Raw genomic sequence first — 115,343 nt, forward strand, 5'->3', positions numbered from 1 at the left:
TTTGTAGCTAAGTGGTAAGTTTTTTCTTGTATTTTTTATTGAGGACGACATATCAAGTATAGAATGAATGGCCTTTGAGCATGACTGTAAAAATATTAGAATAAAAAATGAATGTTAAACCTTATTGAAAATGGAGTGTCCTAGATAAGGTGTTGGTATGTAATGTTTTTGTGTTACATACAAAGGGCTCGGATCTTTATTATGGAATAGTATGAGTTATTCGTTGTTTTATGAAAATGTAACCGCTTGTGATGAGTGTGATTTATTGCATCGTATACCACCTTTAACTGTGGGAGAGCGTTTTAAATGCGTACGTTGTAATTGTGTTCTACTGAATGTCCATAAGCACGCTGCCCCACGTCTTTTAGGTATGGCTTTTTCATCTCTGCTGATGCTGTTTTTTGCGTTGATATTTCCTTTTTTAGGTTTTTCAAGCAGTGGCTTCGAACGGGATATCACTCTGTATAACATGGTCACCGTTCTTATTCTCCAAGACAATTTAATATTAAGTATTATCATTAGCTTGGCGTTGTTTGTATTTCCTATCGTGTATCTTTCAGCCATATTAGGCTTAGCTTTATCCTTTCATAATCGTTATTTAACAGTGTCATTAAAGCGTTATTTGATTCGTTGGATTATAGTCATTCAGCCTTGGTTAATGGTAGATGTTTTCCTTGTTGGAATTCTTGTTGCCTTAGTCAAAATGAACAGCTTGGCAGACATAGAACTTGGGCTTTCATTTCTGGCTTTTTGCGCCTATGTTATATTTTTATTAAAGACGGTCAGTTTAGTAGATCGCCGCTGGCTCTGGAACAAAGTAGCAGGGCCAGGGCCAAATCATGTCATTAGTGAAAACCTTGAGAGTGCGAGGAATCAGTCTCTTATTGGTTGTCATTTTTGTGGTGCGACATTGGACGGTGCTGCGTGTCATTGTAGCCGTTGTGGGCATTCTGTTCACAGTCGTCGGCCTCAGAGTTTGGTCAGTACTATTGCTTTTTTGATTGCCAGTGTGGTTATGTTTATCCCCGCCAATTTTTTTCCTATCATGCAAACTACTTTTTTAGGTATGACTGAATCATCCACCATTATAGGGGGCGTTTTTTTACTTTGGTCTTTGGGGTCATATCCAGTTGCTATTGTGATTTTTTTGGCGAGTGTTGTGATTCCTATTGCGAAAATAGTGTCACTTAGTTGGCTGTGTTGGCAATATTATTATCCAACGGAACGTGAATTACTGCAAAAAATATGGCTGTATCGAATGACAGAAGTCGTTGGGCGCTGGTCAATGATTGATGTTTTTGTAGTGGCTGTATTAACAGGGTTAGTGCAGATGGGAAATTTCATCTCAATTCTGCCAGGTCCTGCTGTATTGTCTTTTGCTGCTGTTGTTATTTTAACTATTTTAGCGGCAAAGACCTTTGATCCAAGGTTATTGTGGGATAAAAATAAGGCTATAAAGCCGACACTTTTGGAGAAAAACGAGTGATAGAAGATCGTAAAAATGTCGAAAGTCTTAGACGTGTCCGTTTTAACTCTATCTGGCTTGTGCCGCTGGTTGCTATTTTAGTGGCGAGCTGGATGCTCTATCAGAACTGGGCAAGCCAAGGACCTCTTATTACCTTAATTGCACCTAATGCCGAAGGGCTTGAGGCAGGTCAAACTAAGCTGAAAGCTCGTAATGTAGATGTTGGTCAAGTGGTTAATATCCGTCTTAGTGATGATTATGATAAAGCGATTATTAAGGTTCGTATGAATCAAGGTACGCAAAAAATGCTCCGTCAAGATGCCAAATTTTGGGTTGTTAAACCGCGTATAGGAAAGGAAGGCGTTAGTGGTTTAGGTACCTTATTATCAGGTGCTTATATTGATATGTCACCGGGAGAGCAGGGTGAAGAGAGTTCTGACTTTACCTTATTGAGTCAACCACCTTTGTCGACTACAAAAGAGGGTATTCGGATCCTATTGCATAGTACCGATAGTGCAAAATTAGGAATAGGTACCTTGGTTCACTTTCGAGGATACGAAGTAGGCTACGTCGAAGAAGTAGGCTTTGATGTAAATACTGGATCGATTACTTATCGTGTAGTAGTGCAGCCGCCCTATGATGCGTTGGTGAATAGCGCTGTTCAATTCTGGATAACACCGGGAGTTTCTTTTAAAAGCTCAGCGCAAGGCTTTGAATTAACATTGGACTCATTAGAAACCTTTCTTTTAGGTGGTATCTCATTCGGATTACGAGAAGGAAAAGCGGCAGGAATACCGGTTAAAGATTTAGCCTCTTTTTCATTGTTTGCCTCAAAGAAAGACGCTGATAATAATTCTTATGAAGAAGCGATTGAATATGTCTTTCTATTCGACGCTAATGTTAGTGGCCTTACTCCAGGTGCGAATGTGAACTTTCGCGGTGTTAGAGTTGGTACCGTATTGGAAGTGCCTTTCACAGGAGGAGGGATAGGCAGTCTGTCTTCTGAAGGTCGTCCAGTTATTCCTGTACTTGCAAGAATAGAGCCGCAACGACTCAATGCATTGACGGTATCGGGAGATGTCTCTGTACATAAGTGGGAAGAGTTATTAGGCGATAGAATTGAAAAAGGACTAAGAGCTAGGCTAGAAATAGGTAATTACCTTAATGCTGCTAAAGTTATTACACTCGATTTTATGGATAACCCCCCTCCCGTTAAGCCGAGTAAATTTGAAGGCTATCAAGTATTTCCTACTGGGCCTGATTCATTAGCGAATCTTGAAGGTAAAGTTGCTAATTTGTTGGATAATCTTGCAGAGGTGCCACTGAAAGATACTTTTCAGAAACTCGGTCAAACGATGAATGAAGCAAGTGAAACGTTACGTCAGCTACAAGCGATGAGTGAAAGTGTTCAGTTATTACTTGAACAAACAGAAACACAACAGTTACCTGAAGATATCTCTAGTGTTATGGCAGAGCTTAATTTGACGTTACAAACATATCAAGCAAATGGACAAATAGGCCGACCGCTACGTGAAAATATGGTGTCATTAGGGCGAGCGTTAAATGAGTTTCAACCTTTACTACGCCAGTTAAGAGAGAATCCAAGTACGTTGATTTTTGACACCACAAACCGTTCTGATATACAGCCTAAAGCGGCTAAATAATTTAAAGAGAAGGTAGTTATATTATTATGAAATGGCGAATGTTTTTAATGGTTGTTATAGCTTGGTTGGTCACGGCTTGCGCTGCTCCAGTAGCTCCTAGTAATGAATACTTATTAATGGATGCAGAGTTAAGCGATGTAGAGGCTCAAGCTACACCAGTAATAGCTGTGCAGTTGATGCCTGTCTATGTGGCGAATTATCTAGCCGGTAATGAAATCGTTCTAGTTACGACACAAGGTTCAGTGCATAGATCAAAAAGTAACTTATGGGCTGAGACGTTATCACCTCAATTGACTAGGTTAACGCAACAGCGGCTAGAAAAAACACTGCCCAATATTACTTGGTTTGGTGGTCAACGATTACCAGCAAATGCTATCGCTACATTAAGTATCGATGTGGACGATTTTTATGCTGATTTAGATGGTGTTATTCATATTTCTGGTCGCTGGCAGTTGATATCTGAATTAGGTGAATTATCTATTTCAAATACTTTTTCTGTAAAAGATATATTAAAGTCTGATGGCTATTCAACCATGGTACAAACTCTTTCCAGTAGCTGGTTTAATCATGTCATTGACTCAATAGCGAAAGATATTGCAAGGACGTTGAATCGATAACATTCTGTTGTTATCTAGAAATGTTACTTTATGCATTTTTTTTGCACAAATTGTCACGAAACTTATCTTCACATTAAAGATACTTAAATTTAATATTCCGTCGCGTCTGTTACCTGACGCTCAATCTTAATGTCAGTAACAGCAATCTCTTTATAAATTAAGGATGACTTTCATGTCGGAACTATTAGAAAATTTAGATATTAACCAATATTTTCCTGTCGCATTAGACTGGGCTACTAACCTTCTTCTGGCTATGGTGATTTTGTTCATCGGTCTATGGCTTGCCAATAGTGCTAATAAAATGGTTATAGGTATTAGTAAAAAACACGAGCAGCTTGATGATACCTTGTTTCGATTTTTAGGTAGTGTTGCTCGTTACATCGTTTTAGCTTTTGTTATTATTGCTGTATTAAATCGTTTTGGTGTCCAAACGGCTTCAATTGTCGCTCTATTAGGCGCTGCAGGTTTAGCTATTGGACTAGCACTGCAAGGCGCTATGTCTAATCTAGCGGCTGGCGTGATGTTACTTATTTTCCGTCCTTATAAAGTCGGCGATTTTATTGATGCAGCAGATCGTTTTGGTAACGTAACAGAAATAGATATGTTTACGACTATTTTGCAAACTTTCGATAACCAACAAATTATTATTCCAAATAGTCAAATCTGGGGTAACCAAATTATTAATCACTCTCATTACAGTGAGCGTGGTGTTGATATGCACTTCGGTGTTGCTTATGTTGAGAATACTGATAAAGCACGTGCGGTTATTGATGAAGTTTTGGCCAACCATCCACATATTCTTAAGTCTCCAGCGCCTTTCGTCGAAGTAGAAACGTTGAATGATAGTTCTGTTGATTTTATCGTGCGTCCTTTCTGTAAAGGTGAGCATTACTTTAATGTCTTATATAGCGTGCCAGAATTAATCAAAAAAGCATTGGATGAGAATGGAATTGAAATTCCGTTTCCTCATAGAAAAGTTATTGTGGTTAACGAGACCGCTTAACTTAACGTTTCATATTAAAGTGTTTTAGTTATTCAACTTAATAGCGCCATAAATACCCTGTTTTTCTTAGAAGCAGGGTATTTTTTTGATTGATAATTTATCATTAATAATAATGGTAACGATTACCATTTACATTATTGCGGTTTTTATATATGCTGTTTTTTTACCGAAAATGACGGAATATAAATATGTTCAGTAATAAACTTTCATTGATGAAAAAGTTTTTAGTAGTTTCTGCATTTGGATTGTCAGTCTTGATAAGTGCAAGTCAAGCCAATGCTGCCAATATTACTGTTACCGATGTTGCAGGTAGACAGGTAACCTTAGACCCTAGTGATATAAATAAAATCGTACTAGGTGAAGGACGATTAACGTACAGCCTTGCGGTATTAGATAAACAAAACCCATTGTCACGAGTGGTTGGCTGGAAAGACGATTTAATCCAATACGATCCTGACGCTTACCGAAAATACTTAAAAGCCTTTCCTGAAATAGAAAAAATTGAAAATCTAGGTAGCCCATATTCTGGTGATTACAGTTTAGAAAAAATTATTACACTTGGTACGGATCTGTTTATTCTGAACCTTGGTAATTTATTAAAAGCACAAGAAAGCGGTTTGTTAGAAAAATTAGAAAAAGCGGGTGTAAAAGTTGTGTTTGTTGACTTTCGTCAGCGGCCAACACAAAACACCGTACCTAGTTTGTTGATGCTAGGTAAAGTATTAAACCGTGAAAAAGAAGCCAATGCTTTTATTGATTACTACGTTTCGCAAATGCGTGTAGTCAGAAATGTCGTTGAAAAAATCAGCTTAGAAGATCGTCCTATCGTCTTTATTGAGCGCGCTGCTGGTTTTAACCCTGGTAAATGTTGTAGTACATTTGGTGCTGCAAACCTTGGTCGTCTTGTTGACGAAGCGGGTGGAATTAACTGGGGAAGTCGTAAATTTCCTGGTTTCTCTGGAAACGTTAATCCTGAAGCAATCTTCACTGAAAAGCTTGATTTCATTATAGGAACAGGCGCTAACTGGTCTGAAGCTAAACCTAATACAAACGCTGTATTGTTTGGCTATGAAGCGACTGAAGAGCTTGCTCAAAAAAGACTTCAAGTATTGGCTGATCGTAAAGGCTGGAGTGAGTTAAGTGCTGTTAAAAACAAGCAGTTCTATTCTATCTACCATCAATTTTATAACAGTCCTTACCATTTTATTGCGTTGCAAGTATTTGCTAAATGGTTCTATCCAGAAGAGTTTAAAGATTTAGACCCACAAGCAAACTTCAAAGAGCTACATGATAAATATCTACCGATTGATCTAAGTGGTGTGTTCTGGACGCAGCTGAATTAACACAATTTAGCACACTGACTATTATCTGATTTTGCCTGTCGATTTGAAATTTAAGTCGATGGGCAAAGTTCATTCATTCAATCGTGGATATACAAGATGACACAACTTCATGGATCTTCTCTTGATCCTGACGCTTCAGCTTTATCAAACAATTCAAGTGTCGATACAAGCAAAAACTTTCAAGCTCGATCTTATAAAAAAATACGTTTCTTAAGCTTACTTGCCTTTTGTGTTTTGTTAAGCGGTGTTTTAGACCTCTCCATTGGTCCAGGTGAGTTTTCCTTCTCTACTGTTATGGACGTCTTACTTGATAAATCTTCACATGGTGTTCAACTAGAAGTCATCATTTGGGATTATCGATTACCTGTTGCGCTGACGGCTATTTTGGTTGGTGCTATGTTGGGTGTGGCTGGCGCTTTGATGCAAACCTTGCTAAATAACCCTTTAGCAGAACCTTTTACCTTAGGTGTGTCGTCGGCAGCAAGCTTTGGCGCAGCTTTAGCAATTGTAATGGGCGTTGGAGTTTTGCCTAATGTAGGTTCTATTTTAGTCACACTAAATGCATTTTTGTTTGCTTTGGTTACCTGCATTGTGTTGCTAATGATGATGCGACTTAAAAACGTTGGAACACAATCTATTGTGCTATTTGGTATTGCGATTTTTTTCGCGTTTAATGCCATGCTTGCGATGATGGAATATGGCGCGTCTGAAACTCAGTTGCAACGTATTGTGTTTTGGATGATGGGGTCATTAGCTCGAGCGAGCTGGACTCAGCTTGGTTGGGGGGCAGCTTGTCTGTTCACTATTTTACCTTTTTGCATGTTAAGAACATGGCGATTAACGGCATTAAGATTAGGTGAAGAAACCGCATTAAGTATGGGGGTCGACATAGCCCGTTTACGTATTGAAATGCTAGTTTGTATTTCATTGCTTGCTGCAACCGCCGTGGCGTTTGTTGGCACAATTGGTTTTGTTGGTTTGGTTGGACCTCATATTGCGCGTTTATTAGTTGGTGAAGATCAGCGCTATTTTGTGCCCTTGTCTGCTCTGACAGGTGCTTTGATGTTAAGTATTACTTCTATTGTGAGTAAGTCTCTTACCCCTGGGATTATCTATCCGATTGGCATTATCACGGCTCTTATTGGTGTGCCCGTATTCATTGCGATTATCATTAGGCATTCTAAGGAGCGATTACCATGAGTTTGTCCATTACAAACCTAGAAGTGAATTACGGCAAGCATGAAGTCTTAAAAAAATTGTCGATAAATGAGTTAAAAAAAGGTTCCTTCACCGCATTACTAGGACCAAACGCGGCAGGTAAGTCGACTTTATTCAAGTCTATCGCAGGCATAATAAAAGTAACTGGTGGGGACATCACTTTGTCTGATGATAACTTGCTGAAATCTTCACGCAAAGAGAGAGCCAGAAGAGTGGCCTTTCTTCCTCAGTCGTTTCATGCCAACGTCGCTTTGTCTGTATTTGAATCTGTATTGTTATCATTAAAACAACAATCTGCTTGGCGTGTAAAGTCAGAGGATTTAGATCGAGTGTCTAATATTTTATCTTTGTTACACATAGAGCATTTAGCAGATAAAGATATATCTTCTCTTAGCGGTGGTCAAAAACAACTGACAGCAATGGCCAGGATCCTTGTGGTTGAGCCTGAGGTCGTATTATTAGATGAACCAACCAGTGCATTAGATTTGCATCATCAATTATCATTACTTGAATTAGTAAAAATGCATACAATCGAGAAAGGGATCATTACGATTGCTGCACTACATGATGTCAATTTGGCAGCTAAATTCTGTGATAATTTAGAGGTGCTAAATAAAGGTGTTATTCAATTAAGTGGCGAGCCAAGTCACGTTCTAGCACAGCCAAAATTGGGTGATACATACCGCGTGATGACAAGCCTTGAGTCAACGAAAGCAGGTCAGTTGTACGTTGATGCCCAATTATATAGCAATTGAAGTTCAAGTATGTATGTATGTATGTATGTATGTATGTATGTATGAGGCGACTGGTAATTAGAGGCAATAATTAACAGCAAAATAAAAAAGACTAAGAGTGATTATCTTAGTCTTTTTTATTTTTAGTTTTCATATAAGGAAAAATCGATTATTGATAATAACTTTTCTTTAAGCTCATCTGCTTTAAAAGATCCCTTAACCAGATAGTCTTTAACAAAATCATAGGTCATTATTTTTTCTTTTTCTTCTTCCCGTGCAGAAGAGCTAAACATCATAACAACACAAGAATCGACTTCAATAATTTCTCTCAGCTTGGCAAATTCTTCTAGAAACTGAATACCATTAACTCTGGGCATATTGATGTCTAAAAAAATCAACACAGGAGGGAAGCCATCTGGGTCTTCTTTTTTATTTTCTTCATAATTTTGTAAAAAATCTAAGGCTTCCTGACCATCTTTTTTTTCAAAAATATTGAGTGGTAATTGTGTTTCTTTAATTAATCTTTTAAGAACATAACGATCTACTTCATCATCGTCGATGATTAATATAGGTGGCTTAATTGTGTTCATACTATTTTATCCATCGGTAGCGTGACTTTAAATGTAGTTCCTGCAGTCGAGCTTTCTAATGAAATTTCACCATCAAAATATTCAATGTGTTTTTTAACAAGTGCCATTCCAATTCCTGACCCACTACTGGTATCGACATGAAAACGTTTAAACATATCGAATACTTGGCTTTGGTATTGTTTTGGAATACCTAAACCATTATCAGAAACAATAATAATTAACTCATTACCACGGTCAAAAATGTCGCATTTAACATAAGAGGATGCTTTATTCTTATCATGATACTTTAATCCGTTAGAAACCAAATTTTCGATGATTTGAGCAAAACGAGCTTTTTCTGACGTAATGGTTTTTGACAGCCGCATCGTTGCCTCAAAGGTGCAATTGTTGTCTTTTATAAGCCAGTCTAAGCGTTCTGTCATATCAACAATAAGCTGATCAAAGTCTATTTTAGTGACGTCTTCACTGCCAATATCTGCTTTTGCTAGGGCTAATATATCAATGACTAATTTTTCAAGTTTTTCCATTTGTTGATGAATTTTTTTCGCGTTATTGATGGCTTCATCAGTATCTCCAGTTTTGATGTCTTGAATGATAAATTGAGCTAATGATTTAGCACCTGATAACGGTGATTTTAAGTCATGTGATGCGCGATAGGCGAACTGGGCAAGTTCATCATTGGCTTGTTGTAATGAGGCGGTTTGAGTCTTCACAATCGCCTGTAGCTCTTTACTAAATTCCAAGTTAAGTAAATCTTTTTTTATACGTTGCTTTGCCGCTATGATTAATGCTTTTAGCTCGTCAGTTGTATTGCTCTCAAGGTCGTCGTCTAGATTAGCATTATCTTTCGACTTACTTGATAAAAGTATGGTTAAGTTACGAATAGAGCTGGAGATGGTACGAGACAAATAACTAATAATAATGATGTTTAACATTGAAATTATTAAAACTAAAGGAATTAGAGTTATTAATATAAATGTTACGGTTTTATTGATAGGTTGTTCGAATTCATTTGAATTCTTGTTGAAATTATAAATAGCGTGCTCAAGTCCAGTGATAAATTCATTTCGGGTGATTTCTGAATTTTCATATTGTGATATAGACTCTAAAGCGGTGTTTGCAATCATAATGTCTTTTTTACATATCGTCAGAGCTTGACTGGTATTAATAATATTCATTATAAATTTGTTTAATACATTAGCTTGTAGAAGACATTCAATTGGTTGCTGTCTAATCACTAAGATATCTTTTTTTATTGTATTTGTATTAATGGGAGCTCCCTGCCTAATACTTTCAAATGATTTGGTTAATTGATTAATGTACTTTAAATGAAGAAAGTTGAGCTGGTGGAATTTAGCGCCTTTGGCTATCTCAAAAGCAGAAAAAATAGTAACACTTGCGACTGTTACCGTTAGAATAACAATGAGTATAAGTTTCTTTGAAATATTCATTTTTTATTTCATTCAATACGTTTAATAAAATAGTACTATATTCTACAGTAATAGGTTTTTGACTTTATATTAGTGTTAGGTATAGCAAAGCTATCTTCTATTAGCCAGACAAGGCTTTTCTTATTTTGTATTGTTTTGTTCTTCTTTAAGTCTTTGCTGGTAATCAGACACAATTTCTACAACTGATAGCTTTAGCTTGGTGTTGTCTTTTAAGTTGTTAAGATTACTGTCGCTATAGCCACTTAATATAGAAATGCTTTTTTCTATATTTATTTTGGCCATCTGTAGTTGAGGTGATATCACGCCAATAGATATTTCATAGGCGGCCAATTTTAATGTATGAAGCGCTAGCTTTATGCGAGAGGTCTTGTCATCTTGATCTTTATAGCGATTAATTGAGGCGAATGTTTTTTTGTTTACTTCTGCTTTATAGTCAGTGAATTCTGTTAATTGGCTGATAGAAAGGTCACTGTATTCGTCATCGATAATAAGGCTCTGATACTTTTGAACTGCAGGCTCATATTGCTGAAACGCTTTATAGTGATATTGCAGAATATTTTTTGAAAGTTTGTTTTTGAGCTCATCGTCTAGTGCATTTCGAACTGCTAAATAACGAGTGCGCTTTGCGGCTAAGTTGACAATGTCTGAATCAAATAAGCCTGACAATACGGCGGTAGTTCCCCAGATATAAGCATTTTCCTTGTTATCTTGGGTAAGGAAAAGATCCATGAGCTCAAGAGCCACGGCTTTTTTGAATTTGTATGAATTGTCTTTAGTTGTCGGATCAAAAGACAACTGTTTAAACATATCGATTGCTTTTTCGATCTGCTGGCTGTCTCGGTACAAAATAGCTAAATTTCTTTTGCTGTATGTACTTCTATTAGATAGAGCTAATAAATACAACTCCTCTGCTTTAGTGATATCTTTTTCAACACCAGCACCGTCTTGGTACATAACCGCAAGGTTATCTTGTGCTGCAAAATTGTTAGCAGCGGATGCCATTTCGTAATAATAGACGGCTTGATCAAAGTCACCATCCTGTTGATAAATAATACCTAAGTTAAATGCCGCGGAGTCACTGCCTGCCTCGGCTGCTAAGCGATAATATAGTATTGCCTTGCCTTTATCTTGAGGGATGCCTTCTGCGCCGAAGTAGTAACGCTCTGCAAGCATTAGCTGATTTTGTATATCGCCTTCATTTGCCTTGGTTTGGTACTTTTCTAAAGCAGATTGTGACGCGCAAGCAGATAAGAAGCCAGTTATCATGATAAGCATTACGCATTTATTGAAGAAAACCATCATGCTCCTTTTAACCCTCATACTTTTTTATAAACACCCGAACGTATACTTTGTCGTTGAATATCAAAATTAACCGTTTTTGGCATTCTCTTCTGCCGCTTTAATACTTTTTTGTATCAAAGGTGAGATGGTTAAACCTTGTACTATGATGGAAAAAATGACAACCACGTAAGTAATAATAACCATTATGTCATGCAAGTCTAATCCTTGTATTTGGACTGTATCTGAAGGAATAGCTGCTGCCATAGCTAAAGCCAATCCGCCTCGTAATCCACCCCAAGTTAAAATCTTTACTGAGTGTTTATCATATTGCCGGAAGCGTTTAAATATTAGGTAAGGGCTGCCTACACTGATAAATCGAGAAAATAAAACAACCGGCACCATAATTAAGCCAAAGCCAATTATCTCCCAAGATAATGGCATGGTTACGATGAGCATACCTATGATGAGGAAAAGTAAGGCGTTTAAGAAGCTGTCAGTAGCATGCCAAAAATCTTTTACGTAGCGAGTACCGTCAGGCCCGCGACGCTCGGATGCTTTGTTACGAGTTATGTTGCCTAATAAAATTCCGCTTGTAACCATGGCTAATGCACCAGAAATCTCCCAGATATTAGCTAAAGCAAAACCAGCCGATGGAATCGTTAAGGTTACAAGCAAGCGGGTATTCACATCCTTGCAATTGATAATAGTAAAATGACCAACTACCGCAATAACAAGGCCGAATAAAATACCACCAATGGCATCGACTAAAAATAGCTCTGCTATATCATTGAAGCTGGCTTCAGTCCCATAAAATGCGACAGCGAATATGGTTGTAAAAATGACCAAACCCACACCATCATTAAAAAGTGACTCACCTTCCACTTGAATAGAAATACCTTTTGGCGCATTCATTTGTTTAATGATTGCTAATACTGCAATCGGGTCGGTAGGGCTGATCAGAGCGCCAAACAATAGGCAGTGAATAAAAGGAATAGGGAAGTTAAGTAGAGCAAATATATAGTAGCTTAGGTAACCGACCATGAAGGTTGAAACAAGAGTAGAAAAAAGCACTAATATGGTAATTTCCCAACGTTGTTTTTTCAATGCGGTTAGATCTATTTCTAATGCCCCAGCAAAAAGTAAAAAGCCTAGCATTCCTTTAAGCAGTAACTGATTAAAATCGATTCCCGAAACCACTTGGGTAATAAAAAGGGCAGTTTCATCCCCCAGCATTTTTACCGCAATAATTAGCAGCAATGAGATCACCACTGAGCCAGTAGTAATAGCAATGGTGGTTTGCATTTTCAATATGAATTGATTGGTAAAAGCGATAAGAACAGCCAATGCTGACAAGAAACAGATGAGGTACCAAGCGTTCATTTTTTGAGCCTTTACTTTGATAAAGTTATAATTGGGTAAGACAATTTTGCAAGAGGAGCTATAGCGAGGCATTTTATACCCAGTTTACATAGCTGTCACGGCTTGTTCTGGTTGGAAATCGATCAAGCTATTATTGAAAGCGCTAATCCTTGATCATAAAAGTATCTGGATAAATCTAATTTATATCAAACCTCTTTTTCTTAGGGTAGTCATTGCTTTAAATAATAAAAAAATACCTATTTCGAGCATAAAAGATCAGATATCAATGGAAGCTAATGTTGATAAAAAATATTTTAACTACATTTCCATTTTATTAGAAAATATAACTATTTGGTCAAAGCTTAATGAAGCTAACTCAGAAGGCTTGTATAATGACGGTATATTGAGTTTACCTAATTTTATGACAGTTTTTAGAGGTCCGTTTTATGGCAACACCGTCTCAACATGATTTGCGCAATGACTTTCGTGCATTGTTAGCAAGTGGCAAATGTTATTACACAGCATCTACATTTGATCCTATGTCTGCTCGTATCGCTGCAGATCTTGGTTTTGAAGTGGGTATTTTGGGTGGCTCAGTCGCTTCACTTCAAGTTTTAGCCGCCCCTGATTTTGCTTTGATTACTTTAAGTGAGTTTACTGAACAAGCAACGCGTATTGGTCGTGTCGCAAGATTGCCTATTATTGCGGATGCTGACCATGGTTACGGTAATGCACTAAATGTAATGCGTACCATCGTTGAATTAGAGCGAGCAGGTGTGGCTGCATTAACTATTGAAGACACTTTGCTACCAGCTAAGTATGGTCATAAGTCAACGGACTTGATTCCCGTTGAAGAAGCCGTTGGTAAATTAAAAGCAGCGCTGGAAGCTCGTATTGATCCAATAATGAGTATTATTGCTCGTACGAATGCAGGCCAATTGACTACTGAAGAAACGATTGAGCGTGTTAAAGCGTATCAAGCGGTTGGTGTTGACGGCATTTGTATGGTGGGTATTCGTGATTTTGATCACTTGGAAGCTATTACTCAACATATTTCCATTCCAGTGATGCTGGTATCTTATGATAACCCTGAATTAAGTGATCGAGACCGTCTTGCTGCGAATGGTGTTCGTATTATAGTGAATGGCCATGCAGCTTATTTTGCAGCCATTAAAGCAACTTATGATTGTTTGCGTGAACAACGTGGTATTGCAGAAGGGACTTTAAACGCTTCTGAGTTATCGACGCGTTATTCTACGTTAAAAGAAAATCGTGCTTTTGCGTCCAAATATATGGATGTTCAAGAGTAAATCATTTTCTTAGTTAATAGATTCTTAATTTACACCTAGAAAAATATTTAAAAGCCCTTTTAGACTAAAATCTGAAGGGGCTTTTTTACAGTATGAACTGCTTATGTAAGTTTGATTTCTGCTGTTGATGAATCGTCCTCTGTATTTTTAAATTTATCTATAAATACATGTATGTCTTCTTTTATCATTAGCAATACAGGAATGAGCACTAGCGTAATAACTGTAGCGAACATGATGCCATATGCTAAAGATACCGCAGCAGGAATAAGCATTTGAGCTTGACGAGATGTCTCCCAAAGAATGGGAATCAATCCAGCAAAGGTTGTAAACGAAGTCAGTAATACAGCTCGTAATCGGCTTCTACAAGCAAGGCTTATTGCTTTTCTCACATCATTGGTTTCGTCACGTAAATCATTGAATCGAGATACTAGTAATAAGCTGTCATTTACCACCACACCGCTGAGGGCAAGAATTCCATTGAGAGAAAAAATACCAAGTGTGAGATCGTTCATCCAATGACCTAGTAATGCCCCTATAATGCCGAATGGAATCGCCATCATGATAATCAATGGTTGAGAGTAAGACTTGAGCGGGATCGCCAATAGGCCATAGATGATCAGAAGTGCTATGAGAAACATCTCAGACATTGACGATTGAGTTTCCGCTCTTTGTTCTGCTTCACCAGAGAAATACACAGAGACACCAGTAAATTGGCGTTTCATTTGAGGCACAACCGCTTGCTGTAAATAAGCAACTATTTCCGTTGAAGACATAATGTCTTTATCCACCTCGGAGGATAAGTACAAAGAGCGCTTACCATCTATGCGGATGATTTTTGTTTCCGCGTTCTCTTGGAATAATGTTGCCACAGAAGAAAGGGGGATACGAGTTCCATCATCTAGGACTATTTTAGTATTCATTACAGCAGCAGGGGACTCTTTCTGCTCGTTTGGATAACCCAGTCGAACTTCTACTTCTGAATTATCTCGTTGGTAGCTTTGAACTTCTTGGCCGTCAAAGTTAGTCGAAATTTGAGACGCCAGATCACTTGTCGATAAACCTAATAAGCGGCCTTGTTCACTCAGTTTTAAGACTAAACGGGACTCTGTAGGCGTATCATTTTTTTCTATGCCCGTTACAGCCGGTAGCGTTTCTAATTGTCTTAACAGTTCTGTCATTGCCCCTTCTAAGACACTGGCATCATTACCTCGTAATTCTATTCTTAAGGCATCAACGCTTTCACGAGCACTACGAATTCTTAAGTTCTCAACACCTTCAGGTGTGCCTGCCAGTTGCTGCCATTTAGTAGCGAACTGAGCAGAGGTATAAGGTCTGTCTGTCACCAGCTCAATGCGAATATTACCGGATTGGTCATCACTGGCTGTTACTTGAAGGTTTTGTATTGCCACATCGCCTTTTGCTTGTGGTTTGGCAGTTTTTCTCTCGGCATTAAACTCTGTACGTTTTTCAGCATCTTGAGTTGTTGCTTTTGATGGACCACGACGTTCGCCCGTATTTGTACGTAAAGCAATATCTGCTCTATAAGCTGCATCTTCGAGTGCCAATAGCACTCGATTAGTTTGCCCATAGCTCACATCGTTTTGCATGGTGACACTGCCGCGAACAGTGTCTCCAGGAATTTGAGGGAAGAAGCTTGTACGAATTACCCCCGTAAACGGCATAGACATCACTAGCAAAAAAATAGCGATAAAAAATAAACAAATGGCATACCTGTGATTTAAGGCGATTTCAATAGCTGGACGATAGATACGATCACTAAACCACTGTAAACCTGAGTCAGCACCGTGCTGGACCATTGCCCAAGCTCTTGATATCGGATTCGTTCGAGTCGATTTTTGCGTATTAATATGAGCCAAATGTGCGGGTAAAATGATTTTCGATTCAATCACAGAGAGTACAAGACAAATCGCGACGACAATGGCAAATTGCGAATAAAGTTGGCCTAAGCGACCTTCAATATTGGACAGAGCCCAAAATGCTGCCACGGTAGTGAATACACCAAATAGAGTTGGAATCGCTACCAACATAGTGCCTTTTATAGTGCTACCGAGCGTATCACCTTCTTTTGATCTAACAGTGTAAACGCTTTCACCAACCACCACTGCATCATCAACAACGATACCAAGTGCCATAATAAAGCCGAAAGTGGTAAACATGTTTAAAGTTAGACCAATGCTTTCTGTACCCATGATAAAGAGCGTACCGAAGAAAATAAATGGCAAGCCCATAGCCACCCAAAATGCTACGGTGACATTGAGAAATATCGCCAACAAGACAAACACAAAGAAAATACCTGTAATGGCATTTTCTATCATGAGTTCTAAGCGCTCATTGATTGATTCACTTCGATCATACCAGGTACCTAATGTGACATTTGGTGGTAGTCGCCCACTATCTTCCCAATCTTGAATAACAGACTTGGCCGCAATGACTGAGTTTGAAATGTCACTGGTACCAGTTGTTAAGACTTGAATAGCCAAGCTGTTTTGTTGGTTGAAGCGTGATAAAACAAAATCATCGTCATCAAAAGTGTCTCGGATAGTGGCTATGTCGCTGAGTAAAAGTTTGCCGCCATTTGAATTTGTTTGAATAGGAATCTGAGAGAACTGGCTTTTTATATAAGCTTGTTCAGAGGCGCTAATGGAAAGATAAATATTTTCATTACGCAATGTTGCCACTTTTGCCGTAGAGGATTCAGCATTAATTGCGGTAGCAATATCGGTAAGTGTCAAACCGTATGACTCAAGTTTATTTTTGTCCACATCTACTTTCATTATTGGGTCTAACCAACCAGAAATAGAGGTCGCACTGATATCTTCATTGGCGAGTAAATCCGACTCTAATTCATCAGTTAATGTTTGCAAAGTCCTGCGATCAGCTTGTCCATAAAGCTGAATCCAAATAGAGTGCTCCTCTCTCGTTGCTTTGGACACAACTGCAGGATCTGCATCATCAGGAAAAGATGTAATTTGATCAACTTCTTCTTTTACATCATCTTTTAATGTGTCGATGTCATAACCGTCGATCATTTCAATACTAACGCTGGTTGAGCTTGCAGAAGAAGATGTTGTTATGTTTTTAATGCCAGATATTCCCTGTAATGCTTGTTCTATAGGGATGGCAACACCTTCTTCATTTTCTTTTGCTGAGCCGCTGTCATTACTAACAGAAATTGAAACACGGTTGGGAGATAGACTAGGAAAAGCTTCTTTGTTGATTGATCCCATGTTTACGACACCAAGGGTAATCATCAGAATGAGCAGTAAGTTAGCGGCAACTGGGTTGTTAGCGAACCAAGGGATAATACCTTTTGGTTGATCAATAGAGCTCATTGATTAGTGCCCTTTTTTATTGACTTGCTCGTTGATATTGATGGCGAATCAGGTTCTGATAAAGGCTCAACTAACGTCCCTTTAATATAGCTATTGTAAGGCTTAGTTAGTACTTGATAACTTTTTTGCTGCATATCTTCAGGTATTTCAATGTAAACGTATTTTGAATCAACAAAGCGCGGCGTAGTTTCAAAAGCATCAAGACGGCTATTTTCGTCTAAGAACCAAATTTCACTTTTCTTACTAAGCGCAGTATTAGGTAAGCGCCATAGTTTATCTAAAGGTTTCCCTTTTAATGTGACTTGTACAAAAGAGCCCGGAATCAAAGACGGTGTTTGTTCTAATGGTTTTTCTAGGGATACGGTCAAACTGCGCATTCTCGTGGTGTCATCTATGTGCAGGCTCACATGTAATATTTTTCCTTGCCACTGCGCGTTGTCTTCAATGTTTTTAATGGATACTGGCCAATCACCTTGTAACAGGGTTTGAGTGTCCGGTAGTTTTAGCCAATCGCTGTTGGAAAGGTCAATCTGGATTTCTGCTCGATCGACGCTGTATAACGTACCGACTTCGTCACCTGAGCTAACATAAGAGCCAGGTGATATTGTACGTTCAATGATTAATGCATCAAATGGCGCAGTGATTTTTGCATGCTTTAAATCAGTTTGCGCACTGTTTAGAGCAGCTTTTGCGGCATCTACTTCTGCTTGAGCGGCGGCTAGTTGAGGTTCGCGTAATACTAGGTCAGAGTCTGGTGCTTCACGGAACCCTGCGGCTTTCCATTCAGCTTTAGCTTGTTCACCTTGTCTGGACTCTTCCTTCAAAGCGAGTTCTGCACTGGCTAAAGTATTTTTAGCACTAGCAACTAAACTACTAAGCTCACTATTATCAATTATAGCGAGTGTATGGCCTTTTTGTATGATTTGACCTGATTCAAACTGATTAGATAGTTGAGTCACTTCACCACTAATTTGGCTCGTAAGAGAGAGAGCATATCTTGGTTTAACTAAGCCTGATGAGCTTATTTCAGCAGCATAAGTGCCTGTATTAATAGACATTACTGAAATTTCTAAAGCTTGTTCAGCCGCTTCCGGTTTAGGTTGACGGACTTTGTTATTTTGAGCTTCAACAGCATAATTGATGTAAGCATAGACGCCAGCAATTGATAGCAGAGCTAAAATTAAAATAAACCATTTTAGTTGGCGTTTCATTGTTCTTTTACTCCAAGCCCTAATGCGAGCCCTAAGTCGACTCTGTTTGATAAATGTTGAAAAATAATATCGTCTAGTTGTGCTTCTAGATCAAAAGTTGTGGTTTGCGCATTTATTAAGTCACTCAATTCTACTAACCCCGTGCGGTATTTTTTCTCATATTGACTTAGATTTTTCTTAGAACTGATAAGAGCATCGCGAATATGGCTGGTTTGTAATCCTAGTACTCGTTCTTGGCCCAGTGCACTTTCCACTTCGTTTACCGCTGTAAGTAGTGTCTCTCTATAATTTTGGAATGCTTGCGCCGTTTCTAATTTGGCAATTTCAGCTGCAGCTTTTAATTGACCCCCGTTAAAAAGAGGTTGAGTTAGCTGACCTAATAGTGACCAAATAGGGGAGCCAAATAATGCTTTCATAGGGGATTCAGCGGTTTCACTTAGAGTGGCGCTTAGGCTGATACTGGGAAGCATATCTTTATAAGCAACAGACGTATTTAAGTCCGCAGCTTCTATGTCTAAATAAGCGGCTTTTAAATCTGGTCTGCGGTGGAGTGTTTGATTGGGTAAACCATTTAGCGACAAACTCACGTTTGGATATTCTGCATTAGGTGTTATATCTAAAGTGTCTGATGTGCCAAGGTAAAGCTCTAGATTACGAATTTCGATGGCCAGTATTTCTTGGTATTCCACTAAATCAGACTTTGATTGAGACGTTGAAGTTCGAGATTCGTCTAATTCTTCTAAATCACCAAGACCATTTTTAAAGCGTTTTACAATGAGCTTTTCATTAGCATCTAATAATGCGAGACGTTTTTTTTCAATTTCTATTGCTCGATAGTTTGCAGTCATAGCAAGCCAAGATTTAATAACGTTGGCGACTAACGTATCTCTACTTGCTTGATAAAGGGCTTCGTCGCTAGCAAGAGACTTTTCAGAAGCTTCTTCTGATAGCGCTAATTTTCGCCATAAATCGAGTTCCCAGCTAATACTTACATCGGCTTCGTAACTGGCAGTGCTTCCTTCAGATTTACCAGCTGAAAATCCTGCTTCCACATTTGGTAGTGATTCACCTTTTTGGCTTTTTATACTCCATAAACTGGCTTGAAGTGTTAGCTGTGTCTTTTTCAAACTTGGATTTGCTTCAAGAGCTAGTTCGATAAGTGAATCTAGTTGAGGGTCTTGAATCAAATCTGTTAAATAGCTTACTGGGGCAATGTTATCTAATTCATGCCATTGAGCATCTTTTTTATTGCTTACGATATCAAGCTCATCTTGTGCTAAATCTGCGTAGTTTTTACGTGTTTCGCTGCTACTGCAGGCGACAAGCATTAGACTAAGGAGTACTGCCCCTGTGACTTTTAACGGCCTGTTTATCATTCAATGCGTCCTAATAAAAAAATAAACCAGCATGAGTGGTGTATTGTTTTCTGAGTGATTTTGGTGGTTTTTCAGCAATGTTGATTTTAATTATTACGTATGTAATATCTGAGATTATCAGATTTTATATATGTTTATTTAAAGTGTATTTGCACTTCTTTACAAACTGACAATTTTTAACGGAAATGCCATTTAACAATGGGCTTAAAAAAGAATCATTTGAATTTAATACATCGATTGAATAGATTCGTGCTTAAGTAATAAGCCATTTGGCCGATAACTGTATTTCAAGTTAATTATGTAGGTTTTTATCATGTCGATACCTCCTTTACATTCTTCTAATCAAGTTTATTGGGTGAATACACCTAAAAATACTCCTGTGTCAGCCGACAAAGAGGCTTCTATAGAAGATAACCGCTTAACTATGCCGAGTCAGGAAGAAGTCGTAAAAAAAGGGTTATCTACAGAAGAACATACAGAAATGGAGCAAGCCGAAGAAAGTAGCGCAAAATCTTTTGCTTATGGTTTCTTGGGGTTTGATAAGCCAAGTAACATTGAAGAGGTTGAAGTAGAAGAAGAAAAAACAGAGGCAGATGATGCCTACTTTGCAGGGCGTGTTACAAAAGGACTCGGCACACTTGGTACAATCATTGCTATTCTTATATAACACTACCATTTTCAATTCTTTTCTTAATGCATTTTTTGTTCATTTTAATTACATTAACTAATGAATGAGTATCTTACACTAAGGGTTTAATCGTATTCCCCATTGTTTTCCTTTAACATTAAATGAGTAAAGAGTTTATAAACTCTTTTTGTGTATTGATTTTTGGATGAAATTTTCGAATGACTTTCCCTAAATCTTTGATGGCCACTTCTCATTTTTTTCTTTGTCTTCTCACTGTAATTCAATCGAAAACTATTTCTAAATTTACCTGTTGCTGAGAATAATAGAGTCGGTAAAAAATCAGTCTCCTATTTATTGGTAACGTTTGACTAATGTGAAAAAGCCAGTGTGGAGTCACACTGGCTTAATCGTTTACTGTATAGCACTTTAGATTTAAAGGGGGTTAAGCCCTAGAAAGTGTAGTTTGCACTCGCCATAAAGTTACGTGACGTACCGTAGAAATTGAATGTTGCGTTATTTCCTACCCGTGTATAATATTTTTCATCAAGTAGGTTGTTGATTTTAAGAGATACATTTAAATTACTAGTAATTTGTTTGGTGATTGCAGTATCAATAACAGTATAGCTAGAGGCACTGATGGTACCTGTAGAGTTTTTGATGCCACTTATAGCAGTTAATCCTGCGCCAATAGTCATTTCATTGAGAATAGTATTAGCAGAATCACCAAAGCTATACTTAGACCACGCATTGAAGGTGTGTTCCGGCATTAGTGAGAAACTACGGCTTGAATCACCACTTAGTATTTCTGTATCTGTGTAAGTGTAACCCACTAACATATCCCATTGACCAAATTGACCGCTTAACTCGGCTTCAAAACCTTGTACTTGGTATTCCCCTGTATTTTCATAATAACTTGTTCCATCAACCTTTGCTGCCCGATTACTATCTGTTAATTGGTAAACAGTTAGGCGACTATTTAATAAGCCGTTGTCATAAGTTCCTTTAACACCAAATTCAATCTGTTGGCCTTCTCTCGGATCGATAAAGTCACCGTCTTCTCCGGCACTGGTTTGCGGTTTAAATACTTCTGAATAACTTGCATATAAAGCTTGTGTATCTGTTAAATCATAAACAGTGCCGGCATAAGGTGTGAAGTGAGACCCACTGGCTGAATCTGTACCGCTTTCAATGTCATAATTGCTGACGCGTGCACCTGTAATTATTGCTAACTTTTGTATCGGACGGAAAGTTAACTTACCGTATACCGCTTGTTCACTTTCTGAGGAATTTGAATCTGTTGTGCTGCCATAACTAAATAGATCTTTAGTGATTGCAGATGAGTCAAACGTATTAATATTGTATGTATCAGTACCAATATAACTTACATCTGTAGATGTTGAATCCGATTTTTCTTGTTTATAATCCATACCAACTACAAACTCACTGACATTGCCCATTACTTCAAAAGGCTGGCTATAGTTTGCGTCAAATGCGAAAGATTGCTCTTCATACTCACTTTTATCGGCAGATAATGCTGTAAAACCTCCATTACTATCTACGGCACCACCACCATAGACATAATCTGAATCTCCAGAAGCTTCGGTGTATCTTGTTGCAATGCGACCGCGACCACCATTGTTAAATTGTCGCGTTAGATCTGTGAATAAATTTGTTCCTGTATTATTGAAATCATTCCAGTCGGCCCCTATAAAGGTAGAAGAATCTATATCCAATAGACTGTTATCATCATAAGTTGGTAACCCATTCTGAGGCTTGATATCTTTTGTCTGATATAAGATTCCTACCGATAGTTCTGTTTTTTCATCTAAATCAATATCCAAAGTGCCGTATAGGCTTTCACTGATATTATCATTCCCATCTACTTGGTTAGAGGCATCCGCTTGTGATATGACTAGGCGACCACGAACGCTTCCGTCATCATTTAGTGAACCTGATACATCTGCACCAAGTTGAGTGCGTCCCCAGCTACCAGCGGAGACATCAACAGATGCTTGTGTATCTTCCGTTGCGCGTTTTCGAACTAAATTAATAATACCGCCCATTTCACTGGTACTGCTGAATAAACCAGAAGGCCCGCGCATAATCTCAATGCGATCAAAGGCGGATAAAGAAGGTAATGTCCCGTTCTTACTACTAATTGGTGAAGATAAACCATCGATTAATGCATCGTCATATTCATAACCACGAGAGTAGATAGATGAACGCCCACTGTCATTGGCTAAAGTGACTAATCCAGGTGTTTTTTTAGAGATGTCATCTAAGTAAATAAAACCACGAGCTTCGATGAAATCATTGGTTAAGACAGTGATCGACTGTGGAATATCTTTTAGAGCAGCAGGAGTCTTGGTTCCCACTGTCGCTGCTTCTGTGTTGTAGCCGGTTAACTCTTCGCTCGAGTCTGTGTGGTAAAGAGCATTTCCTTCAACGGTCAACGTAGGTAACGATGTCGCTTCTGATACTTCTTCTGCTAACACTGTTTTAGGGAAGGGAGCCAAAATCAACGCAATTGAAGCGATTGTTAAGGTACGAGAAAGAGAATGTTTTGGTCTTGTTTTTGCGGTGATTTGGTTCTGCATTTTAAGCCTCCATTATAATTAAGTTATAAGCGATTAAATCCTCACCATCAAATCTAAAAGAGAATCAATTGCATCTACTGTTTGTGGGGCGTATTATTTCATAAGTTTTGCCATGATTTCTTATGTTGTTGGATCAATATGTTATGCGCTTCTCTCATATAAGATTTAAAAACATTATTTGCTCATAAAATAAATATTGGTTTAGTCATTTGAAGAGACTTGTAAATGGATAACTCAGTCGTTGAACACAATGCACGCTTTTTGAAACGTTATCAGTTAAACGTTAGTACTGATGACTTGAAAAAAGCATTGGGATCATCACATCATCTTTCACCTATTATGGAAGGCATGATGACAACTGAAATTCTGCCTTCAGGTATGACTTTGCATATGGTTGATGCAAAGGCTAAACAGGATTTCGGGTTTGAAGCGGAATTTTCTTCAAACTTTAAAATTGCGCTTATGTTTTCTGGTGACATGAGCTTTCAATTTGGTGAAAAAAAACAGAGTATGGAAGAAAAGGGAAAAGTCGCAAAAATAATGAACTTTAATGAGACTGAATTATGCTCCTTAGATGCCAAAAAAGGTGAACATAGAAAGGCCATGTATCTTTCCGTTGAGCCTGATTGGTTCGAAAAATATGGTGTCGATTCTGAATCGGTTAAACAGGTATTAAGTAACCACCTGACTTTAGATAATTGGGAGTTACCAGATGTGTTGTGGCTACAGTCCCAACAGTTATTAGCTCAACATGATCAAAGTTATGTTAATAAAATGGCAAGAGAAGGCTTTGCCTTATCATTAATGTCATCTTGGTTAGACACGTTAGGCACCAGAGAGAGAGATGTATCACGACCAGAAAGTCGTCGAGCGTATCAATTTAGAGAGTTATTAAGTAGTGAAACGGTTCTCACCATGAGCCTGACAGATATAAGTAATCATCTTGGAATGAGTTCTGCCACATTACAACGTTATGCAAATGAACATCTAGGTATGAGCCTTACTCAATATTTAAGAAAATGCCGTTTAGATCTAGCAAAGTCAGCATTACATCGGGATGGTGTTTCTATTATGGAGGCTGCTCTACTTGCTGGATATAATCATTCCAGCAATTTTACAACGGCATTTAAACGGCAGTTTGGTATTCTTCCAACGGCCGCATATCGTCTTTAAATATAGAACCCTCATTTAATTCAGTTTTTATTTATCTAAAATACAACAATGATTTTGATAGTCATTATTGTTTGCATTTGGTTTTATTTTAAATAGAATGGCGAGCAAGAAAGGACTCTGGCTGTTGTTAATAGCTGTTTTTTTATTGTCTTTCTTATTCTTTTTAGATACTGAAAACAAGAGGTTTTTATGTCGTTCGCTCGTAATGTTTATCGTATGATTTTTGTTTGTTTTGGATTGGCTGGTGGATTAAGCGCATACGCGTCTGATATCAGTATAAACACGCAATATGGAAAGGTTTCTGTGCCGCATGAAGTTAAACGTATTGTAACGGTTTATGAAGGCGCATTAGATTCTTCATTTGCATTAGGCTTCGAACCTGTTGGTGCCATTTCTACTCGTGGTGGTGACAAAGTAGCGAGCTACATTCAAGTAACAGCCAAAAATGTACCTCTTGTTGGCAGCATGAAAGAAATCAATATTGAAGCGGTAATTGCCCAGCGCCCAGATGTTATTTTAGCGCCTTGGTACCTTCCAAAAGAACAGTATGCTTTGTTGTCACGTATTGCGCCAACCATTGTTCCTGAAAATAAAGGCTTTCGTCCAGATGCTTGGATTAATGAATTACGTTTTTATGCAAAAGCATTAAACCGCGAGCAAAAAGCAGAAGAAGTGATTCAGCAAGTGAACGACCGTATTACTCTTCTAAAAAAAGAAGTAGAGTCAAATTTACCTGAAGATGAGCGTGGTGCGTCATTGATTCGTTGGATGCCACAAGGTGCCGTAGTATTGACGCCAAAATTCTTTTCCAATGCCATCTTGGCTCAAACTGGCTTTGATGTAACCGATGCTGGTCTCGTCGAAAAAAATCGTCCACATAGTAGCGTATTAAGCTTAGAAAACTTATCGACTATCGATAATGATTGGCTTTTCATGGCGACACTTAATTCGGAAGCGCGTGATGCGTTATCTGCAGCACAAAAAACGCCTGTTTTTGCCCGTTTAAGCGTAGCGAAAAAAGATCATGTCATTCCTGTTGATGGTCAACTTTGGACAAGTGCAACTGGTCCTATAGCGGCAAATGGCATCCTTGATGATATTCAAAACGTGATTGATTCAAAACTTAAATAATGGTGTTTTGGTTTAACTCTCCTCCTGCTCAACGATCTGTAATGAGTGCTTTTATACCAGTCGCTTTGCTACTGGTATTTTGCTGTGTCTGTAGCTTGTTGCTTGGTGCTGGTAATGTTGGCCCAAAAGAAGCCTTTCAGGTTTTGCTTGGTCAAGGTACTGACGATGCCAACTTTATTGTTTATGAACTGCGTTTACCTCGTACGTTAATTGGTCTGGTCGCCGGTCTGTGCTTAGGTATTGCTGGTGCGTTAATGCAAGCGGTGGCACGTAATCCATTGGCAGAGCCAGGTTTGTTAGGTGTCAGTGCGGGTAGTGCGTTTGCGGTGGCGATTGCATTGGCTATGGGAGCGAGTACGGCGACCTTGCCTGCTGAGTTGGCTCAAGTAGGCGCTTTAATCGGTTGTCTCTGTGTGATTGCTGTAACACAAATGCAAGGGCAGTGTAATGATCCTATTCGTTTGGTTTTGGCTGGCGCTGCGCTGACCAGTTTATTAACCGCGATGACGTCTTTATTGCTTATGTATAACGAACGCGCAGCCGATGAAATACGCTTTTGGGTGACGGGCAGTGTGGCTGGTCGAAACTTTGAACAGCTAATGAGTTTAGCGCCTTCCTTAATCATCGCCTTTGTTTGTGTCTTGTATGTTGCTCGTCCATTAGCCTCTTTGGCGCTGGGTGAAAGAGTTGCTATTGGATTGGGTTATAAACCGGGACGTATTCGTTTGATTGTTGTCTTCTCGGTCGCTTTACTTGTGGGTGCAGCAACCGCGATTGCTGGCCCTGTTATTTTTGTCGGTTTGGTTGTGCCATTTATGGCAAGGGCTTTAATTGGTGTAGATATTCGTCGAACCTTATGGTTGTGTGTGCCGTTAGGACCTTTAGTAATTATCAGTGCCGATGTGATATCACGGTTGATTGCGCAGCCTGCTGAAATGCCATTAGGTGTATTAACCGCGATGGTCGGTGCCCCCGTTCTATTGGCCATAGTGAGATCGCAACGGTTACCAACATTATGATAAATAAAACCCTTTCTCCTGATGGATATTTGAGACTTTCACTGGGTTCTTATTCTTATTTAATTGAAAAAAATGCCATTGCTCGGAACTTATTTCTGAGTGGGTTATTGATTTTGGCTTGTATTGCGTCACTGGGGATTGGGACGCTAACGCTAACGCCTTGGTCGGTTATCCAAGCTGTGTTCGGTTTGGGTGACTCGATGAACCAGTTTGTGGTGCAAGAGCTACGTTTACAACGTCTTTTGGCAGGTCTCTATACTGGTGCGGCATTTAGTTTAGCGGGTTGTTTAATGCAAACACTGGCCCGAAATCGATTGGCGACGCCGGGTATCATCGGTATCGATAATGCTGCGATGGCGTTTGCTGTGTCATCGGTGGTGAGTACGACGATTTCAATGGCGCCATCTGCTATGGCTTTAATCGGTGCCGCCACAGCTACGGCATTGGCATTTGGTCTATCGGGTAGTAGCGGTACACGTGGTTATCGTTTCATCATTGCCGGAATTGGAGTTGGTGCAATTGCGGGTGCCATAACTCAGTTAATGTTGAGCCAAGTCGCGATTGATGTTGCAAATGCGGCGTATCCTTGGACAGTTGGGAGCTTAAGTGCACGCTCTAGTTTGATGGTCAGTGTGTTAGGTGTTGGCTTATTGATATGCTTGATTAGTTGTTTGTTGCTGACTCACGTATTTGGTTTGTTACCTTTTTCCGACGCTGTAGTGATTGGTTTCGGTAGCAGCATGAAACGTCTTCGTTTGATTGCGCTCATCTTGTCTGTTGTTTTAACTGGATTAGCCGTTTCTGTCGCTGGGCCTGTGGGGTTGGTGGCTTTAATTGGTCCCGAAATCGCACGTTTTTTTGCTCGCTATCGTGGGATTCCTTTAATAAGCTCGGCTTTGGCTGGTGGATTAATTATGGTGATTGCAGACTTGTTAGGACGAACCGTACTATCTCCGATTGAAATTCCTGTTGGCATTGTGACATCGATTGTTGGTGGGCCTTATTTAATTTGGATTTTAGTCCGCCAGCGCTCAACTCATTCTTTATGAGAACCCTTATATATGACGACTGTATTTACTTCTATTGAAGCTTGTTTTAAAAGGATCTTTCTATGGTAGATCAAACAGGGACTGTGTCGTTAAGTGCCGATAACTTAACCTTACAGCATGGTAAAACGACAATTATTGAGTCTTTGAATCTGACATTACCATTAGGTAAAGTAACGGCCATTGTTGGGCCAAATGGTTGTGGAAAATCGACGTTATTAAATGGTTTGTCACGCATTCACCACCCGATTGGTGGTACTGTTTTATTAAACGGAAAAGACATTCATAAATACCCTTCAAAAGAAGTGGCACGTAAGCTGGCTCTATTGCCACAAGACACTATTTCACCAGATGGCATCAATGTCGAAGAGCTCATTCGATTTGGTCGACATCCTCACCAAAGCACGATGAAACAATGGAAGATGAGTGACCAAGAAGCCATTGATTACGCCTTGAACGCAGCAGATTTGAATGGATTGAAAGACCGTTTACTAAATACCTTGTCAGGTGGGCAACGACAACGTGCTTGGATTGCCATGTCGATTGCTCAAGAAACGCCTTTGTTGTTATTAGATGAACCAACATCGGCACTGGATCTTGGTCATCAAATTGAAGTATTTGAATTGATAAAAGAGTTATCTGAAGAAGGTAAAACCATTGCTATGGTAGTGCATGATTTACCTAGTGCTTGTCGTTATGCGGATCATATTGTGGCAATGAAAGACGGAAAAATCGTCACTCAAGGTTGTCCAAAAAAAATAATGACAAAAGAATTAGTATTAGCTCTGTATGGCATTGAATGTGACTTGATCCCTGACCCTATGACTGGCAGTCCAATACTAATTAATATTAAACGAGTAAAGAGTTTATAAGCTCTTTTGTGCAATGGTTTCTGGGTGAAATTCCCGTATGATCTTTGCTAACGTTTTAATGGCGTTTTCACGTTTTTCCATTGTTTGCTCACTGTAATTCAATCGGAAACCATTCCTAAACTTTCCTGTTGCTGAAAATAATGGGCCTGGTGCGAAATCAACTCCAACTTTTCGGCAACGCTCGACCAATTTAATGCTATCAATGCTTGGGTTAAGTTCTACCCAAAGAATAAAGCTACCATCAGGAAAACTAACGCGTGTATCACTAGGGAAGTGAGCTTTAATCACTTGCAGTAAATGGTCTCTTTGCTGCTCGTAGTTTTGTCTCATTTGTCGTATATGTTTTCGATAACCACCTTGGCGAATAAATTTCGCGATAGCCAGTTGAGGAAAAACTGGACACATGGAGCTGCTGACATATTTGATATGAGTAACCTTATCGCGGTAACGCCCTGGTGCAATCCAACCAACACGTAACCCAGGAGCAACAGATTTTGAAAAAGACGAACATAAAAGTACTCGACCATCTGTATCAAAGGACTTTATTGTTTTGGGACGAGGAAATTGAAATGAAATATCGCCATAAACATCATCCTCAATAATCGCAATATCATAGCTTTGAGCGAGTTTATACAGTTGTTCTTTTCTGTCTTCTGGCATGGTGTAACCCATAGGATTATTACAGGTCGGCGTAACAAAAATAGCCTTGATTGGCCATTGATCGAGTGCTAACTCAAGTGCCTCTAAACTTATACCTGTTTCTGGATGTGTGGGTATTTCCATTGCTTTTAAATTAGCGGCTTTAATGGCTTGCATGGAACCGTAAAAACTTGGCGATTCGATAGCAACAATATCTCCAGGCTCAGACACCGCTCTTATACAAACCGATAATGCTTCTTGGCAGCCTGAAGTTATGACTAGGTCATCTGGGTGAAGTTGGCACCCTGACGCTACAGTAAGTCGACAAAGCTGATTACGTAATTCTTCTGATCCTCTAATGTCAGCGTAACTTAAACCTAATTCTGGCTTGTGTTTAGATAAATCAGCTAGCGTTTTGAGTAGGGGTTTTAACGTAGAGGATGTCATATCAGGCATAGCGTGTTGCAGTTGTAGGCCTTTAGTTGAGCCGCGATTCATTAACATATTGAGCACTTCTTCCCATTGGGATACTTCCAAGGGACGCTGTGGTGGACGAGAAACGCTAGGTAAATTATCTTTTTTTCGCTGGCAAACAAAGTAACCAGACTTAGGCTTGGCTTCGACAAGCTGGTCTTGTTCCAATTGTCGATATGCTTCCTGAACAGTAGAGATACTGACTCCATGCTCTTGAGCTAATTGACGTACAGACGGTAGCTTATCTCCTTGCTTATAGAAGTCATGCTGTATGTGTTCTCGTAAGCGTTTAGCGAGTTTTTGATAAAGTGTCATGGGGTGGCTGAAACCATCTTAGTTGTATCAATAAAATCTAGAGTAATTTTATTGTAGAACGTTTTTATAATGAATGTGACCATACAGATTAGCCTTTCTTATACCATACAGATGAAAACAGGCTTAATCTGTATGCTTGATAAAGCTTTTTTCTGGATCTGTATTGTATTTATTCTTTCTCTTAAAGTGGTTACTCATACACATGGCATTATTAATGTCTTTAATAGTGGCGTCTAAAAGGGGAAAACTATGTTAATCGTTAGCTTATTTATTCATATTCAGTATTGCGTAGGGCGCTACAAAACTCGTAAAGCCTTGGTACTACTAACGACGCAGCAAATGTTAGATATTGGCATGACGAAAGACCGTCAACGAGCAGAGCTACTACAAGCGTCTTTATATGGTTTTTTTCGTGATTTGACGAATAAAATGAAAAAGAGCGAATAAGGCTATGATGGAGCTGTCTTTCTTTGTCGCGCTTGCAATGTTTGCTTTCGTTATGTCTGTTACGCCAGGGCCAAATAATATTATGTTGTTAGCGTCTGGGGCACAATTTGGTTTTCGCCGTACCTTACCTCATATAATAGGTATCGGTGTGGGTGTAGCGACATTAATATCGTCTGCGCTTTTGGGGTTAGGCACGTTATTTATTCTATTTCCGCCTTTGTATATTGTGCTTAAGTGGGTTGGTGGTATTTACTTATTGTGGCTAGCGTGGAAAATTGCGAATGCGCCTGTTAATGGTTTATCTACTGGCCATAATGAAAAGGCGACACCTATGCGTTGGTGGCAAGCCACTTTGTTTCAGTTTATTAACCCTAAAGCATGGATGATGGCCATTAGTAGTGTTGGTGCATTTACAGTGCAAGGTGATTTGTATATCCAGTCTGGTTTGTGGATGTTGTTGACCTTTGTTTGTGTTAACTTTCCAACGATTTCTCTTTGGGCGTGGTTAGGTGTGAGTATTCGTCATTGGTTAACCGATGCAAAGCGTCAAAGAATGTTTAATATTGTCATGGGAATTGCGACAGCTTCTACGTTACTTATGATAGTTCGAGGTTAGTTCTTAACCCGAAATATAGGATGATAAGTATTAGTAATGACTAAGCTTCTTTTTTAATAAGTGAATAACAAGGATTACGATGTCTAAGATTAGTGCTCTACCAAAATATATTTATCTGTACTTCTTGTGTCAGTCTCTCAATTTAACAGTGACGGTGATCTCAGTGACCGTTGCAGCAACCGTTGGCCTTATGATCGCACCAGATCAAAGCTGGGCGACTTTGCCTTACGGAATGCAATTCTTGTTTATGTTGTTGGCGACATACCCTGCTTCTGTATTAATGGAGAAAAAAGGTCGCAAAGTAGGCTTTATTGTTGGTGCTTTAGGTTTGATTGGGTCAGGTATGGTTGGCTTTAGTGCAGTGATGACTGATTCATTTTTGCTTTTAATTATTGCTCACTCATTACTTGGTTGTTTTATGGCATGCGCAAATTATTATCGATTTGCAGCAGTAGATAATTTGATTGGGAAAACTAAAACCAGAGCTGTTTCTTTGGTTATTGCTGGCGGTTTAGTCGCAGCAGTATTAGGCCCTTTTATTGCTAGTTCATTTCGAGATATCGGTGGCTTTCCTTTGTTCGCTTTATGCTATTTAGCCTTGGTTATGTTAGCAGGTGTTAACCTTATATTGATTGTTTTTTTGCCAAATGAGGTAGAGAAAAAAATCACCAAACAAGAAAAGGAGAAACGAGATCTAGTTGATCAGCATTGGCTTAAAAATGTATCTCCATTGTTTCTTTTAGCAGTTGTTACTGCTGCGTTTAGTTACGGCATTATGAACTTAATAATGGTTCAATCGTCGTTGCAAATGCATCATTTAGGTATTCACTTTGATCATTCTGCCATGGCCATTCAATGGCATGTTGTGGCTATGTTTGCTCCGTCATTTTTATCTGGTTATTTGATTAGCCGTCTTGGACATCAAAAGGTTATCTTTATCGGTTTGGCGTTTTTCTTGGCGACTTTTATCATCAATATTGTTGGAACAAGCTACTCGTCCATTGTTTTATCTTTGATCTTTTTGGGCGTCGCGTGGAATTTCACTTATGTGAGTGGCAGTGCGTATATTGCTGTGATTTTAGAAGGCAACAAAAGTGCGAAAAAATTACAAGGTATTGGAGACACTGGAATCGCTCTGTTCGCAATGTTAGGTGCAATGACGCCAGCATTATTGATGTCTACCATTGGTTGGGCTGGGACAAATTTTTTATCTATTGGTTTGATCCTGTTTTGCCTTGTACTTCTCATACTTTTTATTATTTTACACAAACGTAATGCACTTAACCCTGTAGGCGCTTCATGAGTCAAGAAGCTCCCGCTTTAACACAATGGAGTATCTATATTGTTAAGACTCGATTGAATACCTTGTATACGGGTATTAGCATCGATGTTGAGCGACGCTTTAAAGAACACTCTGGAGATGGCAAGCGAGGTGCTCGGTATTTGAAAGGTAAGGGGCCACTAGAATTAGTTTGGCAGCAAGCTGTTGGATCAAAAAGTGATGCTTTGGTGTTAGAATATAAAATAAAAAAATTGAAGAAGCGTCAAAAGCAACACCTAGTAGAAGGATTAATGGATATTGATTCATTACGTAAAGAGTCTACTTGTTAAGCTTGTTTTTCTTGCTAATCATTCGTAGCATGATGTGTATTCGTTATTGGCTTGAAAGAGGAAGCAAGGAGCTATGATAAGTCATTTTGACCATATTGTTCTGACGGTGGAAAATATAGACAGAGCAGTGTCTTTTTATGAAACTGTATTGAATATGAAAGCTGTTACCTATGGTAATGGGCAGAAAGCTTTGCATTTTGGGCAACAGAGAATAAACCTTCAACTACTAGGTGAAGAACTGCGTAATCATTCAATGGAAGGATCTGGCAATTTATGCCTGATTACAAATTGGGGAATGGAGGAAGTTTTGACTCATCTGCATGGTTCTAATGTATCTATTTTAGAAGGGCCTGTTAGTAAAGTGGGCGCACAGGGCTCCATTCAATCTGTATATTTTAATGATCCAGATAATAACCTTATAGAAGTCAGTCTTTATTTAGATGCGGAGCCAAACGATCAAGTTAAACTGGCTAGGAATGAATCAGCTGACTAACAGCGTCAAAAACATCCTTATATGCTTGCTCTTCATAGGCTGCAAACCCATTTAGTTGACGTGCTTTTACTTTAGTGAATATAGGCTGAGTCAAACCAGTTAAAAAACGTGTTACTAAAACAGCTGAAATGCTTGTTTTAGGGCTTTTTATTTTAACATGTTGAGCAAATTCTTTTACATATAGTGCGAGATTTTCTTGCCACTCCTCATGGCTTTTTTTATTTATATCAGGCTGTGAAAAAACCAATACATTATTACCACATACTGAACAATGGCCACAATTATCGGGCGCATTTTGATCACCAAAATATCGTGCTAAATTACTGTTTAAGCATCTATCCAGTTGAAAAAAACGAATCATAGTAGCGATTCGATCAATCTCTGACGTTTGCTTCTCTTCAACGTATTGGTGTAGTTGGTTAACCAGCACTTTATGATGAAATGCCCTGGTGTTGATTTCATACACTTCTGTTAGCCCTTTACTTTCCAACGTCAGTACATTTTTGTCAGCCGCGTATTCTAATATTTGTAATACATCCCCACGAGATAATCCCGCTTGATTGTATATTTGGTCGAAATTTGGTGATCCCCAGATTTTTTTATATTGAATACCACTTAAAATAGTCTGATAGGCGTTGCTCCATTCAGCGGGGACCTGGTTTGAAAAAGCGATTCTGTCACCATCCCATTTAAGACGTACATCTGCGTAATAACTGTATTTTGGCGTTAATATGTTCAATAACTCAAGTTGTACTAATAGGGTTTTTAACGGTAAAGAGCGAATATTTGTGTGGTTAGATAATCCGTACAGTTGTGTTTCCCATTCTTGATCTACTGTCTCTTCTGTAATGTGATGTAGTAGTGCGTCAATGTCTTGTGGCTCAGGTGTATCGCCATAAACAAAATTTTCCAGTGTGTGTAATCCTTCCAGACAAGCGAGTAAGACACATCGACTTGGTTGGTTGTCTCGTCCTGCTCGGCCAATTTCTTGGCTGTAGTTTTCGATTGATTTTGGTAAATCATAATGTACAACTAAACGAATATCTGATTTATCTATCCCCATTCCAAAGGCAATGGTAGCAACAATAATACGAGTCTTCCCTTGCATGAAATTGGCTTGAATATCACTTCGAATATCACTGCCTAAGCCTGCGTGATAAGCCATTGCAGAATAACCGTCAGAGCGTAGTGCATTAGCAATCTCTTCGGCAGTTTTTTGCTGAGTAACATAAACAATGCTAGCGCCTTGTGGAACTACATCCGTGTTGTTCAAAACGGCCTTCAACTTATCAAATTTCTCGTGGTTGTGGGTTTGAATAAGATCGATGTTTAAATTAGAGCGATAAAAACCTGTTTGTACTATGTGTTCTCGATGTATTGAAAATTTCTGCGCCATATCGCGCTGTACACGACGAGTAGCTGTAGCTGTCAATAGCAAAACCAATGGGATATTAAGTTCTTGTTTGTAATGGGGTAATTTAAGATAGTCTGGTCTAAAATTGTGTCCCCATTCAGAAATACAATGGGCTTCGTCAACCACTAACATAGAGATAGGGATTTGTTTAATAAATCGGCGAAAACGTTCGTTTTTAAAACGTTCAACCGAGATCATTAATATTTTAATAGACCCATTGTGTACGCCAGACATAACTATCTGGCTCTCTTCTTTGGTTTGACTAGAGTCTAAACTAGCCGCCGCTATTCCTTTTGATCTAAGAAAGTCTAATTGATCGTGCATCAAAGCAATCAATGGCGATATGACTAAGGTTAAATTTGGTAATTGTGTAGCAGTAAGTTGATAGCACAAAGACTTGCCAGAACCTGTCGGAAAGACCGCGAGTGAAGAGTGTCCAGACAGTAGTTGTTCTATAGTTTGTCCTTGCCCTTCGCGAAATTGATTGAAGCCAAAGAGTGATTGTAAGGATTCTTCTATTGCTATCATCGAGACATGTTCTCCCATTCAAGCTCGCAATTTTTTAATTCGTTTAAATGATTCAACCAGTAGTTCTCTGTATCAAACCAAGGAAACGCTTTTACGAAAGCGGGATCGTGCCAGCGATTTTGTAACCAAGCTGCATAACAGATCACTCGTACGCTTTTAAACACATCAATTAGCCCTAGTTCTCTAATATCAAAAGGCATATAAGTTTCGTAGCCTTCAATAATTTCACTAAGTTGCTGTTGAGGATTTTCTGTTTGAGTAATGTGTAACCATAGATCTTGTACTGCGATACCATTTTGACAATCGTCAAAGTCTAGTAGATGAAATTGGCCTTCATGCAGCATCAAATTACTACGATGACTATCACCATGTACAGGGCGAAGCTGAGTTGGCCAATAGGCTTTAATACTAGCTTCACTCATACCTCGTAGTTTGTTTATTTGCTTTTTATAAAGAGGTTTTAGCTTTTCAGGCAACAAATTATGCGACAAAATTTGACTTGTAGCTTGGTCCATTTGCATCAATGGGGATACGCTAATGCGTTCAGAAAAAGGTACAGCTGACATTTCTTTATGTACTTGACCAATTAACTCACCAAGTTGGTAAAGCTGGTCAAGGTTGTCAGCTTCTGGATGCTGTCCAATTAAACGAGGGGATAAACAGAAATAGATTCCTTTGTGGCAAAATAGGCTTTTTCCTTCAAACATCAAAGGCGCAACAATTGGTACTCCAGCTACTTGTAGCTTTAATAAAAGCGAATGTTCTTCAAGTATTTGCGCTTTACTCCAACGATCAGGCCGATAAAATTTTGCAATGACAGGCGAACCGTCTTCTATACCAATTTGATAAACACGATTTTCATAGCTATTTAAAGAATAGATACGTGAATCACTCCATAAACCAGTCGATTCGACGGCGTCTAGAATTGTATCGGGAATAAGAGTCGAAAATGAATGTGTTGCTGTCATGGTTTATTGCTCTGATAATATAAGAGTGAAGAAGACATATATATTGGTGAACAGGAATATAAACGGAAAAATCAGAAAATGACCATAGCGAGGAGCAAAGAAAATGGCAAGCAATGTCTTTAATTCTCTAGAGAATTTTGTACGTAAATAAGAAGGTAATCTGGTTTTAACTAAACAATTCATAATGAGCTGAATTGTCGTGAATATTAGATAATACCTAAACGCTTTTTTAGTGTGTGCTCTTGAGCGTCAGTAAGTGGAGAGGCCTGTCCTGACGCAATAAGCTTGCTCCATTGCATCCATGTTTTAATAGCCTCACTTTGATGACCACGAGCAAGATATTGTTGGACCTCAATCTTAAAAGAATTAGAGATAGCAGCAGGATTTGATTTTCCAAACGTACGTAATCGTATTAAAGTGCGCTTAAATTTGTCTGCTAATTTAGAGTTGTCAGTGTTACTAACCATCATAGAGGTAAGGCACTTTAAATAATCATAGTAATTGTCAGCTTTTTCATAACTGGTTTCACGAGTTAAACGAATGATACGTGAATAAGCTTGTTCAGCCTGAGGCCAATCTTTTAGTTTTACACTCATTTGAGCTAGTCGCATAGCTCGATCTGTAGAGCGTGGGGATACCTCTAATACGCCCACCATTGCCGCTTGGGCTTCTTTAAAATTTCCTAAACCTTCATGCGCATCCGCTAGTAAATCATAAGCGGATAAAAAATGACGACTTAAATTAATCGTATGTTCAAATTTCTTTATTGCTGCGACTACTGCTCCTAACTTTAATTCGCATAGACCAATGCCAAAGTGCGCCCAAGCTAGATTTTTACTTTTCTGGATAATGAACATGTAGTGACTTTTTGCATCTTTATATCGACCACGAGAATATAAAGACTCTCCAATGATTTTTAAACATTGGTTAGCAAAATGTGGGTATTGTTTCATAATGGATTTGGCTTCAGTTTCCATTACTTCATGATTATTTTTTTTACGAGCATCGTTGATGCTTTCGAAGGTTCTTTTTTGTTTTTGAACTCGTTCAAAACGACGGAAAAATGAAGCAGGAGGAAAAGGTTTAACAATATAGCTATCAGGTTGATATTCAAGCACATTAACAACACTTTCATAAGCTGTATCAGCTGTAATCATGATGAAAATTGTAGAATGATCTTGAGAGTGATTTTTACGTGAAGTCTCTAATATTTGCTGGCCGTCAATGCTGCCACCTAAATTATAGTCAGAGAGAATAACATCATAATTTTTGGCTAAAATGCGCTTCATAGCCGATTGACCAGATGACTCTACATCAATATTGGAGTATCCAATAGAAGTCATTAAAGATTTAAGCATGAGACGCATCTCGCCAATATCTTCAATGATTAAGACACGTTTGTCGGCTATATCAATAAAATCTTGTGAGAGATCATTTTGCCTTTCTGCGTGTAAAAAAGTTGTATCTGTCACTTAGCTTTTCCTTGCTTCATTTGTAATAAAATTAATAACTAATTTTTTATACTATGCGATATATTAAAATACACTTATATTCTTAATATTAAAATAGCTTAAGAGGATGTTGATGGAGCTTTAATAGTTGATCTAACTGTTAAATTCTTGAGTTTATATGAAGCTAAGAGCGTCTAAGACTTTAGTAGTAGGTGTTACGTTTTACATTGACCTTCTAATAAGATCGATAAACACTGGAAAAATAATAATTAAAAAAAAGGAAATAGTGATGTTTTATGTCCAATTTCTGAGTGTTTCAGGACTCTTTTTATTGTTTCTGATTGGTTACTTAATGAACACAATAAACCTAACTTATACAGTTTTAGGTATTTTATTGTGTATATTTGTAACCATTCAAAACCTGTGGATGCGAAAAAATGCTTTTAAAGACATTGATAGCAAATTAAGTACAACAGAATCGAATGGCTTTTATTCTGAAATGAGTAAAACGGTTACTCATGCAACGTCAAAAATGGCGATGGGCGCAGCGGAAGTTTCTCACTTTGTCGACACATTAAGTAAAGACATTCATTTGACTCGTGATGACACAACACAAATTACCCAAGCGGTAGAGACTCTGTCAGAAACTGGTCTGACATTATCAAACAATTTAGGGCAATTGGCTCATACAATGAGTGACACTGCTAAGTCGAGTCGAACAGCTCAAGACGCTCTTACTCAAAGTGCAGACAAAATAAACGAATTAACCAGAAAGGTTCAAACGGCTAGCGAGCAACTTGCTTTATTAACAAAAAGCGCAGATGACATAGACAGTATTACTAATGTCATTAAAGCTGTTTCTGAACAAACTAACTTACTTGCCCTTAATGCTGCTATTGAGGCGGCCCGTGCAGGTGAACAGGGGCGCGGCTTTGCTGTTGTGGCAGATGAAGTTCGTTCCTTAGCGGGTAAGAGTGCCGATGCTTCTGAGCAAATATCCAATCTATTAACGGATGTTCGTCTTAATAGTGAATTAACCAACAATGAAATGTCTTCTTTAAAAGGGCTAACCGAATCTCTTTCTAGTACGTTGTTGGGTGAAACTCAGCGTTTCATTGCATTAACGGAGGAAGTACAAAGCGCTTCTATTGTTTTGTCTGAAGTGGAAAGCGCAGGGGAAGCATTAGGGGCAACAAGTACCCAAATTAATAGTTCTATTTCTCGTATTAGCTCATCACTGCAAGATATTTCACAGCGTAGTGACCTTCTTTCTACAGAAGCGGCCCATTTGAGTAATGGTGCTGAAATCGTATTCAGAGAGTTGGACAAAGTAGATCAGTCGCTGTTCTTCTCCGAATTGGTTAATCGTGCTAAATCGTGTGCTCAAGATATAGCTAGATTATTTGAGGGTGCGATTGAAAAAGGTGAATTAACTCAAGAGTCTGTTTTTTCAACAGACTATCGCCCAATAAACCAAACTAACCCGCAAAAATTCAGTACAGCGTATGATGACTTTAGTGATCGTACTTTTCCTGCAATTCAAGAAGCAGTATTAGAACAGCATGAAGACGTGATGTTCGCAGGTGCAGTCGATATAAATGGTTATTTCCCAACGCATAATAAAAAATTCAGCCAGCCGCTGAGTGGCGATTATGATAAAGACTTAATTAACAACCGGACTAAGCGAATCTTTAATGATCCAACGGGAGGGCGTTGTGGTTCTCACACCGATACTTTTTTATTGCAAACATACAAAAGAGATACAGGTGAGATTTTACATGACCTATCCGTTCCTATTTATGTAAATGGGAAACACTGGGGAGGCTTTCGAATGGGCTTTAAATCGGCTCATTAGTTTTTTTGGGAATCGTTTTTAAGGTATTTTAGTGATGGATTTTGCCAATAAATACACCACGATAAGCACAATATAGCGTTTTCGTAGAAAGCGTGAAGCCTGGCGTATGGTATAAGACTTCTACTTGCGCTGTATCCGTCGGAAATGGAATGTCTAACGGCGTATCGTGATTGTAAAAAATAATCCAAAAACGTGTCGCTAGATCAGAAGTAGCCAGAGTTAAAGCAATATAATGACGGTTCATATCCGACCAATCATCATTTTTCATTGGTGTACCTTGCTCGCTCAACCATTGAATATGATCGGATGGAACGTGTTGATAAAGTAGATCATCTTCTAGGTGTACTTCTGCCAATATCGGATAGTTTTTTCGTAATAACATTAAGGTCGATATCGTATCTTGAATAGCTGATCTTGCTTCGGTTTCTTGCCAGTTTAGCCAAGTTATTTCGTTGTTTTGGCAATAGGCGTTATTGTTTCCTTGTTGTGAATGAGATAGTTCATCGCCTCCTAAAATATGCGGTGTCCCTTGGCTTAATAGTAAAGTAGCTATAAAACAAAGCTGTTGATTGAGCCGTTTTTCTTGGATTTCTGTATTGTCTGTTTCCCCCTCAATACCGAAATTCTGACTGATATTGTCACCATGCCCATCACGGTTATCTTCCATGTTGGCTAAATTATGACGCTGGTGATATGACACCAGATCTTTCATGGTGTAGCCATCATGATAAGTAATATAATTCACAGAGTTTAGTGCGGTTTTATAGCCTTTATGGAAGCAATCTCTTGACCCCATAAATCGTGTCGCAAATTCAGGAACTACACCAAGGTCACCGCGCCAAAAACGGCGAATGGTGTCTCGATATTTGTCGTTACATTCCATAAAGCCTTTTGGGAAATTACCTACTTGGTAACCGTTTGGCCCTATGTCCCAAGGCTCCATGACAAGACAGATTTCACTTAATATCGGATCTTGAAGAATGGCTTGTAACAGCGGTGCCTTTGGTGTGAAATTGTGATCTGTTCGCCCCAGATCTACACCTAAATCAAAGCGAAATCCATCCACGCCCATGACCTCAACCCAATAGCGCATGCTGTCACAAATAAGACGAATACTGGCAGAATCATAAGTATCGATGCAGTTACCGCAACCAGTGTAATTTAAATACTTTCCATCTTGGTGACGATAATAACGAGCATTGTCTAAACCACGGAAACAGACACTGGATTGATCTAATTCACTTTCGGCCGTATGGTTATAAACCACGTCTAAAATGACTTCAAAACCTGCCCTTCTTAAGCCATCAATCATTGTTTGAAATTCGGTAATAGCGTCTTCTTTAGCATAAGAGGGTTCGGGAGCAAAAAAACTAATCGGGTTATAGCCCCAATAGTTATCAAGATTCAATTGCTGCAGATGGCGTTCAGTCATAAAGCTAAAGCAAGGCATGAGTTGGATCGTTGTGATGTTCAGAGACTTGAGATGATTTATGCCAGCTGGAGTAATAACGCCAAGATATGTACCTTTTAGTTCGTTATCAATTGGCAAATTTTGGCTGAAGCCTTTGACGTGTAATTCATACAAAGCACGACTGGAAGGTGTTAGCTTGATTCTATCAGGTCTATTTGGGTTGGTTCTAATTTGTCGAACAATAGATTTAGGGACATAATTAGCAGAATCAATAGAATGGATTTTCCCTTTTGATGTTATTGCTGCTTGATCTTTATGCCACACAAGCTTTTCTGTTAAATCCTTAGCATAAGGATCGATTAATAACTTATGCTCGTTAAACATTTGTTGTTTAGCAGGGTTGAAGTTACCACAAGCTCGTAAGCCATAATGTTGACCTTCCTGAAGGCTAAGTACTTCAATGTGCCAAACGTCTTTCTGTTTAACTGTAAAGGGGATTTTAGTCTGCTCGTTACCCTCATTATCGAATAGGCATAAATAGAGCTGGTGAGCATCTTCAGAAACCACGGAAAAGTTCACACCCTTATCCGTTATAGTTGCACCAAGAGGATAGGGGAAACCTGTAGAAACTTGGTATGTTTGTGGATTCATAAAGCCCTCTTGTTATAGCTCAAAATATTGTTAAAAACTAATATTCGCCTAACCATTTTAATAAGACGCCCGCTAGTGGCGGTATCTGTAGCTCAATACTTTGATCACGACTATGACTAGCAATATTTTGTGTACGGTATTCTACGTTTTTTGCGTAGCCACTACCTGTATATTGCTCATCATCGGTGTTCATTATCAATTGATAATGACCTGATCTTGGTACACCTACTCTATAGTTACTGTGTGTCATCGGAGTAAAGTTAATAATGGCTACCGTATGCTCTTCGCTGTCTTTTGCCTTACGTGCAAAGGCTAAAATACTGTTGGTACTGTCATCATAACTGATCCATTCAAATCCTTTTCTGGAGTGATCAAAGTGCAAGCTCGCTTCGCTTTTATAAAGGTGATTCAAATCTTTTGATAATGTATGTTGAGCCTTATGGTAATCAACCTCTAACAGATTCCAATCTAATGAACGTTCATGGCTCCACTCTCGTCCTTGTGCGAACTCATTACCCATAAAGTTCAGTTTTTTACCAGGGTGAAAATACATGTAGGCTGAAAAAGCACGTAAGTTTGCAAACTGTTGCCAAGAGTCTCCTGGCATTTTTTCGATCATAGACCCTTTTCCATGTACCACTTCGTCATGAGACATAGGTAAAACAAACTGTTCGTCAAATGCATAGACCATGCTGAAACTAAGTTCACCTTGGTGATGTTTTCTATGGATAGAATCTCTTTTCATATAATCAAGAGAATCATTCATCCAACCCATGTTCCACTTAAATCCAAAACCTAAACCATTCATATAAGTTGGTTTAGAAACGCCTGGAAAAGCAGTAGATTCTTCTGCGATGGTAAAGCAACGAGGGTGATTTAAATAAACGGTTTCGTTGAGTCTGCGTAAAAAATCGATGGCTTCATAGTTATGATTTCCTCCATCTTTATTGGGAATCCATTCACCATCTTCGCGTGCATAATCCAGGTATAACATAGAGGCAACGGCATCTACCCGTAAGCCATCTATGTGAAACTCATTCAGCCAATACACCGCGTTGCTAATAAGATAGTTAATAACATGCTCTTTACCATAATCGTATATCAGAGAGTTCCATTCTGGGTGCCAACCTTTTTTAGGGTCTGCGTATTCATATTGTTTGGAGCCATCAAAGTTTGCTAAACCGTGACTGTCAGCAGGAAAGTGTGCTGGAACCCAATCCATAATCACGCCTATATTGGCCTGATGAAGAGCATCGACCAAGGTTTTAAAGTCTTCTGGTGTACCAAATCGAGAGGTTACTGCATATAGTCCAACTGGTTGATAGCCCCAAGAACCATCGAATGGATACTCTGTAATTGGAAGAAACTCAACATGGGTGTAGCCCATTTCTTGAACGTAAGAGACTAGTTGATCGATTATTTCAAGATAGGTGAAAGTTTGGTTGTCTGCTTTGCGACGCCACGAACCTAGATGTATTTCATAAATACTCATAGGTTTTTCGTATAAGTCATCAATGTGACGTTTTATCCAGGTATCGTCTTGCCATTGATGCTTATTATCGAAGCAGGTCACACTCGCAAAAGAAGGGTATTGTTCAATGCGTTGTGCATAAGGGTCGCTACGATGGGGAAGAAGATCGCCATTTTTTGAACGAATTTCAAACTTATAACGAGCTCCATGATTAATGTCGGGTATAAATAACCGCCAAACACCATCTCCATTACTCGACATAGGATGAGTTCGGCCATCCCAAGAATTAAAGTCACCTACAACAGAGACCGAGCGTGCAGCGGGTGCGTAAACGGCAAAACGCGTGCCTTGAATTGTTATTTTTTCATTAACTTTAGCGCCTGCTTGAATAGCGCCTTGGCTTTTGTATAAATTGGCTTGGTGGTGTTCAGGGTCAACAAAGGTTGTGTTAGGAAACTGATAAGGATCGACCATGGTATAGACACTGCTGTCTAAGTAAGTTATTTCAATACGGTAATGAAAACGAGTCCTTTCTTTTGGCCATTCTGTATAAAACAAACCTTTTGAGTCGGTTTGTGTCATTTTTGCTAACTCTTTATCTGTGTCTATGGCTAATACGCGTATCGACAAGGCTTCGGGTTGCCAAATGTACAGACATAAGCCTTTGTTAGATGGAGAAGTTTGTAGCCCTAAACAACCAAACGGGTCAGAACAATGTGTATTAAGCACATCATTAAGCAGGGCGTTTTTTATTAAATCCATTCACTTCTCCGGCAAGAATAGCTGATTTAACTCGATGAGTGTTGGTGCTGATGGCTATGAAGTTTACTCACAGCCCAACGTAGATATTGGTTTACTTTATTTGGTGTTATTTGTGCAAATTCATCCAAAGCCGCTTCTGCTAGAGTATCCTCAGGGTGCTCTGTTTGACGTTGCTTACTATGATCTAAGGCCGCAAGAGAGACTAAAACTGGTAAGTTTACTTCTTGGTCGAATTTAGAGCTTTTATGCTGTTGGCAAAATTGAATAAAAGCATACAAACCTTCAAAAATAAGGCTTTTATACCAATTAGGATGAATGTCTGATGTTAGGGACTCGATTAAGAGTGCAAAAGTGTCCTCGCCTGGTGTCATTGAGTTGAGTGCTCTTTGACAGTCCAGTGCAGTATTACTCTGTAAATCACCAAATACAATAGTATCTACATGGCTTAAGCTTTCCCAAAGCTGTAACAACATGGACTCAGGTAATTTTGTAATCATGCCTTGTTCAGAGCGCCAGTCAAACCAGTCTACATCTTTTATCTTGCTTTGGGCGTCAGTACTTTGGTGATAGCGTAGATTATTGGCAACATGGGCGAACTCATCGTGTTTCTGCTGTAGTGCTTGCTTAAGTGCTTCATATAGCTGACTTGGTGAAATCTGAGATAAGGTTTCAAACACTGTCATGTTTTCTTCAGGGTCAAACTGTCGGGCACAAAGTAGGGCAAGGTTGTGAATACGAATCGTACGAACACCAGAAAAAAATTCAGGATTGACCTTGATTAGTGTTCCTGTAATGGCGATTAATTCATGACAAATGACTAATCCAATTGGAGATGAAGAGACTTTTTTCAACATGCCTAAAATGTCATCTTGATGAAGTGGTGTACTAATATCAACTTCTGTTTCTGGAGTTTCTCCAATAACAAGTAACCGTTGGCGTACTGTGATGTCAGCAATATAAGTAGCAAGATCGGTAGAGGGTTGTAATATTAGAAAATAAAGTCGTCGTGCGGCACGCCAATTTCCAGATAGAATTGCTTGTAAATAAACACGATTCAAAACGGTATAGGCCGTTACCGCAGGCGTTGAGTTTGGTATTGCACTCATTAATGTACGACGAGCCCCTAATTCAATTAAACAATCTATTGCTTCGTTAATATCGGGTTGTTCATTTAATTTATAAAGAAGTGAATTAGTGTCCATTTTTTGTAGTGTATGAAGGTCATATGACTTAGGCTCTGGTGATAATGGCCAAGGTGCATCATGGATTGGAAGCTTTGTTTCTAATAGATGATAATCCAAAGTATTTATGATAATGGCTCGTCGATTACCAGACTTAAATGCATTTTTTGCAGATTGAGGAATGACACGAAATTCTTGATGTTCTCGCTTTTGAAGCAAACGAATAAATTCAAACAATTCGTCGCTGCCGCTCATTTCACTAATGGCTTCATCTATTAATATGCTAAACACGGCATTGGCTTTGTAATACCAATGGTCAGCGATACTTTTAAGTTCATTACGTATGTGTGTTTGGAATAGTGCTGGGTCGATTTTACGATAATCTTTGTCTTCGTTCTGAATCCAAGATAAACAAAGATATTTTTCATCATTTATGCTGAATGCCTGAGACGTAGCTAAACTATTTAAGGCTCGGTTTGGTCTTCCTGTTAAGCCTAAAGGTACCGATGCTCCAAGGTGTTGATAGGTTTCAACCAATTGATCTGCACTGATGGCTTTAAGTGGTGCAATGTCTTCAAGGGTTTGACATAGACAGCCTGCGTCCAATAATTTCTGTTTTACCTTATCGTTTTGCGCCAAAATCACCATAGAAGTGGTGACTTTATTAGGTCTATGCTGAATTCGATGCAACCCTAGCGGGTCTAAATCATCTGTTGTAATAAGTTCATCATCAAGCATTTTTCCAACCAAATAGAGGCTTTGAGCCCATACCAAGGGCAGGTTGTCATTTGGAAGACGTTTTTGTGAACCAGGGTTTTCTTTTTCTGCCAAGATGCTTTCTTGAGGAACATAGTAGAGCTCAGGTAGCAGCATTTCACCATCTTTTTCGACCATCAACGATTCTAGTTTATGGCGATAAAAGTTGGCACTTTCCCAGTCACGTGCAAACAAGCGATCAATATAAAGGTAAGTAAAAAACAATGGCCATTCAGATTCGATGTGCTCAAAATTAATTAACTCGTCGTATTCATAATAAATACGGCTTTGATCTTCAAGTTCAGATTGATGACCATCTAGTAAAAAGCGTTTACAACCGTATTCACCTCCTAATTTACTGAGAATTTCTTGCCGAGTTCGGGTAGTGAGCTCTTCGTCATTAACCGCAAAAGCAGGAAAACCAATAATACTAAGAGTGGCACTGTCGACTTCTTTAGAGCGTGACTCTTTAGGTAATAACGACTGTAGAACTGAACCTGCTCGAGCCACTGCGTCAGCAAAAGAGTGAACTACAGACCATTCAGGGCCATCTTCGCCAAACAGGTTCAACCCATCCATAGCTTCCATAGCGGCTTTTGCCATACCAACTGAACTGGCGTTGATTTCTGCTTTACCGTTATTAACCTTATTACCACGCTCCCAAATACCATAATCCGGTGTGCGATAGGTTCTGGAAATGTAATAAATGAGGTTTTGAATAAAGTTAAATTCGTCACGAGAAAAGATGAGTTTGCTGCCAGATTTCGTCATCTGCGCGAGCATCAGCAAATAAAAGCTAGTTGCATCAATCTGTAAATGTCCCCAAGCATCGTCTGCGACAGCCTCCAATCCTGTTTTTGTATCGTATTTTGCATGCAGTGCATCTTTTGGATCTAGGCTGTGTTTAAACGCCTCTACTTTATGAGATTGACGCATCATAGCGAACAACAATCCACGCATCATTTTTATGCAAGTAAGTTCTAATTCATCAGTGCGTTTGTCTGGGTTAGATGCGCGTTTATAGGCAAGATACAAAGCCCATACGGCCTGAATACTGTAAACGTTGTCGCGTACCCAAGCATCCGTGTAGTTACCATGGTTATTGATACTGGTACTGGCAGGAAAAAGTCCTGTCACTGGGTGTTGACGGGATAAAATAACCACTTGAATATGTTGATAAAGAGAATCTAGCTTATCTTGTGTGTCAGACGCCATGTTTGATCCTTTATAAAGCGCAACAGTTTAGGTGACCTATGATCTTTGACCTAATATAAACTATATGTGGGAATTGAATTAAAAACCACTATGTGCCGCGAGTATCTGACTCATTATGTGATTTATTAACTAAATGCCTTTTTTAGTTAAGTACTGAATTGACTAACAAGTTGGCGTAGTTGGCTTGCGCACTCTTGTAAGTTGTTCACTGATGTTTGAATGTCAGTGGAGTTAAGGTTTGTTTCTTCGCATATGTTGGCAATACTTTCTAGAGTCTTCTGAACAGTTTGAGACGATTCATATTGTCGGTTTGCCGCTTGGCTAATGTCATTGTTGAGTTTTGATATAGACAATACGCCACTGGCGATCTCTATAAAAGCTCGTCCTGCTTGAGAGGTTTGTTCTGCACCTTGGCTTGCGGTATTTTGAGCTAATTCCATCACGCTAACTGTTTTCGATGTTTGTTGTGTTAACTGATCAATCAGGTCACCAATTTCTGTTGCTGCCAATTGCGAACGTTGTGCAAGGTGGCGAACTTCGTCTGCGACAACCGCAAACCCTCGACCTTGCTCACCTGCACGCGCAGCCTCTATTGCAGCATTCAGGGCAAGTAAATTCGTTTGATCTGCTACTTCTGCAATAATACTTAATCGATCACTAATATGAGTGACGTCTTGACGTAATTTATGGATTTGCTCAGAAGCATCGCCAACCTCGACAGACAACTGCTGAATGTCTTGATTGGCTCTGTTCATTACACCAAGACCTTGCCTTGAGTGCTGGTCGAGTTCTTGTGTCGTATTATTTGCTTTTTCGGCAATGGCTAGGGTTTCTTCTACTGATAGCATAACACCTTGCATTAAGTCGGTTGCTTGCCCTGTATTGGATAGTTGTTTGATAACACCTTGAGCGGTTTTATTTGTTGACTGATTTGTCTGATCGACAATGTTGTCTAAGGTTTTACTAGAATGGCTTACATTACGCACAATAGATTGGAAGTCATTCATCATGCTATTAAACGCTTGAGCCATGGCCCCCATTTCATCTTTACCGGTGAACTCAACTCGCTGAGTAAGGTCTCCAGAATTCTGTACGGAAGTCATAGTGGTACACAAAGATGTTACACGGCTAGTTACCAAGTGAATGATATAAAGCGCAGTGCCTCCAACTAGGACGGTCAAAACACTGACTAAAATAATGTAATCAACTAATGCTGTTAAGAAAAAACTAGTAACGGCGTCCATCGAAGAGGTTGCTATAATTGTCATTTTCCATGGTGAAAAATACATAGTGCTTGCAATTACGCGATGGTCATCGCCATTACTACTTTGATATTCAAACTCAATAGACTTATAGTTTTTTATTGAAGGATCGTCTTGTTGCACAGCTTTTAATGCTTGGTTAAGTGATTTTGGTGATTGTGTGTTTTTATAAGAAGAAGGAGTGCTTAGTAATGCGTTATTTTCGTCCAATATCCATAGGCTTTGTTTGTCACCATAGCTGAAATCAGACAATAACTTAATAGCTTGTTGTTTAGCGTTATCGACAGTTAGCTTGTTTGATGTTTGCTGCGCATAAAAAGGCAATAAAGTGGTGCTGGCAATGTCTAATATATCTTGTGTTCGATCTTTTCTAGCATCTACATGGCTACTAAATAAAGAAGTAAGAGAGACTAGAATAAGTGCTGCTGTTCCCATAGACATTAAGCCAATGATCGCCCATAACTTATAGCGAATTTTAATGTCATTGATGCGATCCAGCATATCGTCTCCGTTATGTTTCAAATAGCCAATTTTGGCTGCTTATAATTAACCATTTTTAGGCTTAGATAGTTGAACCAGAAGCCAATATATTTATCGACCTAGATTAAAGCGTTTATTTAATTCTGCCTAGTCGCAAAAATTGCTCTAAGTCATTGTTTTGTTAGTTAAGTGCTGGCACGTATAAAAACCGTAAGAGGGCGCCATTGGATTATTTTTTTGTATTTTTAGTTTCTTTTTTGTCCGCGACAATTTTACCTTTAGGGTCTGAGGGGGTATTACTTTATTACGCAAATGATGTCACTATTTCTGTGTTTTTTCTGTGGTTATGGGCCAGCTTAGGTAATACATTAGGTGGTCTTACTAATTGGTTGCTGGGCTCATATTTACTTCGATATGGAAATAAAAAATGGTTTCCGGTAAAAAAAGAAATTCGTGAAAAAGCAGAGCAACTTTTTAACCGTTATGGGGTGTGGAGCTTATTATTTACATGGTTGCCTGTTGTTGGTGATGGGATTGCTTTAATATCGGGGGTGTTACGCACACCTATTTGGTATTTTTTACCTTTGGTTTTAATTGGTAAGGCAACTCGTTATGCCTTAGTTTTATGGGGACAGCATCTGCTCTCTACTTCATAAAGTATTCAATAATTAATGCTGATGAGTAATGAGTAAAGCGTCTTGCTGATATGTTTGGAGAATAAAGAAATGAAAATATCCAGAAAATTGATCCTAGTTATTGCAGGATTCTCATTATCTGCTTGTTCGTCGACGGGAGAAAAAAATAGCTTTATGAGCTTCAGCGAACTGCAGGACAAAGTCAGGGAACATGATGCTCAGTGGGAAACTGCACAAGCAAAGTTGGATAGAATTGATGAGCTAGAAGCTGAAGTTGCTGCTCTTAAGCAAGGTGATATGGCCGGTAATACAGACGCTATGATGGGAACTTCAAATGATATGGTGTCTGATAGTGGTATGGCGGTTATTAATGTTGCCCCTGTTGTTACTGCAGACCCTATCTTCTCTGAAGATGATGTAAGTACCGTTGAAATTGCACCTTTAGCTTCAATGCCTGCAAAAATAAAACAGTTAGAGTTTGGAGTGCAAGTTGCTTCTTATAGAAACCATGATGAAGCCATTCGCGGCTGGAATGTATTATCAAAAGCAGACCCTACTTCGTATGAAGGGCTAGATCCTCTGATCAATCAAAAACAAGTAAATGGACAAACTATGTATCAACTTAAAGTTGGCCCATTTGTGAATAAGCGCTACGGTATGGATTTTTGTCAGATGCTTAAAGGAAAAGGCAAAGACTGTCTAGTTACTCAATACAATGGCGATACATTTACTGTAAATTAGACGCACTTGAGATGTTTATATAGTTTATCTCAGTAATAGTTTTTTATTTGCACAATATAAGGTGGTTTTATGTCTCTATTTGCTTTTTTAATTGTTGGTGCTTTAGCCGGTTGGTTGGCTGGTCAGTTTGTAAAAGGTGCTGGCTTTGGGCTTATTGGGAATATCGTGATAGGTATTGTCGGATCCTTTGTAGGTGGCTTTACATTTCAACTTCTTGGTTTGTATTCCGGTAGTTTTTTAGGGTCACTTGTTACCGCAACGGTTGGCGCTATTATATTACTTTATGTTGTACGACTAGCCAGGTCATAAACGTATACTTCTTTAAGATAAAAAGCCTGCATAATAAGTTATGCAGGCTTTTTATTTCTATTCTCTTATTACTTTCTTTTTAGCTGCCTGATACTTAAATCAAGTCTAATGATTGCATCGCCTGACGTATCGTTTCCTTAGTACTGTCTTGGAGTGGCACCATAGGTAAACGACATTCTTCTGAACAAAAACCAAGCAGCGATAGTGCGTATTTAGGGCCGGCAGGATTTGGTTCAATGAAGAGCGCGTTATGTAAAGCAAACAACTTATCTTGTAATGCCGTTGCTTCACGAAACTTTCCTTCATTACACAAACGATGCAATTCAACTACTTGTTTTGGCGCAACGTTAGAAGATACCGAGATACAGCCTTGACCGCCACCAACATTGTAAGCAACCGCAGTAATATCATCGCCACTTAGGTAGTTAAAAGGTTTGTCGATTAGTGCGCGCTCACGGATCGGCCGAGTCAGATCACCTGTCGCATCTTTAACACCAATAATGCGTGGCAATTGAGCAAGGCGAGCCATGGTTGAAACGTCTACACCTACCACCGCCCGTGGTGGAATATTATAAATGATCATCGGAAGTTTGCTGTTGTCATGAACGTATTTGAAATGTTCATATAAGCCTGTTTGATTAGGGCGATTGTAATAACCAGCCACATGCAGTGTTGCATCAGCACCTGCTTGAAAAGCAAATTCAGAATAGTTTACGGCTTCAATGGGATTGTTTGATCCAGCACCTGCTAATACAGGAACAGCTTTATTCGCTTCTTGTGCTGTGATTTCAATCACTCGCTTGTGCTCACATTCGCTAAGTGTAGGAGATTCTCCTGTTGTTCCTACTGGAACCAGTCCATTGATACCTTGGTCTATTTGCCAGCGCACAATATTACGCAAAGCATCTTCGTCTAATTGACCATTTTTGAAAGGAGTAATTAACGCTGTGATTGCACCGTGGAACATACACTTGCCTCGTTTTGGCCGGTATGCATTCTGCTGAGAAGAAAGAGGTAATCCGTCAGCAAGAATGCTGCCGGGAAATTTTAATCTTAAATTCGCACGTCAGCATAGTAAAGCTTTTTAGCCTTACGTTTATCGCCGTTGTGTTTGTTTAAGAAAGAGTGATTCATAGTTTTCTATATAGTATTTAACAGGTGTTTCTATGCTGCCGTGTTTTATAAAAAAGGTCAATATGTTGTCGACGATTTATGGCAAAGAATATTACAAGTTGTTTTTTTGAAAAAAACGTACCTTTTTGGCGTATTTGAGTAGAATATCGTCACAATAAAAGGGCGATGCAGCTCAATTGAACATATATTTGAAATGAGGCGTTATGGATTTTACTAGTTGGCTTTCTCTGGTTGCTGTATGCGTGTTAGGAGCTATTTCTCCTGGACCTAGCTTAGCGGTTATTCTTCGTGTATCTATCTCTCAGTCCGCTTTACATGGAGTTTGTGCTGGATTAGCTCATGGTTTAGGTATCGGTTTTTGGGCATTTTTGACATTACAAGGCTTGGCGGTAGTAATTGAACAATATCAGCAGGCCTTTTCGGTTTTAACCATACTAGGTGGTCTATATTTGGCTTGGTTAGGTGTTAAATCATTGCGCTATGCTGGGAAAGGACAAGATGAAAAAGTAGAAGCTGTAAAGTCTTCCTATTGGGAATCTATTCGTGATGGTTTGATGGTTGCTTTGATGAATCCTAAAATTGCATTGTTCTTTTTGGCTTTATTTAGTCAGCTAGTCGACTCTGAAATGACCGCGATTATGAAAATTCAATTTTGGACAACGGTTGTTGCGATTGATAGTGGTTGGTACATATTAGTTGCTTTATTACTCGCTGGTGGCCCTGTTCTATTGTGGTTGCGTCGTAATATTGTTTGGGTTGATCGAGTGATGGGGTGTTTACTGATTCTAATTGGCTTAAAGGTCGTTATTGGCTGAGTATATATTAGCTCCTGTATATTGGCGTTTTACCTTCAGTTTTTAATAAAAACTCCCCGCGGCTCGCGGGGGATTTTATATGTACCAGCTGTATTATTTATTGAAAATGAAGTCTTCTATTTTTAATAAATGTTTTGTCCATAGCTCATAGGCTTTGTTATTCAAATGTAGTTTATCACCTTCAAATAAAGTTTCCTTTATCTCGTCTTTTGAATCTAGCAAGATTGAAAAAAGATCAAGGTATTGAGTGTTTGGACGAGTTTTTGCTAGGCGCTCTAATTGCAAGTTTGTTTTCTCGATTGTCTGGCGCATTTTTAATCGCGCAGGACTGCATTTAATACTGATTAAAGTTACTGGAATACCAGGAAGGTAACGATCTACTTTTTGTAGTAACTCAATATAAAGCTCCACCACTTTGTTGCAATCGTAGTGATTACCTATGTCATTGTCTCCTGCATAAATCACTAAAGAACGTGGTTTATGAGGTAAGATAATACGTTCAAAATAATAAACGCATGCTTCTAAAGTCGCACCGCCAAAGCCTAAATTGATACCATCTTTATCACGGAAATTATGCGTAAAGTCACTCCATAAACGCATAGTAGATGAACCATAAAAAGCAACCGGTTGCTCTTTATATTCTTGATGTGCCAAATGAAACTCAAGCTCTCGTACATCAGATTCAAATTCTACGTCGATCTGGTTTAAGCTCATGACATTTGATCGATAGCCATTTTGACCACTAAATATCGGGTATTGACGTATTTCTTTAGACAATTCTACCGCTTCATTCACATAGCCTTTGTATTCTTCTTGATAAGTGACTAAGAATTTTTCTAAGGCCTTTTTATCAGTGTAATCTACTTTACTAGAGAGTTTGAAAGCCGGTTTTATGATCACTGTATAAATATTATGGTCGGCACGTTTATCGAAATTAGCAACCACAATAGGTACTATCCAAGGTTCATCAGCCCCCATAGAGCCTGCAATTTCAAAGGCATGAGGCAGCAGTTTACCCGGTGATTGGTGTGTGTTGAAGCTTTGACCTTCCGGTGAAATCATCAATGGAATATTCTGACGTAATGTTTCTTGAGACTGAGTAATAAATTGGTCGTATTCTGGCGTGTCTCTAGTCAGTCCTTCCCAACTACTGATGAATAGATTTCCGAAACGTTCATAAAAATCATCACGCCAGAATTCACTTTCTTTACTACGACGTACAACACGTTGACCGGAAATACCGTATTCATTATCTATGACCATAGAACCGATAAACTGAGCGTCCATAGAGAAGCGAAAACCGTTTGGTAAACGGTTGGTTGGTGAACCTAATAAATGATTGTAAATGAACAATGAACCTGCTTTTTTAGGTAAATTTTCTAAGCCTTTAATCACATAAGGAACTTGCTTAAATGCCTGTTTGAAAAGTTCTGTTCCTAAGCGTCTTGCATCAAGTTCAGATGTTTCTTTTGGTAAACTGTTTATGCTGTCATAAACGTTTTGTAAATGACGATAGAAAGCATTTTCCCGTTGTAAATCTTTTAAAATATCTAAGCACATTCCAGAGATTGTTCTTTCTAATACACTGCCAAAAAGTAGGCATTTATAAAGTACGCCGAAAGCTTCATCAGTCGTGATAGCACTTTTGAGTAACTCACTGACTTTATAAAGGGGTGAGCTAACAGGTAAAAGCGCAGCGTTTTGTTCAATAACATTACTAACTGCAAGGGTTTCATCATTGGCTATTTGAGAAAGGTAGCGCATTCTAGCGGCCAGTAAATGAGTGCCGACCAACCAAATGAGCCTGTAAAGGTATTTAACCGAGAACTTAGGGCTGCTTTCAAATATTTCTAATAAGTCATCTCGTTTAATAAACAGAATGCTGCTGTCTCTCGAGGAAATGATTGAGGTACGGTTTTTCAAAGCTGCATTTTTTGTGGTCCAGGCGAGTACAGTGCCGGCACGAGAAATCGATCTTGTGGTAATTACATCTCCTGAATCGGTTTGATAACTGACTACAACCTTACCTTTTATTAGCAGATACAAACCATCAGCAGGCTGATCTTGTTGGCAAATAATGTCGCCTTGATGAGCAAGTAATATGGATGATTTTTTAGCTAAAGCATGTATCTCAGCTTGAGTAAAAGTTTCACAGAAAGGCGCATAGTTAAGTAAGCTAATCGAATCTTTTAATGCATGAGCTTGTGTTTCAGAATCACCTAAAGGACGAGTTTCTTCAAATGCCAATGTTTCATTGGAAAAGAAAGGGCGTGTCTGATTTTGAATACTCATGAGAACGGGTAAGGATTCTTGATAAACAAATTGTAAAAACTGGTCTGCCAAATCTAAGTTGGCATCAAGTATTTTTTGTAACTCTAGAATTGGCCATACTAATAGTTTGCACTGTTTAGTTGCCGTGAAAGTGGTAGCGTATCGCGAAGGGTGCCGAAAAGCAGACCAACCAATAGGGGAGAGTGCCTGATTGATTAAACCAACATCATAAGACTTTCCTGCATCTTGTAAGGGAACTGAAATTGCAACTTCACCCTCTAAAAGGAAATAGATATGTTGACCAATTTCGAATTGTTTGGCTAAAATATCTCCTGTTTTGAGCGTTTTAATACTGGCTAAATTAGTCATCTCAGACGTTAAGTCTGCATCAATACCAATCATGAAGGGAAAAGCGTCTACTTGTGTTGTTACGTCCATCTTCTATACCTCAAAATCTGTGTTGTCCTAGTTAGGACGTTTTATCGTTACTGTCTGGCCTACAAGTGCATAATCGTTGCCACCGAGACGAGCAAGAGGGTTAAGTTTTTTGTTGTCGATAATGATTCGATTATTTTCTTCGGTTATAAGTTCATCATCAACGTATAAATCAAGTACTTCTAAATAAAGGCAATCAAATCCACTATTGCCTAGTTTATGTATATCGAATAATCGGCAATGGAGCGCAACTTTAGCTTCTGTAATACGGGGCAACGTCTTTGAAAAAACAGTTAGAGATAGACCTGTTTCCAATACTTCAGACTCACCAAAAGCTAAGTTAGCTGCACTTTGATTCACTGCATTCATTAAGTCACCACTAGGAATATGCAAAACACATTCCTTTTCTCTAATTAGGTTTTGCTTAGTATCTTTGGCAGTATCATCAGATTTATTACCGATAGAAACAGCTAATAACGCAGGGTCCGCTGACATAGCTGAGAAATAGGAGAAAGGGGCTAAGTTATAAGTCTCGTTTTCATTTCGGGTCATAATCCACGCGATGGGACGAGGTGTAATAGTTTGAGTGATCAGGTGATAGCGCTGATTGCCGCTGAGTTGATCAAACTGGAAACGCATAGACTTCCCCCTAGTTATAAATATGACGTATTAAACTACTACAAATCCTCGTCTATTGTGAATGCTTCAGTGACAACTTATGACATTTCTTTTTGTAAAATAAACCGATGTAGTCAGTCACGTAGGTAAATAGGCTAAAAAAACGGACGAGTGAGGAGAAAATAGAGAAAGATAAAATATATTCGTTTAGTAGGCTTCTATTATGCAATTAAATGCAATGACCACACGGTCCGTATCGCCAAAGTAAGGTAAAGCAGAGTGCTTTAAATAGGATGGAAAAATAATAATCTGGCCTTCCGTTGGAGTGAAGTCCCAAACGCCTTGACCTCCTAAATAAGCCGTGCCTGGATCCGCATAGTGCTCGGCATTAACTCTCGGATCATAAAAACGGTTTAAACCACCATTTCCTTCCTCTTTTGAATCACCCGGAGAAAGATAATAAATACCACACCACGAACAATTAGGGTGAGAATGCACATCGTGATAACCACCATTTTGGGTAACGTGATACCAAGACTCAATAATATGTGCGTCCGCTTCCATGTCTTCAGGCCAAAAAGCTTTATTTACCGAAGCCGCTATTTCTAAAACCAACTCTTCTAGCACTCGTTTGGCTTCCATGATGTTAGCGTCAGCCAGTTCTAAAAACTCTAAAGTGCTCTCATGTAATGCGTGCTTTGCCTTTGGCGCAATTCGACTTTCAATAGCGGTAGTTTGTAAGGACTTTTGTTGATATACCGCTGCTAATAAGGCGTCTTTCAAGAAAGCATGATCTGGCATTTGAGTCACATAAAACGGCGTTGTCCATGTGTTAATTTCTTCAATGATTGAATTGTCGTTCATGTTTCTATGCCTATGAAAATTAGCTGACTCTTGACGTTTTTATCAAGCAGGGAAGTCTAGTTCGGTTACAACAGGTTTGTAACCACAGAACATCATAACGAGATTACGAAAGCCTGTAGTATTGTCCGGACCTTCTAGCCCTTTAATACTTTTATCCATCAAGGCAAGATAGTTCTGCATATAAGGAAGAGTTACTTTGTTATGCCTAGAAATAGCACTTTCGTAAAATGGAATACGTTTGTCCCAGATCCTTTCTGTTTGGCAAGCTTGTCGCAAGCTGGAAGACTGCATTGTTTGAAAGAGTTTGCTGAGAGTTTGTATTTCACGATTAAATAACCAGAGAATAATATTAGGCTCAATACCTTCACTGATGAGTTGATTTAAGCAGTGCATTGCTTCTTTGGTTTTCCCCATAAGCAATCGATCACTTAAATCGTAAATTGAATATCGGCTGCTATCCGCAACGGATTCGATTACTTTTCCTGCATCAATTTTTGCGCCTGATCCATGAGATAGAGCCAGTTTTTCTAGTTCTTGAGAAAGAGCTAAAAGGTTGCCTTCCCCTCGTTCACAAATAATACTTGCCGCATCACGTGTGAGAGAAAGATCAAGTGCTTGTGCTCGTTGTTGTACCCAAGCGGGTAAACGATTGGCATCAATAGGCCAAATTTGGATGAAAATACCTTGGGATTCTAGTTGAGTAAACCATTTCGCTTTTTGTGTACGAGCATCTATTTTAGGAATAGTCAGTAAAATAACATTATCTTCACTGAGTGATTGACCAAGTAATGCTAACGCTTTGCTGTGCTTTTCGCCCATCTTATCAATTTGGATATCAAAGATTCTACGGGTAGAAAATAGAGATAGGCTTTGATTTTCGTTTATGACATCTTGCCAGTCAAATTGAGAGTCAGCTACGAAGCGTAAGCGTTCATCTATATTATGAAATTGAGCCGCTTTTCGTATGCTATCAGCAGCTTCTTGGCATAGTAAAACCTCGTCACCAGAAATAATGTAAATAGGGGCAAGGTTTTTTTTAAGCTGCTGTTCTAATTGATCAACTCTTACTTTCATGACTTTGGCCTAACGTGATCCAAATTATAGTGGTGCGTAACTTAGGTCGTAAATCAATTGCTTAGCTAGATCGTCATGCATTGTTTCTGTTTGAGATGCATTATAAGACAGTACTGAGCTAGCTTCATTGTTTTGATTGCTTAGTGTTTTATTAGTGCTTATCTTGCGTGGCCCATAAACAGATTTTCCGTTTGCTTGACGAATAAAATAATTACTATTTAGCGTGCGCTGTAACTGAGATACATCGTTGGATGAATCGCGAGCCAACACGATATCTGATGATGTAATTTTATTAACTTTCAGCTCCAGAGTGTCTTGTGTCGCAAGAGATTTATCAATAACGGAAATGCCTGCTTTTGTAAGGGCTATCCGTAATGATTTATCAAACGTGTCTGAGCCACTATCAGATGTCATAGTAAGCGTCATTAGGCTTGTTGGAATATCAACTTGACCTCGTAATTGAAAGCCACAAGCAACAATACTCATTGTTAATAAGGCTAATAAAAGTAAGCGAGTTGTTTGTGTTAGCGTGGCTATCATCTTGATGCTCTTTAACTTGTAATGAATAATAAAGGGGCGGTTTAGGCCGCCCCTTATAACGCCTAGTTAGTTGGCAACAATGTTTACCAAGCGACCAGGAACGACAATCACTTTGCGAACTGTTTTACCTTCAAGAAACTTAGTTACACCTGGGTGCGCTAATGCCTCTGCTTCTATCGTTTTACTGTCTGCACTCGCAGAAACCGTTAATTCAGCACGTTTTTTACCAAGTACTTGAACAACGATGGTTAACTCATCTTTGATCAAGGCATCTTCGTCCAGTATTGGCCAAGGCGTATCAACTACGTTATCAGTGTGACCTAAGTCTTTCCAAAGCTGATAAGCGATATGCGGAACAATAGGTGACAATAATAAGGTTGCCGCTTCTAGAGCTTCACGTTCAACCGCAAGACCAAGCTCAGATTGATCTTCAAACTTGCTTACTTCATTGCAAAGTTCCATCACAGCGGCTATCGCGGTATTAAAGGTTTGGCGACGTTCAATATCATCCGTCACTTTCTGGATGGTTTCGTGTGTTTTACGACGCAATGATTTTTGAGCACCGTTAAGTGCTGCTATGTCTAACTCACCGACTTTACCGGCATTAGTATGACGGTAAGAAAGTGCCCATAAGCGACGAAGGAAGCGCGATGCTCCATCAACACCTGAATCATTCCACTCAAGTGATTGCTCTGGCGGCGCACTGAACATAATAAATAAGCGTACGGTATCGGCACCGTATTTCTCAATCATTTCTTGAGGATCAACAGTATTGCCTTTCGACTTAGACATTTTCGTGCCATCTTTGTTAACCATGCCTTGTGTTAACAAGCGTTTGAACGGTTCGTCAGAGTTTACAAGGCCAGCATCACGAAGAAGCTTGTGGAAGAAGCGTGAATACAACAAATGCAAGATCGCGTGCTCTACACCACCCACGTACTGGTCAACAGGAAGCCAGTAGTTCGCTTCTTCCGTTAACATAGCGTCTTTTGAGTCTGGACAGCAGTAGCGAGCAAAGTACCAAGAGGATTCCATGAAGGTATCGAACGTATCGGTTTCACGTTCTGCTTCTTCACCGTTAAACATAACGCGAGAGAAGTCAGGATTGTTCTTGATAGGTGAGTTAACGCCATCCATGACAACATCTGTTGGTAATACAACAGGCAATTGATCTTGTGGTACAGGAACCACTGAACCATCTTTTAAATTGATCGTAGGTATTGGTGTTCCCCAGTAACGCTGGCGGCTCACACCCCAATCACGTAGACGATAATTTACTTTTATTTCGCCAAGCTTGTGTTTTGTCATCCAAGTAGAAATGGCAGCAAAGGCTTCTTTGAAAGCCAAACCGTCAAATTCACCAGAATTGCACAAGATACCTTTTTCAGTGTAAGCAGCGGCTTCAATATCGAAGTCTTCTTCACCCGCTGGTTTGATTACTTGCTTGATCGGTAAGTTGTATTTTTTAGCAAACTCAAAATCACGTTGATCGTGCGCTGGAACAGACATAACTGCACCAGAACCATATTCCATCAATACGAAGTTTGCCGCGAAGACAGGAACAATGTCACCAGTAATTGGGTGAACGGCTTTAAAGCCAGTATCAATGCCTTTTTTCTCAACGGTCGCCATGTCAGCTTCTGTTGTTGACATAAGCTTGCTTTGTTCGATGAAAGTAGCAAGGTCTGCGTTGTTTTTCGATGCTTCAAGAGACAAAGGGTGCTGTGTTGCAACAGCAACATATGTTACGCCCATAATCGTATCTGGACGAGTTGTATAAACCGACAAGCGATCTTCTTTACCTTCCACTGCGAAGCTAAATTCTAAACCTTCAGAACGGCCAATCCAGTTACGTTGCATGGCCTTTACTTTTTCTGGCCAGTCATCAAGCTGATCAAGATCGTTTAATAATTCTTCTGCGTATTCTGTGATGCGGATAAACCACTGAGAGATTTCTTTTTTCTCAACCGTTGTGCCACAGCGCCAGCAAGCGCCATCTTCTACTTGTTCATTCGCTAAAACGGTTTGGTCTTCAGGGCACCAGTTAACGGCAGCGGTTTTTTTGTACGCCATGTCTTTTTCAATTAACTGAGTGAAGAACCATTGTTCCCATTTGTAATATTCTGGAGTACATGTCGCAAGTTCACGATCCCAGTCGTAACCAAAGCCAAGCTCTTTTAGCTGGCCTTTCATGTAGGCAACGTTTTCGGTTGTCCATTTCGCAGGTGCGGTTTTGTGTTTGATTGCTGCGTTTTCAGCAGGCAGACCAAAAGCATCCCAACCCATAGGTTGTAAAACATTTTTACCTTGCATACGCTGGTAGCGAGAAATCACATCACCGATGGTGTAATTACGAACATGACCCATGTGGAGGCGACCACTAGGATAAGGGAACATAGAAAGGCAATAGAATTTTTCTTTACTAGAATCTGCAACGGCTTTAAATACTTTATTTTCGTCCCAGAAAGATTGAGCAGACTGTTCAATTTGCTGCGGATTATATTGTTCTTGCATGATATGTTCTTATCCCATGATCGACGTAAGGTTAATAGATCTGTTTCTCTTGATTTAAGAGCCTTGATTGAAGAGACTTTAATTTAAAAGTCTTTATAAAAAAGGAATTATAGCGACATAGAGCAAGAGAATGACGCAATAGCTAACAGAGTCTTTAAATATACGTTATTTTATAGAGATGGAGCCTTAATTAGAAGGTACTTAGAGAAGGAGTTATGAAATCTATGAAAAAAGATTCGTCAAAAAATGAAAAGCATTTAAATTTGGTAGAAGAAGCGCGTAAAACATTAATTGGTGCAAAGGATTGGTTACTAGAAGATGCAGCCTTAATGACCGCTTATTGGCATGACCAAATGGGTTATACCGAAGCATGGGTAGATGCTAATTGGCATCTTGTCTTAGATGAAGGTCATGAATTAGTCGAAAAACTTGATGCGAAAGAAGATGCTGCTTTGTTATGGCTGGTGAATCATGCCAACAATAACCCCGTACCACTTGAAGAATGCCATGTTGCTGGCAGTGTAGCTGAAGCGGGAAGCTATCACTGTATGTCTTGTGGACATGATAATGTGCTTGAGACAAAACAAGTATTAGCACCCTGTGAAATTTGCCATTACGGTTTAATGTCGACACACAATCAATAAGCAAAAAACGAGTAACTTACACTAAGCTGCTCGTTTTCTATTAAGCTTCATACTTTGTCATTATTGCTTGCTCTTACGCCTTACCAATAAACCACTCAAAAATGAAAACACCATACAGCTAATCAGTAATAGTAACGTTGGCCAATATCCCCAATTTACATAAGGTGTAATGCCTGTAAACGCCTTTGCTTCTGCGGTGAGTGTTGTTTGTTTAAATTGTGGCGCTTGAGCAACTATCTGACCCTGTTCATCAATAAAGGCTGTGATACCTGTATTTGTTGCACGAATCACATAACGACCTGATTCTTTTGCTCTAAACTGAGCTATTTGTAGGTGTTGCCAAGGACCTATTGATGAGCCAAACCAAGCGTCATTACTGATAGTGATTAAGAAATCACTGTCTCGAACCATTTTTCTAACCTGTTCTGCATAAACAATTTCATAACAGATAAATGGTGCAATGCCCCATTCACCGACCTGTAAAACAGGCTGATTGCTATCACCTGATTTAAATGCAGACATTGGCATGCCAAAGACATCCAAAATGGGGCCAACATAGCTGGCCAAAGGAATGTATTCACCGAATGGAACTAATCTACGCTTGTAGTAAAGGCCAAATCCATCGCCTGTTGCCCAAATTGCATTGTAGTAATCTTGTTGGTTTGGGCTTAGATCTGGAACACCTGTGATTAAAGTCGTGTTGCTTTTAGCTAGTTCTTCACTGAAAGACTTTAGATGAGGTCTTATCTGAGGGAGAGAGTAAGTAATAGCGGTTTCTGGCCAAACAATTAATTCACTGTCTAAGTGTTCTATTGTTGTTTGTTGATAATAAGCGAGAGATTGGCTAGCCATACGAGCCAGCCATTTTTCATCTTGTTTGATATTACCTTGGACTAAAGTGGTTTTTAATGTGCCTGTTTGCTGGACCCAAGTAATAGGAGAATACGTTAGAAAAGCAGAACCTAACCAAATAATAAGCACAGCCAGTAGAATGACTAGTTGATTCGTTTTTTTTAATAAAATACTGGCGATAAGGCTAGAGGTTAAAATGACGCAGGCGCTCGTTAACCAGATACCGCCAAGGGGTAATAGTTCAAATAACCAAGTGTTTTCAACTGCATAGCCAGGTAGTAACCAAGGAAATCCTGTAAAGAATGTTCCTCTGAAAAATTCTCCAAGAAGTAAGCTTAATGTGATCCAAAGGCTCGTTGGAATCTGTGAAAATCGATCTATTAAACGCCATGATAACCAAGCAGAAAAAGCCCAAAATACACAAAGGACAACAACAAAAGCAAAGGTTATAGTCGCCGCAATAATGCCACCGACCTGGCCATATTCAGCAATACTAACGTAAACCCAAGAAACGCCAGCGCCAAAAAAACCTAGAGCTATCGATGATCCTCTCCAGCTTGCTTCTTTTGCAGTTGGGCTAGAAATAACTAATAGGCTAAAAACAATGAGGCTAATAAAATAACCAGGCCAAAAGTGGAAAGGTGCGAAACTGGTTACACCCAATGCGCCAGCAGAAACACCAAGTAAATAGATTATTTTGGTTGGGAGTTTGAGTAATAAGGTAGAAATACGAGACTCCCACCCCGTTTTTTGGTTAGTTGAAATGGGGTGGGATGATGGCATATTAATCAGGTGTATTTTGAGTGGATTTTGATACTTGAATCGTTTTGATTCGTCGGCCATCAGATTTTACGATGCGAAAATCAAAATCATTAAAGAAAAGTTCTTCATCACGTAATGGTACATGGCCGAATTGTTGAACCAAAATTCCGCCGATTGTATCGAACTCTTCTTCATTAAGTTCGGCTTTAAAAAACTCATTAAAGTCTTCTATTGTACAGAGCGCAGGGACAAGATAGACACCAGCTTCCCCTGTTACTTGGATGCCTTCATTATCGTGTTTGTCCGTTTCGTCTTCGATTTCGCCTACTATTTGCTCAAGTACATCTTCAATGGTAACCAAGCCAGATACGCTGCCATATTCATCCAATACTAATGCCATGTGATAGCGTTTTGTTCTGAACTCATTAAGTAGTACGTTTAGACGCTTACTTTCTGGGATGAAATTAGCAGGACGTAGGCGAGCTAAGATATCGTCTATGGTGATGTCTTCGTCTTTAAATAAAAGCGGGAGTAGATCTTTGGCTAATAAGACGCCGAGAATTTCATCGGAATCTTCACCCACAACAGGAAAGCGAGAATGAGAGGAATCTATTACTTTGCGAAGTGAGGTTTTAGGATCATCCTCAGATTTAATGACCACCATTTGAGATGGTGGAATCATGATGTCGCGAGCTTGCACTTCAGATACTTCTAGTGCGCCTTCCACAATAGTAAAAGCGTCACGATCTATAATATCGGATTTTACGGCAGCTTCTAGGAATTTAACAATATCACCACGGTTTTGTGGTTCGTCGTTAAAGGCGTGTGTTAAACGCTCAAACCAAGATTTTTGTTGATCGTTGGGTACACTCGATCGGTCATCGCTCATTAGTGTGTTAGCTCACTCTTTTATCAAATAAGGGTCGGAAATAGACAGAGACGCTAATAACTGTGCTTCTATCGATTCCATTTCGTCTGCTTCATCATCATTTATATGGTCATAACCACGTAAATGCAAGATGCCATGAATAGTCATGTGCGCCCAATGATGCAGTAATTCTTTTTTTTGTTCTTTGGCTTCTTTTTCTACAATTTGAGTGCAAATTACCAAGTCACCTAATAATGGCAGTTCTAACCCTGGTGGCGCCTCAAATGGAAAAGAAAGGACATTCGTTGGTTTGTCCATGCCTCTGTACTCATGATTTAGCGCATGACTCTCTTCTTCGTCAACAATACGGATGGTAACTTCAAATTCTTCGCCCAATGTTGGTAGCGCTTTTCCTACCCAAAGCCTGAAATCTTCTTCACTGGGTAAATGCTCTGTTGCTGTTGTGGCAATCTGTAGGTCAAGTTCTAAATCAACCATTACTTATCACCTGCAATTGGCGGATTTAACGACTGCTCTGCTTGTGCTGCAAGACGTGCTCGAGTGCGAGCTTGTTTTTCTTCTTCCTCTTCAATATCAAAACGATCATAAGCTTCAACAATGCGTTGTACGATAGGGTGACGTACAACATCAGAAGAACTAAACATCGTCATGCTAATGCCATTGACACCTTTCAATACATGCATAGCTTGCGCCAAACCTGATGTTGTTCCGCGTGGTAAATCGACTTGAGTCGTATCCCCAGTAATAACAGCGGTTGAGCCAAAGCCGATACGAGTCAGAAACATTTTCATTTGTTCTCGTGTCGTATTTTGGCTTTCATCAAGAATAATAAAGGCGTTATTTAATGTTCGGCCACGCATGAAGGCAAGCGGTGCTATTTCGATAACATTTTTTTCAATTAGCTTATCAACCAGTTCAAAACCGAGCATCTCATACAAAGCATCATAAAGAGGGCGTAAGTAAGGGTCGATTTTTTGTGACAGATCACCTGGTAAAAAGCCAAGTTTTTCGCCGGCTTCAACAGCAGGGCGAACCAGCATAATGCGTTCAACACGATCCGCTTCTAATGCTTCAACAGCACAGGCAACCGCTAAATAGGTTTTACCTGTACCAGCAGGACCAATACCAAAGTTTATGTCGTGTTTACGAATTTGCTTCACGTAACCTTGTTGATTCTCGCCTTTTGGTTTAACAAAAATCTTACGGGTTTTTATGATTAGCTGATCTGGTTTATCTTTTTTGCTACTGGTTAGAGATTCAACTGCTGACTCTTGAAGATAAAGATGAATCGTTTCAGGGGTTATGTCTGCTTTCGCGAGGGCTTCTCTATACAGGTTCTCAAGCAATATTTTTGTTGCTGCTACATGATCTGAATCTTCACCTGATATATCGAATAAATCGGCACGATATCGGACAGTAACATCCAGTCGCTTTTCAATTAACTTGATGTTCTCATCAAGTTGGCCGCATAGCTTAACCAAAGCGTCGGCTTCGGCTGGTGCTAAACGGATTTGTTGAGTTATCAGTGAAGTTTCCAAAAGTGTCCTTTGATTATTGAAGGATAAAATCAGTATCTAGTTCAGAGCTGATCAATTCACCCAGTAGGGAATTAGGGTACGCATCTGTAATAACAACATCGGCAAATTTTCCGATTAACTGCGGGTCAAACGCACGGAAGTTTACGATACGGTTGTTTTCCGTTCTGCCTTGAAGTTGTCCAGGATCTCGTGGCGAGTAGCCGCTGACTAGAATGCGTTTTACTTCACCTACCATAGATAAGCTGATGTCATAAGCTTGCTGGCTAATACGACGTTGTAAAATAGACAGGCGCTCTTTCTTCACATCATCAGGCGTATCGTCTTCTAGATTAGACGCAGGGGTACCTGGGCGCTGGCTGTAAATGAAACTGAAAGAGTGATCGAAGCCAATTTCTTGAATTAGGTTCATCGTATCCATAAAGTCGTCATCTGTTTCACCTGGGAAGCCAATAATGAAATCAGACGATAAGCTAATTCCTGGGCGAGCTTCTTTAATGCGATTCATTTTGTCGATGTAATATTGGCGATCATGACCACGCTTCATTGCACTTAAAATACTGTCTGCACCACTCTGCACTGGTAGGTGAAGATGACTAACCAATTTAGGTTCATTTCTAAATGCTTCTATTAAACTGTCAGTAAATTCAACCGGATGTGATGTAGTGAAACGAATTCGTTCAACACCATCAATTTGAGCAACAGCATGAATAATGTCCGCAAGGTCTGTTTCATCACCTTCTGCAGAGTCACCACGGTAAGCATTTACGTTTTGTCCTAGTAAATGAATTTCACGTACACCTTGTTCGGCTAATTGTGCACACTCAACCAGAATACTATCGAATGGACGGCTAACTTCTTCACCGCGAGTATAAGGTACAACACAAAAAGTACAGTACTTGCTGCAGCCTTCCATAATAGAAACGAACGCTTCAGCGCCTTCAACACGAGGTGCTGGAAGGTGATCAAATTTTTCGATTTCTGGAAAAGTAACATCCGTAATTGGGATGTGTTTACCCGCCGCATTCACCATTTCTGGTAATTTATGCAGTGTTTGAGGCCCAAAAATCATATCGACATGTTTGGCTCGCTTACGAATAGCATCGCCTTCTTGGCTCGCAACACAGCCACCCACACCGATAACAAGGTCTGGATTTTTTTCTTTAAGCTTTCTCCAACGACCAAGCTGGTGATAAACCTTATCTTGTGCTTTTTCACGTATAGAACAAGTGTTTAGAAGCAGAACATCTGCTTCTTCTGCATTATCTGTCAGTTCCATTTCATGACTTTCGCCAAGTAAATCTGCCATACGAGATGAATCGTATTCGTTCATTTGACAGCCATGAGTCTGGATAAAAAGTTTTTTTGCCATGTAACGTATAAACCTAAAATGTGTTCGTCTAATCGACTTTGCACCTATTATATTGGGCTTTGCTCTCGAATCACAGAGGTGTTCTGAATTCCCTTCATTTTTACTGATAATAATCATAATTTTACCGCTGGAGTCTTAGATAAAGACCCGTCACAATAGCCGTATAGTTTATTTGGATATGGATGTGCTTTTGATCATTTTTTCTCGTTCTGTTGTCTGGTTTTTTACAAGCTTTTTTGTTGTGAGCAGCGTTTACGCTGTATCAGAGAGTGAGAGTGACCAAGAGCGGGAAAAGACGAACTTTGAATTTGGGCTTGGTTATGGTCTTTTAGACGAAAAATCTTTAGTAAATATCGACTTTAAAATTAATATGCCAATTAACGACTACTTATTAACTCAAGTGTTATTGAACAGCAATTACCTAATTACAGGTTCAGAAAGCGATAGTGTTGCACAATCAGAGCTTTCTTCTAACTGGTTTATACATAATGAATATGGGCGTTTGGGATTAGGTGTTGGGCTTAACGAATTAGAGCCTATGGAGGAGAGTTTGGATACTGAGCGTGAAGTCTTAGGTCAGTTTATTGGTGAATTGTTTTTAGGGGACTTTGCATTCACAACAAATTATATTTCGAATAAAGTGACTTTTAGTAATCTCACGAGCTCTCGTGTAGGTATGAGTTATTATGTTGATAAGGACCAGCGTATTTCTGTGTATCGAGAAAAATACAGTGAAAATAAAATCGGCTGGCGTTTAGAAACCTACTTTCAACCCATTAAATACCGACAAATAGGAAGTGTCGGTATTATTGTGAGAACAGGAGATGAGTACGATTATATTGGCGTTTCTCTCCAGTATTACTTTGATAATGCTGTGTCGTTAAAAGAGCGAGAGCGACTCTATCACTAGGGGGGAGCTTATCTATTTTATTTAGAATAACTCAGCTGTCATTATCAATGTTCCATATTGTCCATTTCTTTAACGAAATTTCTTTGTGTGCTTTAAATCGTGTTGCAACTGTGATTTCAATGCGACGATTTTTTTCTCTACCTTCAAATGTGTTATTCGATGCAATGGGAAAATCTTGTCCATATCCAAGGACTTTTATCCTTTCTTGAGGAATTGAATACTGAGAGCTAAGCTTTACAGCAACCTTATTAGCTTGCTGTCCTGATGACGCTAAATTAGAAATTTTATTTCCTATGTTATCCGTATAACCTTCAATGATGACTAAAGATTCAGAGTTACTTACTAGATACAGGCCTAGATTATCTATGACCGAAAGCGCTTTCTTCTCGGTGGTTTCGAAAGGAATAGTTAATACCTTCAAATCACTTGAAATAGGATAGACAATCGGTGTGATTATTTCACCACTCACTCTGCGATTACTTTCTCTTCCTGCTTCGTTTGAATTGGAGGCGACTGGGCGCTCTTGACCATAGCCAAATGTTTTAATTTGATTAGACTTGATATTAAACTCGGAGGTTAAGGCGTTAGCGATGGACTCAGCACGTTTTTTAGAAAGCACCTGATTATAGCTTTCGGTTCCTTGGTTATCTGTGTGGCCTTCAATTAAAATAATGGCTTCAGAATGTTTGTCTAAAAATAACGCTAAGTCTTCAAGTTTTTCATGGAACTCAGCTTTTAATTGGTGTTTTCCAGTATCAAATTGGACATCAAAGTTGAACGTGAAGAAACCTAACTGTGTTGCAGGGCAGCCATGGTGGTCTATATTACTACCCAGTTTTGTATTCTCACATACATCTCTTGCATCAATAACGCCATCGTGATCTGAGTCTTTTAATGAATCGATGATGTTACTAGGGTAAAGAGGCTCGCTGTTGGTAAATGTGCTGAATAGACTAAAAAAAATGACAATCGTCCGAGCTAAAATTTTCATTTTATTAATCTTTTCCGTAGTAAAAAACTAGAGAATAAAGTCATTTTGTTTTTCCACGTAATGTTGTCGAAATGTATGTCCATTCGCTTTCAGTAACAGGCATGATGGATAGTCGATTACCTTTTTTTGTCAGTAGCATAGTGGCTAACTCGGGGTCATTCTTCAATTCTGATAGCGTTATAATTGAAGACCATTTTTCGATGAACTCAATATCAACCATATACCAGCGTGGGCTTTCAGGTGTTGATTTAGGATCAAAATAACGGCTACTTTTATCCCAACTGGTATAATCTGGATAAGCTTTTTTACTTACTTTGGCGACCCCAGTAATACCAGTAGGTACGCAGCTTGAATGATAAAAAAACACCAGATCACCTTCATTCATGGCTTGCATGAAATTTCGTGCCTGATAATTTCTTACACCGTCCCAAGGGGAGTGTTGTAACTGTTCTAAATCATCAATTGAAAATGCATCAGGTTCTGATTTCATTAGCCAATAATTAGGCATGTTTATTTTTCTCGAAAAAGGTCATTAGACAGTAGTTTTGTTACTACTAGTATATATGCTGTGTATGAAAAACACCCAGTAGGTTACCTAATACTAGAATTAGTCTCAATAGTTTCCAGCAGATTCTTCTTAAGTTTTTACTATAATTTTGAAATGTAAAAATATCATAAGATGTTGTTGTTAATAGCAAAAAAAATAATTAATTTTTAATTACATTTTTTTTATTCCTTTTAAGATGTTTTTTAGAAGTCGTAGTGAACAAATTAAAGGCAAAAATCAATACTGTATAATCAATAGTGAAGATTGACTTCTTTTTGTTAGGATAACGTAATCATTTACCGCAGAAGCTGTCTCTTATCGATTATTTGAATTTAGGTGAAAACTATTTTACTCCCTCTTGTGTACCATTCTCATTACACTATTCCGTTTCCAGCTGGGCATCGTTTTCCTATGTCTAAATTTAGGCTATTAGCGGAAACCCTAAGAGAGCAGGGTATTCTCACCGATGAGAATCAACATCAGCCAGCACCTTTATCTCTCGCAACGCTTATGCAGGCACATGACAAGGGCTACGTGCAGCGTTTTATTCGTGGTGAATTATCTGGAGCGGAACAAAAAGAAATAGGCCTACCTTGGTCAGAGTGGTTAGTAGAGCGAACGCTCCGAGCAGTATCTGGAACCATATTAACCAGTGAGTTGGCGTTGAAGTACGGAGTAGCCTGTCACCTTGCTGGTGGAACGCATCATGCACACCCAAATTATGGAACGGGTTTCTGCATCTTTAATGATCTTGCTGTCGCAGCGTTAGCCTTGGTTGATTCAGGCAAAGCCAAAAAGGTTTTGATTCTAGACTGCGACGTACATCAAGGAGATGGAACCATCGCCTTCTTTCAGGATAGAACAGACATTGTTCCTGTTTCCTGGCATTGCGAAGAAAACTATCCCAAGATTAAAAAAACAGGTGGCATCAATATCGCCATACCAAAAGGTACAAATGATGAGATCTACTTATCTATCTTAAAAGATACATTGCCGACCATACTGGCTGATCACAAACCAGACTTTATTTTTTATGATGCGGGTGTAGATGTGCATAAAGACGATCGTCTAGGTTATGTGAATCTCACGGATAGTGGCATCTTCACAAGAGACAAATATATTATTGATTCTTGTGTCTCACTCGAAATACCAATCGCCTGTGTCATAGGTGGCGGTTACGATAGGCTGGAAGAGAAGGTTGCTTGGCGACACAGTTTACTTCATCAAGCTGCGAATCAAGTTTGGAATGCAAAGCTTTCAAAGTGACATTTTAAATTGATTCAATTGTGGATTTCTTGGCTGTACTGAATATTTTGAATAAATAAGAGTTACACTCAAAACCCAACGATCAAATCCAATTACTACGTACATTATTAAGGAAATATTTTGAAGCAGGAATTTGCTTTTAAAGCCGAACTTATTTTAGTTCTGGTAACCATTTTAGCAGGCCTAGGATGGATTTTTTCAAAAGAATCATTGGCTGGTATGCCACCTTTATTTTTCATCGCAATGCGGTTCTCTATCGGCGGTTTTGCTTTGCTATTGATTGGGCAAAAATATTTCCGTGGTGTTAAATGGAGCGATATCAAACCTATCATCTTAATTGGTGCTGTCATGGCGCTTGCCATGTTGTTTTGGGTGATGGGACTACATCAAAGTTCGAACCTTGGTGTGGGTGCATTTATCACTTGTTTAGGTGTGGTATTCGTCCCTTTTCTTGGACGACTCATGTTTGGTGATCGACCTCCAATGAGTATTTGGGTTGCATTGCCATTTGCTGTAATTGGTTTAGGCTTTTTAGCCCTAGGTAATGGTTTAGACTTTGAAATTGCTCATTTGTATTTTTTAGGTACAGCATTCTGTGTCGCTCTACAACTTAACTTGTTATCGCGTTTTTTAGTCAGTATGAACGCCTTAGTCTTGACCAGTATTCAACTAACTACAGCCGGTGTTTTATTGTTATCTGTGTCTTTAGTCGTAGAAGGCGCTCCGCAAGCCATTAGTCTGGATATTGTCGGTTGGATATTAGCCAGTGCATTGATATCGACAAGTTTACGTTACTTGTTACAGATGTACGCAATGAGCTTTGCACCAGTAAGTCATAGCGCAGTAATCATGAATTTGGAACCAGTGTGGGCTGCTATTTTTGCTGTCCTTTGGTTTAACGAAGTTATGGCGTTAGGTCAGGTTTTTGGATGTTTCTTGATATTTGTCGCTATGTTGGTAAGCCGTTGGTCGCAAGTTAAAATGATCTTTAAGCGTAAGAAATGATTTTATCCATCAATATGCGGCGTTTTAGGTAACAGGGTGGCTTGCATACGCAGGCCACCACAAAACTTACATGATCGCCTTCAGTCAATATTTATCTTAACTGTCTATTTAATATTTCGTATCTCATATCGTCGCATTGGCATAGCGTCTATGGTTGAGAAGAGTGTTTGTACATCAATTCTATTTTGCTGAGATTTAATCCCACCGTCTTTTCCAATCAGAGTGACAGTACCTTCTTTAAGTCGATATTTCTGCTGAGCCTTTGATATGAAGGATGTTGAGAGCGTACCTGAATAGTTGGTTAGTGCTTCGTTTTGGTTGATAATAAACCAGACAATATCTCGTTCATTAATCTCAGTTATGTGGTTTTTCATAAGAGCCAGTGCCGTATTTGAGTTGACAGGCTCGTTGATGAAAATAAGTCGATTTTCCCAACGTAAATCGGAAAGGTTCATTAATGTGTTACTTTCACTGGCCTGTGAAAAGAAGCTGATAATTAGTAAATGAAGATATTCAAAGTGTTTCATAACAGAGCCTAAAAACTGAATGTATGAATTAAATACGCTCTATGTGGCTTTTTAGTTCTGTTTCTTTATTTCGGTTTGGTAGCAAGTTGTGATCTCTGTTGATTAAAATACCCCAAAATCCGATGTTCCATATAATAGATAGGCTTGAAGACGCTGCTCATTACAAAACCTACGTGACCACCATGCTGGTGGATTTCCATTTCTATGTTCGATGCTATGCCATTGAATGCGTTGTTTTGCTCTGGTAAAACTGAAGGCGTCATGAATGGGTCGTCAAGAGCATGGATGATCAGGGTGTTGGTTTTTATGTTAGGTAAGAATTGCTTTGCGCTATTTTTTATATAGTAATCTTGAGCACCATAAAAGCCGTTTATCTTCGACGTATAAATATCGTCAAACTCTCGAATCGTACTGATTCTTTGAATCTGCTCTGGTGATTTACCCAACAAGGCTTCCATATCGTGTTGTTTGTATTTTTGCAGCAAGGTTGCCTTTAATGAACGCAGTAAATGGGACTCATAAAGGCGTGAGCTACCATGGCTAATCGCATCGGCACTTATGTCTAATTGCATTGGCGCACTGATGGCAATCGCAGCTTTAAGAGGTGAGTTATGTTCATACTCTCCTAACAGCTTCAATAACATGTTAGCCCCGAGAGAATATCCAACAGCAAACAAAGGGGCGTTAGGGAAAGTTTTCTTAATATGCTCAATCCAAGCCTTCGCATCACTCGTTTGTCCACTATGATAGGTTTTTGGTAAACGGTTATCACGACCAGAACAGCCCCGAAAATGCATTAACACACAGGCATATCCACCTTCCATTAGTGTTTGCATCGCACCTTGAATATAGGGTGATTTATGTGAGCCTTCTAGGCCATGAAACAACACAACAATTGGTGTTGCACTGCCTTGATCTGGTTTATTTAACCAATAACAATCAACAAAATCTCCATCACCTAATTCAAACACTTCGCAGGTTGTTGCTAGCTGTATTGGTTTACGAAAAAACGTCGCATAGACGGTTTGTAGATGTTTATTTTTCAATAAAAAGGTTGGATTAAATTGAACCAAGTGTTGCTCCGATTTTGTTAATTCTAAAGAAGAGTGATGATTGAGAAGCAGCTGGAGTTTAATAAAAAGTGGGTATTAATAGCCTCAACTATACAAAATAGATTTTACTCTGCGTTTAATCATTTCTCTAGTAAGTAACCTGTTCGATTCTGATGTCACTTTTATTTATCTTTCTCATAAAAGAACAAAAGTCATTTTCAAAAAAATAGTCAAGAATAAGTCGCTAAAGCCTTGATGGGTAGTGTCTTAAGAGAAAATTAAGAAATGTAAGGAGGTGTTAAGTAGTATTATGCTTTGTTAGTATTATTATACTATAAAATAGCAGCTTAATTTTTTGATTCTTATTGTTTGTATAGAAAATACAGTAATAAAAATATTGTACTTTCGATAACGCATCTTAGGAAAAGGCACTAGCGGAGCGAGATATGAGAAAATTTAAACTACAGGTTATTGGTGCCCTTGGTGCTATTATTGCTGCAATTATCGTTATTATTGCCATGCTGGATTTTATGGCTTTTAGATCAGAAAGTATGACTTTGAATAAAGAAATACTTCGTGAAAAAAATGCCACGTTAGAAGCTTCCATAACCGAAAAATTTCAAAGTTATAGAGACATTTTAGCGTCTATAAAATTAGGCGATCATATACAAGGTGCTTCATCGTTATCACCTGAGAATGCTCTTAGCCTTACCGCTGTTGAAAATATTCTTGAAAAGAAGGCAAACGGTGTCTATTTGTTTGATAAAACAGGGGCTACTTTTAGAAGTAATGGACAAGATTTAGGTAAAAGCTATAAAGGAAGAAGTTATTACAACGCATTGTTTGAAGATGGTAAGACATTTTTCGTAGGCCCTCCATATAATTATGGTAAGTCTGGTAAAAAAGTGTCTGTCGCCATCGCATTAAAAGTGACGCCTAATATTGCGTTAATGACAACAATTCATTTAGACCAATTTATTGGTCATCTTAAGGATAGAAAAGACCTATTTGTCTACGCTTATGAAGGCTCCATTATGGTTTCTCCATACAAAGAGCAACTAGGCCAAAATATTAAAGACCTCCGACCAAACTTCGAAAACTTTAGTATTGAAAATCCTGAACAATCTTACACTGCAGAAGTAAATGGTGAAGATGTTGCATTTACGTCTTTCTGGGGTGAAATGGATGTTAATGGCTGGAATTATGTCAGTTTCACAGAAACTAAATTTATTACGCAAAGTGCAAACAGCCAACTTATTTACTCGTTAATCATAGGCTTGGTTTGTTTTGTATTTGCAGGCCTTATTTTGCTTTCTGTAATGAATAAGCTAGTTCTAAAACCTGTAGGTGGTGCGCCAGAAGATATCGCGAAGTTAATGGAAAGAATGGCTGAAGGTGATCTAAGATTAAAACTTGCACCGTCATCTAGTGATACAGGTATTTACCACTCCTTGGTTGTCCTCTCTAATCAACTGTCTGGCATTGTAAGTAACTCCATGAAAATTTCTGAAAGCGTTTCAGCCTCTTCTGAAGAGCTTAACGTTGTCATGAATGACACCTTAAGAAATATGGAAAGTGAAAAGATGCAGGTTGAGCAAATATCAACCGCCATTTATGAGCTTTCAGCGACATCTCAAGAAGTGAGCAACAAAGCATTGAATGCGGAAGAAGAAACAAAAATCAGCTTAACTACAATAGAAAGCGGAAAGGTTACCTTGGAAAAAAATATTGCTTTAACTCGTGATATTAACAACTCCGTGACGGAAACCGCTGTGATTGTTGATGAACTAAGAAAGTTCACAATCGAGATTGGCACTGTAATTGATGTGATTAATGGTATTTCTGAGCAAACCAACTTACTTGCTTTGAATGCTGCTATTGAAGCCGCTCGTGCAGGTGAAACAGGTCGTGGATTTGCGGTTGTTGCTGATGAAGTACGTAACTTAGCATCGAAAACGCAACAATCAACCGTCAGTATTCAAGACATTATTTTGAAGTTGCAAGAACAGTCTGAGAAAGCCAGCAGTAATATGACGCAAAATGTTGAATTGATCGAGGGCTCAGTTGAACTAGCCAATCAGGTTAAAACCTCATTTGAAGATGTATCCCAAGCAATAAATAGGATATCAGAAATCAATGCAATGGTGGCTACCGCGTCTGTACAGCAAACCGGTGTTACTGAGGATATTTCTAAGAATACAACTCAAGCTTTTGATTTAGTGCAACAGAATGCATCAGCAGTCAACCAGACGCTACAAGCAGCAACAGAGTTGGCGCGTTTGGCTCAAGCTCAGAAAGATGAAATGGAATTCTTTAAAGTATAAAAACTAATGAGAATATTCTTTAGATCATGATCTAACGAAAAATGGTTTGTGCAAAAGCACAAGCCATTTTTTTATAAACTATATAGTTTGTTAATGTTATTAAGCTTTCTTCTGCTTCTCTGTATTAAGTGTTACTAAATGTACTAAGTTTCAAGAAATACAGTATCAAATATCACTAATCCAGTTAGAGGCTTTTTCATGGGCAGGACGGCAACAACGTATGCCGTATTGTGTTGAATCGCATAATAAACAGCGTAAGGGAAATACTTAGAGAGCGACCTGTAATAACCAGAAATTTTGCTATGGACGCCAGCAAAAAAAATGAGAGATTCGATATCAACAAGTAAACAATCCCAGAAGTAATAGCTAATACCAACTTCTTATTGATCGTAGTAAATGTTACTTAGTTTTAAATCCTCTACAGCCTCATCAACAATATAAATGCCTTCGACATTCATGTATTTTTTAACGCTTTAAGTTCTGCTAAAGAAAGGAAGTTAGCGTTACCGTTCCCTAACGACTTACCTTGTGTTATTAAAACATCGTTGTGCCAGTCTGGTGATTCAACTGCTACAGAAGAAGTATTAAGATCATTTCCATTGCTTGGACTTTTTCTACTGGAAGGTTTTGTTAGATGAGCCCTCACTCAAACAGGGCTCTCTGCCATGTATTGAGGCAGATTATCTATTATTTTGTACCACTCCGCTTTAGATGATACGTATTGATGGTACTCGGGCACTATTGCCGTATCAGAATCTAATAAACCTATGCTTAGATATACAGTATTTTTCTCTTTTTTGTCTATAGCGGAAATCATTGAACCACAAGAGTTACAAAAGTAACGGCAAACGTACTGAGAGGAATGAAATTCTCTTACCTTAGATAGATCACACAACCACTCAAAATCATCCTGCGACACTCCACCATAAATAGCAAAAGCAGAGCCTGTTATTTTCTGACAATTGGAACAATGACAATACATAACATCGAATAGATTTCCACTAGCTTTATACCTGCATTGTCCACACAAACAACTACCGTTGATCATTGCCGCTCCGTTTTACATCTAATGCCCACATTAAGCGTACAGAAATAGTTGGCTAAAATTGTGGAGCGAAGCGAAACATAGCCAACTGTTTATGTTCCGTTTAAATTGCCTTGTTAGGCTTCTTGAATTCATAGACTAGGGGGAGGCCGCGCTTATTAGTCTCCGCTGAATAGTTGAGGTAGTCCGTTAACTGTAAATTCCGGTGCGAGAGAGTTACAGCCCTGGACACCAAATGGTGGCTTAATCTTTATATTATTTTTTTCGTTCTCAATATATGTATTTTGATTGGCATCATTCCATGTGATTTCAATTTTCTTAATCTCACTGACGTTAGTATTTAGAATTGCTTTGAGTAAATTTAGAACTTCCTTTTCCATTCTTTTCTTGATAATAGATACATCACTCTCCAGTTGAGACAGCGTAAGGTAACTTGCTATGTCTGTTGCTCTGGATTTTTCTCTGTCCTCATACCTTTCTTCTGCTGTTCCAGCTTTAGAATCGGTAACAATGGAGATGACTTTCCCAGTATCTGTAAATGGTTTCTCTATTTGGATTACTCCTAACGTAACGAGATACTGGTCTTCTTCTTCTTTTATAGCGAGATCCTTTAGCGACAATTTATATTTCAATGTGGATGGAAAAATAATAAAGAGCTCGGGAGGTCTGTTCACTAGGCCAAATAAACTAAATTTATCATCCATTTTGGGGCAGACATGATAGTACATTGTGATGTCTCTTTCGTGAGACACCACGACATCATCCCTCATGCGTTCTACTTGAGTAGTAAAAGTCACATGAGAGCCAAAATATTGTTTCCCAATAAAGGCGCCAATTCCTAAAAACATTAACCCAACAATTAAACCAACGGTGATTCTCCACATTATAACGACCTCCATATTCAATAGTTTTTATATCATGCTGAATACATGCCTAACATTTTTAATAGTACGCATACTCGTTTACATATTTTCAAAAATCTCTATAAATAACTGAATTATAATGAGTTTATAAAGTTATTCACAAAACTCAAAGCTGGAAAAAAGAGCGTGCACGTTATCGCTGCAACGCTATTTCTTATTTATTGATCTTAGTAGGCTTTTTTATTCCCTGCCAGTGTAAACGCGCATAATCGAATTATTAAAAATCAATAATTGGATGAGAGTGAAAATTAACAGAAATTAGAGGCTAATGACCTAAATCATTAAGGTTGATTTTACTCTGACCCGAATTATCATGTTACGGTTAACTCGATAACAAGGTTGAAAAACTGGTGCGAGGGAAAGGAATCGAACCTCTCTACGTTTCTATTGACTGAAAATACTTTAATTAATACATCATCTCTCGTAAGGGTTGGAATGTCCCACCATGGCCTCGCAAGAACGCCATTCCGCATCACACACATGATTTAACGTCTGATATTTTCATAACAAGCTCCTTTGCTTTATTTACGACATCTTTGATAGTTTCAATTAGCTCGGTCACTTAGGATTACAACCCAAACGAGATGTCAGCATTAATTTCCATGTCTACATTTATCGTCAATTCTTTAATTTGACACTAAACCGCTCAAGCAACATAATACTCAAAGCAGCGGTGCAACATTGTCTTTTTATAAGCCACTTGAGTACCTTGTAAAGTAATATATTGTAAAGCCAAGACCAGCAATAAAAAATAAAACACTAAGCCAAAAGCTGAATTCCATACAGCACTCTAATTTGTCTTCTTTTGTGTCACTACTCCAAAATATGCCAGCTTTTTTGCCCCATGCTATACGAACCCATTTGGCAGATAAATATTGATAAAAGACACATGAGAGTATTGCCACACCAAATGATAACCAAGCAAGATAAATTGAGCCGCTAAATATCTCTGATAGTGGCTTTTCAGAGCTGATATCAAGGAAGCTACGAGCCATAAATACAGGTAGTAACAATGATGCTGTAGCTAAACCAAAGACACTTTTTATAACTTCGGAATACTTATTGTTTGTATCTAGTTTCCAGGGCTCTTTCAATCTTTCATCCATTCTCTATTTGCTTATAACGAGGCTGTAGAATTACTCGAACTGCCAAATTCAGCTAAAAAACGAGTCCCTCAATAATTGGGTCAGAGTGAAAATTAACAGAAATTAGAGACTAATGACCTAAATCATTAAGGTTAATTTTACTCTGACCCAAATTATCTACGTTTAGTGACAGTGATACGGTTTTGATCCCGCGTGACAACCATTTTTATCCGTACCCCCAGAATGTGCTTGAACAAATGACACAGCCATTAAGGACACAAAAAATAACGCTATAACTTTTTTCATACTACTTTCCTTGTGATTAAAGTTTATTTGTTGGCTATCCCTTTCCTTAAGCACTCAATTCGTATGAGCGTTGTTGCTTTCTTTTATTAAAAAACAAAAACCTATATCTGACAAGTTGCTACAATTTAGATCACCCTCCGTTGATTATTCCTCGATGTTCAAGAGTGTTAACTATTCTTAATAGTACTCATGCTCGTTTACACATTTTCAAAACTCTCTAAAAACCTCTATAAATAACTGAATTATAATCAGTTTATAAAGCTATTCATAAAACTCAAAACTGGAAAAACGAGCGTGCACGTTATTTTTTTAATAGAAAAACACGGCGCGTTCATATCTCTTAAAAAGAGCTGCAACGCTATTTCTTATTTATTGATCTTAGTAGGCTTTTTTATTCCCTGCCAGTGTAAACGCGCAATGCTGAACTATTGAACCTGTTTTATTGGATCTTGTCGCTTATGTAAGATGCGTAATACTTGAAGTGTTTGATCTGAAATGCGATAAAAAATAATGTGATGACCAACAATAATACTTCGCGTGTTCGTTAATAAATCCTGCCTTTTTAGACCTATTTTGGGGTTGTATGAGAGCTCGATGAGTTTTACTTTAAAGGCATCAAGGTAGCGCTCGGCTTGATGGCTGCCCCATTCATTAGAACTAAACTGATAGATCGCGTCTAAATCCATTTTAGCGGTCATTGAAATGACCAATGTGAATCCTTTCATAGCGTGGCTTACCTTTTTATTTGTGTGAAAAGAGCGTCCAGCTCTGTCTCCGACTTAATTTCGATGTGGTCGCCTTTTAATATTTGATCTTCACCGATTTTGAGTTGTTCACGTAACTTGGCAAGCTTTAACTCTTTTACCCATTCGTCGTGGGTTTCCATAAACCTTAACGCTTCACGGACGACTTCACTGGCATTATTGTATAAGCCACTTTCAACTTTTGCTTTGATTCGAGCTTCTAACTCACTCGTAAGGGAAACATGCATTTCATACTCCTCGCTCTATGTTCTGATTGAAATATAACCACAGATACAAAGATTATCAATCTTTGTATCTTCTCAATGCTGAAGCAAAGAATATTTCAGTTTTTACATGCATGCTTTATCTTACATGTTATCAATCTTGATACACTCCGTTCGACGCAACAACGTTGCGCGACTTTATAGTGTTTCTGAGTCATTAAAAGAAAGTCTTTCTTCAACCTAAAGAAACACTCTATGTTTACATGCATGCTTTATCTTGCATATTAGAATCTCTGAAGATATTAGTTCGACGCAACAGAGTTGCGCGACCTTATGGTGTTTCTGAGTCATTAAAAGAAAGTATCTCTTCAGCCTAAAGAAACACTCTATGCCTTACGCACTTGTTCGAATCGCTATTGTTTGTCGTGTACGAAAGGAATGAGTCGTTAAAGATTTTAAAGAGACTTTTTGGTTACTTTTACGGATCTGGGTAAAAGTTACACGCCCAGCAGGGCGGAATAATGCTTAAGAATACAAAGCGTTGAATGGAGTCCAAAGAAGAAAATTTGCGATTAAAGCTAAAAAGGACAGGGCGCTACAAACGCTACCCAAGCCTTTGTAAAAGGATGCCGAAACTCCAACCGATAAGCATGAAGCAGTAACCGTGGTTCATTAGTGTATTCATCGTCGTAGAATTCATCGCCTATGATACCGTGACCAAGGCTTTGCATGTGAACGCGAAGCTGATGAGAACGACCAGTGTAAGGTGTTAATCGAACACGTGTCGTATTGCCTTCATAGGCAATTGGTTCCCATAGGGTAATGGAGTCTTTGCTCCATTCGTCCGTGCAGACTATTTGCCTTGGACGGTTCGGCCAATCACAACGTAATGGCTTTCTTACTGAGCCACCTTCGCCTAACAGTTTGCCGCGCAACAGTGCTCGGTATTCTTTCTGTACTTCTCGTTCACGAAAATACGCATTCATGCGCTTTTGGCATTCATGGGTTTTCGCGACAAGGATGAGTCCAGAAGTGGCTTCGTCTAATCGATGAATGGTAAAGGCTTCACCAAATTCCTGCTCGGCTCTGTGCAAAATAGAATCGAGTTTGTCTGGGCCCCTACCGGGCACAGACAAACAGTTAGCAGGTTTATTGACGACGGCGAACCATTCATCTTCATAGAGTATGTCTAGCAACTAAGCTTATTCCGGCTTAGTGGTTAAGATGATACGAATCGCGTCGAGACGGATTTGGTGTTCATCAATACGAACGAGACCTTCTTGCATGTTGTTTTCCAAGAGCTCAATGTCTTCATCACGAATCGCTTCGTTGAATTCTTTCAATTCGATGAGTCGATCAATCTCGCTTTGACAACGATGTTGATAGGTCGATTTAGCCGCATGAACAATCGGTCGTGCTTGATCTTGTGCGTTTAGCTGATGCGCTTGAAGCACTTCAATCAAGTTTTTACGCAAGGCCGCGACCCATTGTTCTGCGACTCGGTTTGGTACACCTTTCAGTTTTTCTGCCCATTTATCGGCGGTGAATTGCTGATGTAGGAACTTGCCATTGGAATCCGACAATTGCCACATTGGTGTCATCGGTAGAGATTGTGTGAGCTTTAAACGCGGGTGCGCTGTGGCTTCAATCACAAACATACTTTCGACTAATACTGTGCCTTCTGGAAGCGCAGAAATTGGTAAAATAGCCGATGTTAGCTTACCAGAATCAAACCCTTGGACTTCATCCATCAGCATGGTGATAAGCGGATGTTCCCACGTAGCAAAGGCGACGCTTTCGCGTTGGCTTGCTTGACGGCGATCTAGCATCAGCATTTTGCCTTCTTCTTCTATGCCCGGTAACGCTTCTAGCATCATGTCAGTAGAAGGGCGTAGGAACCACGCAGCTTTTTCTGGTGTGTCGTCCATGCAATCCGCATAAATATTAAACGCGTGAGTTACTTGTTCAATATAATGATGCAGACCTTTGGTTGCCTGATGATTAATTTGTTCGATAAGGTCTTTCGCTTCTTCTGGGCGACAAGAACTCATTTCTAATAAGCGATTACGACCCGCTTCCATTTTTTTCAAAATGGCTTCGTGGTAGATGTGTGCTTCTTTCAGCAAATCTGTATCGTCATCTTCGCCATGTAAATAAGAATGTAAGCTGTCACCAAAAGCTTCTTCTACTTTTCCGCCAGAACCTGTTGTACGGCAAAAAGCGTTAAGTGCATGGTGATACCAATTGAACAGGCGCTCTTGTACGCTTTGGTTTATATAAGGCACATGAATTTGAACATCGTTTAGCTGCCCTAGACGATCCAAGCGACCAATGCGTTGCTCTAGTAAATCAGGGTGCTCTGGCAAATCGTACATGACGATATGATGGCTAAATTGGAAGTTACGACCTTCACTGCCTATTTCTGAACACACTAGAATTTGCGCGCCGTCTTCGTCTGCAAAGTACGCAGCCGCTCGGTCACGGTGAATCAACGGCATTTGCTCGTGGAAGTCGGCGCTTTGGAAACCAGCAAAGGTTAGTTGATCGTTAAGCCATTGAGCCATGTCTGCTGAGTGACAAATCACAAGGACTTTGTCTGCTTGGCATTCTAGGAATTCTTTTAGCCACAACCAGCGTGGATCTTTTTCCCACAATCCATCAGAGACGTCCGTTTCTGGCAATACGTGATGGCTTGCAGACTCGAAGAATTCATTGTTTTCGAGTGGGTAGGAATGTAGGTAACGATCTGGGAAACCACCAACAGCGGCCCGTGTGTTACGGAACATTTCGCGTCCAGTACCATGTCTATCAATTAACCAACTAATAGCGTCTTTTGCCGCTTGGGTTTGAGCGCTGCCAGTTGTAGTGGTTAATTCAACGAACCAGTCTTTGGCTTTTACTTCGTTCAAATAAGAGCCAAATGCTTCATTCCAGTTTAGTGCTGCTGTTTCGCTGTCTTCTTCACTAAACGGCAATAAAGCTTCTGCTAGTTCGGCGGCCTGCTTGAATTCGTTCTGTTGTGCTTGGTAACGATCAAAATCGTGATAATGGTCGGCATCCAATAGTTGTAAACGAGAGAAATGCTCACGTTCGCCGGTTTGTTCTGGCGTTGCACTCAATAGCAATAAAGATTCCGTTTTAGCGGCCAAACGAGCCACGACTTGATAGCCAATACTTGGTGTTTCTGGGTGCCAAGCTAAATGGTGTGCTTCATCCACAATGACCATGTCCCATTCTGCGTCAAGCATGTGCTGAGTCGCTTTCGGGTGTTGGCTCGCCCAATCGATTGGCGAGATAACAAATGGCTGTTGTTCAAATGGATTGTCGTCACCTTCCATGAAGTCTTCGTAGACAGACTCATTTATTAATGAGAATGGTTGATGGAAGCGACGTAACATTTCAACCAGCCATTGGTGTTGAAGGTTGGTTGGCGTCAGAATAAGAACGCGCTTACATAGACCGTTTAAAAGGCGTTGATGCAATATTAAGCCGGCTTCTAGGGTTTTCCCCATGCCGACTTCGTCACACAAAAGTGCACGGGCTTTTGGTCTATTCGCAATGTTATGAGCTAAATAGATTTGATGAGGAAGAAGCTCCGCTTTTAATCCCATTAAGCCACGAACAGGTGATGCGGCATTAGCAGCTTGGTGTTCTAGGGTATGACGACGTAAGTCAAACCACATACGACGTGCAGGAGACAACGCTAATAAAGAGTCCAGTTCGTTTTTATCATTACGAGGGAACTGAATAAGCGATTCTTCTAACCAATCGTCATCATCGTTGATACGGTATTCAATAAGGCCGTCAATGTCTTCTACTTCTAAGATGACATAAGTTTCGTCTTGGAAGTAGAGCTCATCACCAGCGGTTAAAGTGCGTCGAACAAGACTGGTTTGGTCATGTGAGTATTGACGGTCTGTTTCCGCATCAGGAAAGTGTATTGTGAAAGACTTGTTTTGATTGTCTACTATCATGCCTACGCCGAGATCAGGCTCGTTGCGGCTACTCCATCTTTGTCCAGTTTGGTACATGGTTATGCGTTGTCCGGTTCAATTAAAGTTAAGCTACCTTGGCACAAATCCGTCAGTATGACTTTTTGCTCAGGCCAAGTACGTTCAATAACAGCAAGGTTAATTACTATGTTGTCACTGTAGGTTTTATCGGTTATTTCTATGTCACTCTGTTCTAGCCAATATTCAACCTTTCCTAATAAAGAGTAGGCGATTTTTAGCTCAACAGGGGAACGGGGGTAAACTTTCTCATGTTCTGTGTGTAAAAGTGCTTCTTGTGTTGCTTGACTGTAGGCTCTTACTAAGCCGCCAGCGCCCAATTTTATGCCACCAAAAAAGCGTGTTACTACCACCGTTGTTTCACCAAAATCTGAATGTTGTAAAACATTCATCATGGGTTTTCCTGCGGTGCCTTTTGGTTCACCATCATCACTTTGGTCCCACAAATGCACATTGTTAGGCGCGCCAGCAACGAAGCTCCAGCAATTATGGTTGGCGTCTGGATACTTAGCCCGCATTTCATTGATAAATGCTTTCGCTGCTTCACGACCATTTGTTCTGCTTACCGTAGTAATGAACTGGCTATTTTTGATTTCAAGATCAAAGCGTTGCGTGTGTGTTGGGCTTAGGTAGTAATCCATGTAAACTTGCTTAACGGTTGTTTTCTCTATAAAAAATAGTGAGTTTTAATTCATATGACAGATTGGCTTTCACAATCAGTTTGGGTGTTATCGGGCTTTTGCATCGGCGCGATTCTTCTTTCTGGCATTGCTGCCGCTATTGTACAGGCTATGCGTCGTGAGTGGCAGCGTACACAAGAAAAAATGCAGCAACAAAACGAGGAATTATTACGACTTTTAGAACAATCGAAAGATCAAATTCATTATTTGGAAAAAGAGTCGCTGACATTAGAGCAGCAATTTGCTGCCGCGCAGAATATTTGGCAAGAAAAAGAAGTCTTTTATCGTGAGCAAAAAAAGCACAATGAGACAGAGTTTAAACAATTAGCGCACGATATTATGAGTCAGCAAGGACTGCAATTGGCGAAAGAGAACGAGCGCCAGCTTGGTACTTTGTTAACGCCGTTAGGTTCACAGATTCAGAAGTTTCAGGAAAGCGTAGAAAAGAGTTACCAAGAAGAAGCTCGTGAGCGCTTCTCTTTGGTAAAAGAAATTAAAGGCTTGCAGTTGCTTAATCAAAAAATAAGCGATGATGCTGTGAGTTTAACTCACGCCTTAAAAGGCCAAAATAAGTTACAAGGCGGTTGGGGAGAAGTCATTCTTGAGCGCATTCTTGAACGTTCTGGTTTGGAAAAAGGTCGTGAATACGATGTGCAAGCGTCTTATCAAACCGAAGAAGGGCGACGGCTTCAACCTGACGTAGTGATTCACCTTCCTGAAGGCAAACAAATTGTCGTTGATTCTAAAATGGTCTTGATTAGTTATTTAGCCTACATGGAAGCGGATACAGACGAAGACAGAAATAGAGCACTGAAACAGCATCTTGATGCGGTTCGTCGACATATGAAAGATTTGAGTGCTAAGTCCTATCACGATTTGCCGGGAATCACATCGCTGGACTTTGTTTTGCTATTTATTCCTATTGAAGCGGCATTTGGTTTAGCGTTACAGGGTGATAATGGCTTATTTAGTGAAGCGTTTGAGCACAACATCATTATTGTTGGTCCGTCTAATTTATTGGCGACATTACGTACCATTCAGAATATTTGGCGTAATGAAAAACAGAGTCAAAATGCTATTGAAATTGCTCGCCAAGCGGGCGCTATGTACGATAAGTTTTCAGGTTTTGTGCAAGACATGGACGATATTGGTAGCAAGTTGGAGGCGGTTAATCGCAGTCATGATTCTGCTTTTAAAAAGCTTACCGTAGGTCGAGGTAATTTGGTTTCTCGAGCTGAAAAACTCAAACAAATGGGAGCGAAAACAAACAAATCTTTGCCTGAAACGTATCTTAATGACGATCGTTTAAATGATGAAAACCATTAGGAAAAAGACCACAGTACGATGGCTTTTTGAATGTAATGTGTTGTTTGTAAGTCTAGAAGAATCCCCGCCGTTAGCCGTTTCAGATCTGCACCTTCTGGAACTTTATCTGATTGTGCAATGATTTCTATGTTTAGATTATTATTTAAATAGTGGAGTCGAGTATTTGGGATATCTAAGTAAGTCGTATGCTGGCGTAATAAGAAGCCTAAATCTGCAAGTATTTGGTGTCTAGCAGGTAGTTTTAACAGTGGCGGTTTGCCTGATTCTGGTCTTTCGATAAAACTTTCCGTTTGAATTTTTTCATCTGTGTCTATGTGCACCATCACATCTTCTACTTGAGGATGGGCTTTTTTAATGGTGTAGCCGACTAGATCCCCTAGGTAATGACCTTCACTAACACTGGCATGACTAGGAACGTGTATATGCATATCTAAATACACTTTTCCAGCCATAGATCTTGCTCTGATGTCATGAGGGGCCATGACGTTCTTTAAGCTATTGGCGGTTTCTTTTATTTGAGCAATAAGTTTTGGGTCAGGTGCGGTATCAACCAATTCTGCAAGGTTTTCCCAAACCATGCTAACCGCCATTTTTCCGATTAGTAATGCCACAACTATTGAGGCAACTATATCGGCCCAAGCGTAACCAAAATACACTCCGATTAATCCAACAAGTACCGCTACAGAAGACAAGGCGTCGCTACGACTGTGCCATGCATTAGCAATCAACATTTTGCTGTTAATTTGATCTCCTGCTTTCTTTGTATAATGAAAAATGGCTTCTTTAACAATAATAGTTAACAGAAGTGCCACTAGTCCATACCAAGTAAACTGTGCCTGTATGCCTTCCGCCTGTGCGGCAATGGATTGATAAGCAATGCCAATGGCAACAATAATGAGCACCATACCTAAAAAGACAGTGGTGAGGGTTTCAAAGCGAAGATGACCGTAAGGATGATTTTCGTCTGGCCCTTGTCGTGAGTTTGCAGAAGCAAAGTACACAAAAACATCGGTAACTAAATCGGATAGAGAGTGAATACCATCGGCCATAAGGGCTTGAGATTGGGAAAAATATCCTGCAAAGATTTTTGCTAAGCCTAAAAGAGCATCCCAAAAAGCGCCTACAAGTGTGACTCGTTTTGCAATGTCTTGTTCTTGCATTTGTTTTGACATTTATTCACTCAATAATGATAAAAAATGTTGTGGTGTGATGGCTTTTTTAGGTTTGTTTTTTGATATTTAAAGCGCATCACCATCTTTATTGGCTTAGCGGATGTTCTCCCCAAGCTTATCCACGACATCTGTGGAAAAGCTTAGGCAAAAGATGGCTTAGTCGATTTCAAACCAGAGTGCGTATGAAGCAAAAAACTCGCGCATGGTTAGAGACATCAAAGAGAAGTTCGCATCCATATCAGATTGACCACCGCCTTGTGAATCATTAAACGCCGCTTCTTTTAGAGCGTCATCGAATTTGATTTTGCGTAAGGTTAGGTCGTCATGTAATACGAAGCTAAGTTTGTCTGTCCAACGCAATGCCAAATTTTTCACAGCCATACCTTGTTCTAAATGGCGTGTAACATCTTCTGACAATGGTTCTAATGCTTTAAAACGAATGGTTGCTTTGTCTTCAGAACCATCTTGAATTTCACATTCATCACCGGTTTCTAGGCTGCTTGGTACTTCGTTTTTCACCAACCAATCTGTCATTAGAGAAGAAGGGGCTACTTGTGCTTGTAATGGTGACATTGGGAAGCTGCCAAGCGTGGTTTGTAAGTGCTTGAATAGTAATTCTGTCATGCCAGCATTAGTGCTGTTGATAACTAAAATTTTGGCTTTTAAGTCAATGTACGCCCAAATATCTGTACGTTTTGAAAACGCTTTTGGGCGCAAGGTGAAAACAAGCTCGTCTTTCATGTCTGTTTGTTCTTTACGGCCTACTTTACGACCTTCAAGAAGCTCAATCTCAGCGACTTTATTCTCTAATTCTTCACGAACAACGGAAGATGGTAAGACTTTTTCTTCTTTTCCTGCACGAAATAACAAGCAGCGGTCACTGGCTAGACTCCATTGCTCGCTGTTGCGGATGAGAGGCATCCAACCGAAAGAGAATTCATCCTGAGAACCGCATTCTGTTAGAGGGAATTCAGGGATTTTTTCAATAAGTTCATTTGTATCGAGTGATTCTGTGTCTTTTAGTTGAAATATTTGGGCGTTCTTGAACCACATAATTAGTCTCTCACTGCTTCTTTAAAGTGTTTTCGACAAACAGATAAGTAGCGATCATTGCCGCCAATTTCTACCTGTGCGCCTTCCTTAACAGGAATTCCTTGCTCATTAAGTCGAATGACCATGGTAGCTTTACTACCACAATGACACACGGTTTTTAATTCAATTAATTTGTCAGACCAAGCTAATAACGCTTGGCTTCCTTCAAATAGTTCACCTTGAAAATCAGTACGTATACCAAAAGCCAACACAGGAATGTGCATTTTATCAACAATTTCAGATAAATCGTAAACTTGCTCTTTGGTTAAAAACTGAGCTTCATCTATTAAAATGCAATTTAAAGTATTGTCTTGATTGTCATTATTTACTAATTGAGTAATGTCTGTGGTTCGATCAAACAAGCTGGCGTCTGCTGAAATACCAATACGAGAGGCAATTTTACCCGATTCAAAACGGTCATCTATTAAAGCCGTCATCAGTAAAACACGCATTCCTCGCTCTTGGTAATTATGAGCCGATTGTAATAAAACGGTTGATTTTCCTGCGTTCATCGCTGAATAGTAATAGTACAGTTTGGCCATATTAAGTCTGTTTATTCAGGTTGTTTGATAAATTGGCTGATGAGTATATCAAATCACTATTATGAGTGGGATTTTTTCAAATAATAAATAATAGGCGGTGATGCTTTTTAATTGGAGGTGATTTAGATTTTTCTAATTTTTAGCTTTCGACACAATACTTTTATTGATTTGCTGAGTTAGCCATTCTGCACGTTTAAGACCGTTTTTTTCACAAAGCTGGTCTAATTTATCTAGAGTTTCTTGTTCTATGATTAGTTCTAAGCGCTTCAATCCTTGTGCTCTTTCTTTTTCTCTCTGCACACGTTTATTAACTTTTAGTTGGTCCTTTCTAGTAAGTGCTTGAGTACGAGGTCTGCCAGCTGATTTACCAAATAAGTCGATAGTGTTCCGATCGGATGACGATTTTGCCATGGTGTAATTACAGTTCTATAGGTGGAAGGATATGTTGTTGATTTAAAAACAGTAACAAAAAGCCGTACTAGACGGCTTTTTGTTACTTATTACTTTAAACCTCAAGTTTTATTTCTTTGCTGTTTTTTGCTCAGCTTGTTTTTCAGCCAGTTGGTTGATGGCAATAAAATCTAATAATATCTCAGAGGCTTCTTTTGCGTAGGTATCTTCTTCTGAAACTTCTATGTCATCAACAGAAGCGAGTAGCTCTAATCCAAGGGCTTTACGTCGTGTGTTTTCACGTTCTAGCTCTCGGCTTTTTGCATCTTCTCTTTGTTTTATACGAGTACTTTCTTTCAGTGAAAGTACTTTGTAAGCTTCACTCTGTTCTTGGAACTCTTTGATCTGAGCGTTTATCGCAATAAAATTCGGATTTTGCGCCATACGTTCTTCATGGCGTGGCGCGAGAACAGGTAAGTAAGCAGGAATGCTCCAATAAACTGGGTAGCGAGTTTCATGGATTTTATCCCAAATTAGTGGATTGTCTAATGCACTTTCGCCAACTTCATCTTTATCAATAATGGAAGGGAAGAAAATATCGGGTACTACCCCTTTGTGCTGAGTACTTTCTCCTGAAACTCGATAAAACTTCGCTTGAGTCGCTTTGAGCTGGCCCTTATCAAGGTCTTGAAGTACTTGTACCGTACCTTTACCAAAGGTTTGGTCACCTAGAATGATTGCGCGTCCATAATCTTGTAAAGCACCCGCGACGATTTCAGAAGCGGAAGCACTCATACGGTTAACCAATACCGCCATAGGACCACTGTAGGTGATACTTATATCGGAATCGCCTAGAGGTGTCACTCGACCGCCTTGGTCTCGTATTTGAACAACAGGCCCTGAAGGAATAAATAGCCCTGTCAGTGAATTAGCTTCTTGTAATGAGCCACCACCGTTGTTTCTAAGGTCAAGGATTAGCGCAGAAACATCTTCTTTTTGTAATTCTTCAATCAGTCTTTTCGTGTCTCTTGTTGAACTTTTATAGTCTTTTTCACCTGCTTGGATAGCTGCAAAATCAGAATAAAAAGTAGGTAATGTAATGACACCTACTTTATAGGTGTTTCCATCACGCTCTATTTCAACTATTTCTTTTTGAGCTGATTGGTCTTCTAGTTTAACTTTTTCACGAACGATTTTTATCAATTTGCTAGTTTGTGTGTCGCCTTTACTAGGTGTTGTTTCCAAAATGACGGTAGTGTCTCGTTCACCACGTATCATGTCGACAACATCATCTAGACGCATGCCAACGACATCAATCATAGGCTCGCCTTCTTGTCCTACGGCAATGATTCTGTCGTTAGGAGAAAGTTCACTTTGTTTTGCTGCTGGACCACCAGGTACCAATCTCACTACTTTGGTGTAGTCATCGTCCATTTGTAGTACGGCACCAATACCTTCTAGGGACAAACTCATATTAATATTGAATGTCTCTGATGCACGTGGTGCAAAGTAACTAGTATGAGGGTCTAGAGCGGAAGTGACTGAGTTAGCAAAAATTTGAAAAACATCTACTGAATTAGTTTGATCAACTCGTTTTAATTGATTTTTATAACGGCGCTCAATGATTGATATTATTTCCTCTTCCTCTTCGCCATTTAGCTTAAGAGCGAGTGCGCGGTTCTTTATACGTTTGCGCCAGTAGTCATCTAATTGAGCATTAGTCTTCGCCCATTGCAGAGCTTCAGAGTCGGCATTGAGCGTCTCATCAATTGTGTAATCGAAGCCTTTTACCATCTCTGGAATGTTTTTCTGAAGATCTAATAGTCGTGTTTCAAGACGTTTGAGATAAAGGTTGTAGATGATGTAAGCAACTTGTGTATCGCCGTTTCTTAAAGCATCGTCAAAACTGTTTTTGTAACGAGACAGGGTTTCGATATCGTTTTTCAAAAAGAAGCTTTTGGTAGGGTCTAATGCGTCAATATAATAATCAAACGCCTTCGCTGAAATAGTATCATCGATGTGAGGTCTGTTATAATGAATACCTTCTAGCATCTCGACGAGTTCCTTCGAGACTTGGTCATATTCATGAGGTTGTTGTAATTCCTCATAAGCAGACGCAGAAGTGGAAACGAAAGCGTAGCCTGTTAATAGGCAAAGTAAAAAGCGTTTATAGTTCATCCAGGGTAGGTTCTCTCAGTCTATTTTATACGTCATGGCTAAAATCATATTAGACACTGGGCTCTAAGGCCAGCCAAAGTGTGAAAAAGTCACTTTTTAAAGCATTTTGCTGTAGGACATTATGGAACATTTAATTTTTAATGACGAATTGTTGACATTTCTTCAGTCTTCTCCGACGCCATTCCACGCAACAAGTAGTATGCGTCGTTCTTTGGAGGCAGAAGGTTTTACCGAATTATCGGAAGAAGATGATTGGGTAATTGAAGAGGGTGGTAAGTATTTTGTGACTCGGAATGAGTCTTCTTTGATTGCTTTTACGACGCCTCAACTTAATTTTAGTCAAACTGGGTGGCGCATGATTGGTGCCCATACAGACAGTCCTTGCTTGAAACTTAAACCAAATGCTCAAGTAGATCGATTTGGCTATCATCAGTTGGGTGTTCAAGTATACGGAGGAGTATTGCTGCATACTTGGCTAGACAGAGACTTGTCAATTGCCGGTCGAATCACGTTGAAAACAAAAGCAGGTGATATTGTAAGTCGATTAATCGACTTTAAAGACCCTATTGCTGTTGTTCCTAATTTGGCTATTCATTTGAATCGACAAGCGAATGAAGGCTTTTCGGTTAATCCTCAGGAAGAAATGTTACCTATTTTATGCGGTGCTGATAATGAGTTTGATCTACATAAATTATTAACAATGCAGCTTCAAAAGCAATATCCAGATTTATCCGTTGAGTCAGTATTAGATTTTGAATTGAGTTTGTATGATACGCAACCACCTGCTTTAGTGGGGCTACATAAAGAATATATTTGTTCGGCGCGTCTAGATAACTTACTCAGTTGTTTTGTTGGCTTGCAGGCGCTATTAAGTGATCCATCTGCACAACCAAGCTTGCTTATTTGTACCGATCACGAAGAAATTGGCAGTTTGTCAGCTTGTGGTGCTAATGGCCCATTTTTAGATGATGTTTTGCGACGTTTGACGCCAAATCCAGAGCAATATGTGCAAGGTATTCAGCGTTCAATGATGGTGTCTGCCGATAACGCACATGCTTTGCACCCTAACTATGCAAGTAAGCACGATGCAAATCATGCTCCTGCTATTAATAAAGGGGCTGTGATTAAAGTGAATGCGAATCAACGTTATGCTACGAATAGTGAAACGGCAAGTGTATATCGAGATATAGCAGCTCAAGAAAATTATGAGGTGCAATGCTTCGTTGTTCGTAGTGATATGGGGTGCGGTAGTACGATAGGGCCAATTACCTCTGGTGAGATAGGTGTGCCAACCATTGATATTGGCTTGCCGACTTTTGGTATGCATTCGATTCGAGAATTGGCGGGTAGTGAAGATGCCTATGGCTTGTATAAGGTTTTAGCTCGATTTACGCAACGAGAAAAGCTGATGACACGCTAATCAATCGTGTTGAGATTAAAAAAGCCGTAAAACTCAGTTTTACGGCTTTTTTGTTTGTGCTAATTTAGTCAGTTAGAGATTAATTTTTTGCAATTAACCACTTGTCTAGCTCTTTGATTTTTTCTTCTGTTAGGTCACCTGTTACTTCAAGTAAGCTAAGTTTTTTCAAAACAAAATTGTATCGATATTGTTCATACGTATTTTGTGCGTTGAAAAGATTTGATTGTGCATCAAGTAGTTCAACGATGTTACGTGTTCCCACATCGTACCCTGCTTTTGTTGCTTCAAGCGCACTAGTACGAGAGCGAATTAATTGTTGCTGAGCATCGATTTGAGCAACGGTAGTTTGTAAGTCTATATACAAACTACGGATGTTTAGCTCAATTTCTTGCAGAGAGCTCGCTCTTTGCTCGAATGCAGATTCAGCTTGTGCTGATGCTTGGCGAACAGACGCGTTAATTGAACCACCGCTGTACAGAGGAATGCTAACACCTAATGCGACAGATGCTGTATTGGTTACACCGTCAACATAAGATGTCGACGTTGTGTTGTAGTTGTTATCAGTACGCGATAAAGATCCGCTAAGTGCAACGGTTGGCGATCGACCATTTGATTTTTGGATATTAATATTATTTTCAGCGCTTTCGACAGAAAGGCTCAATATGCGAAGTTGCTTGTTATCGCGACGTGCTTTTTCGATCAAGAAGTCAACGGTCATGTTTGATTCCAGGCGGATCGGATAGTCTTTTGATAACTCTGGAATGCTTTTTAGAGTGCGGCCCGTGCGTTGCTGAAGCGCTCTTTGAGCGTATGACACGCTCGAACGTGCGCTAAGCTCTGTTACTCTAACAGAGTCATATTCTGCTTGAGCATCTTGCAAATCTGTAACAGAAGTCAAACCGACTTCATATTGCTTTTTCGCACGGTCTAACTGACTTGCAGTACTCTTTACTAAGGCTTCAGTTGTTTGTAATGTTGATTGTGCGATTAGTAAGTTGAAGTACTCAGTCAAGGTGGTTAATGCTAAATCTTCTTCTGCATTATTAAAGCTAACACCTGCGCTTTTACTACCTAACTCAACGGCATCAACCGCATAACCCAACGCAGGAGAGTAAATAGGATAGTCTAGTGATAAGGCTAAGGTGTTTGATGTATTTCCATACTCTACAGAAGGGGTATCAACATCATCATAGCCTAAGTCAGCACTGAAGCTAATATTAGGGTATAAATTGCCTTTTGTAACCGTTACACCTTCCTTTTGAGCTTGATACGTTGCTGCAGCAGCTCTTAGTCCTGGGTCATTTTGTTTAGCAAGTTTATAAACTTCGTAAATGCTTTCGGCATGAAGTGTTGTACTGCTTAAGATGGCAGCGGCTATCAGTGATGGTATAATATGCTTTTTCATAGATCTCTGTGGGCTCGTATTATGAAATATAGTTATAATACTACCTCAAGTACTTATCTTGGGGCAGTGCTATTCTCGCTATATCTATTATGACTATTGACCATATCATAACGGAATACTTTAAATAGTCTTCTAATGTGTAAACTTAATGCAACTACCGTTCTAGATGCATTTTATGTTCTCTATTTTATAAGACTATTTTTCAATTCAATTATTTATATTACTCCTTTAGTTCAATGTTATAAGTAATGGTTTTTTTCGAATTGGCTTTTATCTTCCCCGAGACTTCTATGCTATTAGCATTCAACTGAGTGACCTTGTTCTTTTCCAGTACTGTTATAATGCTATTTGTATTTTGTTTTATCGAATAGTGCTGTTCTTCATTTGAATGGTTTTGAATAGTGGCTTCCCAAGTTTGAATGCTAGGAAGTTTTTTAGATGAAGATTCAATTAGTGTCATGTAACCTGTAATGTCTTGGCTTTTATTTGTAATGACTTCTACTGAATTATTCTCTCTGACTGTATTTAGTGCAACCGTGTTACCTGGAATAAGTAAGTTTCCTCTTTTCCAAAATGTTTTGTATTCACCTGGAAGTCCGTCTTGCTCTAATGTAAATCCTAGTGTGTTATAAAAAGTAACATCGATCTTTCCTGAGCTATTATTGTGAGTGTAAAGCGAACCTGCTTGGATTTTACTGTCGATTGAACTACGACTGCTTGGTAATGAAAAAAGAGTGTTAGAGTAAGGTGCGATCGATAGCATTGGTCCATCAAGTGGATAGCTTATTTCGTTGTCTTGATATTCAACACTTTGTTTTGAGGAATCCATCGCCATTAAACTGCGTTCTGCTTTGAATACCTTAGGCGCTGAAGTCCTTGAGTAGTGTAATAAGCTGTCTTGAATTTCTATGGTGGAGCTTGAGCTGTTCTGCAGTATGGCTTGTTGAGAAAGAGATACTTGATCGTTGTCGAATATTAAACTGAGCTGCGGTGTCCATGATAACTGATTTGTCTGATAGCTGATTTTGTAAGGAATCGAAGTCGTTTCTGAGTTATCACTTTTTTCAAGTGGAATGAGGTAAAAATCATTTAAAGGTAAAGACGTTAATCTGTCGTTAATGGAGATTAAGAAAGAGCGTTCATTGTTTTCTATACTTGTTAGAACACCAGTGTAACTCAAATCCCGTTGTTTATGTTCGACTCTAATTTTTTGGCCAATTTCATCAAACCAGTTCTTATTTGCCGCATTTTGTAAATTACTGATTGGTAAAAAATCATCTTGAAGAGGGAGTAATGTCCCTGCATTAGGTTCAAGACTAATTTGTTGTCCGCTTTCAACGATTTGACTATTAGTTAGTCCAATCACGGCATTTATCGGTGCAGCAAAAATAGACGAAGATGTCGCGCCTAAAAGAATGCTGACGCAAAAGTATGAGTGTACTGTTTTCATAAGTAGAGTCCTTTTTATTTATAGTCAATTACACAATTTGTCGTGATGGGTGTTTACACATGTTACCCTAATAATTCGATGTAGTAGCAGTTTAATCTAGTAAAAATAAGGGTTTGGAGTGGAAAAAAAATTACTTATTGTTGACGGTTTGAATGTTATTCGACGTCTTTATGCTGCGCTTGAGTCAGAAAATGATGTAGATCGACGAGTTGAGCGAACGCAAAGTATTGCGATTGAAGCCTTGGCTAAATTAACCAGCCAATTTTCACCTTCTTATGCCGTGGTTGTATTTGATTCAAGTGGTAAAACGTGGCGTCATGAGTTTTATCCAGAGTATAAGTTAGGTCGTGTGCCAATGGATGACCAATTGTTAGACTCTTTACCTGATTTTGCTAAAGCGTTTCGTTTTAATAATCTGGCTTGTTTACGATTAGACGGTTGGGAAGCCGACGATTTGATTGCTACATTAGCGGTAAAGGCAGCTCAGAGCAATGTGAAGTCTTATATAGTGTCTACGGATAAAGGGTTTACTCAACTGCTCGATGATGAGCGTATTTATCAATATGACTACTTTGCCAAATTGGGCTATGACAAAGCTTGGGTGCCAGGGAAATATGGCGTTGAACCTCATCAATTAACAAATTATTGGGCTTTGGTTGGAGATACGACAAATCGTATTCCAGGAGTAAAGGGAATTGGTCCAAAAACAGCTTTAAGCATCATTAATGATTTCCCTACCATAGAAAAAATATACGCTAACTTGCCAACATTTTCTGAACGTATTCAGAAAATGTTGGCTGGTGGCTACGAGCAATGCATAAAATCGCGGACTTTAGTTGCCTTGAAAACAGATGTTGATATCGGTATTCGTCTTTCACAGCTTTCGTATTTAAATTCGGGTTCGACTAAAGCAAAACCTTAACATCTTTAATTGTTGTTTTTAGATCATTAAATCCGGCCAGAATAAAAACGAATACATGGTCTATTACTTGTGTGGCTTCTTGAAAAATCGAATCTGGATTTTCTTGGCATAGTGACGAATCTTTGACGCTTTTTTTTATTTCTGCAACAAAAGTAATGAGTCGTTTGTCTGTTGGGCTAGAAAGTGGAGATGTGAGATTTTGGTGATGTTCTTCTATTTTTCCTAATGTAAATAAAAGCTGTAGCTTTTTGTCTGCGCTCATTTCCTGTTTTGCTGCGACTTGCACTGAAAGTGCTCGAATCTGACCTAATGCTTCTGCCAGTTCTGGTAACGTTTTTACAAGTTGTTGTGCGGTGCTTCGTATGTATTCATGGCGATTAGACGTTAACGAAAATTCATCTGACATATCCCATACAGCATCAAGCTGGCGAGCAATAAGACCCGAGTGTAATTGAAAACTTTCTGAGCTGTTTATGTCACTACTATTGATTAGACGCTGCCATTGTTTAAATGGAAAGTGTGTACTGAGGGATGCAGGGTAATCATGATTTTCTTCAAAGGATAGCAGGTTGGAATAAAGCGTATCGATACTTGATTCCAGAACTGGAAGTTTTGCTTTAAATTCCAGCTTGCCATTGAGAAAACCTGAATGCATTCCTCTGTGTTGTTGAGTGAGTTTTATTAATTCGATAAATAAAGTGATACCTGAAACGCCCATTAATGCACGTTCTTTAGCTGCTTTTTTTGACCATATTTGTCGGCCTATTGCCATCAAAATAATAGTTAAACAGGTAAGAATAAAAAGGCTTGTTAACATCATAATTCTGTCTCCTTTTGTTCTAATCTAGAAGAAAGCCATTCCATGTATTTGACCATGTCTTTTGTATCTTTACTGACTTGGTTATGCTGTTCGCTTACTGTCGCAATGTTCTGTAATCGTTCCCCCATTTTTGAATTAGCAATACCAAACTCTGTGATTAACTGGGTTGAGTGCGTTATTTCCTCTTGAGTCGATTGGGCTGCACTATGAATAGACGTTAAAGCAATCGAGGTTATGTCTGAGCCTTTTGTTGCACTGGTAGCAAGTTCAATTAACTCTAAACTGGTTTGCTCTGATGAGTTTACTTCTGATGCAATAGAGGTCACTAGACGACTAATATCTTGAGTAGCATTTTCTGTGTGTTCTGCCAATAATCTTACTTCATTTGCAACAACAGCAAAGCCTCTGCCTGCATCGCCAGCTCTTGCTGCTTCAATTGAAGCATTCAATGAGAGTAAATTAATCTGCGAAGTAATTTGTTCTATAGTGGTAACAAATTCACTTATATCTTGCGCTGCTTTTGTTAGCTGCATCATTTGTGTCTGGTTATGAGTAACCGTAGATTGGATCTCGTGAACTTGTTGTTTTAACTCTTCTAGTGCAGTTTGTCCTTCTTCAGATTGTTGTCGAGTCTGATTGGCCATTGTGGATGTTGAATTAATTCTAGTAAGGATGTTTTTAATAGTAGTGGCCATTTCTTTACTTGTTAGGACAAGTGCATTTAAAGCTAAGTGCTCTTCTTGTGCTCCATCAGCAACCACATTTGAAGAGTTTTGAAGTTCTGTGGCGGTATAGCGCGTTTCTTGTGAGCAGCTTTGAAGCAGATGTTCTTTTCGGCTAAGGGCACGTAGTAATGTATTGATATGATGAGCCAGTTTATTAAACTCGGTATCGTTATAAGACAGGTTGACGACATCGTTGTGTTCGAGGTCTTCTAAATGTTGAGTGAGTTCTTTGATGCGCAATCTGGTGAGCTCGCTAGAGGACATTGCGAAATACACTAACAAACATGTTGTTAATACAATTACGATGTTTGCTTCTATAAAGATATGTGGGATAAAAATAGCTGAAACCGTTATTGCGCCCAATAATAAAACAATTAATAAACGTGCATAATAAGGCAGTGCGGCTATTAGAATAGCGCCTGGAGTTAGTAGCATAGCGATCCCTTTGAATTATAAATGAGCATTCTGAAGCTACTTCTTTGGTCTTAGCTAACTTCGCGCAAAGATCTTAATAAGAAGAATCACAATACTTTCCATTTTTTAATTAATCGTCACCACTCGCCAATTAGAACTGAACTAAGTTATTGAACTTGATATAGGATAAAGACAGACAACCGCCTTCTGAGATTTCCCTAATCACAAGGAACCTAATCAGATACTACTGAGCGATACAGCAGTGGGCGACGTTGCCATTAATGAGGTTAGCCAGCATTGACCAACATAGCCGTTAATATAGATATTAACGCTTTAACTTTTATTGCAAGATAAACGCCAAAAAAAGCCGTTGTTACTAAAAAATAATTTAGCGTCTACATTTCTCTAGGTTCTTGTTTTTCTTCATTTTAGTTTGATTTCCAATATTTGATGGCCCGTTAACTAATATTTTATTGAGCTGAAATGGTTCTTTTTATTAACTTTGAATCTTTTTAGGGCAACCTATGTACCAATGTAGAGCATAAAAATATTTATCTTGAAAATAAAATATCATCGAACCTCTTACTCATAAGCGATGAGAGGCTTATAATATCGGTATTTTAAGACAACAGATAAATGAGATTTTTATGTCAGAGGTAAGAACACGTATTGCGCCATCACCAACGGGTGACCCACATGTTGGTACGGCCTACATCGCGCTATTTAACATGGCGTTTGCACGTAAAATGGGTGGTAAGTTTATTTTACGTATTGAAGATACCGATCAAACCCGTAGTACGCCAGAATCTGAGAAAATGATTCTAGATGCCTTGCGTTGGTTGGGACTTGATTGGGCTGAAGGTCCAGATGTAGGTGGCGAATATGGTCCTTACCGCCAAAGTGAGCGTGGAGATATATACGCTCAATATGCTTTTGATTTGGTTGATAAGGGTCACGCGTTTTACGCTTTTGAAACAACAGAAGAGTTGGATCAAATGCGTATTGAGCAAAAAGAACAAGGTTTACCACAGAAATACGATGGTCGTGCATTGGCTTTGACTGCAGAAGATGTTCAGGCAAAATTAGATGCTGGGATTCCTTATGTCATTCGCATGAAAATTCCTGAAGAGGGCACTTGTATCGTTCAAGACATGTTGCGTGGGACAATCGAAATAGATTGGACTCAAGTCGATATGCAAGTGTTACTGAAAGCCGACGGCATGCCAACTTACCACCTAGCGAATGTAGTTGATGATCATTTGATGAAAATCACTCATGTTATTCGTGGTGAGGAATGGATCAATTCTGCGCCTAAGCATATATTGTTGTATCAATACTTTGGCTGGGACATGCCGACCCTGTGCCATATGCCTTTGTTACGTAACCCTGATAAATCTAAGTTGTCGAAACGTAAAAACCCTACGAGTATTTTGTACTACCAACGTATGGGTTACATGGCTGAATCAGTCATTAACTATCTAGGGCGTATGGGATGGTCCATGCCTGATGAGCGTGAAAAATTTTCATTAGATGAAATGATTGAAAATTTTGATATTCAACGAGTATCTCTTGGCGGTCCTGTTTTTGATGTAGAAAAATTGAGTTGGTTAAATGGTATGTGGATTCGTGAAAATTTGACTCCAGAAACCTTTGCTCAAAAATACGTTGAATGGGCGTTGAACCCTGAGTATTTGATGAAAATTTTACCTTTGATCATTCCACGAGTAGAAACCTTTTCTGATGTCGCAGACGTCGCAGGATTTTTCTTGAAAGGTATGCTACCAATTACGAAAGAAGATTTTGCTTCCGTTAAAATGGAAGAGGAAGTACTTCGTAAAGCGATGCAATTCGCCTTGTGGCGTTTAGAGGCGTTGAGTAAATGGGAAAAAGACGAAATATTCAATGAAATGAAAACCCTTGCCCAAACATTAGAAATTAAACCGAAAGACTTTTTTGCACCTTTATTCGTTGCTATTTCAGGTACGACAGCGTCGGTTTCGGTATTCGAATCTATGGCTATTCTAGGTTCTGACATTTCCCGTGCACGTATGCGTACGGCGGTAAATGTATTAGGTGGACCATCGAAGAAAGAAGCGAAACGCTGGGAAAAAGAATTCGCAGCATTGTAACTGTTCTTTTGAATAACCGTTTATGTAACTAAATCGCATAAACAGTTATTTAAAAATAAAAAAAACCGGCTTAAAGGCCGGTTTTTTTTATTCACTTTCTACTGCAGATTATTGCTTCTTCAGTACAGGGCTTTCCAATAAAAATCTTAATGCGTTATTGAACTTAAGACTGGGTCGTGAAAACACTCGTTTTCTTATTTAGGCTACTTACTTGGCTATGAATATCGCGAGTATTTTCTTCAATATTATTAATGTTGGTATTGTCTCGTTGCAATTGCTGAGCAATTTTGTCCATTTCCTCACTCATATGAATAGCTGTTTTCTCAACTTCTTTAATTGATCTTGCCATATCAATAGAGGATGCAGAACTAGTTTGAGCGTTTTGTTCTATTTCTAGAATTGCTACTTCAGCTTTCTCACTGAACTCTTCAATGGCATGTAAACTTTCTTGACCGCTGTGCATTGTCTCAATAGCGCTTTGTGTTGATGACTGAATCGTGCCAACGATATCGGTTATTTTTGCCGTCGCATCAACTGTTTTCTCTGCAAGAGAGCGAACTTCATCTGCAACCACTGAGAAACCTCTACCTGCTTCGCCTGCTCGCGCTGCTTCAATCGCTGCGTTAAGGGCTAGAAGGTTTGTTTGGTTTGCCAAGTCATTGATCATGCCAATAACATTGTCGATGTCTTTCGATAATTGACCTAGTTCATTTAGCTGAGTGCTTGTTTTATTTACTACACTTATGGTGCTTGCAAGGTTAGAAAGCGCGCCTTTTATTGTTTCTGCACCGACTTTTGCCGATTCATAAGTATTTTGAGATTGGCTACTTAAGTCAGCTGTAGTATGAGAAATGCTAGATATAGTGGTTGATATTTCTTCGGTCGCAGCTGCTAAGGAGTTGGTTTGTTGGCTGACCGAACGGTTGCTCTCTGCAATATTAGTCACAGAGGTATTTAGCTCGGTAACCATATTATTGACACCCTGTGTGGTATTCATAACATCGCCAATTACAGAGCCAAGACCACTTGTCATTTCATTAACTGATCCACATAACGAATCGAACTCATCATTACGCTTGTTGTTTACATATAGGCGTGCGGTTAAATCTCCGGCTTTTACTTTACCAAGATCTTTGATTATTTGACTAAGTGTTTTATTAACACTCTTGCCAATCCCCATAATGATTAGAGAGGCTAATATTGCAACAACAATACTAACAATTATTAGGCTTATACTTGCTTGTTGAGAGCTGGAAGAGGCTTGTTTGCGAGCTTCAAGAACTGCATTTTGCATATAGTCAACAGCAGTAGAACGGGTTTGATTAAAGTTTGCTTTACTGTTTAAAAAGGCAGTTTGAAATTCTTCTAATTTTTGGTTTTCTTTATCTAAATACTCTATTGCATCAAAGTAGGGTGTTATTACGGGGCCGAAACGCTCTTCTAGACCGAAGTCTACAACACGTTTATAGAATCCATTATAGCGTTCCGTAAAAACATTTTTATTTTCTGGCGTTGGCTCGAAAATAAAATTCTTTTCTGCTTCACGAACCGGTAGGAATTCTTGTTTAATTAGACTTAAAAAAGAAATCTCTTCAAGGACATGTTCACCTAAGGCAGAAATTTCTCCTTTAATGCCTGTTGAGGCATTAAACCCTATTTTTTGTTTTTCATTTATCAACAACATTAACGCTTCATTATAGTTATAAAGTGAGGTGCTAATGTTAGTTAAGGTTTTTTTAGCGTCTTCATCTTGAACTAGGTCTGTGTCTTCTTTAAGAATTGCTGCGAATTTATCATGGCTTGTATTGAGTTCTGTTAAAAAAGCTTCGTAAGATGTGTCATCTACACCGTTTAAGGATTCATACTCTTCCATTAAGTTAATAACGAGAGAGGCAAGGTTTTTATCTACAGTGGTTAAACGTTCAAATTTAGATGATGACGTTTCTTGAGTATTCAAACCTTGTAACGCAACAATCGTTACTGTGATGAAGCCAAGAATGGCGGCAATAAGAAGGGAGAGTAATTTGGTGCGAAAACTTAAATTGGCCAACATATTTAATCCTGTATTTTTATTATAGATTCTATAGATCATTGTAGTTATTTTAGTGAGACTAGAGCACTCTATTATGACCATTCATCTCATGTTTACAAATATACACATAGTTATTCTATTGCCACTATGACCTTGTTTGCAATTAAATGACATAAAAATGTGTAATTTAATTACATGTTGATTTTCTGAGGTGGAGAAGGTTGAGTGGTTGAGTGGTTAAATATTAAAAATCATGTGGGCTTAGCCATATATCTTGTTGTTGATGTCCCAAGTAATATATTTTCCCAGGGTAGCGTGCAATTCCACTTGAGCTAAATTCGAACTTATAGGTTCGTTTGATTTTAATTTGTCCCTGATGCCAAACTGGTTTCCACTGTTCTCCTGCGACACTCCCATCTAAAAGCTGCAGATCAAGTGATTCACAATGTTTTTTTGCTCTAATTAAAGCTTGTTCTCTAATGGATGTATTACGCCACCATGCATAAACACATGTTGAAATTAATAGAAGAATGACGATATCGGAGAGTTGTATGTTCATGTAGGCCAACTGTGTCTTAATTTAGTAGACAGCATCATAACGAATAGTAAGGAAAAAAAGAAATACGTGACTATCCCCAAGCAGGAGAGAAAGGGGAGATAGTCACGTTCTTCACACAATATAGAGCAAACCGCATTATTATCTCATTGTAAGAAAGCTAAAATTTGGGCATTCGGGGCAGCGAATGTGTGGAAATCCAAATTTGAGTCGTTAACTTAAATTCAATGGCCAGTCAGGTGATAATTTATGCGGCTTCGACAGCCCTCTCTGCGTAAAGTTGGATAACCCACTGTTCAATACGTTGATCAGTAAGGTCGAACTGTTGGTCTTCATCTATCGCTAGACCAATAAAATGTGTTTTATCGTGTACACAAGCTCTAGAGGCTTCAAATTCATAGCCTTCTGTTGGCCATTGACCAATGAAAGTGGCATTGGTTGGTAGAAGCTTTTCATATAACCAACCAATCGCATCGACGAAATAATCGCCGTATCCGAATTGATCGCCAAGTCCATACAAGGCAATAGTTGTATTTTCCAGTGAAAGCTCGCTTAGGATGTCACCAATCTCTTCCCAATCAGATTGAATTCCACCAAAGTCCCATGTTGGTATACCAAGAATAAGAGTGGAGTACTGTTCTAATAAACTAGGTTCTATATCCTTAATATTGAATATTTCTACCTCTTCTCCTAACTCTTCCCATTGATTGGCTATTTTTTGGCCAACTTCTTCTGTGTTATTTGTGTCTGTGCCGTATATAAGGGCTATAGATGAATGAGCCATGCTGTGCATTAATTCCTGTTGTTTAGTGGATTTGACTGTATTGGTGACTACTAACACCAAAATGCTGAATGAAAGCGGCTTCAAATTGATCTTCGGAGAAACCGCTTTGTGCGACAATCATACCTTTTTCCGTTGGGTCTTGCCTTAGTTGAGCTGCTGCAAATTTGATTCGACTATGAGTCCAGTAGCTCTCGATTGATTGACCTACTAAGAGGTAAAAACCAATAGCTAGAGCTTCAGGGTTTAGCCCGATTTTTTGTGAAAGTTGCTTTATATCTAAGGCTTCATGCTCCAGTACTTCTATTAAGTTCTGAGCGTTATATAGTTTTCGTTGGCAATCTTCGCATTGTGATAAGTGACTAAGCATTTGTAACTGCTCAATTAATGTGAAAATAAGCGCGTAAAGATGTCCCGCTAAACTAATAGAGTGGCCATTATGCGATAAGGCTGGTTGGCTAACATTGGCAGATTTTTCAGTAAAAGGTAGTTGGATAATTTGGTTTTCGTCACCAAGACTGTCTCGCATTGAAGTAAAATGCTGAATTATTTGATCTTCTGTTTCACCAAGAACTGAGGCTAAATGGGCTGGGCTAATGCGTATTTGCAATAGGCTTCGTTGCTCATCTTTTTTCATTGTAAATTGGCCACTCAAACTTTTAGCTTGGTAAGCAATTTGTACCGAATCTATGTCGTTAGCCGTCTTTATTGGCCCCTTTCCTATAAAAGAGAAATAGAGTCCTGACTGTGCGTCTTCATGAATAGATATGTCAGCTTTACTGTGTAGGTGTTGATTAAGTAATTGTAAATTTGGAAGTAGCGCAAGCAGGTGTTTATGGCCAGTTAGACTGCCGGCCATTTCTTTTTTTGTTTTTCCTGTATTGTCATACACATCATGCATATTGAATTGCATTGTATGTCGCCTCTAAATTGATAATGGTTATCATTAAAGAGTTTTTTTCTTTATAATGCAAGTGATTCTCATTAATAATTTTATATGAGAATCACAATTTTGATATTTTTGGGCGATGATGAGCCCTCAATCTCCATTTATCTAGAGTTATTAATCTAAATAATCAACACGGTTTAGCCCATATTTTTGCATTTTTTGATTTAGAGTTCTACGTGGCAACTGAAGCTGCTCTAAAACAAGTTGAATGTTTCCTTTCTGCTGTCGAATGCTTGCTTCTATTAAGCTTCGTTCAAACTCTTGTACTTTCACACTTAATGGAAGAGGAGAAATGATATCGATATCATCTTGGGCTTGGTAGCCCGCCAATATTTTAGCCACACTGGTATTTGGCTCTAGTGCATAGCGAAGAGCGACATTTCGAAGTTCACGTACATTGCCAGGCCAGCCATATAATGTCAGTGTTTCATGATCTATTGGACTAAGAGGTTTAAAGTCTCCGCCGCGCTCGTTCACTGCAATACGACAAAAATGCTCAAACAATAAAGGAATATCAGAGCCTCTATTTCGTAAATCAGGCAAGTGAATTTGTGATACATTTAAACGGAAAAACAAATCCTGTCTAAAGTTCTCCAGTGTTTGAAGGTCATTTTTTGCCGCGGCAACAACTCTTAGGTCGATTTCAATTGTTGTATTACTGCCGACACGTTCAAGTTGATTTTCTTGTAATACACGCAGTAATTTAATTTGCATCGCTAGCGGCATGCTTTCTATTTCATCCAGAAATAACGTGCCACCACTTGCGTGCTCAAGCTTGCCGATACGTTTTTTGTTGGCACTGGTAAAAGCACCTGCTTCATGTCCAAATAATTCGCTTTCAAACAGATCTGTAGGAATAGCAGCGCAATTGATGGCAACAAAAGGTTTGGTAGCTCTTGGACTGCAATCGTGCAATGCCTTAGCGACAAGCTCCTTACCGCAGCCTGTTTTTCCGTAAACGATAACGTGAGTGTCCATGCCAGCAAAGGTATGAATTTGTTGTCTGACCCGAATGATTTGTTCATTTTGCCCTATGATTGTTTCTTCTATACCGTGTAAATCACCTAAGTATTGGCTTTGATTGGCGTGTTGAAGCTGAACCTTTCTTAGTTGTATTGCTTTTTCTACCGTCTCAGTTAGTCGATTTGGATCAAAAGGCTTTTCAAGGAAATCAAACGCTCCATCACGTAAGGCGTTGACTGCCGTGTCTATGTCTCCGTGACCTGTAATGAGAATGAAAGGTAGCTCGGGCTCTTTTGCAAGGCATTCATTCATTAAGGTCAAGCCATCGATGGGTGTCATACGAATATCACTGACAATGATACAGGGGAGGCCTGTTTTATAATGATCAAGCAGATCTCTGGCGTCTTGAAACTCTTTTACATCGTAATTAGATAGGCGCAACCATTGAGCGGTTGTTGAGCGAACGATGTCATCATCGTCAAGGAGCCAAATTTCAATGTGGTTATTGAGATTGTTGTTTTCCATCTTAAGCCTTCAATAATGTTAATCGAAAAACTAACTGCGAGGATTCGTTATGGCTCGCCTTAAGTGTTCCATTCATGTCTTTTGCCAAGTTAGCACTAATTGCCATTCCAAGCCCTAAGCCTTTGCCAATTGGCTTTGTAGTAAAGAAGGGTTCGAAAATATGAGGTAATTTACTTTTTTCTATTCCTGGGCCGTTGTCTTGATAGCTTATAATGATCTCTTTATCATGCTCTTGTAAGGAAATTTGAATGCAAGGTGTAATCTTTAATTCATAACAAGCTTGCACAGAATTACTAATTAAGTTTGAAAATATTCTTTCCAATCTAGTCGGTTCAGCAATGACTTGATCTAAATTATTGAGTTTTATTTCCCAGCTTATTCCTTGTACTTCTTCACCTAGGCTTTCAATTGCTCGCTGTACAGATTCTTTTACTGAGGTTGGAGCAAGTTTTTCAGGTCTTCTATAAGCAAGTACTTTTAGCTCGCTTGTTAGATCTTGCATTCTAACAACAAGAGAAGCTAGATCATTCAGGACTTTAAGAGCTTGCTCCGAGTCTTGTCGTTTTAATAAAAGTTCGGCGGTATAAGCTAGAGTCTTAATTCCTGTTAAAGGCTGGTTTAGTTCATGAGCGATAGCGGTGGACATTTGGCCTATAGCGGCTAATTTCTCTGTTCGTAATAACTCTTTTTGAGCGGCTTCTAAGGCTTGTGTTCTTTCTAATACACGTTCTTCTAGCAAGCTGTTTGCTTCAAGTAAATTGAGTTCTGCTTTTTTACGTTTACTAATGTCGATTAACGTGACTAGGTAACCTTGTGACCCGGTCCATTCCAATGAAGATACAGACAATAAGGCAGGAAAGGTTTTGCCATTTTCTTTTTTGAGGCGCACTTCTTGCTCAAGTAAATTCGCAGCGATAATACCACTTTCAACATCTTCTGCTTGTAGAGTGTTGATAACAGATAAAGCATTTTGATTTTCAGGGCAGGGAGGCAAGAATTCTGACAAATAATGTGAGTTGAGTTTTGTGTTTTGTCCGAAATAACGTAATCCCATTGGGTTTACAAAAGAAATTTCACCACGTTTAGTCAGCTGTAATAATCCAACATGCGTATTCTCAATTAATATTCGTTGTTGCTGGTTACTACTGGCTATAAGATTTTCATTTTCTAGTTTTGTCGCGATTTTTAAGGCTCGTTCACGACGATACAGCCAGAAAAGAAAGATTAAAGCCGCTATGCCTAAACTAATAAATGCAATGTTTTGAGCTTTCTTCTGTAGATTTTTCAAATTTGATAAGTAGTGTATTTTCCACTTTAAATCGTCCAGCGTGACATCTTGTAACAAATAGCTTTCGCCATTTAAGTTGCTGATTTTGGAGCGTGTGTGGTTTAGGAATTGAACGTCTGTATTTTTTTCAAACCAATTTTTTTCGAGAGCACGGTTTAATTTATTAGCCAAAAAAATGAGGTTGTTTTGGTCCGTCATGACAACTAAATCATCTAGTAGATTCCATCGCTCAATCAAGTTACTTACATTGATTCTGACCGCAACAGCACCAACAAGTCCTTTTGAAGTGTATACAGGCGCTAAAACAAGATGGGACGATTTGTAATTGGTCGGGTTATAGCCAGAGACGAGTATATATTCTCCTTGCTGTTCTTTTAATATATTGCTTAAGATCTTTTTATCAAAATAGTCATCTAAATTGAAATTAGGTGATTGCTCACTAGAAACCAGAAGATCACCTTTATTGGATAGAATGAACCAATCTTGTGTTTTGGAAACGTGCGTAAGGTCTTCTAAATGCCTTTGTAGACGTTGTGTGAGCTCTGGATTTTCTTGGTTTTTCATAAAAGCCAACAATGTCGAGTTGTCGGCAAGTGCATAAGGAAGGATATGGTAGTTTTTCAACTCATTTCGAAGTTCAATTACGTAATCTAATAATTGGTCTTGACCCTCTGAATGTTTATCGATAATCAATACTTGGTAAGCAATGGTATTTACACCAAAAAATAAAAAAGTGAGTATGGCGCCGCCAAGGGAAAGGAAAAATAATCGGTGTTTACGGAATTGTGAAATCAAAGAGTCGTGCTACCCTTTAGTATATTAATCTGATGGTTTGAGAGTAATCAGATTAAGTGTAAGCTTTTCAATAAAGTAACGCCAATGCTGGTCGTAACTAATGACGCAACTGTGGTTATAACTATCACGTTTGCGGCTAATGAAGAGTTGCCATTCATTGCACGAACCATGATGTAGCTGGCTGATGCCGTTGGCGCAGAAGACATAAGGAAAAGTACACCTAGTTCCATCCCTCGATAGCCAAGTAAATAACCACCAAAAGTTAATAGGAATGGAATAAAAGCCAGTTTTGCTATTGAAGCAATTAATGCTCCAGATAAACCATTTTTTATAGAGCTAAAGCTTAATGATGCACCTGCGCACAATAGAGCTAATGGCAGTGTCATTTGTGCGAAGTAGTCGCCAGCTTTATAAATAGTAGTAGGAAGCTTGAGGCCTGTTATTGAAATAATAAAAGCAGCTAATATGGCAATAATAAGGGGATTTTTAGCAATACCTTTTAGTATGCCAATTGTATTTATATTACCCCCCAAGCCGCGGCTTAAACCAATGACAGATAATATATTAAATAAGATAGTGACGCCGCCTAGATAGACAGAAGCGACAGCATAAACATCATTGCCATAAGCATTTACACAATAAGCTAGACCAATGATGCCCATATTTGATCGAAATGCGCCTTGTATTAAAACGGCACGCTCTGCTTTATCTTGTATCCAAAATGGCATAATCAATTCTAGTGCAATGTAGGTAATAATGACGGCTGCCATGGCATAAATTACCAGAGAGAAGTCTGTATTACTGCTTACATTTGTTCTAGATATACTGATAAAAAGTAATGCAGGGAGCGTGACGTTGAATACCAGTTTAGACGCTGTATCAATGAAGTTATCATTGATCAGTCTAATTCGGTATAGCACAATTCCTAACCCCAATATTAAAAATATTGGCATAGTGATAGAAAAAGAAAATGCTAATACGTCTAAAAAATTGTTCACGCCAGTCCCTAATATTTTTTACTTAATCGTTGTTTTCAAAGCGGTATCCAGCACCATACACAGAATGAATAACATTTAATTCAGGTGCAACGGCGGCAATTTTCTTACGTAGTTTCTTAATGTGGCTATCGATAGTGCGGTCACTAACAACGCGGCTATCTGCATAAATGCTTTTCATAATAAGATCACGACCAAAAACACGGCCTGGTTCTTTAATCAAAAGTTGAAGCAGCTGGAATTCAACCGTTGTTAGATCAATTAACTCGCCTTTATAAGTAGCGCGTAGACGATCAACATCAAGTTCAAAACCATCGCTTCTTGGTGCTTCAGCTTGGTCTAGCTCTACACGACGTAAGTTAGCTTTTACACGGGCAACAATTTCGCGTGGGCTAAATGGTTTACATACGTAATCATCAGCGCCCATCTCTAAACCAATAAGACGGTCAATTTCTTCAGCCTTAGCTGTTACCATAATAATTGGAATACCACTAAATTGGCGAACCTGTTTACAGATTTCTATGCCGTCCAACCCTGGTAGCATAAGATCTAGCAGGACTAAGTCAACTTGGTTGTTTTTAATGTAATCAACCGCGATGTCACCACGATCAAGGTGATGATGCTCGTAACCTGCTTGGGTTAAATAAGCGGCCATCAACTCTGCTAATTTTGGTTCATCTTCAACAATTAGGACTTTGCTCATAATATTATTTGTTCCGTATTAATTTAAAGGGAATTCTATTTTTATTCCTAAACCACCATCTGGAGAATGGTAGGCACCAATGGTGCCTTGGTGTCCGTCTACAATACTCGAGCAAATAGTAAGCCCTAAACCTCGGCCGCCTGTTGCTCTATTTCTTGAATTTTCAACGCGATAAAATTGCTCAAAAATTCTATTTTTGTCATCTTCACTTACGCCAGGTGCTGAATCTTCAAAACGAATGACTATTCTCTTATTTTTCACTGAAATAGTAACACTTAATTTCCCTGGTGCATTGGTGTACTTTAATGAGTTATTCATTAAGTTTGAAAAAAGTTGATACAAACGATCAGAATCCCCCATCGTTTTAATAGGTTTTTGCTGAGAGTATTCAAATGTTAACTCTAGTCCAGCTTCCTTAAAAGGCAATGACATAGATTTAACCGCTTGCTCTAGAATATCGTTTATTATCACATCTTCCATGTTGTAATTTAAACTGCCTGTGTCATGCATTGATAATTGGTTTAAATCATCAATTAGGCGAGCCAAGTGAAGTGTTTCCTGCTGTAAGGATGACAGGCTTTCAGGTGACACTTTTATAATGCCGTCCTGCATTGCTTCAATTTCGCCTCTTAATATTGCAACAGGGGTTCTTAACTCATGTGCTGTATCTGCTACCCAGCGTTTTCTTGCTTCTCTTGTGTGCTCTAATGTACTAGCCAAGTTATTAAAGTTACAGCTAAGGTCTGCTAACTCGTCCGAGCCTTTTACTGCAATTCTTGTTTCATATTCTCCAGCGGCCAGCTTTTTTGTGGCTCTTTGCATGGAGCAAAGAGGGCGGCTTAACCATTGAGCCAAAGGCCAGGTTAAAAGAGCTGCAATGGCCAACATAAATGCTGATATAAGCAAAAAAGCTTCACCTTGTTGACGTACAAAGCGTAACGTTTGATCTTGCACTAGCTCTCTGATGGAGCGTAAACCTACATAGCCCACTATTTTTTTATTAACCGTTACCGCGTGAGTTTCTGCATTTGCAAAAGGAACCTTGCCAATAATTGATTCATGCTGATTATCGAACAAAAGAAAGCGTTGGCGGTAGTATTGGGATGGATAAATTAAGTCCAAGTTAGGGGTGCTAGGAGGTGGAATTAAGTCTCGTAAATTTTCCAGTTTGGCTTGGTGCCATTCTTTTTCCATACGACTTTCTTGTACTAAGAAATACCAGTCGTCGTAATAAATATAAAGATTGGCTGTTCTGTTAGCCATTTGCTCTAAAAAGTCACGGTCACGCTCAGTAGCATAAGATACAAAACCCTTATCGAAGCTCCACTGAAATACCTGCCACATGGAAACAATTAATAAAATATTACTTAAAACAAAAACCGCAAAGAGCTTATGTCGAATTTTTAACCCTTTTGGGATAGTCATCATTGGGTTTTAAATCCTGTTTTGTATCCTGCCAACTCACAAAAGCAGGGATTAATTGTTATCGATACTGGCTTTTAAAGCCTTATATATCGAGCTCTTTATATCGTTAGTCTAATCGTATGTTTACTATACTGTTTTTATAGGAAAGTTGGCTATCTAGATGGCGTGCAAATAATGAGGATTTCCAACTGAGATGTTCCTTGTAGTATTATCTGTTAAATTCATACCTTCAGGTTGTTGTTATGTGGTCTTGGTCTTTCCTAAAAGGTGTTTTGTCTTTTTTATTAATTACTTTAAATACTTTAGTTTGCTTTATACCCGTAATGCTACTTGCTTTATGTAAGTTGATTGTGACATTTTCACCTGTGCGTACCGCTCTTAATATCGCTTTAGATGGTGTTGCGACTATTTGGATTGCTATTAATAATATTAATCAGCGTTTTTTTGAACAATCTGTTATCGAAGTGTCGGGGAGTGAGAAACTCTCAACTAAAGAATGGTACATGATTACCGCTAATCATCAATCGTGGGTTGATATTCTTATCCTACAGCGCTTATTTAATCAGCGAATTCCTTTTATTAAATTTTTTTTAAAAAAAGAACTTATCTGGGTGCCATTTATCGGATTAGTTTGGTGGGCATTGGATTTTCCTTTTATGAAACGTTATAGCCAAGCGTTACTTAAAAAGCGACCGGAGTTAAAAGGCAAAGACATTGAAGCAACAAAGGCTGCCTGTGAAAAATTCCAATACTCTCCTGTCTCCATTATGAACTTCTTGGAGGGGACTCGTTTTACATCCGATAAACATCAGCAGCAAAACAATGCTTTTAAGCATTTACTGTCTCCTAAAGCGGGAGGACTGTCCTTCGCTTTAAATGCCATGAATGGAAAATTACGACACTTAATTGATGTCACTATTGTGTACCCTGATGGCGCACCTCGATTTTTTGATTACCTTTGTGGCAGAGTATCTACTATTAAGGTTCATATTCTTGTCACGCCTATTCAAGATGATTTATTAGGCGATTATCAAAATGATCCAGAATTTAGAACTTCTTTTCAGCAATGGGTGAATGATTTATGGAAAAAAAAAGATCGTCAAATATCATTGATGTTAGGTGTTGATAACGATGACTAATAATTTATGAGTATTCTTTTTTTAACTGTATCTTTGCTTTAATCAAAAATTGTATCTTTTCTATTTATCTGAAATCCTTGATTCTATTACTTCATATAATTTAATTGGAGGATTCTGAATGGATATTTCACATTTATTGACACCACATTCACAGCAAATGGAATCTTCTTTGGTTCGTGAATTACTTCATTACAGTCAGCAGTCTGATATTTTGTCTTTAGCGGGTGGTTTACCAGATGAAGCTGTCATGCCTGCTTACCCAGCATTAAATCTTTTGAACGATAGTCGGCAATACGGAGCAAGTGAGGGAGAGGGTTCTTTACGTAAAAGTATTGTGTCTATTCTTGCTGAACGAGGCTTGGTGTCATCTGCCGACAATATTCTTGTAACAAATGGCTCTCAACAAGGTTTAGATCTTATTAGTCGTTTGATATTGGATAGTGACTCAACTATTTTAACTGAGCAGCCGACCTATCTTGCTGCTTGTCAGGTGTTTAAGTTGCAAGGTGCCCATGTCCAAGATGTAGTATCTGATGAACAAGGAATGTGTATCACTGCACTGCGTGAGGCAATCGATAAATATCAGCCAAAAGCTGTGTATTTAATTCCAAACTTCCAGAATCCGGCCGGTCATTGTTATAGCTTAGAGCGACGAAAGCAGATTGCAGCTTTGCTTGATGAAAAAGATATTCTGTTGATTGAAGATGACCCTTATAGAGATCTTTGCTATGAAAACGTAGATCTAACGCCTATTACAACCTTGATCAAGTCCGCCCCTTGGTTATACATGGGCAGTTTTTCTAAGGTGTTATGGCCTGGGTTACGAGTGGGTTATACGGTATCTTGTGGCGCCTTTACACCGCATTTGACTAAGATAAAACAGGCTGCTGATTTGCATACCAATCGTTTAGGTCAAAACATGATTGAGTATTTTTTAGAATCTGGTCAATACCCTGAACATGTAAAAAAATTGCGTGTTGTGTACAAAGAAAAATGTGATCGAATGACCGGTGCTTTAAATAAGTATCTGAATGGAGTGGTTGAGTTCACACCTCCCACTGGTGGTATGTTTTTCTGGGTTAAACTGCCTGAAGGTGTTTCGTCTATGTTGGTCTTAGATGAAGCATTAAAAGAAAAAATATTGGTCTTACCAGGAGTACCTTTCTTTCCTTGTAAGAATCCTTTGGAGGATTCATATTTACGTTTGAGCTTTGCACGAGTGTCTCCTGCAGAAATCGATCGGGCTATTTCTATTCTATCTAGTGTTATTAGGCGCCTGATGCCTTAATTTAATTTTTAATATCAATAAAAGCACAGCAGGTACTCTCCCTGTTGTGCTTTTTTATGTGAGTCAGAATAGGTTTTATCGCATTAATGTGCCGCCAGTAGTTCCTTCTTTTTAGGGGACACGTTAGAATCTTGTTTTTAAGATTGCATAGAATAGGAAAATGTAATGGGCAGAGCCTTTCAGAACCGTAAAGAGTCCATGGCAAAAACGTCTGATCAAAAAGCCAAGGTTTACAGCAAGTACGGCCGTGAAATTTATGTTTGTGCGAAATCTGGTGGTATTGACCCTAATGGTAACTTGACGCTTCGTTCAATGATTGAACGTGCGAAAAAAGACCAAGTGCCAACTCACGTTATCGACAAAGCGATTGATAAGGCGAAAGGCGGCGGCGGTGAAGATTTTGATACAGCTCGTTATGAAGGTTTTGGTCCTGGTAATACTATGGTGATAATCGACTGTTTGTCTGATAATCCCAACCGTACTTTTGGTGACGTGCGTACTTGTTTTAACAAGGTTAAATGCAAAATTGGTGGTCAAGGCAGTGTGAGTCATATGTTTGATCACAGTGCAATTTTTGTGTTCGCTGGCGATGATGAAGAAACCGTACTTGAAGCCTTAATGATGGCTGACGTCGATGTAACGGACATAGAATTGGAAGACGGTAAAGTAACTGTTTTTGCTCCGAATACAGATTATGGCAAGGCTAAGTCTGCATTAGTAGAAGCCTTGGGGGAAATTGAATTTGAAGTTGATGAAATTCAATTTGTTGCTCAAAATACGACACCAATTGAAGGTGAAAATTTAGAAAAATTCGAATTGTTCTTAGATCTATTGAACGATTTAGATGATGTTCAAAACGTTTATCATGACGCTGAATTCTAAGTTTAACTAAGATATAAGAAAACCCTAAACCCTAAACCCTAAACCCTAAACCCTAAACCCTAAACCCTAAACCCTAAACCCTAAACCCTAAACCCTGACAAACTGTTTCTCTGTCGGGGTTTTTTTATATCTATTATTTAATGAAGACTCGCAATAAAGTAGATCGTGATGACTAAGATAAAATCTCAAGTAAAATCCCCTTGTGTGAATATTTGTTTTCTAAACGAAGACGATCTTTGTGCTGGTTGTTACCGAACCGGTAAGGAAATCAGTTTGTGGGGTAGTATGAATAAAGCTTCTCAGCAAGCTGTTATGAAGAAAGTGCGTGAGCGCGAAGCGAAAAGCTCACTTGTGAATTAATTTTCTTTTACAGTTGTGTTTTTAAGTTCAATCCACTGAGACATGTATTGCGTACTTTTCATACTGTGATGTCTTAGCATCAAGCCCAAAAAGTGTTTCTTACGAAGGCTGTCTTTTAATTGATGTTGCAATCTAAGCCTTTGAATGAGCTTTGGTTCCCATATTTCTGCTTGGTAACGGGATTCTAAAATTGAGTTACCGTTCTTTTGCATGAGCTGCCAGTTTTCTTTGTCGTTATAAAGAGATACGGCTGCATCAACAAAAGTGTCTATGTCGTCAGATACAACGCCATTCCAAGGAAGTAAGCCGTGCATGGACTCTGCGCCTACTTGTGTTGTAATGCTTGGCGTGCCCATTTGCATGGCTTCCACTAGCTTACCTTTGATTCCAGCGCCAAAGCGTAGTGGCGCCAAACACATTCGAGCATTCTGCATAACTTCTTGAGCATCTTCCGCCCAGCCTTTAACTAAGAAACCTTCTTTTGCATTATGCAGTTGTGTGGCCTTTGGCGGTGGATAGGCGCCATAAATGTGTAGCTCTGCTTTGGGTAAGCGCTTTCGAATCTTTGGCCAGATTTCGGTTTTGAGCTGTAAC

The 115,343-nt window shown here is 39.1% G+C and carries 97 protein-coding genes (1 of these 97 cut by a window edge); 37 read left to right on the forward strand and 60 right to left on the reverse strand.

From position 1 onward, the window contains the following. The first annotated feature begins 211 nt into the window (after nt 1–211). The 7 genes from IF202_RS03455 (at nt 212) to IF202_RS03485 (ending at nt 8,065) form a co-directional block, all read left to right on the forward strand. The gene (locus tag IF202_RS03455; RefSeq protein ID WP_191593459.1) at nt 212–1,486 is read left to right on the forward strand and encodes a paraquat-inducible protein A; all 1,275 of its coding nucleotides are present in this window, start codon (nt 212–214) and stop codon (nt 1,484–1,486) included. After that, nucleotides 1,483–3,129 carry an intermembrane transport protein PqiB gene (gene pqiB / locus IF202_RS03460; RefSeq protein WP_191593460.1) on the forward strand — a complete coding sequence of 549 codons (1,647 nt, stop codon included), beginning with the start codon at nt 1,483–1,485 and terminating at the stop codon, nt 3,127–3,129. The genes IF202_RS03455 and pqiB overlap by 4 nt, the downstream gene beginning before the upstream one ends. A gap of 26 nt (nt 3,130–3,155) precedes the next feature. Continuing rightward, nucleotides 3,156–3,746, forward strand: coding sequence for a PqiC family protein (locus tag IF202_RS03465; RefSeq protein WP_206705351.1), 591 nt, complete (start codon nt 3,156–3,158; stop codon nt 3,744–3,746). A 172-nt stretch (nt 3,747–3,918) separates the two neighbouring features. Continuing rightward, the gene (locus tag IF202_RS03470; RefSeq protein WP_191593461.1) at nt 3,919–4,749 is read left to right on the forward strand and encodes a mechanosensitive ion channel family protein; all 831 of its coding nucleotides are present in this window, start codon (nt 3,919–3,921) and stop codon (nt 4,747–4,749) included. A 188-nt stretch (nt 4,750–4,937) separates the two neighbouring features. Continuing rightward, entirely contained in the window at nt 4,938–6,092 is a 1,155-nt protein-coding gene (locus IF202_RS03475) for an ABC transporter substrate-binding protein (protein ID WP_191593462.1), read from the forward strand. 96 nt (nt 6,093–6,188) lie between these two features. Continuing rightward, nucleotides 6,189–7,292, forward strand: a complete 1,104-nt coding sequence (locus tag IF202_RS03480) for a FecCD family ABC transporter permease (protein ID WP_191593463.1) — start codon at nt 6,189–6,191, stop codon at nt 7,290–7,292. After that, a complete protein-coding gene (locus tag IF202_RS03485) occupies nt 7,289–8,065 on the forward strand; it encodes an ABC transporter ATP-binding protein (RefSeq protein ID WP_191593464.1) in 777 nt (258 codons plus the stop codon). The genes IF202_RS03480 and IF202_RS03485 overlap by 4 nt, the downstream gene beginning before the upstream one ends. Before the next feature lie 122 nt (nt 8,066–8,187). On the opposite strand, the gene IF202_RS03490 is transcribed toward IF202_RS03485, so the two are convergent. The 4 genes from IF202_RS03490 to IF202_RS03505 form a co-directional block, all read right to left on the reverse strand. Next, on the reverse strand, nt 8,188–8,634 hold the full coding sequence (locus tag IF202_RS03490; RefSeq protein WP_191593465.1) for a response regulator: 447 nt from the start codon (nt 8,632–8,634) through the stop codon (nt 8,188–8,190). Next, nucleotides 8,631–10,085: a sensor histidine kinase gene (locus IF202_RS03495; protein WP_191593466.1), complete on the reverse strand. Its 1,455-nt coding sequence runs from the start codon at nt 10,083–10,085 to the stop codon at nt 8,631–8,633. Before IF202_RS03495 ends, IF202_RS03490 begins: the two co-directional genes overlap by 4 nt. Before the next feature lie 120 nt (nt 10,086–10,205). Beyond that, the gene (locus tag IF202_RS03500; RefSeq protein ID WP_191593467.1) at nt 10,206–11,387 is read right to left on the reverse strand and encodes a tetratricopeptide repeat protein; all 1,182 of its coding nucleotides are present in this window, start codon (nt 11,385–11,387) and stop codon (nt 10,206–10,208) included. 66 nt (nt 11,388–11,453) lie between these two features. Further along, nucleotides 11,454–12,746 (reverse strand): cation:proton antiporter, encoded by a 1,293-nt coding sequence (locus tag IF202_RS03505; RefSeq protein WP_191593468.1) that lies wholly within the window; start codon nt 12,744–12,746, stop codon nt 11,454–11,456. Between the two features lie 425 nt (nt 12,747–13,171). On the opposite strand from IF202_RS03505, the gene IF202_RS03510 reads away from it, so the two are divergent. Next, complete coding sequence (locus tag IF202_RS03510) at nt 13,172–14,035, forward strand: isocitrate lyase/PEP mutase family protein (protein WP_191593469.1); 864 nt, start codon at nt 13,172–13,174, stop codon at nt 14,033–14,035. A 101-nt stretch (nt 14,036–14,136) separates the two neighbouring features. Here IF202_RS03510 and IF202_RS03515 read toward each other — a convergent pair whose 3' ends face one another. The 3 genes from IF202_RS03515 to IF202_RS03525 are packed head-to-tail and all read right to left on the reverse strand — an operon-like array spanning nt 14,137 to nt 19,975. Then, nucleotides 14,137–17,388, reverse strand: coding sequence for an efflux RND transporter permease subunit (locus IF202_RS03515; RefSeq protein ID WP_191593470.1), 3,252 nt, complete (start codon nt 17,386–17,388; stop codon nt 14,137–14,139). Beyond that, a complete protein-coding gene (locus tag IF202_RS03520) occupies nt 17,385–18,599 on the reverse strand; it encodes an efflux RND transporter periplasmic adaptor subunit (protein ID WP_191593471.1) in 1,215 nt (404 codons plus the stop codon). Before IF202_RS03520 ends, IF202_RS03515 begins: the two co-directional genes overlap by 4 nt. Beyond that, nucleotides 18,596–19,975: a TolC family protein gene (locus IF202_RS03525; RefSeq protein ID WP_191593472.1), complete on the reverse strand. Its 1,380-nt coding sequence runs from the start codon at nt 19,973–19,975 to the stop codon at nt 18,596–18,598. Before IF202_RS03525 ends, IF202_RS03520 begins: the two co-directional genes overlap by 4 nt. 313 nt (nt 19,976–20,288) lie before the next feature. On the opposite strand from IF202_RS03525, the gene IF202_RS03530 reads away from it, so the two are divergent. Further along, entirely contained in the window at nt 20,289–20,642 is a 354-nt protein-coding gene (locus tag IF202_RS03530; RefSeq protein ID WP_191593473.1) for a hypothetical protein, read from the forward strand. Nucleotides 20,643–21,052: 410 nt separating this feature from the next. On the opposite strand, the gene IF202_RS03535 is transcribed toward IF202_RS03530, so the two are convergent. Beyond that, the gene (locus tag IF202_RS03535; protein WP_191593474.1) at nt 21,053–23,200 is read right to left on the reverse strand and encodes a TonB-dependent siderophore receptor; all 2,148 of its coding nucleotides are present in this window, start codon (nt 23,198–23,200) and stop codon (nt 21,053–21,055) included. Between the two features lie 225 nt (nt 23,201–23,425). On the opposite strand from IF202_RS03535, the gene IF202_RS03540 reads away from it, so the two are divergent. From IF202_RS03540 to IF202_RS03560, 5 genes are all read left to right on the forward strand, one after another. Then, on the forward strand, nt 23,426–24,373 hold the full coding sequence (locus IF202_RS03540) for a helix-turn-helix domain-containing protein (RefSeq protein WP_191593475.1): 948 nt from the start codon (nt 23,426–23,428) through the stop codon (nt 24,371–24,373). A gap of 189 nt (nt 24,374–24,562) precedes the next feature. Beyond that, entirely contained in the window at nt 24,563–25,504 is a 942-nt protein-coding gene (locus tag IF202_RS03545; protein ID WP_191593476.1) for an ABC transporter substrate-binding protein, read from the forward strand. Between the two features lie 41 nt (nt 25,505–25,545). Next, complete coding sequence (locus IF202_RS03550; protein ID WP_235963211.1) at nt 25,546–26,523, forward strand: FecCD family ABC transporter permease; 978 nt, start codon at nt 25,546–25,548, stop codon at nt 26,521–26,523. Beyond that, a complete protein-coding gene (locus tag IF202_RS03555; protein WP_191593478.1) occupies nt 26,520–27,572 on the forward strand; it encodes a FecCD family ABC transporter permease in 1,053 nt (350 codons plus the stop codon). The genes IF202_RS03550 and IF202_RS03555 overlap by 4 nt, the downstream gene beginning before the upstream one ends. Nucleotides 27,573–27,634: 62 nt before the next feature. After that, nucleotides 27,635–28,441, forward strand: coding sequence for an ABC transporter ATP-binding protein (locus IF202_RS03560; RefSeq protein WP_191593479.1), 807 nt, complete (start codon nt 27,635–27,637; stop codon nt 28,439–28,441). Here IF202_RS03560 and IF202_RS03565 read toward each other — a convergent pair. After that, nucleotides 28,436–29,869 (reverse strand): aminotransferase-like domain-containing protein, encoded by a 1,434-nt coding sequence (locus IF202_RS03565; RefSeq protein ID WP_191593480.1) that lies wholly within the window; start codon nt 29,867–29,869, stop codon nt 28,436–28,438. The two genes, IF202_RS03560 and IF202_RS03565, sit on opposite strands and share 6 nt — an antisense overlap. Nucleotides 29,870–30,118: 249 nt before the next feature. On the opposite strand from IF202_RS03565, the gene IF202_RS03570 reads away from it, so the two are divergent. The 5 genes from IF202_RS03570 to IF202_RS03590 all read left to right on the forward strand — a co-directional run bounded on the left by IF202_RS03570 (nt 30,119) and on the right by IF202_RS03590 (nt 33,036). Then, complete coding sequence (locus IF202_RS03570) at nt 30,119–30,316, forward strand: hypothetical protein (protein WP_191593481.1); 198 nt, start codon at nt 30,119–30,121, stop codon at nt 30,314–30,316. Nucleotides 30,317–30,320: 4 nt separating this feature from the next. Next, nucleotides 30,321–30,932 (forward strand): LysE family translocator, encoded by a 612-nt coding sequence (locus IF202_RS03575; protein ID WP_235963213.1) that lies wholly within the window; start codon nt 30,321–30,323, stop codon nt 30,930–30,932. Between the two features lie 79 nt (nt 30,933–31,011). Continuing rightward, nucleotides 31,012–32,235, forward strand: a complete 1,224-nt coding sequence (locus IF202_RS03580; protein WP_191593482.1) for an MFS transporter — start codon at nt 31,012–31,014, stop codon at nt 32,233–32,235. Then, entirely contained in the window at nt 32,232–32,543 is a 312-nt protein-coding gene (locus IF202_RS03585; RefSeq protein ID WP_191593483.1) for a GIY-YIG nuclease family protein, read from the forward strand. The genes IF202_RS03580 and IF202_RS03585 overlap by 4 nt, the downstream gene beginning before the upstream one ends. 73 nt (nt 32,544–32,616) lie before the next feature. Then, entirely contained in the window at nt 32,617–33,036 is a 420-nt protein-coding gene (locus IF202_RS03590) for a VOC family protein (protein ID WP_191593484.1), read from the forward strand. On the opposite strand, the gene IF202_RS03595 is transcribed toward IF202_RS03590, so the two are convergent. The 3 genes from IF202_RS03595 to IF202_RS03605 all read right to left on the reverse strand — a co-directional run bounded on the left by IF202_RS03595 (nt 33,014) and on the right by IF202_RS03605 (nt 37,418). Continuing rightward, on the reverse strand, nt 33,014–34,978 hold the full coding sequence (locus tag IF202_RS03595) for a RecQ family ATP-dependent DNA helicase (RefSeq protein WP_191593485.1): 1,965 nt from the start codon (nt 34,976–34,978) through the stop codon (nt 33,014–33,016). The genes IF202_RS03590 and IF202_RS03595 overlap by 23 nt on opposite strands. Then, nucleotides 34,975–35,946: a serine/threonine protein kinase gene (locus IF202_RS03600; RefSeq protein WP_191593486.1), complete on the reverse strand. Its 972-nt coding sequence runs from the start codon at nt 35,944–35,946 to the stop codon at nt 34,975–34,977. The genes IF202_RS03595 and IF202_RS03600 overlap by 4 nt, the downstream gene beginning before the upstream one ends. A gap of 206 nt (nt 35,947–36,152) precedes the next feature. Beyond that, nucleotides 36,153–37,418: a response regulator gene (locus IF202_RS03605; protein WP_191593487.1), complete on the reverse strand. Its 1,266-nt coding sequence runs from the start codon at nt 37,416–37,418 to the stop codon at nt 36,153–36,155. Between the two features lie 331 nt (nt 37,419–37,749). Here IF202_RS03605 and IF202_RS03610 point away from each other — a divergent pair, with 331 nt between their 5' ends. Continuing rightward, nucleotides 37,750–39,252, forward strand: a complete 1,503-nt coding sequence (locus tag IF202_RS03610; protein WP_235963215.1) for a methyl-accepting chemotaxis protein — start codon at nt 37,750–37,752, stop codon at nt 39,250–39,252. A gap of 28 nt (nt 39,253–39,280) precedes the next feature. Here IF202_RS03610 and glgX read toward each other — a convergent pair whose 3' ends face one another. The 4 genes from glgX to IF202_RS03630 all read right to left on the reverse strand — a co-directional run bounded on the left by glgX (nt 39,281) and on the right by IF202_RS03630 (nt 48,462). Next, nucleotides 39,281–41,314, reverse strand: a complete 2,034-nt coding sequence (glgX, locus tag IF202_RS03615; protein WP_191593489.1) for a glycogen debranching protein GlgX — start codon at nt 41,312–41,314, stop codon at nt 39,281–39,283. A 37-nt stretch (nt 41,315–41,351) separates the two neighbouring features. Continuing rightward, on the reverse strand, nt 41,352–43,547 hold the full coding sequence (gene glgB, locus IF202_RS03620) for a 1,4-alpha-glucan branching protein GlgB (RefSeq protein ID WP_191593490.1): 2,196 nt from the start codon (nt 43,545–43,547) through the stop codon (nt 41,352–41,354). A gap of 26 nt (nt 43,548–43,573) precedes the next feature. After that, nucleotides 43,574–46,699, reverse strand: a complete 3,126-nt coding sequence (locus tag IF202_RS03625) for a glycoside hydrolase family 15 protein (protein ID WP_191593491.1) — start codon at nt 46,697–46,699, stop codon at nt 43,574–43,576. A 146-nt stretch (nt 46,700–46,845) separates the two neighbouring features. Further along, entirely contained in the window at nt 46,846–48,462 is a 1,617-nt protein-coding gene (locus tag IF202_RS03630; RefSeq protein WP_191593492.1) for a methyl-accepting chemotaxis protein, read from the reverse strand. A 203-nt stretch (nt 48,463–48,665) separates the two neighbouring features. Here IF202_RS03630 and IF202_RS03635 point away from each other — a divergent pair, with 203 nt between their 5' ends. The 3 genes from IF202_RS03635 (at nt 48,666) to IF202_RS03645 (ending at nt 50,126) form a co-directional block, all read left to right on the forward strand. After that, nucleotides 48,666–49,097: a YqaA family protein gene (locus IF202_RS03635; protein WP_191593493.1), complete on the forward strand. Its 432-nt coding sequence runs from the start codon at nt 48,666–48,668 to the stop codon at nt 49,095–49,097. A 69-nt stretch (nt 49,098–49,166) separates the two neighbouring features. Beyond that, nucleotides 49,167–49,817 carry an SPOR domain-containing protein gene (locus tag IF202_RS03640; RefSeq protein WP_191593494.1) on the forward strand — a complete coding sequence of 217 codons (651 nt, stop codon included), beginning with the start codon at nt 49,167–49,169 and terminating at the stop codon, nt 49,815–49,817. A 69-nt stretch (nt 49,818–49,886) separates the two neighbouring features. Continuing rightward, a complete protein-coding gene (locus IF202_RS03645; protein WP_191593495.1) occupies nt 49,887–50,126 on the forward strand; it encodes a GlsB/YeaQ/YmgE family stress response membrane protein in 240 nt (79 codons plus the stop codon). A 94-nt stretch (nt 50,127–50,220) separates the two neighbouring features. Here IF202_RS03645 and dapA read toward each other — a convergent pair whose 3' ends face one another. Continuing rightward, nucleotides 50,221–51,093, reverse strand: coding sequence for a 4-hydroxy-tetrahydrodipicolinate synthase (dapA, locus tag IF202_RS03650; RefSeq protein WP_191593496.1), 873 nt, complete (start codon nt 51,091–51,093; stop codon nt 50,221–50,223). A gap of 370 nt (nt 51,094–51,463) precedes the next feature. On the opposite strand from dapA, the gene IF202_RS03655 reads away from it, so the two are divergent. Next, on the forward strand, nt 51,464–52,075 hold the full coding sequence (locus IF202_RS03655) for a LysE family translocator (RefSeq protein WP_191593497.1): 612 nt from the start codon (nt 51,464–51,466) through the stop codon (nt 52,073–52,075). A 93-nt stretch (nt 52,076–52,168) separates the two neighbouring features. Here the strand turns inward: IF202_RS03655 and IF202_RS03660 are convergent, their stop codons facing one another. The 6 genes from IF202_RS03660 to leuS all read right to left on the reverse strand — a co-directional run bounded on the left by IF202_RS03660 (nt 52,169) and on the right by leuS (nt 60,391). Continuing rightward, a complete protein-coding gene (locus IF202_RS03660; protein WP_191593498.1) occupies nt 52,169–54,784 on the reverse strand; it encodes a cyclic nucleotide-binding domain-containing protein in 2,616 nt (871 codons plus the stop codon). 27 nt (nt 54,785–54,811) lie between these two features. Continuing rightward, on the reverse strand, nt 54,812–55,420 hold the full coding sequence (locus IF202_RS03665; RefSeq protein WP_191593499.1) for a flavin reductase family protein: 609 nt from the start codon (nt 55,418–55,420) through the stop codon (nt 54,812–54,814). Between the two features lie 186 nt (nt 55,421–55,606). Beyond that, nucleotides 55,607–56,263: a putative 2OG-Fe(II) oxygenase gene (locus tag IF202_RS03670; protein ID WP_191593500.1), complete on the reverse strand. Its 657-nt coding sequence runs from the start codon at nt 56,261–56,263 to the stop codon at nt 55,607–55,609. Between the two features lie 42 nt (nt 56,264–56,305). Continuing rightward, nucleotides 56,306–57,337, reverse strand: coding sequence for a DNA polymerase III subunit delta (gene holA / locus IF202_RS03675; RefSeq protein WP_191593501.1), 1,032 nt, complete (start codon nt 57,335–57,337; stop codon nt 56,306–56,308). Nucleotides 57,338–57,361: 24 nt separating this feature from the next. After that, the gene (locus tag IF202_RS03680; RefSeq protein WP_191593502.1) at nt 57,362–57,877 is read right to left on the reverse strand and encodes an LPS-assembly lipoprotein LptE; all 516 of its coding nucleotides are present in this window, start codon (nt 57,875–57,877) and stop codon (nt 57,362–57,364) included. A gap of 66 nt (nt 57,878–57,943) precedes the next feature. Continuing rightward, nucleotides 57,944–60,391, reverse strand: coding sequence for a leucine--tRNA ligase (leuS, locus tag IF202_RS03685; RefSeq protein WP_191593503.1), 2,448 nt, complete (start codon nt 60,389–60,391; stop codon nt 57,944–57,946). A 224-nt stretch (nt 60,392–60,615) separates the two neighbouring features. Between leuS and IF202_RS03690 the strand changes: the two genes are divergently transcribed. Continuing rightward, on the forward strand, nt 60,616–61,035 hold the full coding sequence (locus IF202_RS03690; RefSeq protein ID WP_235963217.1) for a hypothetical protein: 420 nt from the start codon (nt 60,616–60,618) through the stop codon (nt 61,033–61,035). A gap of 60 nt (nt 61,036–61,095) precedes the next feature. Here IF202_RS03690 and lnt read toward each other — a convergent pair whose 3' ends face one another. Genes lnt through miaB form a run of 5 tightly spaced genes read right to left on the reverse strand, consistent with a single transcriptional unit; the run spans nt 61,096 to nt 66,445 of the window. Continuing rightward, nucleotides 61,096–62,730, reverse strand: coding sequence for an apolipoprotein N-acyltransferase (gene lnt, locus IF202_RS03695; protein ID WP_235963223.1), 1,635 nt, complete (start codon nt 62,728–62,730; stop codon nt 61,096–61,098). Next, a complete protein-coding gene (locus IF202_RS03700; RefSeq protein WP_191593505.1) occupies nt 62,672–63,538 on the reverse strand; it encodes an HlyC/CorC family transporter in 867 nt (288 codons plus the stop codon). The genes lnt and IF202_RS03700 overlap by 59 nt, the downstream gene beginning before the upstream one ends. A gap of 12 nt (nt 63,539–63,550) precedes the next feature. Then, the gene (gene ybeY, locus IF202_RS03705) at nt 63,551–64,015 is read right to left on the reverse strand and encodes an rRNA maturation RNase YbeY (RefSeq protein WP_191593506.1); all 465 of its coding nucleotides are present in this window, start codon (nt 64,013–64,015) and stop codon (nt 63,551–63,553) included. Continuing rightward, the gene (locus tag IF202_RS03710; protein ID WP_191593507.1) at nt 64,015–65,076 is read right to left on the reverse strand and encodes a PhoH family protein; all 1,062 of its coding nucleotides are present in this window, start codon (nt 65,074–65,076) and stop codon (nt 64,015–64,017) included. Before IF202_RS03710 ends, ybeY begins: the two co-directional genes overlap by 1 nt. Before the next feature lie 13 nt (nt 65,077–65,089). Beyond that, nucleotides 65,090–66,445 (reverse strand): tRNA (N6-isopentenyl adenosine(37)-C2)-methylthiotransferase MiaB, encoded by a 1,356-nt coding sequence (gene miaB / locus IF202_RS03715; protein ID WP_191593508.1) that lies wholly within the window; start codon nt 66,443–66,445, stop codon nt 65,090–65,092. A 184-nt stretch (nt 66,446–66,629) separates the two neighbouring features. Here miaB and IF202_RS03720 point away from each other — a divergent pair, with 184 nt between their 5' ends. Next, nucleotides 66,630–67,355, forward strand: a complete 726-nt coding sequence (locus IF202_RS03720; RefSeq protein ID WP_206705352.1) for a hypothetical protein — start codon at nt 66,630–66,632, stop codon at nt 67,353–67,355. A 31-nt stretch (nt 67,356–67,386) separates the two neighbouring features. Here IF202_RS03720 and IF202_RS03725 read toward each other — a convergent pair whose 3' ends face one another. Next, entirely contained in the window at nt 67,387–68,346 is a 960-nt protein-coding gene (locus IF202_RS03725) for an OmpA family protein (protein ID WP_191593509.1), read from the reverse strand. A 40-nt stretch (nt 68,347–68,386) separates the two neighbouring features. After that, a complete protein-coding gene (locus IF202_RS03730; RefSeq protein ID WP_191593510.1) occupies nt 68,387–68,854 on the reverse strand; it encodes an EVE domain-containing protein in 468 nt (155 codons plus the stop codon). A 375-nt stretch (nt 68,855–69,229) separates the two neighbouring features. Between IF202_RS03730 and IF202_RS03735 the strand changes: the two genes are divergently transcribed. Continuing rightward, a complete protein-coding gene (locus IF202_RS03735) occupies nt 69,230–70,159 on the forward strand; it encodes a histone deacetylase family protein (RefSeq protein ID WP_328797188.1) in 930 nt (309 codons plus the stop codon). A gap of 120 nt (nt 70,160–70,279) precedes the next feature. After that, entirely contained in the window at nt 70,280–71,164 is an 885-nt protein-coding gene (locus tag IF202_RS03740) for a DMT family transporter (protein WP_191593511.1), read from the forward strand. A 104-nt stretch (nt 71,165–71,268) separates the two neighbouring features. On the opposite strand, the gene IF202_RS03745 is transcribed toward IF202_RS03740, so the two are convergent. Next, complete coding sequence (locus IF202_RS03745; protein WP_191593512.1) at nt 71,269–71,691, reverse strand: DUF4174 domain-containing protein; 423 nt, start codon at nt 71,689–71,691, stop codon at nt 71,269–71,271. 65 nt (nt 71,692–71,756) lie between these two features. Further along, nucleotides 71,757–72,764 carry a hydrolase gene (locus IF202_RS03750; protein ID WP_191593513.1) on the reverse strand — a complete coding sequence of 336 codons (1,008 nt, stop codon included), beginning with the start codon at nt 72,762–72,764 and terminating at the stop codon, nt 71,757–71,759. Nucleotides 72,765–73,189: 425 nt separating this feature from the next. Here IF202_RS03750 and IF202_RS03755 point away from each other — a divergent pair, with 425 nt between their 5' ends. Then, on the forward strand, nt 73,190–75,067 hold the full coding sequence (locus IF202_RS03755) for a methyl-accepting chemotaxis protein (protein WP_191593514.1): 1,878 nt from the start codon (nt 73,190–73,192) through the stop codon (nt 75,065–75,067). A 646-nt stretch (nt 75,068–75,713) separates the two neighbouring features. On the opposite strand, the gene IF202_RS17760 is transcribed toward IF202_RS03755, so the two are convergent. The 9 genes from IF202_RS17760 to IF202_RS03800 all read right to left on the reverse strand — a co-directional run bounded on the left by IF202_RS17760 (nt 75,714) and on the right by IF202_RS03800 (nt 84,044). Beyond that, the gene (locus IF202_RS17760) at nt 75,714–76,115 is read right to left on the reverse strand and encodes a GFA family protein (protein WP_407943808.1); all 402 of its coding nucleotides are present in this window, start codon (nt 76,113–76,115) and stop codon (nt 75,714–75,716) included. A gap of 155 nt (nt 76,116–76,270) precedes the next feature. Then, on the reverse strand, nt 76,271–76,996 hold the full coding sequence (locus tag IF202_RS03765; RefSeq protein ID WP_191593516.1) for a hypothetical protein: 726 nt from the start codon (nt 76,994–76,996) through the stop codon (nt 76,271–76,273). 728 nt (nt 76,997–77,724) lie between these two features. Continuing rightward, nucleotides 77,725–78,141 (reverse strand): hypothetical protein, encoded by a 417-nt coding sequence (locus tag IF202_RS03770; RefSeq protein ID WP_191593517.1) that lies wholly within the window; start codon nt 78,139–78,141, stop codon nt 77,725–77,727. 162 nt (nt 78,142–78,303) lie between these two features. Continuing rightward, the gene (locus IF202_RS03775; protein ID WP_191593518.1) at nt 78,304–78,426 is read right to left on the reverse strand and encodes a YHYH domain-containing protein; all 123 of its coding nucleotides are present in this window, start codon (nt 78,424–78,426) and stop codon (nt 78,304–78,306) included. A gap of 425 nt (nt 78,427–78,851) precedes the next feature. Then, on the reverse strand, nt 78,852–79,151 hold the full coding sequence (locus tag IF202_RS03780; protein ID WP_191593519.1) for a type II toxin-antitoxin system RelE/ParE family toxin: 300 nt from the start codon (nt 79,149–79,151) through the stop codon (nt 78,852–78,854). An 8-nt stretch (nt 79,152–79,159) separates the two neighbouring features. Next, nucleotides 79,160–79,417, reverse strand: coding sequence for a type II toxin-antitoxin system ParD family antitoxin (locus IF202_RS03785; protein WP_191593520.1), 258 nt, complete (start codon nt 79,415–79,417; stop codon nt 79,160–79,162). A 554-nt stretch (nt 79,418–79,971) separates the two neighbouring features. Next, nucleotides 79,972–80,589 carry an RluA family pseudouridine synthase gene (locus IF202_RS03790; protein ID WP_191593521.1) on the reverse strand — a complete coding sequence of 206 codons (618 nt, stop codon included), beginning with the start codon at nt 80,587–80,589 and terminating at the stop codon, nt 79,972–79,974. 6 nt (nt 80,590–80,595) lie between these two features. After that, nucleotides 80,596–83,424 carry an RNA polymerase-associated protein RapA gene (gene rapA / locus IF202_RS03795; RefSeq protein WP_191593522.1) on the reverse strand — a complete coding sequence of 943 codons (2,829 nt, stop codon included), beginning with the start codon at nt 83,422–83,424 and terminating at the stop codon, nt 80,596–80,598. A 2-nt stretch (nt 83,425–83,426) separates the two neighbouring features. Continuing rightward, nucleotides 83,427–84,044 (reverse strand): YigZ family protein, encoded by a 618-nt coding sequence (locus IF202_RS03800; RefSeq protein WP_191593523.1) that lies wholly within the window; start codon nt 84,042–84,044, stop codon nt 83,427–83,429. A 54-nt stretch (nt 84,045–84,098) separates the two neighbouring features. Here IF202_RS03800 and IF202_RS03805 point away from each other — a divergent pair, with 54 nt between their 5' ends. After that, nucleotides 84,099–85,409: a DNA recombination protein RmuC gene (locus tag IF202_RS03805; RefSeq protein WP_191593524.1), complete on the forward strand. Its 1,311-nt coding sequence runs from the start codon at nt 84,099–84,101 to the stop codon at nt 85,407–85,409. Here IF202_RS03805 and IF202_RS03810 read toward each other — a convergent pair. The 5 genes from IF202_RS03810 to IF202_RS03830 all read right to left on the reverse strand — a co-directional run bounded on the left by IF202_RS03810 (nt 85,406) and on the right by IF202_RS03830 (nt 90,783). Next, nucleotides 85,406–86,581, reverse strand: a complete 1,176-nt coding sequence (locus IF202_RS03810) for a cation diffusion facilitator family transporter (RefSeq protein WP_191593525.1) — start codon at nt 86,579–86,581, stop codon at nt 85,406–85,408. The two genes, IF202_RS03805 and IF202_RS03810, sit on opposite strands and share 4 nt — an antisense overlap. Before the next feature lie 156 nt (nt 86,582–86,737). Then, on the reverse strand, nt 86,738–87,634 hold the full coding sequence (locus IF202_RS03815; RefSeq protein WP_191593526.1) for a recombination-associated protein RdgC: 897 nt from the start codon (nt 87,632–87,634) through the stop codon (nt 86,738–86,740). 2 nt (nt 87,635–87,636) lie between these two features. Then, nucleotides 87,637–88,215 carry a thymidine kinase gene (locus tag IF202_RS03820; protein WP_191593527.1) on the reverse strand — a complete coding sequence of 193 codons (579 nt, stop codon included), beginning with the start codon at nt 88,213–88,215 and terminating at the stop codon, nt 87,637–87,639. A gap of 132 nt (nt 88,216–88,347) precedes the next feature. Further along, entirely contained in the window at nt 88,348–88,626 is a 279-nt protein-coding gene (gene ybfE / locus IF202_RS03825) for a LexA regulated protein (protein WP_191593528.1), read from the reverse strand. Between the two features lie 108 nt (nt 88,627–88,734). Further along, a complete protein-coding gene (locus tag IF202_RS03830; protein ID WP_191593529.1) occupies nt 88,735–90,783 on the reverse strand; it encodes a carboxy terminal-processing peptidase in 2,049 nt (682 codons plus the stop codon). Nucleotides 90,784–90,904: 121 nt separating this feature from the next. Between IF202_RS03830 and IF202_RS03835 the strand changes: the two genes are divergently transcribed. Continuing rightward, nucleotides 90,905–92,203, forward strand: a complete 1,299-nt coding sequence (locus IF202_RS03835) for a M18 family aminopeptidase (protein WP_191593530.1) — start codon at nt 90,905–90,907, stop codon at nt 92,201–92,203. A gap of 79 nt (nt 92,204–92,282) precedes the next feature. Here IF202_RS03835 and IF202_RS03840 read toward each other — a convergent pair whose 3' ends face one another. Both IF202_RS03840 and IF202_RS03845 read right to left on the reverse strand, forming a co-directional pair. Then, on the reverse strand, nt 92,283–93,608 hold the full coding sequence (locus IF202_RS03840) for a TolC family outer membrane protein (RefSeq protein WP_191593531.1): 1,326 nt from the start codon (nt 93,606–93,608) through the stop codon (nt 92,283–92,285). 220 nt (nt 93,609–93,828) lie between these two features. Then, on the reverse strand, nt 93,829–95,058 hold the full coding sequence (locus IF202_RS03845; protein ID WP_191593532.1) for a hypothetical protein: 1,230 nt from the start codon (nt 95,056–95,058) through the stop codon (nt 93,829–93,831). 118 nt (nt 95,059–95,176) lie between these two features. Here IF202_RS03845 and xni point away from each other — a divergent pair, with 118 nt between their 5' ends. Then, a complete protein-coding gene (gene xni, locus IF202_RS03850) occupies nt 95,177–95,980 on the forward strand; it encodes a flap endonuclease Xni (RefSeq protein WP_191593533.1) in 804 nt (267 codons plus the stop codon). Here xni and IF202_RS03855 read toward each other — a convergent pair. Both IF202_RS03855 and IF202_RS03860 read right to left on the reverse strand, forming a co-directional pair. Beyond that, entirely contained in the window at nt 95,964–96,800 is an 837-nt protein-coding gene (locus IF202_RS03855) for a hypothetical protein (protein ID WP_191593534.1), read from the reverse strand. The two genes, xni and IF202_RS03855, sit on opposite strands and share 17 nt — an antisense overlap. Further along, nucleotides 96,797–97,960 (reverse strand): methyl-accepting chemotaxis protein, encoded by a 1,164-nt coding sequence (locus IF202_RS03860; RefSeq protein WP_191593535.1) that lies wholly within the window; start codon nt 97,958–97,960, stop codon nt 96,797–96,799. The genes IF202_RS03855 and IF202_RS03860 overlap by 4 nt, the downstream gene beginning before the upstream one ends. Nucleotides 97,961–98,586: 626 nt before the next feature. Here IF202_RS03860 and gltX point away from each other — a divergent pair. After that, a complete protein-coding gene (gltX, locus tag IF202_RS03865; protein ID WP_191593536.1) occupies nt 98,587–100,068 on the forward strand; it encodes a glutamate--tRNA ligase in 1,482 nt (493 codons plus the stop codon). Nucleotides 100,069–100,231: 163 nt separating this feature from the next. Here the strand turns inward: gltX and IF202_RS03870 are convergent, their stop codons facing one another. From IF202_RS03870 to IF202_RS03910, 9 genes are all read right to left on the reverse strand, one after another. After that, on the reverse strand, nt 100,232–102,121 hold the full coding sequence (locus IF202_RS03870; RefSeq protein ID WP_191593537.1) for a methyl-accepting chemotaxis protein: 1,890 nt from the start codon (nt 102,119–102,121) through the stop codon (nt 100,232–100,234). A gap of 223 nt (nt 102,122–102,344) precedes the next feature. Continuing rightward, nucleotides 102,345–102,659, reverse strand: a complete 315-nt coding sequence (locus tag IF202_RS03875) for a DUF3301 domain-containing protein (RefSeq protein WP_191593538.1) — start codon at nt 102,657–102,659, stop codon at nt 102,345–102,347. A gap of 244 nt (nt 102,660–102,903) precedes the next feature. Next, the gene (locus IF202_RS03880; RefSeq protein WP_191593539.1) at nt 102,904–103,440 is read right to left on the reverse strand and encodes a flavodoxin; all 537 of its coding nucleotides are present in this window, start codon (nt 103,438–103,440) and stop codon (nt 102,904–102,906) included. 22 nt (nt 103,441–103,462) lie between these two features. After that, nucleotides 103,463–104,350, reverse strand: a complete 888-nt coding sequence (locus IF202_RS03885; RefSeq protein ID WP_191593540.1) for a helix-turn-helix transcriptional regulator — start codon at nt 104,348–104,350, stop codon at nt 103,463–103,465. Between the two features lie 150 nt (nt 104,351–104,500). Continuing rightward, complete coding sequence (locus IF202_RS03890) at nt 104,501–105,874, reverse strand: sigma-54-dependent transcriptional regulator (RefSeq protein ID WP_191593541.1); 1,374 nt, start codon at nt 105,872–105,874, stop codon at nt 104,501–104,503. Nucleotide 105,875: 1 nt separating this feature from the next. Next, nucleotides 105,876–107,957 (reverse strand): ATP-binding protein, encoded by a 2,082-nt coding sequence (locus tag IF202_RS03895; protein WP_191593542.1) that lies wholly within the window; start codon nt 107,955–107,957, stop codon nt 105,876–105,878. A 47-nt stretch (nt 107,958–108,004) separates the two neighbouring features. After that, complete coding sequence (locus IF202_RS03900) at nt 108,005–108,955, reverse strand: AEC family transporter (protein WP_191593543.1); 951 nt, start codon at nt 108,953–108,955, stop codon at nt 108,005–108,007. Between the two features lie 22 nt (nt 108,956–108,977). Next, nucleotides 108,978–109,655, reverse strand: a complete 678-nt coding sequence (locus IF202_RS03905; RefSeq protein ID WP_191593544.1) for a response regulator — start codon at nt 109,653–109,655, stop codon at nt 108,978–108,980. Between the two features lie 18 nt (nt 109,656–109,673). Beyond that, nucleotides 109,674–111,083, reverse strand: a complete 1,410-nt coding sequence (locus IF202_RS03910; RefSeq protein WP_235963225.1) for an ATP-binding protein — start codon at nt 111,081–111,083, stop codon at nt 109,674–109,676. Between the two features lie 239 nt (nt 111,084–111,322). Between IF202_RS03910 and IF202_RS03915 the strand changes: the two genes are divergently transcribed. The 4 genes from IF202_RS03915 to IF202_RS03930 all read left to right on the forward strand — a co-directional run bounded on the left by IF202_RS03915 (nt 111,323) and on the right by IF202_RS03930 (nt 114,749). Next, nucleotides 111,323–112,219 carry an acyltransferase gene (locus IF202_RS03915; RefSeq protein WP_191593545.1) on the forward strand — a complete coding sequence of 299 codons (897 nt, stop codon included), beginning with the start codon at nt 111,323–111,325 and terminating at the stop codon, nt 112,217–112,219. Nucleotides 112,220–112,337: 118 nt separating this feature from the next. Next, nucleotides 112,338–113,507 carry an aminotransferase-like domain-containing protein gene (locus IF202_RS03920; RefSeq protein WP_191593546.1) on the forward strand — a complete coding sequence of 390 codons (1,170 nt, stop codon included), beginning with the start codon at nt 112,338–112,340 and terminating at the stop codon, nt 113,505–113,507. A gap of 165 nt (nt 113,508–113,672) precedes the next feature. Then, nucleotides 113,673–114,389, forward strand: a complete 717-nt coding sequence (locus IF202_RS03925; RefSeq protein WP_191593547.1) for a YebC/PmpR family DNA-binding transcriptional regulator — start codon at nt 113,673–113,675, stop codon at nt 114,387–114,389. A gap of 168 nt (nt 114,390–114,557) precedes the next feature. Further along, complete coding sequence (locus IF202_RS03930) at nt 114,558–114,749, forward strand: DUF1289 domain-containing protein (RefSeq protein ID WP_191593548.1); 192 nt, start codon at nt 114,558–114,560, stop codon at nt 114,747–114,749. Here the strand turns inward: IF202_RS03930 and IF202_RS03935 are convergent. Continuing rightward, a protein-coding gene (locus IF202_RS03935; protein WP_328797189.1) for a glycosyltransferase family 4 protein crosses the window boundary here: on the reverse strand, nt 114,746–115,343 show its final stretch. It continues 638 nt past the right edge of the window; only the last 598 of its 1,236 coding nucleotides appear in the window; the start codon falls outside the window, past its right edge — the gene reads right to left on this strand; it ends in the stop codon at nt 114,746–114,748. The genes IF202_RS03930 and IF202_RS03935 overlap by 4 nt on opposite strands.

The organism is Marinomonas colpomeniae (genome assembly GCF_014803385.1).
Taxonomy (GTDB): domain Bacteria; phylum Pseudomonadota; class Gammaproteobacteria; order Pseudomonadales; family Marinomonadaceae; genus Marinomonas; species Marinomonas colpomeniae.

Excerpts from the sequence above, each read along its gene's own strand:
- IF202_RS03455 (WP_191593459.1), top strand. The coding sequence starts at position 212 with ATGAGTTATTCGTTGTTTTATGAAAATGTAACCGCTTGTGATGAGTGT.
- IF202_RS03465 (WP_206705351.1), top strand. The coding sequence starts at position 3,156 with ATGAAATGGCGAATGTTTTTAATGGTTGTTATAGCTTGGTTGGTCACG.
- IF202_RS03470 (WP_191593461.1), top strand. The coding sequence starts at position 3,919 with ATGTCGGAACTATTAGAAAATTTAGATATTAACCAATATTTTCCTGTC.
- IF202_RS03475 (WP_191593462.1), top strand. The coding sequence starts at position 4,938 with ATGTTCAGTAATAAACTTTCATTGATGAAAAAGTTTTTAGTAGTTTCT.
- IF202_RS03480 (WP_191593463.1), top strand. The coding sequence starts at position 6,189 with ATGACACAACTTCATGGATCTTCTCTTGATCCTGACGCTTCAGCTTTA.
- IF202_RS03485 (WP_191593464.1), top strand. The coding sequence starts at position 7,289 with ATGAGTTTGTCCATTACAAACCTAGAAGTGAATTACGGCAAGCATGAA.
- IF202_RS03490 (WP_191593465.1), bottom strand. The coding sequence starts at position 8,634 with ATGAACACAATTAAGCCACCTATATTAATCATCGACGATGATGAAGTA.
- IF202_RS03495 (WP_191593466.1), bottom strand. The coding sequence starts at position 10,085 with ATGAATATTTCAAAGAAACTTATACTCATTGTTATTCTAACGGTAACA.
- IF202_RS03500 (WP_191593467.1), bottom strand. The coding sequence starts at position 11,387 with ATGATGGTTTTCTTCAATAAATGCGTAATGCTTATCATGATAACTGGC.
- IF202_RS03505 (WP_191593468.1), bottom strand. The coding sequence starts at position 12,746 with ATGAACGCTTGGTACCTCATCTGTTTCTTGTCAGCATTGGCTGTTCTT.
- IF202_RS03510 (WP_191593469.1), top strand. The coding sequence starts at position 13,172 with ATGGCAACACCGTCTCAACATGATTTGCGCAATGACTTTCGTGCATTG.
- IF202_RS03515 (WP_191593470.1), bottom strand. The coding sequence starts at position 17,388 with ATGAGCTCTATTGATCAACCAAAAGGTATTATCCCTTGGTTCGCTAAC.
- IF202_RS03520 (WP_191593471.1), bottom strand. The coding sequence starts at position 18,599 with ATGAAACGCCAACTAAAATGGTTTATTTTAATTTTAGCTCTGCTATCA.
- IF202_RS03525 (WP_191593472.1), bottom strand. The coding sequence starts at position 19,975 with ATGATAAACAGGCCGTTAAAAGTCACAGGGGCAGTACTCCTTAGTCTA.
- IF202_RS03530 (WP_191593473.1), top strand. The coding sequence starts at position 20,289 with ATGTCGATACCTCCTTTACATTCTTCTAATCAAGTTTATTGGGTGAAT.
- IF202_RS03535 (WP_191593474.1), bottom strand. The coding sequence starts at position 23,200 with ATGCAGAACCAAATCACCGCAAAAACAAGACCAAAACATTCTCTTTCT.
- IF202_RS03540 (WP_191593475.1), top strand. The coding sequence starts at position 23,426 with ATGGATAACTCAGTCGTTGAACACAATGCACGCTTTTTGAAACGTTAT.
- IF202_RS03545 (WP_191593476.1), top strand. The coding sequence starts at position 24,563 with ATGTCGTTCGCTCGTAATGTTTATCGTATGATTTTTGTTTGTTTTGGA.
- IF202_RS03550 (WP_235963211.1), top strand. The coding sequence starts at position 25,546 with ATGAGTGCTTTTATACCAGTCGCTTTGCTACTGGTATTTTGCTGTGTC.
- IF202_RS03555 (WP_191593478.1), top strand. The coding sequence starts at position 26,520 with ATGATAAATAAAACCCTTTCTCCTGATGGATATTTGAGACTTTCACTG.
- IF202_RS03560 (WP_191593479.1), top strand. The coding sequence starts at position 27,635 with ATGGTAGATCAAACAGGGACTGTGTCGTTAAGTGCCGATAACTTAACC.
- IF202_RS03565 (WP_191593480.1), bottom strand. The coding sequence starts at position 29,869 with ATGACACTTTATCAAAAACTCGCTAAACGCTTACGAGAACACATACAG.
- IF202_RS03570 (WP_191593481.1), top strand. The coding sequence starts at position 30,119 with ATGTTAATCGTTAGCTTATTTATTCATATTCAGTATTGCGTAGGGCGC.
- IF202_RS03575 (WP_235963213.1), top strand. The coding sequence starts at position 30,321 with ATGATGGAGCTGTCTTTCTTTGTCGCGCTTGCAATGTTTGCTTTCGTT.
- IF202_RS03580 (WP_191593482.1), top strand. The coding sequence starts at position 31,012 with ATGTCTAAGATTAGTGCTCTACCAAAATATATTTATCTGTACTTCTTG.
- IF202_RS03585 (WP_191593483.1), top strand. The coding sequence starts at position 32,232 with ATGAGTCAAGAAGCTCCCGCTTTAACACAATGGAGTATCTATATTGTT.
- IF202_RS03590 (WP_191593484.1), top strand. The coding sequence starts at position 32,617 with ATGATAAGTCATTTTGACCATATTGTTCTGACGGTGGAAAATATAGAC.
- IF202_RS03595 (WP_191593485.1), bottom strand. The coding sequence starts at position 34,978 with ATGATAGCAATAGAAGAATCCTTACAATCACTCTTTGGCTTCAATCAA.
- IF202_RS03600 (WP_191593486.1), bottom strand. The coding sequence starts at position 35,946 with ATGACAGCAACACATTCATTTTCGACTCTTATTCCCGATACAATTCTA.
- IF202_RS03610 (WP_235963215.1), top strand. The coding sequence starts at position 37,750 with ATGAACACAATAAACCTAACTTATACAGTTTTAGGTATTTTATTGTGT.
- glgX (WP_191593489.1), bottom strand. The coding sequence starts at position 41,314 with ATGAATCCACAAACATACCAAGTTTCTACAGGTTTCCCCTATCCTCTT.
- glgB (WP_191593490.1), bottom strand. The coding sequence starts at position 43,547 with ATGGATTTAATAAAAAACGCCCTGCTTAATGATGTGCTTAATACACAT.
- IF202_RS03625 (WP_191593491.1), bottom strand. The coding sequence starts at position 46,699 with ATGGCGTCTGACACACAAGATAAGCTAGATTCTCTTTATCAACATATT.
- IF202_RS03630 (WP_191593492.1), bottom strand. The coding sequence starts at position 48,462 with ATGCTGGATCGCATCAATGACATTAAAATTCGCTATAAGTTATGGGCG.
- IF202_RS03640 (WP_191593494.1), top strand. The coding sequence starts at position 49,167 with ATGAAAATATCCAGAAAATTGATCCTAGTTATTGCAGGATTCTCATTA.
- IF202_RS03645 (WP_191593495.1), top strand. The coding sequence starts at position 49,887 with ATGTCTCTATTTGCTTTTTTAATTGTTGGTGCTTTAGCCGGTTGGTTG.
- dapA (WP_191593496.1), bottom strand. The coding sequence starts at position 51,093 with ATGTTCCACGGTGCAATCACAGCGTTAATTACTCCTTTCAAAAATGGT.
- IF202_RS03655 (WP_191593497.1), top strand. The coding sequence starts at position 51,464 with ATGGATTTTACTAGTTGGCTTTCTCTGGTTGCTGTATGCGTGTTAGGA.
- IF202_RS03660 (WP_191593498.1), bottom strand. The coding sequence starts at position 54,784 with ATGGACGTAACAACACAAGTAGACGCTTTTCCCTTCATGATTGGTATT.
- IF202_RS03665 (WP_191593499.1), bottom strand. The coding sequence starts at position 55,420 with ATGCGTTTCCAGTTTGATCAACTCAGCGGCAATCAGCGCTATCACCTG.
- IF202_RS03670 (WP_191593500.1), bottom strand. The coding sequence starts at position 56,263 with ATGAACGACAATTCAATCATTGAAGAAATTAACACATGGACAACGCCG.
- holA (WP_191593501.1), bottom strand. The coding sequence starts at position 57,337 with ATGAAAGTAAGAGTTGATCAATTAGAACAGCAGCTTAAAAAAAACCTT.
- IF202_RS03680 (WP_191593502.1), bottom strand. The coding sequence starts at position 57,877 with ATGATAGCCACGCTAACACAAACAACTCGCTTACTTTTATTAGCCTTA.
- leuS (WP_191593503.1), bottom strand. The coding sequence starts at position 60,391 with ATGCAAGAACAATATAATCCGCAGCAAATTGAACAGTCTGCTCAATCT.
- IF202_RS03690 (WP_235963217.1), top strand. The coding sequence starts at position 60,616 with ATGAAAAAAGATTCGTCAAAAAATGAAAAGCATTTAAATTTGGTAGAA.
- lnt (WP_235963223.1), bottom strand. The coding sequence starts at position 62,730 with ATGGCCGACGAATCAAAACGATTCAAGTATCAAAATCCACTCAAAATA.
- IF202_RS03700 (WP_191593505.1), bottom strand. The coding sequence starts at position 63,538 with ATGAGCGATGACCGATCGAGTGTACCCAACGATCAACAAAAATCTTGG.
- ybeY (WP_191593506.1), bottom strand. The coding sequence starts at position 64,015 with ATGGTTGATTTAGAACTTGACCTACAGATTGCCACAACAGCAACAGAG.
- miaB (WP_191593508.1), bottom strand. The coding sequence starts at position 66,445 with ATGGCAAAAAAACTTTTTATCCAGACTCATGGCTGTCAAATGAACGAA.
- IF202_RS03725 (WP_191593509.1), bottom strand. The coding sequence starts at position 68,346 with ATGAAAATTTTAGCTCGGACGATTGTCATTTTTTTTAGTCTATTCAGC.
- IF202_RS03730 (WP_191593510.1), bottom strand. The coding sequence starts at position 68,854 with ATGCCTAATTATTGGCTAATGAAATCAGAACCTGATGCATTTTCAATT.
- IF202_RS03745 (WP_191593512.1), bottom strand. The coding sequence starts at position 71,691 with ATGAAACACTTTGAATATCTTCATTTACTAATTATCAGCTTCTTTTCA.
- IF202_RS03755 (WP_191593514.1), top strand. The coding sequence starts at position 73,190 with ATGAGAAAATTTAAACTACAGGTTATTGGTGCCCTTGGTGCTATTATT.
- IF202_RS17760 (WP_407943808.1), bottom strand. The coding sequence starts at position 76,115 with ATGATCAACGGTAGTTGTTTGTGTGGACAATGCAGGTATAAAGCTAGT.
- IF202_RS03765 (WP_191593516.1), bottom strand. The coding sequence starts at position 76,996 with ATGTGGAGAATCACCGTTGGTTTAATTGTTGGGTTAATGTTTTTAGGA.
- IF202_RS03770 (WP_191593517.1), bottom strand. The coding sequence starts at position 78,141 with ATGGATGAAAGATTGAAAGAGCCCTGGAAACTAGATACAAACAATAAG.
- IF202_RS03775 (WP_191593518.1), bottom strand. The coding sequence starts at position 78,426 with ATGAAAAAAGTTATAGCGTTATTTTTTGTGTCCTTAATGGCTGTGTCA.
- IF202_RS03780 (WP_191593519.1), bottom strand. The coding sequence starts at position 79,151 with ATGAAAGGATTCACATTGGTCATTTCAATGACCGCTAAAATGGATTTA.
- IF202_RS03785 (WP_191593520.1), bottom strand. The coding sequence starts at position 79,417 with ATGCATGTTTCCCTTACGAGTGAGTTAGAAGCTCGAATCAAAGCAAAA.
- rapA (WP_191593522.1), bottom strand. The coding sequence starts at position 83,424 with ATGTACCAAACTGGACAAAGATGGAGTAGCCGCAACGAGCCTGATCTC.
- IF202_RS03800 (WP_191593523.1), bottom strand. The coding sequence starts at position 84,044 with ATGGATTACTACCTAAGCCCAACACACACGCAACGCTTTGATCTTGAA.
- IF202_RS03805 (WP_191593524.1), top strand. The coding sequence starts at position 84,099 with ATGACAGATTGGCTTTCACAATCAGTTTGGGTGTTATCGGGCTTTTGC.
- IF202_RS03810 (WP_191593525.1), bottom strand. The coding sequence starts at position 86,581 with ATGTCAAAACAAATGCAAGAACAAGACATTGCAAAACGAGTCACACTT.
- IF202_RS03815 (WP_191593526.1), bottom strand. The coding sequence starts at position 87,634 with ATGTGGTTCAAGAACGCCCAAATATTTCAACTAAAAGACACAGAATCA.
- IF202_RS03820 (WP_191593527.1), bottom strand. The coding sequence starts at position 88,215 with ATGGCCAAACTGTACTATTACTATTCAGCGATGAACGCAGGAAAATCA.
- ybfE (WP_191593528.1), bottom strand. The coding sequence starts at position 88,626 with ATGGCAAAATCGTCATCCGATCGGAACACTATCGACTTATTTGGTAAA.
- IF202_RS03830 (WP_191593529.1), bottom strand. The coding sequence starts at position 90,783 with ATGAACTATAAACGCTTTTTACTTTGCCTATTAACAGGCTACGCTTTC.
- IF202_RS03835 (WP_191593530.1), top strand. The coding sequence starts at position 90,905 with ATGGAACATTTAATTTTTAATGACGAATTGTTGACATTTCTTCAGTCT.
- IF202_RS03840 (WP_191593531.1), bottom strand. The coding sequence starts at position 93,608 with ATGAAAAAGCATATTATACCATCACTGATAGCCGCTGCCATCTTAAGC.
- IF202_RS03845 (WP_191593532.1), bottom strand. The coding sequence starts at position 95,058 with ATGAAAACAGTACACTCATACTTTTGCGTCAGCATTCTTTTAGGCGCG.
- IF202_RS03855 (WP_191593534.1), bottom strand. The coding sequence starts at position 96,800 with ATGATGTTAACAAGCCTTTTTATTCTTACCTGTTTAACTATTATTTTG.
- IF202_RS03860 (WP_191593535.1), bottom strand. The coding sequence starts at position 97,960 with ATGCTACTAACTCCAGGCGCTATTCTAATAGCCGCACTGCCTTATTAT.
- gltX (WP_191593536.1), top strand. The coding sequence starts at position 98,587 with ATGTCAGAGGTAAGAACACGTATTGCGCCATCACCAACGGGTGACCCA.
- IF202_RS03870 (WP_191593537.1), bottom strand. The coding sequence starts at position 102,121 with ATGTTGGCCAATTTAAGTTTTCGCACCAAATTACTCTCCCTTCTTATT.
- IF202_RS03875 (WP_191593538.1), bottom strand. The coding sequence starts at position 102,659 with ATGAACATACAACTCTCCGATATCGTCATTCTTCTATTAATTTCAACA.
- IF202_RS03880 (WP_191593539.1), bottom strand. The coding sequence starts at position 103,440 with ATGGCTCATTCATCTATAGCCCTTATATACGGCACAGACACAAATAAC.
- IF202_RS03885 (WP_191593540.1), bottom strand. The coding sequence starts at position 104,350 with ATGCAATTCAATATGCATGATGTGTATGACAATACAGGAAAAACAAAA.
- IF202_RS03890 (WP_191593541.1), bottom strand. The coding sequence starts at position 105,874 with ATGGAAAACAACAATCTCAATAACCACATTGAAATTTGGCTCCTTGAC.
- IF202_RS03905 (WP_191593544.1), bottom strand. The coding sequence starts at position 109,655 with ATGAGCAAAGTCCTAATTGTTGAAGATGAACCAAAATTAGCAGAGTTG.
- IF202_RS03910 (WP_235963225.1), bottom strand. The coding sequence starts at position 111,083 with ATGATGACTATCCCAAAAGGGTTAAAAATTCGACATAAGCTCTTTGCG.
- IF202_RS03915 (WP_191593545.1), top strand. The coding sequence starts at position 111,323 with ATGTGGTCTTGGTCTTTCCTAAAAGGTGTTTTGTCTTTTTTATTAATT.
- IF202_RS03920 (WP_191593546.1), top strand. The coding sequence starts at position 112,338 with ATGGATATTTCACATTTATTGACACCACATTCACAGCAAATGGAATCT.
- IF202_RS03925 (WP_191593547.1), top strand. The coding sequence starts at position 113,673 with ATGGGCAGAGCCTTTCAGAACCGTAAAGAGTCCATGGCAAAAACGTCT.
- IF202_RS03930 (WP_191593548.1), top strand. The coding sequence starts at position 114,558 with ATGACTAAGATAAAATCTCAAGTAAAATCCCCTTGTGTGAATATTTGT.